Source organism: Plantactinospora sp. WMMB334, assembly GCF_049179095.1.
Taxonomy (GTDB): domain Bacteria; phylum Actinomycetota; class Actinomycetes; order Mycobacteriales; family Micromonosporaceae; genus Plantactinospora.
The window spans coordinates 4139638-4252881 of sequence record NZ_JBMHME010000002.1; the positions used below are offsets into that span (position 1 = coordinate 4139638).

At 74.0% G+C, this 113244-nt stretch carries 104 protein-coding genes and 4 pseudogenes (2 of these 108 cut by a window edge); 39 read left to right on the top strand and 69 right to left on the bottom strand.

The features are described 5' to 3' along the window. The 3 genes and pseudogenes from ruvB to ruvC form a co-directional block, all read right to left on the bottom strand. Positions 1-529, bottom strand: the start of a protein-coding gene (gene ruvB / locus ACN27G_RS17710; RefSeq protein ID WP_421493909.1) for a Holliday junction branch migration DNA helicase RuvB. It extends 539 nt beyond the left edge of the window; 529 of the gene's 1068 nt are visible here — the first part of the coding sequence; the start codon lies at positions 527-529; its stop codon lies beyond the left edge, outside the window. After that, complete coding sequence (ruvA, locus tag ACN27G_RS17715; RefSeq protein ID WP_421493910.1) at positions 526-1128, bottom strand: Holliday junction branch migration protein RuvA; 603 nt, start codon at positions 1126-1128, stop codon at positions 526-528. Before ruvA ends, ruvB begins: the two co-directional genes overlap by 4 nt. A gap of 71 nt (positions 1129-1199) precedes the next feature. Next, positions 1200-1730 (bottom strand): annotated as a pseudogene (gene ruvC, locus ACN27G_RS17720) (crossover junction endodeoxyribonuclease RuvC); the annotation flags it as partial. 224 nt (positions 1731-1954) lie between these two features. On the opposite strand from ruvC, the gene ACN27G_RS17725 reads away from it, so the two are divergent. Next, positions 1955-2773 (top strand): 3-hydroxybutyrate dehydrogenase, encoded by an 819-nt coding sequence (locus tag ACN27G_RS17725; protein ID WP_421493911.1) that lies wholly within the window; start codon positions 1955-1957, stop codon positions 2771-2773. A 72-nt stretch (positions 2774-2845) separates the two neighbouring features. Next, complete coding sequence (locus tag ACN27G_RS17730) at positions 2846-4762, top strand: helix-turn-helix domain-containing protein (RefSeq protein WP_421493912.1); 1917 nt, start codon at positions 2846-2848, stop codon at positions 4760-4762. A gap of 46 nt (positions 4763-4808) precedes the next feature. On the opposite strand, the gene ACN27G_RS17735 is transcribed toward ACN27G_RS17730, so the two are convergent. The 3 genes from ACN27G_RS17735 to ACN27G_RS17745 all read right to left on the bottom strand — a co-directional run bounded on the left by ACN27G_RS17735 (position 4809) and on the right by ACN27G_RS17745 (position 7842). After that, complete coding sequence (locus ACN27G_RS17735) at positions 4809-5417, bottom strand: TetR/AcrR family transcriptional regulator (RefSeq protein WP_421493913.1); 609 nt, start codon at positions 5415-5417, stop codon at positions 4809-4811. Positions 5418-5430: 13 nt separating this feature from the next. Then, positions 5431-6999 carry an MFS transporter gene (locus ACN27G_RS17740; protein WP_421493914.1) on the bottom strand — a complete coding sequence of 523 codons (1569 nt, stop codon included), beginning with the start codon at positions 6997-6999 and terminating at the stop codon, positions 5431-5433. Positions 7000-7158: 159 nt separating this feature from the next. Beyond that, positions 7159-7842 (bottom strand): HAD family hydrolase, encoded by a 684-nt coding sequence (locus tag ACN27G_RS17745; RefSeq protein ID WP_421493915.1) that lies wholly within the window; start codon positions 7840-7842, stop codon positions 7159-7161. 153 nt (positions 7843-7995) lie between these two features. Between ACN27G_RS17745 and ACN27G_RS17750 the strand changes: the two genes are divergently transcribed. Further along, positions 7996-9291, top strand: coding sequence for an MFS transporter (locus ACN27G_RS17750; protein WP_421493916.1), 1296 nt, complete (start codon positions 7996-7998; stop codon positions 9289-9291). A gap of 137 nt (positions 9292-9428) precedes the next feature. On the opposite strand, the gene ACN27G_RS17755 is transcribed toward ACN27G_RS17750, so the two are convergent. From ACN27G_RS17755 to ACN27G_RS17765, 3 genes are all read right to left on the bottom strand, one after another. Continuing rightward, positions 9429-9839 (bottom strand): hypothetical protein, encoded by a 411-nt coding sequence (locus ACN27G_RS17755; RefSeq protein ID WP_421493917.1) that lies wholly within the window; start codon positions 9837-9839, stop codon positions 9429-9431. Further along, entirely contained in the window at positions 9836-10249 is a 414-nt protein-coding gene (locus ACN27G_RS17760; protein WP_421493918.1) for a hypothetical protein, read from the bottom strand. Before ACN27G_RS17760 ends, ACN27G_RS17755 begins: the two co-directional genes overlap by 4 nt. A 119-nt stretch (positions 10250-10368) precedes the next feature. Next, on the bottom strand, positions 10369-13347 hold the full coding sequence (locus tag ACN27G_RS17765) for a BTAD domain-containing putative transcriptional regulator (RefSeq protein WP_421493919.1): 2979 nt from the start codon (positions 13345-13347) through the stop codon (positions 10369-10371). A 254-nt stretch (positions 13348-13601) separates the two neighbouring features. Between ACN27G_RS17765 and ACN27G_RS17770 the strand changes: the two genes are divergently transcribed. Next, positions 13602-14129 (top strand): calcium-binding protein, encoded by a 528-nt coding sequence (locus tag ACN27G_RS17770; RefSeq protein ID WP_421493920.1) that lies wholly within the window; start codon positions 13602-13604, stop codon positions 14127-14129. 162 nt (positions 14130-14291) lie between these two features. Here ACN27G_RS17770 and ACN27G_RS17775 read toward each other — a convergent pair whose 3' ends face one another. The 8 genes from ACN27G_RS17775 to pgsA all read right to left on the bottom strand — a co-directional run bounded on the left by ACN27G_RS17775 (position 14292) and on the right by pgsA (position 21651). Next, positions 14292-15407, bottom strand: coding sequence for a zinc-binding dehydrogenase (locus ACN27G_RS17775; RefSeq protein ID WP_421493921.1), 1116 nt, complete (start codon positions 15405-15407; stop codon positions 14292-14294). A 58-nt stretch (positions 15408-15465) separates the two neighbouring features. Next, positions 15466-16215: a YebC/PmpR family DNA-binding transcriptional regulator gene (locus ACN27G_RS17780; RefSeq protein WP_421493922.1), complete on the bottom strand. Its 750-nt coding sequence runs from the start codon at positions 16213-16215 to the stop codon at positions 15466-15468. 183 nt (positions 16216-16398) lie between these two features. Next, the gene (gene pdxT / locus ACN27G_RS17785) at positions 16399-17016 is read right to left on the bottom strand and encodes a pyridoxal 5'-phosphate synthase glutaminase subunit PdxT (RefSeq protein WP_421497358.1); all 618 of its coding nucleotides are present in this window, start codon (positions 17014-17016) and stop codon (positions 16399-16401) included. A gap of 81 nt (positions 17017-17097) precedes the next feature. Continuing rightward, entirely contained in the window at positions 17098-17976 is an 879-nt protein-coding gene (gene pdxS, locus ACN27G_RS17790; RefSeq protein WP_421497359.1) for a pyridoxal 5'-phosphate synthase lyase subunit PdxS, read from the bottom strand. A gap of 230 nt (positions 17977-18206) precedes the next feature. Further along, positions 18207-18710, bottom strand: coding sequence for a hypothetical protein (locus ACN27G_RS17795; protein WP_421493923.1), 504 nt, complete (start codon positions 18708-18710; stop codon positions 18207-18209). Between the two features lie 85 nt (positions 18711-18795). Then, positions 18796-19956 (bottom strand): glycosyltransferase family 4 protein, encoded by a 1161-nt coding sequence (locus ACN27G_RS17800; protein WP_421493924.1) that lies wholly within the window; start codon positions 19954-19956, stop codon positions 18796-18798. 9 nt (positions 19957-19965) lie between these two features. Then, positions 19966-20931, bottom strand: a complete 966-nt coding sequence (locus tag ACN27G_RS17805; RefSeq protein ID WP_421493925.1) for a phosphatidylinositol mannoside acyltransferase — start codon at positions 20929-20931, stop codon at positions 19966-19968. Between the two features lie 90 nt (positions 20932-21021). Next, on the bottom strand, positions 21022-21651 hold the full coding sequence (gene pgsA / locus ACN27G_RS17810) for a phosphatidylinositol phosphate synthase (RefSeq protein ID WP_421493926.1): 630 nt from the start codon (positions 21649-21651) through the stop codon (positions 21022-21024). A gap of 252 nt (positions 21652-21903) precedes the next feature. Here pgsA and ACN27G_RS17815 point away from each other — a divergent pair, with 252 nt between their 5' ends. Beyond that, positions 21904-24057, top strand: a complete 2154-nt coding sequence (locus tag ACN27G_RS17815; RefSeq protein ID WP_421493927.1) for an elongation factor G-like protein EF-G2 — start codon at positions 21904-21906, stop codon at positions 24055-24057. Between the two features lie 53 nt (positions 24058-24110). Here the strand turns inward: ACN27G_RS17815 and ACN27G_RS17820 are convergent, their stop codons facing one another. Further along, positions 24111-25091 (bottom strand): aldo/keto reductase, encoded by a 981-nt coding sequence (locus ACN27G_RS17820; RefSeq protein WP_421493928.1) that lies wholly within the window; start codon positions 25089-25091, stop codon positions 24111-24113. Between the two features lie 112 nt (positions 25092-25203). Here ACN27G_RS17820 and ACN27G_RS17825 point away from each other — a divergent pair, with 112 nt between their 5' ends. After that, positions 25204-26061 carry a bifunctional DNA primase/polymerase gene (locus tag ACN27G_RS17825; RefSeq protein ID WP_421493929.1) on the top strand — a complete coding sequence of 286 codons (858 nt, stop codon included), beginning with the start codon at positions 25204-25206 and terminating at the stop codon, positions 26059-26061. Positions 26062-26201: 140 nt separating this feature from the next. On the opposite strand, the gene ACN27G_RS17830 is transcribed toward ACN27G_RS17825, so the two are convergent. Both ACN27G_RS17830 and thrS read right to left on the bottom strand, forming a co-directional pair. Next, positions 26202-26723: an HIT family protein gene (locus ACN27G_RS17830; RefSeq protein WP_421497360.1), complete on the bottom strand. Its 522-nt coding sequence runs from the start codon at positions 26721-26723 to the stop codon at positions 26202-26204. A 43-nt stretch (positions 26724-26766) separates the two neighbouring features. Further along, positions 26767-28815: a threonine--tRNA ligase gene (gene thrS / locus ACN27G_RS17835; protein WP_421493930.1), complete on the bottom strand. Its 2049-nt coding sequence runs from the start codon at positions 28813-28815 to the stop codon at positions 26767-26769. Positions 28816-28934: 119 nt separating this feature from the next. Between thrS and ACN27G_RS17840 the strand changes: the two genes are divergently transcribed. The 4 genes from ACN27G_RS17840 to ACN27G_RS17855 all read left to right on the top strand — a co-directional run bounded on the left by ACN27G_RS17840 (position 28935) and on the right by ACN27G_RS17855 (position 32823). Next, positions 28935-30089, top strand: coding sequence for a class I SAM-dependent methyltransferase (locus ACN27G_RS17840; protein ID WP_421493931.1), 1155 nt, complete (start codon positions 28935-28937; stop codon positions 30087-30089). Between the two features lie 46 nt (positions 30090-30135). Next, complete coding sequence (locus ACN27G_RS17845) at positions 30136-30525, top strand: cellulose binding domain-containing protein (RefSeq protein WP_421493932.1); 390 nt, start codon at positions 30136-30138, stop codon at positions 30523-30525. Positions 30526-30706: 181 nt separating this feature from the next. Next, a complete protein-coding gene (locus ACN27G_RS17850; protein ID WP_421493933.1) occupies positions 30707-31396 on the top strand; it encodes a response regulator transcription factor in 690 nt (229 codons plus the stop codon). Between the two features lie 29 nt (positions 31397-31425). Beyond that, positions 31426-32823 carry an ATP-binding protein gene (locus ACN27G_RS17855; protein ID WP_421493934.1) on the top strand — a complete coding sequence of 466 codons (1398 nt, stop codon included), beginning with the start codon at positions 31426-31428 and terminating at the stop codon, positions 32821-32823. A 373-nt stretch (positions 32824-33196) separates the two neighbouring features. On the opposite strand, the gene ACN27G_RS17860 is transcribed toward ACN27G_RS17855, so the two are convergent. Both ACN27G_RS17860 and ACN27G_RS17865 read right to left on the bottom strand, forming a co-directional pair. After that, positions 33197-34222 (bottom strand): adenosine deaminase, encoded by a 1026-nt coding sequence (locus tag ACN27G_RS17860; RefSeq protein ID WP_421493935.1) that lies wholly within the window; start codon positions 34220-34222, stop codon positions 33197-33199. 11 nt (positions 34223-34233) lie between these two features. Continuing rightward, positions 34234-35025 (bottom strand): trans-aconitate 2-methyltransferase, encoded by a 792-nt coding sequence (locus tag ACN27G_RS17865; protein ID WP_421493936.1) that lies wholly within the window; start codon positions 35023-35025, stop codon positions 34234-34236. 79 nt (positions 35026-35104) lie between these two features. Between ACN27G_RS17865 and ACN27G_RS17870 the strand changes: the two genes are divergently transcribed. Then, positions 35105-36088, top strand: coding sequence for an aldo/keto reductase (locus ACN27G_RS17870; protein WP_421493937.1), 984 nt, complete (start codon positions 35105-35107; stop codon positions 36086-36088). Between the two features lie 104 nt (positions 36089-36192). Beyond that, complete coding sequence (locus ACN27G_RS17875; protein WP_421493938.1) at positions 36193-36396, top strand: hypothetical protein; 204 nt, start codon at positions 36193-36195, stop codon at positions 36394-36396. A 107-nt stretch (positions 36397-36503) separates the two neighbouring features. Here the strand turns inward: ACN27G_RS17875 and ACN27G_RS17880 are convergent, their stop codons facing one another. From ACN27G_RS17880 to ACN27G_RS17910, 7 genes are all read right to left on the bottom strand, one after another. Beyond that, entirely contained in the window at positions 36504-36707 is a 204-nt protein-coding gene (locus tag ACN27G_RS17880) for a cold-shock protein (RefSeq protein ID WP_007075740.1), read from the bottom strand. A 243-nt stretch (positions 36708-36950) separates the two neighbouring features. After that, the gene (locus ACN27G_RS17885) at positions 36951-37223 is read right to left on the bottom strand and encodes a DUF4235 domain-containing protein (protein ID WP_421493939.1); all 273 of its coding nucleotides are present in this window, start codon (positions 37221-37223) and stop codon (positions 36951-36953) included. Beyond that, positions 37220-37531, bottom strand: a complete 312-nt coding sequence (locus tag ACN27G_RS17890) for a DUF3618 domain-containing protein (protein WP_421493940.1) — start codon at positions 37529-37531, stop codon at positions 37220-37222. The genes ACN27G_RS17885 and ACN27G_RS17890 overlap by 4 nt, the downstream gene beginning before the upstream one ends. Next, positions 37528-37959 (bottom strand): phage holin family protein, encoded by a 432-nt coding sequence (locus ACN27G_RS17895; protein ID WP_421493941.1) that lies wholly within the window; start codon positions 37957-37959, stop codon positions 37528-37530. Before ACN27G_RS17895 ends, ACN27G_RS17890 begins: the two co-directional genes overlap by 4 nt. A 185-nt stretch (positions 37960-38144) precedes the next feature. Further along, positions 38145-39374: a mechanosensitive ion channel family protein gene (locus ACN27G_RS17900; protein WP_421493942.1), complete on the bottom strand. Its 1230-nt coding sequence runs from the start codon at positions 39372-39374 to the stop codon at positions 38145-38147. A gap of 135 nt (positions 39375-39509) precedes the next feature. After that, entirely contained in the window at positions 39510-40331 is an 822-nt protein-coding gene (locus tag ACN27G_RS17905; RefSeq protein WP_421493943.1) for a DUF1206 domain-containing protein, read from the bottom strand. Positions 40332-40425: 94 nt separating this feature from the next. Then, positions 40426-40785, bottom strand: coding sequence for a hypothetical protein (locus ACN27G_RS17910; protein WP_421493944.1), 360 nt, complete (start codon positions 40783-40785; stop codon positions 40426-40428). Between the two features lie 172 nt (positions 40786-40957). Between ACN27G_RS17910 and ACN27G_RS17915 the strand changes: the two genes are divergently transcribed. Together ACN27G_RS17915 and ACN27G_RS17920 are read left to right on the top strand one after the other, a co-directional pair. Continuing rightward, a complete protein-coding gene (locus tag ACN27G_RS17915) occupies positions 40958-41242 on the top strand; it encodes a GNAT family N-acetyltransferase (protein WP_421493945.1) in 285 nt (94 codons plus the stop codon). A 78-nt stretch (positions 41243-41320) separates the two neighbouring features. After that, the gene (locus ACN27G_RS17920; protein WP_421497361.1) at positions 41321-42364 is read left to right on the top strand and encodes a PQQ-dependent sugar dehydrogenase; all 1044 of its coding nucleotides are present in this window, start codon (positions 41321-41323) and stop codon (positions 42362-42364) included. Positions 42365-42427: 63 nt separating this feature from the next. Here the strand turns inward: ACN27G_RS17920 and ACN27G_RS17925 are convergent, their stop codons facing one another. Together ACN27G_RS17925 and ACN27G_RS17930 are read right to left on the bottom strand one after the other, a co-directional pair. Continuing rightward, complete coding sequence (locus ACN27G_RS17925; RefSeq protein WP_421493946.1) at positions 42428-43207, bottom strand: DUF6042 family protein; 780 nt, start codon at positions 43205-43207, stop codon at positions 42428-42430. Positions 43208-43314: 107 nt separating this feature from the next. Next, a complete protein-coding gene (locus ACN27G_RS17930) occupies positions 43315-44829 on the bottom strand; it encodes a glycoside hydrolase family 3 protein (protein WP_421493947.1) in 1515 nt (504 codons plus the stop codon). A 205-nt stretch (positions 44830-45034) separates the two neighbouring features. Between ACN27G_RS17930 and ACN27G_RS17935 the strand changes: the two genes are divergently transcribed. Beyond that, positions 45035-45211, top strand: a complete 177-nt coding sequence (locus ACN27G_RS17935) for a hypothetical protein (protein WP_421493948.1) — start codon at positions 45035-45037, stop codon at positions 45209-45211. A gap of 109 nt (positions 45212-45320) precedes the next feature. On the opposite strand, the gene ACN27G_RS17940 is transcribed toward ACN27G_RS17935, so the two are convergent. The 3 genes from ACN27G_RS17940 to ACN27G_RS17950 form a co-directional block, all read right to left on the bottom strand. Beyond that, positions 45321-46514, bottom strand: a complete 1194-nt coding sequence (locus ACN27G_RS17940) for an RNA polymerase sigma factor (RefSeq protein ID WP_421493949.1) — start codon at positions 46512-46514, stop codon at positions 45321-45323. 20 nt (positions 46515-46534) lie between these two features. Continuing rightward, entirely contained in the window at positions 46535-46888 is a 354-nt protein-coding gene (locus ACN27G_RS17945) for a YciI family protein (RefSeq protein ID WP_421493950.1), read from the bottom strand. Between the two features lie 63 nt (positions 46889-46951). Beyond that, positions 46952-47365 carry a DUF6069 family protein gene (locus tag ACN27G_RS17950; protein ID WP_421493951.1) on the bottom strand — a complete coding sequence of 138 codons (414 nt, stop codon included), beginning with the start codon at positions 47363-47365 and terminating at the stop codon, positions 46952-46954. A 242-nt stretch (positions 47366-47607) separates the two neighbouring features. Here ACN27G_RS17950 and ACN27G_RS17955 point away from each other — a divergent pair, with 242 nt between their 5' ends. Beyond that, positions 47608-49299, top strand: a complete 1692-nt coding sequence (locus ACN27G_RS17955; protein ID WP_421493952.1) for a RecQ family ATP-dependent DNA helicase — start codon at positions 47608-47610, stop codon at positions 49297-49299. A 123-nt stretch (positions 49300-49422) separates the two neighbouring features. After that, positions 49423-49929 (top strand): hypothetical protein, encoded by a 507-nt coding sequence (locus tag ACN27G_RS17960; RefSeq protein ID WP_421493953.1) that lies wholly within the window; start codon positions 49423-49425, stop codon positions 49927-49929. 28 nt (positions 49930-49957) lie between these two features. Here ACN27G_RS17960 and ACN27G_RS17965 read toward each other — a convergent pair whose 3' ends face one another. The 8 genes and pseudogenes from ACN27G_RS17965 to ACN27G_RS18000 all read right to left on the bottom strand — a co-directional run. Next, on the bottom strand, positions 49958-50938 hold the full coding sequence (locus ACN27G_RS17965; RefSeq protein ID WP_421493954.1) for a DNA topoisomerase IB: 981 nt from the start codon (positions 50936-50938) through the stop codon (positions 49958-49960). Positions 50939-51224: 286 nt separating this feature from the next. Then, positions 51225-52133 (bottom strand): annotated as a pseudogene (locus ACN27G_RS17970) (glycosyltransferase family 9 protein); the annotation flags it as partial. Beyond that, positions 52130-52798, bottom strand: a complete 669-nt coding sequence (locus ACN27G_RS17975; RefSeq protein ID WP_421497362.1) for an SDR family oxidoreductase — start codon at positions 52796-52798, stop codon at positions 52130-52132. The pseudogene ACN27G_RS17970 and the gene ACN27G_RS17975, both read right to left, overlap by 4 nt. 95 nt (positions 52799-52893) lie before the next feature. Beyond that, positions 52894-54432, bottom strand: coding sequence for a PfkB family carbohydrate kinase (locus ACN27G_RS17980; RefSeq protein ID WP_421493955.1), 1539 nt, complete (start codon positions 54430-54432; stop codon positions 52894-52896). Continuing rightward, the gene (locus ACN27G_RS17985; protein WP_421493956.1) at positions 54429-55289 is read right to left on the bottom strand and encodes a D-sedoheptulose-7-phosphate isomerase; all 861 of its coding nucleotides are present in this window, start codon (positions 55287-55289) and stop codon (positions 54429-54431) included. Before ACN27G_RS17985 ends, ACN27G_RS17980 begins: the two co-directional genes overlap by 4 nt. Continuing rightward, the gene (locus ACN27G_RS17990) at positions 55289-56521 is read right to left on the bottom strand and encodes a glycosyltransferase (RefSeq protein ID WP_421493957.1); all 1233 of its coding nucleotides are present in this window, start codon (positions 56519-56521) and stop codon (positions 55289-55291) included. The genes ACN27G_RS17985 and ACN27G_RS17990 overlap by 1 nt, the downstream gene beginning before the upstream one ends. Then, positions 56506-57483, bottom strand: coding sequence for a glycosyltransferase (locus ACN27G_RS17995; RefSeq protein ID WP_421493958.1), 978 nt, complete (start codon positions 57481-57483; stop codon positions 56506-56508). Before ACN27G_RS17995 ends, ACN27G_RS17990 begins: the two co-directional genes overlap by 16 nt. A 191-nt stretch (positions 57484-57674) precedes the next feature. After that, positions 57675-59525: pseudogene (locus ACN27G_RS18000) on the bottom strand (HAD-IIIA family hydrolase); the annotation flags it as partial. A 318-nt stretch (positions 59526-59843) separates the two neighbouring features. On the opposite strand from ACN27G_RS18000, the gene ACN27G_RS18005 reads away from it, so the two are divergent. Next, a complete protein-coding gene (locus tag ACN27G_RS18005) occupies positions 59844-60671 on the top strand; it encodes a polyprenol monophosphomannose synthase (protein ID WP_421493959.1) in 828 nt (275 codons plus the stop codon). A gap of 66 nt (positions 60672-60737) precedes the next feature. On the opposite strand, the gene ACN27G_RS18010 is transcribed toward ACN27G_RS18005, so the two are convergent. Beyond that, positions 60738-62336 carry a phytoene desaturase family protein gene (locus ACN27G_RS18010; RefSeq protein WP_421497363.1) on the bottom strand — a complete coding sequence of 533 codons (1599 nt, stop codon included), beginning with the start codon at positions 62334-62336 and terminating at the stop codon, positions 60738-60740. A 121-nt stretch (positions 62337-62457) separates the two neighbouring features. Between ACN27G_RS18010 and ACN27G_RS18015 the strand changes: the two genes are divergently transcribed. Continuing rightward, positions 62458-63897, top strand: coding sequence for an aldehyde dehydrogenase family protein (locus tag ACN27G_RS18015; RefSeq protein WP_421493960.1), 1440 nt, complete (start codon positions 62458-62460; stop codon positions 63895-63897). Positions 63898-64053: 156 nt separating this feature from the next. On the opposite strand, the pseudogene ACN27G_RS18020 reads toward ACN27G_RS18015, so the two are convergent. Further along, positions 64054-64452: pseudogene (locus tag ACN27G_RS18020) on the bottom strand (ChaB family protein); the annotation flags it as partial. A 232-nt stretch (positions 64453-64684) separates the two neighbouring features. Between ACN27G_RS18020 and ACN27G_RS18025 the strand changes: the two are divergent. From ACN27G_RS18025 to ACN27G_RS18040, 4 genes are all read left to right on the top strand, one after another. Continuing rightward, positions 64685-65668: a YihY/virulence factor BrkB family protein gene (locus ACN27G_RS18025; protein WP_421493961.1), complete on the top strand. Its 984-nt coding sequence runs from the start codon at positions 64685-64687 to the stop codon at positions 65666-65668. 80 nt (positions 65669-65748) lie between these two features. Continuing rightward, positions 65749-66159: a DUF2795 domain-containing protein gene (locus ACN27G_RS18030; protein ID WP_421493962.1), complete on the top strand. Its 411-nt coding sequence runs from the start codon at positions 65749-65751 to the stop codon at positions 66157-66159. An 86-nt stretch (positions 66160-66245) separates the two neighbouring features. Further along, positions 66246-66707, top strand: a complete 462-nt coding sequence (locus ACN27G_RS18035; RefSeq protein WP_421493963.1) for an SRPBCC family protein — start codon at positions 66246-66248, stop codon at positions 66705-66707. A 170-nt stretch (positions 66708-66877) separates the two neighbouring features. Beyond that, positions 66878-67141 carry a hypothetical protein gene (locus ACN27G_RS18040; RefSeq protein WP_421493964.1) on the top strand — a complete coding sequence of 88 codons (264 nt, stop codon included), beginning with the start codon at positions 66878-66880 and terminating at the stop codon, positions 67139-67141. A gap of 74 nt (positions 67142-67215) precedes the next feature. Here the strand turns inward: ACN27G_RS18040 and ACN27G_RS18045 are convergent, their stop codons facing one another. After that, positions 67216-68433 (bottom strand): MFS transporter, encoded by a 1218-nt coding sequence (locus ACN27G_RS18045; protein ID WP_421493965.1) that lies wholly within the window; start codon positions 68431-68433, stop codon positions 67216-67218. 133 nt (positions 68434-68566) lie between these two features. Here ACN27G_RS18045 and ACN27G_RS18050 point away from each other — a divergent pair, with 133 nt between their 5' ends. The 3 genes from ACN27G_RS18050 to ACN27G_RS18060 all read left to right on the top strand — a co-directional run bounded on the left by ACN27G_RS18050 (position 68567) and on the right by ACN27G_RS18060 (position 72606). Next, positions 68567-68779 carry a hypothetical protein gene (locus ACN27G_RS18050; protein WP_421493966.1) on the top strand — a complete coding sequence of 71 codons (213 nt, stop codon included), beginning with the start codon at positions 68567-68569 and terminating at the stop codon, positions 68777-68779. 246 nt (positions 68780-69025) lie between these two features. Beyond that, the gene (locus ACN27G_RS18055) at positions 69026-71182 is read left to right on the top strand and encodes a SpoIIE family protein phosphatase (RefSeq protein WP_421493967.1); all 2157 of its coding nucleotides are present in this window, start codon (positions 69026-69028) and stop codon (positions 71180-71182) included. A 50-nt stretch (positions 71183-71232) separates the two neighbouring features. Then, entirely contained in the window at positions 71233-72606 is a 1374-nt protein-coding gene (locus ACN27G_RS18060) for a cation:proton antiporter (protein WP_421493968.1), read from the top strand. A 16-nt stretch (positions 72607-72622) separates the two neighbouring features. On the opposite strand, the gene ACN27G_RS18065 is transcribed toward ACN27G_RS18060, so the two are convergent. After that, a complete protein-coding gene (locus ACN27G_RS18065) occupies positions 72623-73612 on the bottom strand; it encodes an anti-sigma factor RsbA family regulatory protein (RefSeq protein ID WP_421493969.1) in 990 nt (329 codons plus the stop codon). A gap of 339 nt (positions 73613-73951) precedes the next feature. Between ACN27G_RS18065 and ACN27G_RS18070 the strand changes: the two genes are divergently transcribed. The 3 genes from ACN27G_RS18070 (at position 73952) to ACN27G_RS18080 (ending at position 77094) form a co-directional block, all read left to right on the top strand. Then, positions 73952-75367: a glycoside hydrolase family 6 protein gene (locus ACN27G_RS18070; RefSeq protein ID WP_421493970.1), complete on the top strand. Its 1416-nt coding sequence runs from the start codon at positions 73952-73954 to the stop codon at positions 75365-75367. Between the two features lie 138 nt (positions 75368-75505). After that, entirely contained in the window at positions 75506-76339 is an 834-nt protein-coding gene (locus ACN27G_RS18075; RefSeq protein ID WP_421493971.1) for a helix-turn-helix domain-containing protein, read from the top strand. Positions 76340-76488: 149 nt separating this feature from the next. Further along, positions 76489-77094, top strand: coding sequence for a general stress protein (locus tag ACN27G_RS18080; RefSeq protein WP_421493972.1), 606 nt, complete (start codon positions 76489-76491; stop codon positions 77092-77094). A gap of 57 nt (positions 77095-77151) precedes the next feature. Here the strand turns inward: ACN27G_RS18080 and ACN27G_RS18085 are convergent, their stop codons facing one another. After that, entirely contained in the window at positions 77152-77736 is a 585-nt protein-coding gene (locus ACN27G_RS18085) for a DUF1684 domain-containing protein (protein WP_421493973.1), read from the bottom strand. Positions 77737-77903: 167 nt separating this feature from the next. Here ACN27G_RS18085 and ACN27G_RS18090 point away from each other — a divergent pair, with 167 nt between their 5' ends. Both ACN27G_RS18090 and ACN27G_RS18095 read left to right on the top strand, forming a co-directional pair. Further along, positions 77904-78629, top strand: a complete 726-nt coding sequence (locus tag ACN27G_RS18090) for a hypothetical protein (protein WP_421493974.1) — start codon at positions 77904-77906, stop codon at positions 78627-78629. A 93-nt stretch (positions 78630-78722) separates the two neighbouring features. Then, positions 78723-80114, top strand: a complete 1392-nt coding sequence (locus tag ACN27G_RS18095) for an MFS transporter (protein WP_421493975.1) — start codon at positions 78723-78725, stop codon at positions 80112-80114. 192 nt (positions 80115-80306) lie between these two features. On the opposite strand, the gene ACN27G_RS18100 is transcribed toward ACN27G_RS18095, so the two are convergent. From ACN27G_RS18100 to uraD, 13 genes are all read right to left on the bottom strand, one after another. Further along, positions 80307-80441 carry a hypothetical protein gene (locus tag ACN27G_RS18100; protein ID WP_421497624.1) on the bottom strand — a complete coding sequence of 45 codons (135 nt, stop codon included), beginning with the start codon at positions 80439-80441 and terminating at the stop codon, positions 80307-80309. A gap of 369 nt (positions 80442-80810) precedes the next feature. Continuing rightward, positions 80811-81929, bottom strand: coding sequence for a protein-L-isoaspartate O-methyltransferase family protein (locus ACN27G_RS18105; protein WP_421493976.1), 1119 nt, complete (start codon positions 81927-81929; stop codon positions 80811-80813). A 64-nt stretch (positions 81930-81993) separates the two neighbouring features. Further along, the gene (locus ACN27G_RS18110; protein WP_421493977.1) at positions 81994-82656 is read right to left on the bottom strand and encodes a hypothetical protein; all 663 of its coding nucleotides are present in this window, start codon (positions 82654-82656) and stop codon (positions 81994-81996) included. Positions 82657-82784: 128 nt separating this feature from the next. Continuing rightward, positions 82785-83861 (bottom strand): allantoicase, encoded by a 1077-nt coding sequence (gene alc / locus ACN27G_RS18115; RefSeq protein ID WP_421493978.1) that lies wholly within the window; start codon positions 83859-83861, stop codon positions 82785-82787. Continuing rightward, on the bottom strand, positions 83858-85198 hold the full coding sequence (allB, locus tag ACN27G_RS18120) for an allantoinase AllB (RefSeq protein WP_421493979.1): 1341 nt from the start codon (positions 85196-85198) through the stop codon (positions 83858-83860). The genes alc and allB overlap by 4 nt, the downstream gene beginning before the upstream one ends. A gap of 68 nt (positions 85199-85266) precedes the next feature. Beyond that, on the bottom strand, positions 85267-86454 hold the full coding sequence (locus ACN27G_RS18125) for a DUF6986 family protein (protein WP_421493980.1): 1188 nt from the start codon (positions 86452-86454) through the stop codon (positions 85267-85269). Beyond that, on the bottom strand, positions 86454-89084 hold the full coding sequence (pucD, locus tag ACN27G_RS18130; RefSeq protein WP_421493981.1) for a xanthine dehydrogenase subunit D: 2631 nt from the start codon (positions 89082-89084) through the stop codon (positions 86454-86456). Before pucD ends, ACN27G_RS18125 begins: the two co-directional genes overlap by 1 nt. Then, positions 89081-90436 carry an 8-oxoguanine deaminase gene (locus ACN27G_RS18135; RefSeq protein ID WP_421493982.1) on the bottom strand — a complete coding sequence of 452 codons (1356 nt, stop codon included), beginning with the start codon at positions 90434-90436 and terminating at the stop codon, positions 89081-89083. Before ACN27G_RS18135 ends, pucD begins: the two co-directional genes overlap by 4 nt. After that, complete coding sequence (locus tag ACN27G_RS18140; RefSeq protein WP_421493983.1) at positions 90433-90909, bottom strand: (2Fe-2S)-binding protein; 477 nt, start codon at positions 90907-90909, stop codon at positions 90433-90435. The genes ACN27G_RS18135 and ACN27G_RS18140 overlap by 4 nt, the downstream gene beginning before the upstream one ends. After that, positions 90906-91790 carry an FAD binding domain-containing protein gene (locus ACN27G_RS18145; protein ID WP_421493984.1) on the bottom strand — a complete coding sequence of 295 codons (885 nt, stop codon included), beginning with the start codon at positions 91788-91790 and terminating at the stop codon, positions 90906-90908. Before ACN27G_RS18145 ends, ACN27G_RS18140 begins: the two co-directional genes overlap by 4 nt. Then, positions 91790-92716, bottom strand: a complete 927-nt coding sequence (gene pucL, locus ACN27G_RS18150; protein WP_421493985.1) for a factor-independent urate hydroxylase — start codon at positions 92714-92716, stop codon at positions 91790-91792. Before pucL ends, ACN27G_RS18145 begins: the two co-directional genes overlap by 1 nt. A gap of 14 nt (positions 92717-92730) precedes the next feature. Beyond that, on the bottom strand, positions 92731-93114 hold the full coding sequence (uraH, locus tag ACN27G_RS18155) for a hydroxyisourate hydrolase (RefSeq protein WP_421493986.1): 384 nt from the start codon (positions 93112-93114) through the stop codon (positions 92731-92733). Continuing rightward, a complete protein-coding gene (gene uraD, locus ACN27G_RS18160) occupies positions 93111-93620 on the bottom strand; it encodes a 2-oxo-4-hydroxy-4-carboxy-5-ureidoimidazoline decarboxylase (protein WP_421493987.1) in 510 nt (169 codons plus the stop codon). The genes uraH and uraD overlap by 4 nt, the downstream gene beginning before the upstream one ends. Before the next feature lie 144 nt (positions 93621-93764). On the opposite strand from uraD, the gene ACN27G_RS18165 reads away from it, so the two are divergent. Further along, entirely contained in the window at positions 93765-95330 is a 1566-nt protein-coding gene (locus ACN27G_RS18165) for a PucR family transcriptional regulator (RefSeq protein WP_421493988.1), read from the top strand. A gap of 30 nt (positions 95331-95360) precedes the next feature. Here the strand turns inward: ACN27G_RS18165 and ACN27G_RS18170 are convergent, their stop codons facing one another. After that, on the bottom strand, positions 95361-95933 hold the full coding sequence (locus ACN27G_RS18170; RefSeq protein WP_421493989.1) for a nucleotidyltransferase family protein: 573 nt from the start codon (positions 95931-95933) through the stop codon (positions 95361-95363). Between the two features lie 222 nt (positions 95934-96155). Here ACN27G_RS18170 and ACN27G_RS18175 point away from each other — a divergent pair, with 222 nt between their 5' ends. The 3 genes from ACN27G_RS18175 to ACN27G_RS18185 all read left to right on the top strand — a co-directional run bounded on the left by ACN27G_RS18175 (position 96156) and on the right by ACN27G_RS18185 (position 100023). Next, positions 96156-96950 (top strand): RNA polymerase sigma factor SigF, encoded by a 795-nt coding sequence (locus tag ACN27G_RS18175; protein WP_421493990.1) that lies wholly within the window; start codon positions 96156-96158, stop codon positions 96948-96950. A 196-nt stretch (positions 96951-97146) separates the two neighbouring features. Then, positions 97147-99822 carry an ATP-dependent RNA helicase gene (locus ACN27G_RS18180; protein ID WP_421493991.1) on the top strand — a complete coding sequence of 892 codons (2676 nt, stop codon included), beginning with the start codon at positions 97147-97149 and terminating at the stop codon, positions 99820-99822. Positions 99823-99837: 15 nt separating this feature from the next. Continuing rightward, positions 99838-100023 carry a hypothetical protein gene (locus tag ACN27G_RS18185; RefSeq protein ID WP_421493992.1) on the top strand — a complete coding sequence of 62 codons (186 nt, stop codon included), beginning with the start codon at positions 99838-99840 and terminating at the stop codon, positions 100021-100023. Here ACN27G_RS18185 and ACN27G_RS18190 read toward each other — a convergent pair. Next, positions 99986-100714: a PP2C family protein-serine/threonine phosphatase gene (locus ACN27G_RS18190; protein WP_421493993.1), complete on the bottom strand. Its 729-nt coding sequence runs from the start codon at positions 100712-100714 to the stop codon at positions 99986-99988. The two genes, ACN27G_RS18185 and ACN27G_RS18190, sit on opposite strands and share 38 nt — an antisense overlap. Positions 100715-100977: 263 nt before the next feature. Between ACN27G_RS18190 and ACN27G_RS18195 the strand changes: the two genes are divergently transcribed. After that, on the top strand, positions 100978-104100 hold the full coding sequence (locus ACN27G_RS18195) for a glycoside hydrolase family 9 protein (RefSeq protein WP_421493994.1): 3123 nt from the start codon (positions 100978-100980) through the stop codon (positions 104098-104100). A gap of 55 nt (positions 104101-104155) precedes the next feature. Here ACN27G_RS18195 and ACN27G_RS18200 read toward each other — a convergent pair whose 3' ends face one another. Continuing rightward, on the bottom strand, positions 104156-105568 hold the full coding sequence (locus ACN27G_RS18200) for an Nramp family divalent metal transporter (RefSeq protein ID WP_421493995.1): 1413 nt from the start codon (positions 105566-105568) through the stop codon (positions 104156-104158). A gap of 161 nt (positions 105569-105729) precedes the next feature. Between ACN27G_RS18200 and ACN27G_RS18205 the strand changes: the two genes are divergently transcribed. After that, positions 105730-106278 (top strand): GNAT family N-acetyltransferase, encoded by a 549-nt coding sequence (locus tag ACN27G_RS18205; protein ID WP_421493996.1) that lies wholly within the window; start codon positions 105730-105732, stop codon positions 106276-106278. 11 nt (positions 106279-106289) lie between these two features. Here ACN27G_RS18205 and ACN27G_RS18210 read toward each other — a convergent pair whose 3' ends face one another. The 3 genes from ACN27G_RS18210 to ACN27G_RS18220 all read right to left on the bottom strand — a co-directional run bounded on the left by ACN27G_RS18210 (position 106290) and on the right by ACN27G_RS18220 (position 109247). Then, positions 106290-107267 (bottom strand): TIGR03885 family FMN-dependent LLM class oxidoreductase, encoded by a 978-nt coding sequence (locus ACN27G_RS18210; protein ID WP_421493997.1) that lies wholly within the window; start codon positions 107265-107267, stop codon positions 106290-106292. Positions 107268-107451: 184 nt separating this feature from the next. Then, a complete protein-coding gene (locus ACN27G_RS18215; RefSeq protein ID WP_421493998.1) occupies positions 107452-108867 on the bottom strand; it encodes an NADP-dependent succinic semialdehyde dehydrogenase in 1416 nt (471 codons plus the stop codon). A gap of 110 nt (positions 108868-108977) precedes the next feature. After that, the gene (locus tag ACN27G_RS18220) at positions 108978-109247 is read right to left on the bottom strand and encodes a DUF6343 family protein (protein WP_421493999.1); all 270 of its coding nucleotides are present in this window, start codon (positions 109245-109247) and stop codon (positions 108978-108980) included. 135 nt (positions 109248-109382) lie between these two features. On the opposite strand from ACN27G_RS18220, the gene ACN27G_RS18225 reads away from it, so the two are divergent. Together ACN27G_RS18225 and ACN27G_RS18230 are read left to right on the top strand one after the other, a co-directional pair. Then, entirely contained in the window at positions 109383-109805 is a 423-nt protein-coding gene (locus tag ACN27G_RS18225; RefSeq protein ID WP_421494000.1) for a PPOX class F420-dependent oxidoreductase, read from the top strand. A 146-nt stretch (positions 109806-109951) separates the two neighbouring features. Further along, complete coding sequence (locus tag ACN27G_RS18230; RefSeq protein WP_421494001.1) at positions 109952-110824, top strand: SGNH/GDSL hydrolase family protein; 873 nt, start codon at positions 109952-109954, stop codon at positions 110822-110824. Between the two features lie 115 nt (positions 110825-110939). Here ACN27G_RS18230 and ACN27G_RS18235 read toward each other — a convergent pair whose 3' ends face one another. The 3 genes from ACN27G_RS18235 to ACN27G_RS18245 form a co-directional block, all read right to left on the bottom strand. Then, the gene (locus ACN27G_RS18235; RefSeq protein WP_421497364.1) at positions 110940-111626 is read right to left on the bottom strand and encodes an EcsC family protein; all 687 of its coding nucleotides are present in this window, start codon (positions 111624-111626) and stop codon (positions 110940-110942) included. A gap of 373 nt (positions 111627-111999) precedes the next feature. Beyond that, positions 112000-112146, bottom strand: coding sequence for a hypothetical protein (locus ACN27G_RS18240; protein WP_421494002.1), 147 nt, complete (start codon positions 112144-112146; stop codon positions 112000-112002). Positions 112147-112271: 125 nt separating this feature from the next. Beyond that, on the bottom strand, positions 112272-113244 hold the 3' portion of the coding sequence (locus tag ACN27G_RS18245) for a peptidase M23 (protein WP_421494003.1). Its footprint extends 236 nt past the window's final position; the window shows 973 of its 1209 coding nt (coding positions 237-1209); the start codon falls outside the window, past its right edge — the gene reads right to left on this strand; the stop codon is at positions 112272-112274.

Genomic DNA, 113244 nt, shown 5'->3' on the forward strand with positions numbered 1-113244 from the left:
AGCCGAACCGGTCCCGCATCGGGCCGGTGAGCAGCCCGGACCGGGTGGTCGCGCCGACCAGGGTGAAGGGCTCCACGTCCAGCGGGATCGCCGTGGCGCCCGGCCCCTTTCCCACCACCACGTCGACCCGGAAGTCCTCCATCGCGCTGTAGAGCAGCTCCTCCGCCGGCCGGGCGATCCGGTGGATCTCGTCGATGAAGAGCACGTCGCCCTCGGCCAGGCTGGTCAGGATCGCGGCGAGGTCGCCGGAGCGCTCGATCGCCGGGCCGCTGGTCACCCGGATGCCCGCACCCAGCTCGGCGGCGACGATGTTCGCCAGGGTCGTCTTGCCGAGGCCCGGCGGGCCGGAGAGCAGGATGTGGTCCGGCGGGGCACCCCGGCCCATCGCGCCGCGCAGCAGCAGGTCGAGCTGGTCGCGAACCCGGTGCTGGGCGATGAAGTCGGCGAGCCGCTTCGGGCGTACGGTCACCTCCGCGTCCCGCTCGGCGTCGCTGGCGTACGCCGAGACCAGCCCCTCGTGCTCGGTCACCGGGTCCTGCCCAGCAGCCGGATCGCCTGCTTGAGCAGCACCGGCACCGGCGGGACCTCATCGTCGACGGTCTCGGCGACCGCCGCCACCGCCTGCTCGGCCTGGGCCGCCGTCCAGCCCAGCCCGGTCAGGGCCTGCCGCACCTGCTCCGGCCAGGCGCCCCCGGTCACCCCGGCCGCGCCGTCCGGGCCGACCGGCACCGCACCGATCCGGTCACGCAGCTCCAGCACCAGCCGCTCGGCGCCCTTCTTGCCGATCCCCGGCACCCGGGTCAGGGTGCCGGTGTCGCCGCTCGCGATCGCCTTGCGCACCACGTCCGGCGAATGCACCGCGAGAACCGCCTGGGCGAGCCGGGGACCGACCCCGCTGGCGGTCTGCAGCAGCTCGAAGAGCTGCTTGGCGTCGTCGTCGGCGAAGCCGTAGAGGGTCAGCGAGTCCTCCCGGACGACCAGGCTGGTGGCGAGCCGGGCCGGCGCACCGACCCGCAGCCCGGCCAGGGTGCCCGGCGCGCAGTGCACGGCCAGCCCGACCCCGCCGACCTCGATCACCGCGCTCTCCGGGGAGAGCCCGGCGACCACACCCCGGACACTGGCGATCATCCCGTACCTCCCTGTCGCTCCGACCCCGGCCGACCGGCCCGGCGGGCGCCGTCGGGCCGGGCCACCGGCGGCCGGCCCGCCGCCCGCTGCCGGACCGCGCCGGCCGCTGCCGCCGCCAGCCGGGCCCGGGTGCCGCCGCGCCAGATGTGGCAGATCGCCAGCGCGAGCGCGTCGGCGGCGTCCGCCGGCCGGGGCGGCTCGGCGAGCCGCAGCAGCCGGGTGACCATCGACATCATCTGCGCCTTGTCGGCCTGGCCGGAACCGGTGACCGCCGCCTTCACCTCGCTCGGCGTGTAGGTCTGGACCGGCAGCCCGGCCCGGGCCCCGGCCAGCACGGCGACCGCGCTCGCCTGTGCGGTGCCCATCACCGTCCGGACGTTGTGCTGGCTGAAGACCCGTTCCACCGCGACGCTGCGCGGCCGGTGCTCGGCGACCAGCCGGGTCAGCTCGGTGTCCAGGTGCAGCAGGCGCAGCGGCAGCTCGTCGGCGGGATCGGTGTAGATCACGTAGTAGGCGACCAGGGTGCAGGACCGGCCCGGCACCCCCTCGACCACGCCGACCCCGCACCGGGTCAGCCCCGGGTCGACGCCCAGCACCCGCACGCCGCCCCCTCCCCGTGCCGCAGCACGTACGTGTGTTCGACACCCTACTGGCCTGCCCCGACGCGGGAAACGCCGACACGCCCGCCGGCGATCATCCCCGGCGGTGACCGCCACCGCCGCCCGGCGTCGTCCCGGGAGCCGCGGAAGCGCCACATAGCCCGTCACCGGAGTATGTGGCCGGGAGCCATGTGCCACCGCCCGGTCGGCTCGTACCTTTTTCGGCCATGACGGTAGAACCCGGTCGGGACGACCACGCCACCCACCGGACGCGGCAGGACGCCACCTCGCAGGTCGTCCGGCTCGACCTGGCAGGACGGACCGCGCTGGTCACCGGCGGCGGCAGCGGGATCGGCCGGGCCTGCGCGGTGCGGCTGGCGGCGGCCGGCGCGAAGGTGACGGTGGTGGACCGGAACACCGACCGGGCCGAGGAGGTCGCGGCCGAGATCGGCGGCCAGGCGGTCGGGCTGGACCTGGCCGTACCGGAGGCGGCGGAGCGGATCGACCCGGCCCTGGACATCGTGGTCAACAACGCCGGGCTGCAACACGTGGCGCCGCTCGACGAGTTCCCACCGGAGCGCTTCGACTACCTGCACCGGGTGATGGTGACGGCGCCCTTCCTGATCGTCCGGCGCGCCCTGCCGCACATGTACGCCCGCGGCTGGGGCCGGATCGTCAACATCTCCTCGGTGCACGGGCTGCGCGCCTCCCCGTTCAAGGCGGCGTACGTCTCGGCGAAGCACGCCCTGGAGGGGCTCTCCAAGGTCGTGGCGCTGGAGGGCGCGGCGCACGGGGTGACCGCGAACTGCGTCAACCCGGCGTACGTGCGTACCCGGCTGGTCGAGGACCAGGTCTCCGCACAGGCGGCGGCGCACGGCATCGCCGAGAGCGAGGTGATCGAGCGGATCATGCTGGCCCGGGCGGCGATCAAACGGCTGATCGAGCCGGAGGAGGTGGCGGAACTCCTCGCCTACCTCTGCTCCCCCGCCGCGGACTTCATCACCGGCGCCGCCATCCCGATCGACGGGGGCTGGACGGCGAACTGAGAACTGGACGGCGAGGGGCCGGACGCTGAAGTGAAGGGCTGGACGGCGAGCTGAGGGAGGCGTCGGCGCAGAATGGAGCCCGTGTCGTCGCCGATCGAGTTCCTGGAACTGCTGGTCAGGGAGGCCGCCCCGGTCGAGTTCGAGGGGCCGCTGGTGACCGCCCGGGCCGCCGGGCTCCCCGCCGACCGGCTCGCCGAGCTCGAGGCGGCGAAGGTGGTGGCGCTGCGGGTACGCGCCCTGCTGGAGCGACGCCGGCGCCGCGAGGCGGAACTCTCCGGCCTCTACGACAGCGCCAGCGACCTCGCCGGGCTGCGGGACTCCGACGCCGTACTCCGGGCGATCGTGCACCGGGCCCGGCACCTGCTCGGCACCGACGTGGCGTACATGACGCTCGTCGACGACGAGCGGGGCGACACCTACATGCGGGTGACGGACGGTTCGATCTCGGCCCGCTTCCAGAAGCTGCGGCTGCCGATGGGTGCCGGCCTCGGCGGCCTCGTGGCCCAGACCGGCAGCCCGTACGCGACCGCGAACTATCCCGAGGACGAGCGCTTCCACCACACCGGTGAGATCGACGCCGGGGTGGGCGAGGAGGGGCTGGTCGCCATCCTCGGGGTGCCGCTGCGGCTCGGCTCCCGGGTGATCGGGGTGCTCTACGCGGCCAACCGGTCGGCCCGGCCCTTCGCCCGCGAGGAGGTGTCGCTGCTGCTCTCCCTCGCGGCGCACGCGGCGGTGGCGATCGACACCGCGCGGCTGCTCGCCGAGACCCGGGCCGCGCTGGCGGAGCTCTCGGCGGCGAACGCGACGATCCGGGCGCACAGCGCCTCGGTGGAGCGGGCCGCCGCCGCGCACGACCGGATGACCTCGCTGGTGCTGCGCGGCGGCGGGGTCGAGGACGTCGCGACGGCGGTGACCGAGGTGCTCGGCGGCGCGCTGCTGGCGCTGGACGCCGAGGGCCGGACGCTGGCCCGGGTCGGCGAGATCGGCGAGCCGGAGCGCGGCGAGCTGGACGAGGCGGTGGTGGCGTCGCGCACGGAGGGGCGCAGCGTGCGCCGGGGCGACCTCTGGTACGCCGCCGTGGTCGCCGGCGCCGAGAACCTCGGCGCCCTGGTCTCCCGCCCCGACGAGGAGCTGGTCGACGCGGACCAGCGGATTCTGGAGCGGGCGGCACTTGTCACCGCGCTGCTGCTGCTCTTCCGGCAGAGCGTCGCCGAGGCGGAGGGGCGGGTCCGGGGCGAGCTGCTCGACGATCTGATCGTCCGGCCGGTGCTCGACGCCGCCGCGCTGCGCGCCCGGGCCCGCCGGCTCGGGGTGGACCTGGACGCGCCGCACGTGCTGGTGGCGGTCGGCGACGACGCGATGGCCGGCAGCACCTCGGTGCGGCAGCGGGTCATCTCGTGGGCCAGCACGTACGCCTCGACCCTGGGTGGCCTGGCGGCGGCCCGGGACGGGCGGGCGGTGCTGATGCTCCCCGGCGGCGACGCCGGCTCGGCGGCCCGGACCGTGGTCCGGGACCTGGCCCGGGTGCTGGGCCGCCCGGTCACCGCCGGGGCGGGCGGGCCGGCGGCGGGCCCGGCCTCGCTGGCCGGGGCGGCCCGGGAGGCGGACCGCTGCCTGACCGCGCTGCGCGCGCTGGGCCGGGCCGGCGAGGGGGCCAGCAGCGCCGAGCTCGGCTTCGTCGGGCTGCTGCTCGGCGCGGTGGAGGAGGGCGGCGACCGGGAGGTGGCCCGGTTCCTCGTCGACACGGTCGGTCCGGTGGTCGACTACGACGCCCGCCGGGGCACCGCGCTGGTGAAGACGTTGGAGGCGTATTTCGGGGTCGGCGGCAGCCTGGCCCGGGCGGCGGAGGTGCTGCACGTGCACGTCAACACGGTGACCCAGCGGCTGGACCGGGTGGGGCAGCTCCTCGGGCCGGAGTGGCAGAAGCCGGAGCGCGCCCTGGAGGTGCAGCTCGCCCTGCGCCTGCACCGCCTGCGCGGCCGGGTGTAAGGAAGGGCCCCCGCTTATCGCTTTTTGTTGTAGCGGGGGCCCTTCCTTACACCTTGGCGATGCCGGTGATGACGGCGTCGACGACGCGCGCGGGCAGGTCCCGCTCGTCCAGGTCGGGCTGGGCGCGGAGCAACCGCTGCGTCAGCAGCGGCGCGGTCAGCAGCGCCAGGGTCAGCTCGACGTCGAGGTCGGCCCGGAGTTCGCCGAGCGCGATGCCCCGGCGCAGCACCTCGCGAATCATCCGCCGTCTCGGCTCGACCAGCTCCTGGTAGAGCCGGTACTGCTCCGGGCTGCGACTGATCGCCGGCATCAGGCAGGGCATGATCTTGCCGGCCCGGGGATCCGGGTTGCGCCCGGTGTTGCCGACCAGCGCGACCAGGTCCTCCCGGACCGACCGGCCGGGCGGTGGCGGCGGTGGCGGCTTCAGCCGGCGCAGCGCGTCCTGGACCAGCGCCTCCTTGCCGGACCAGCGCCGGTAGATGGTCGCCTTGCCGACACCCGCCCGCGCGGCGATCGCCTCGATCGAGAGCGTCTCGATGCTGCCGTCCTCGGCGAGCAGATCGAGCGCGGCCTCCAGGATCGCCTCGTCCGCGCGGAGGCTCCGCGGGCGGCCCGGCGCCCGCGGAGCATCCATCGTTTCGGTCACGTTAACCATTGTCCCCGCTTGCTCAGGCGGTGACCAGTTCGGAATCGGTCGCCGGCTCCGGCGACAGCACCTGCTCCTCGGCCGAGCGGCCGGGCAGCCAGCGGAGCACCACCAGGATGCCGAGGGCGGCGATCGCCGCGGAGAGCCCCGCCGCCCAGTGCATGGCCGAGACGAAGGCGTCGTCGGCCGCCCCGGTCACCGCCGCACCGGCCGGGCCGAGCCGCTCCGCGACCGCGTACGCCCCGGAGACCGACTCGGAGGCGGCGTCCCGGATCGGCGCGGGCAGCGCGCTGGCCGCCGGCTCGATCTGGTCCCGGTAGACCCCCGAGAGCACCGAGCCGAGCACCGCGACGCCGAGCGCGCCAGCCACCTGACGGACGGTGTTGCTGACCGCCGAGCCGACCCCGGCCTTCTCCCGGGGCAGCGCCGACATGATCGACTCGGTCGCCGGCGGCATGATGTTGGCCATCCCGACGCCCTGGACGAAGAAGATCGTCCCGATGATCCAGATCGGCGTCGTCGCGGTGGCGAAGGCGAACGCCACAAGCGCCGCCGAGGTCAGCGCCAGGCCGGTCACCGCAACCGCCCGGCCACCGTACCGCCGCACCATGGTGGCGCTGCGGGGTGCGAAGACGAGCTGGGCGGCCGCGAACGGCAGCATCAGCAGGCCGGTCTGCAGCGGGCTGTAGCCGCGCACCAGTTGCAGGTAGAACGAGCTGAAGAACATCACGCCCATGGCGGCGAAGAAGACCAGCCCGATCACCGCGACCGGTGCGGCGAACCGGGGCACCCGGAAGAGCCGTACGTCCAGCGACGGGAAGTCGATCCGGCGCTCCCAGGCCACGAAGACCGCCAGCACCGCCAGGCCGCCGACGATCGACGCCCAGACCAGCGGCCGGCCGAAGCCGTGCTCGCCGCCGTCGATGATCCCGTAGGAGAGCGCCACCAGACCGATCACCGAGAGCAGCACGCCGACCACGTCGATCCTGCCCGGCTTCGGGTCCCGCGAGTCCGGCACCAGCAGCGCGACCGCGACCAGCCCGAGCAGCACCACCGGCACGTTGATCAGGAAGACCGAGCCCCACCAGTAGTTCTCCAGCAGCAGCCCGCCCAGGACCGGGCCGATCGCCACGCCGAGGCCGATCGCGCCGGCCCAGACCCCGATGGCGCGACCGCGCTCCCTCGGGTCGAAGACGTTCGAGATGATCGACAGGGTCACCGGCATCACGGCGGCGGCCCCGAAGCCCATCAGGGCGCGGGCGCCGATCAACTGGCCCGGACTCTGCGCGTACGCCGAGACCAGCGAGGCGAGGCCGAAGATCGCCAGCCCGGCCTGGAGGAACCACTTCCGCCCGTACCGGTCGCCGAGCACGCCGAAGGTGAAGAGCAGCCCGGCGAAGACCAGGGTGTACGAGTTGATCGACCACTCCAGCTCGCCCTGGCTGGCGCCGAGCCCGTGCACCGGGTCGGCCAGGGTGCGCAGTGCGACGTTCAGCACCGTGTTGTCCAGCACGATGACGAGGAGGGCGACCACGAGGACGCCGAGAATCGCCCAGCGCCTCGGGTGCCCGGTGTTTTCCGTTGACTCCATGCCTTGATGTCCCCCCGAACACCCCGCATCGCCGGCTCGGGCCGGCTGCGGGGGAAGCTTGTTGATGCACCGACTCTAACCAGCCGAGAACCGAAACGATACCGTTCCGTATCGTATTGTGAGCCGGCTCACCCGCCCGGGTGGGATGACCGATCCCGCTCAGTCCGGCTGTCGCCGGGGGATGCCGCAGGTCGCGAGCACAAGGTGGAGCCGCTCCTCGGTCGGATCGGCGAGCGGCGGCACCAGCAGGGTGGGGATGCCCGCCGCGACCGCACCGCCGTCGTAGCCGGAGCGGTCGCCGACCATCAGCGTCGCGCCCGGCTCCACCCCGAGTTCGGCCAGTGCGATCCGGAAGATCGCCGGATCGGGCTTCTGCACGCCGTGCTCGTAGGAGAGAACGAAGCTCTGCACGTACCGGTCCAGTCCGGCCGAGGCGAAGACCGGTCGCAGGTCGAAATGGATGTCGCTGAGCACGGCGATCCTGATCCCGCCGCCGGCCAGCGCGGCCAGGGTGGCCGCGACGTCCGGTGCGAACGGGTTCTGCGCCGGATCGGACTCCACCTCGTAGAGTGCCTCGGCGAGTGGGCCCGCGATCCCGGCGGCGGCGAAGAGGGCGTCGTAGCTGGCCCGGTGCCGCTCGACCGACCGATCCGCCCCGATCTCGGCGCGAGCCACCTCGGGCTGCTCGAACGCCGCCAGCAGGGCCGCCTCGATCCGGCGTATCTCCGCGGGCGGCGCGTCCGCCCCGGCCCGGCGCAGCGAACGCTCGACCCAGCGCGGCAACGGCGGCGTGTAGGCGAGAGTCCCCCGCCAGTCCAGCAACACGGCCTCGATCGACGGCAACCGTCCTCCCCCCGCGGCCCCGCCGACCCCCGGCCGACCGCGGTCCAGCCTCCCATGGCGCGGCCCGTCCCGGGCGCGGTGATCCAGGAGCATTCGGCTCTGTCATGACCGCGGAGTTGACCTCAACCGCACGTCACCTGCCACACTCCCCGGATGACGTTGGCGGCCCGGCTGGTTCCGGCGGCCTACCGGGCCAGTCTCGCCGAGCCGGCCTTCCGGCGGCTGCTCTCCGGGCTGGTGGTCTCGCACCTCGGAGACGGGATCAGCGTGGTGGCCATCGCCTGGCTGGCGCTGCGGCTCGCCCCGCCCGACCGGGCCGGGCTGGTCGTCGGCGCGGCGGTGACGGCGTACGCCCTGCCGGCCGCCGCCGGGGCGCTGCTGCTCGCCCGATGGCTGAGCCGGATCCCCGCCCGCCGGCTGGTGGTGGCGAGCTCCCTGCTCCGGGCCGGTGCGCTCGGTGCGGTGCTCCTGCTGCACCTGCTGGGCCAGCTCACCGCCGGCCGGTACATCGCACTGCTGGCCATCTCGTCGCTGCTCGCCGCCTGGGGTACCGCCGGGACGTACACGCTGATCAGTGAGATCTTTCCGGCGGAGCGCCGGCTGCCGGCGAACGCCCTGGTCGGGACGAGCCAACAGGCCGCCTTCGTCGCCGGCCCGGCACTGGCCGGCCTGCTGATCGCCGCCGTACACCCGGCACTGGTGCTCGGCCTCGACGCCCTCAGCTACCTCCTGCTGGCGGTCCAGGCCGGCCGGCTGGCTCCGCCGACCGGCGCACCGGCCGCCGCCGACGGCGGCCGGGCGGCCGGCAGCGGCTTCCGGATCCTCGCCCGGCGCCCGGAACTCGTCGGGCTGATCGCGGTCACCGCCGTCTTCTACTTCCTCTACGGCCCGGTCGAGGTGGCCCTTCCGCTGTACGTCGCCGACGAGTTGTCCGGCGCCGCCGGCCTGCTCGGCGGCTACTGGACGGTGTTCGGGATCGGGGCCGTCGTCGGTGGCCTGCTCGGCGGGATGCTGACCCGGGCCCGGCAGTGGCCGGTGACCATCGCGGTGATCGCCGGCTGGGGACTGGTGCTGGTGCCGTTCGGCTTCGACGCGCCGGTCGGGGTCACCATGGCCGGCTTCGCCGTCGGCGGCCTGGTCTACGGGCCCTTCCCCGCCTTCAGCCTGGCCCTGTTCCAGAACGCGGCCGACCCGGCCGACCTGCCGGCGGTGCTCGCCGCCAAGGGTGCGGCCACCACGGCGGCGACCCCGCTCGGCGCCGCCCTCGGCGGGCCGCTGGTGGCCGGGCTCGGCGCCGCCGGCACGCTGCTCGCCTCCGGGCTCGGCACGGTCGGGCTGGCCCTGCTCATCACCGGGACACTGCTGCTGCACGCCCGGCTCCGGCACACCGGGCTCGGGGGCGGGGACGAGGGCGGGGGAACGGGGCGTCCGATCGCCGCCAGACGGTGATCCGCCCTCCGCCCTCCGATCACGAGCGCCGACGCCTCGAAGGTCACGTCACCGCAGCGACGGTCAACGCCGGCACCGGTGTCTGAGCCCTGCCCCGGCTCCCCGCCGCTCCGGCCGGGCGGCGGGAAGCCGTTCGGCTACGCGCAGGTCCAGTAGAAGACCTCGCCGCGACCGTTGACGTGCCAGGCCCGGCCGAGCTGGTCGACGCTGACCCGGTTGCCGGCACCCTCGGTACGCGCCCACCCGCTGCCGGTCCACCGCTCCAGCGAGTTCTCGCCCTTGGCCGGGGTGTAGACCACCCGCCAGACGGCGTCACCGCCGCCGATACCCATGTCGAAGGTGGTGCCGTTCGGCGGGATGAGGATCCAACTGTTGCCGAAGCGGCGGTAGATGTCTCCGGTGCCCGGCCCCCACGAGGTCACGATCCACGGCTGCCCGAACCGGTCCACATTGATCATCTGCGCGGTGCCGTCGATCTGGTCCCAGCCGGAGCCGTTCCACCGGTAGATGCCGAACCCGTTCCCGTCGAGCTGCACGGTGCCGGTCACCCAGACCGAACCGTCCGCACCGACGTCGATCGCCGTCGCCGCGCCCGGCACCTGCTCCACCCGCCGGCCGTGAGCCGGAAGATCGAGCCCTGCAGGTCGAGATACCACGGCTGGCCGGTCGGGGAGACCGCGACGGTGTGGCCGTACCGGCCGGTGTTGACCCAGGAACTGCCGGTGTACTGGTAGACGGGCCAGCCGTTCCCGTCGTTCGCCCCCATGCCCCAGATCGCGCCGTTGGCCCCGATCTCCACGTCCATCATCGGCGGAGCGGCGAACTGCTGCCAACAGCCGGCCAGGCTGCTACCCCGGTCGCCGCCCACCTCCTCCGCAGCCGCGTTTGCCCGCCCCGGCGGCACCGCCACCGTCGCCAGTACGACCGCCAGTACGCCGCACCGCACCGATCGAGCCATGATCAGCCGCGACCTGTTCACCGCTGTCGCCGCCTCGGCCGTCGTGGACGGGATGGTGCACGTCACCGACGACCTGTGCGGAGTCGCGCCTGATGGTGAACTGGCCGACGGTCGGCGCGTCAGTGCCGTGCCGGGTCGAGGTGTGGCCGGCGCAGCCGGCCGTCCACGGCGGCGGCGTCCGGGTGGTGCAGGTCACGCAACAGCTCCAGGGCCTGCCGCCAGGCGGAAACGGCCCGCTCGGGGTCACCTGCCGCCTCCTCGGCGTCGCCGAGCTTGACCAGGGTGTCGGCCTGCTGGTAACGCGCTCCCAGGTCACGGAACAGCACGAGCGCCCGGTGGTAGCAGGCGACCGCCCGGCCGTGGTTGCCGAGGTGGTGGTGGGCGAATCCGAGACTGTCCCAGGTGGTGGCCTGGCCGTGCCGGTCGCCGAGCAGGCGGAGCCGGTGCAGCGCCGGCTCGCAGCAGACGATCGCCCGCTCGTGGTCGCCGAGCAGCGAGTGGAACCAGCCGACGCTGTTCAGTGCGTTCGCCTGCCCGCTGTCGTGTCCGGTCGCCCGGTGCAGGGCGAGGCTCCGCTCGGCGTGCTCCAGCGCCTCCCGGTAGCGTCCCCGCCGCTCGCAGACCCGGGCCAGCACGTGCTCGGTGTACGCCTGACCGACCCGGTCGTCCAGCGTGACGAAGAGGTCCAGCGCCTCCCGCAGGTGTCGTTCCGCCTCGTCGTGGCGGCCGAGCTGAAGCTGGGCGCGGGCCAGCAGGCGGTGTGCCTGCGCCTGGCCGGCCCGGTCGGCGAGCCGGTGGGTGGCGGCCAGTGCCGCCCGCTGGGCGATCAGCTGGAGATCCCAGCGGCCCCGCCGGTCGAAGAACGCGGTCAGGGTCCGGGCGAGCTGGCAGATGTGCCGGTCGAAGCCGGCCGGACCCGACTGTCCCGCGCCGGACTGCCGGATCGTCGCCAGCAGCACCAGGTGCTCGGTGGCGAACCAGTCGAGCGCCTGCCCGTGGTCGGCGAGCGGCTCCGGCGTCACGCCGGCCCGGACCGGTGCCGGGGTGACCGGGTCGCGGTGCGGGTCGAGCAGCCGGGTCGCGGCGTGCGCGGTGTGCAGGTAGTGGTCCAGCAGCCGGTACCGGGCCTCGTCGCGCGCCTGCCCGGGCCGCCCGGCGAGCGCCTGCCCGGGCCGGTCGGCCAGCGCCTGCTGAGAGTGCCCGGCCAGCGCCTGCTCAGAGTGCCCGGCCAGCGCCTGCTCAGAGTGCCCGGCCAGCGCCTGCTCGGTGGCGAAGAGCCGGACCAGGTCGTGCATCCGGTAGCGGCCCGGCAGGTGCTCGTGCAGCAGGCTCGCCCCGGTCAGCTCGCGGAGGAGTCTGCGGACCCGCCCGGCCGGCTGCCCGGCCAGGCTCGCCACCGCCGGCAGGCCGATCTCCGGTCCGCAGGCGAGCCCGAGCAGCGCGAAGAGCCGGGCCGCCTCCGCCGACAACGCGCGGTGGGAGCAGGCGAGAACCGCCCGCAGGTCGACCGCGAGTTCGCCGGCGTCCAGCGCGTCCAGCCGGGTGCCCTCGTGCCGCAGCTCACCGGCGAGTCCGGCGAGCGGAAGGCCGGGCTCCAGCGCGGCCCGGGCGGCGATGATGCCGAGGGCGAGTGGCAGGCCGGCGCAGCGGCGTACCAGCTCGTCCACTGCCGCCGCCTCGGCGTCGACCCGGGCCGCGCCGAGGTGGCCACGGAGCAGGTCGCGCGCCTCCGTCCCGGAGAGCACGCCGAGCGGGAGCGGCCGGGCGCCGTACGCGGTCAGCAGTCCCGCCAGCCGGTTCCGGCTGGTCACCACGACGGTGCAGGTCGGGGTACCCGGGAGCAGCGGGACCACCTGGTCGGTGTCCCGGGCGTTGTCCAGCAGCACCAGCATCCGGCGGCCGGCGATCACGCTCCGGTAGAGCCCGACCTGCGCCTCCGGCTCCGGTGGAACCGCCTCGGCGGGCACCCCGAGCGCGTCGAGCAACGCCCGTACCGCGACCGAGGGGGGCATCGGTTCGCTGGCCGGGTCGAAGCCACGCAGGTTCAGATAGAGCTGTCCGTCGGGGAAGCGCGCCAGATTCTGGTACGCCCACCGCACGGCCAGCCAGGTCTTCCCGACGCCACCGAGGCCGCCGATCGCCGAGATCACGACCGTGTCGTGCCGACCCGCGGCGTCGTCGGTCAGTGCCCGGCTCAGCTCGGCCAGTTCCCGGCACCGTCCGGTGAACGACGGGGGCGCCGGCGGCAACTGCCGTGGCGGCGGCAGGTCCCGCGACCGCGGCACCTGCCGCGGCGGCGGGGCTGCACCGCTCGGCACGGGTGCGGTCGTCACCGTCCTGGCGGCGGGCAGCGTCAGCGCCGGGTCTCCGGTCAGGATCCGCTGGTGCAGCCGGCGCAGCGGAGCGCCGGGATCGGCGCCGAGCTGGTCGGCCAGGCAGAGCCGGAACCGGTGGTAGCGCTCCAGTGCCTCGGACTGCCGGCCGGCGCGGTAGAGCGCGGTCATGAGCTGGCCGCAGAGGCGTTCGTCCAGCGGATGCTCGGCGGCGCGTACCGTCAGGTCGTCCAGGAGTTCGGCGTGCGCGCCCCGGGCGAGGGCCAGGTCGTTGCGGGCCAGTTCGGCGCCGAACCGCTGCCGGTGCAGCGCCACCCGGAGGTCGTCGAGCCACGGGGTGTCCAGGGCGGCGAAGGCGTCCCCGTGCCAGAGCGCGAGCGCCTCCCGGTACAGCGCCTCCGCATCACCGCCCGGACCCTGCTCGGCGGCGCGGGCCCGGGCGAGCAGATGCCGGAAGCGGTGCAGGTCCACGGTCGTCGGGTCGACGGCGAGCCGGTATCCGCCGGGCTGACGCGTCGGCCCCGGGCTGCCTGCGGCGGCGAGCGCCCGGCGCAGCCGTGACAGGTAACCGTGCAGCGTCTCCCGGGCACGTTGCGGCAGCCGCTCGCCCCACGCCCGGTCCAGCAGCCGCTCGACCGGGACCGGCCGGTCCGCCTCGACCAGCAGCACCGCCAGTACGCACCGCTGCCGCCGATGCCCGATCTCGACGGCGCGCCCACCGATCCTCGCCTGCACGTCGCCGAGTACGCGGAACTCCACCGCCATCTGCCGACCACCGTCCCCGTCCCCCCGACGACCCGTCCGGGTACGCCGAATCCGGCTTCCGGCGGTCCGCCTGTCGGACATCGTGACCCCGCGGCCGGCGATGCTCCTCCGCTCTGTCACGCACCCGACCGACGATCACCGTCGGCAGGGCTGTGACCAGGAAATCCAAGGATGACCGAAGGTTTCCTGCATGCCGACGCCCGATCGTGGTCCCCATCCGGTGCACCACTGCCCACCCCAAGGGGAGGAACACCATGCGTCTGCGTACCAGACTCGCCATGCTCACCGGCACGGTCCTGCTCGCCACCGCCGGTCTGGCCGGCGGCGCCGCCGCACAGGTCGGCGCGCTCGACGACCCGCCGCCGCAGGACGCCTGCTACCAGGCCGTGCCGACCATCGTCGGCGGTGCCGGCAACGACGTACTCATCGGCGGACCCGGACCGGACGTGATCGACGGCCAGGGCGGAAACGACATCATCCTCGGCCTGGGCGGCGACGACATCATCCTCGGCCAGACCGGTGCGGACACCATCGACGGCGGGGGCGGGAACGACCTCATCTGTGCCGGCCCGCAGGACGACCAGGTCAACGCCGACGAGGGGAACGACACCGTCTACGGCGAGCCGGGCGACGACGCCATCTGGGGCGGCGACGGCAACGACACCATGTTCGGCGGCGAGGGCGACGACTTCCTCTCCGGCGAGGCCGGCGCCGACCAGGGAGCGGGACAGCTGGGCGTCAACTTCTGCCCACCGTCGACGGAGGCCCAGGCCAACTGCTGAGATTCGGCACAGGTGGTGGTGGCGGTCCGGCCATCACCGTGGGTGCGGGACGGCGTCGCGCCGTCCCGCACCACCGTGCGACGCCGGGACCTGCGTCCGGTCATCGGGAGTCCGGGTCAGACCCACCCGGCCCCGGAGACCTTCGACGATGTCGTGTGACGGTCAGGGCACCAGCACTGCTTTGAGCACCGAACCCTCGGTCACCCGGTCGAGCACCGTCTGACACTCGTCCATCGGAAACACGGTGACGAGGCGGCGTAGGTCGGCACGGGCGGTGAGGGCCGGTAGAAGGTTGACGTACTCGACCAGGTGCGCGCCGGTGAAGCCCCACGAGCCGTGGATCGAGAGCTGCCGGTACACGATCTGGTGCGGGTTGAGGCTGACGTCACCGCGGTCGGTGTACTGGCCGACCACCAGGTAGTCGCCGCCGCGGCGCGTCATCTCCATGCCCTGGGGCACCGCCACCGGCGCTCCGGAAGCCTCGATGACCAGGTCCGCGCCGCGGCCGCCGGTGGCGTCACGCACCTCGGCGACGACGGAGGCCGGGTCGCCCGCCGCGATCACGTCGACGTGGCGGTCACCGATGCCCACGCTCTCGGCCAGTTCGAGGCGGGAGGCGGGCCCGCCCACGACGATCACCTGGGCGGCTCCGGCCAGCTGCGCCAGAAGGGCGGCGGCGAGGCCCACCGGCCCGCTGCCCTGCACGACGACCGACTCACCCAGCCGCACCGGGCGGCGCCCGAAGACCGCATGCACCATGGTGGGTCCGGCACAGGCAAGCGACATGGCCGCGTGCGGGTCGATGCCGGCGGGCACCTTCACGACGCTCGTACCAGCTCGCAGCAGCATCCGCTCGGACCAGGAACCGGACGGTCCCGGCTGGTCGTCGGCGGTGAGGTTGACACCGTAGGTGGTCCGCCTCTCACACAGCGTCGGCTCGCCGTGGCGCTGGCAGGGAATGCACCGCCCGCACGAGATCGACGACGCCCACATCACGGTGTCGCCCACGCGCAGCATGTCGTCGTTGGCGTCGCGCAGTGTGCCGGAACCCAGCTCGGTCACCGTGCCCAGGCCCTCGTGGCCCAGCACGATCGGGGTGGGAATCCGCAGCTTGCCGCCCCACAGGTGGGCGTCGGTCCCACAGACGCCGCCGAAGCCGACCTCTACCAGGATCTCGCCGGGGCCGGGGCGGGAGACGGCCTCCTCCCGGATCAGCAGAGGTTTGCCGAACTCGGTGAGGACCACGGACCGGGCGGTGCGCACTGCGTCTGGTGGCATCGTTTCCATCCGGACGAGAGGTGACGGGTCGGAGAGGATGTGGTCAGGACGACGCGACTCAGCCGAGTTGGGCCAGCATCTCGTCGGAGACGTCGAAGTTGCCGTAGACGTTCTGCACGTCGTCGGAGTCTTCGAGCGCGTCGATCAGCTTGAAGACCTTGCGGGCACCCTCCTCGTCGAGCGGGACGGTGACGCTTGGCACCAGCGAGGACTCGGCCGACTCGTAGTCGATGCCCGCATCCTGCAGCGCCGTCCGTACGGCGACGAGATCACCGGGCTCCGAGACCACCTCGAACGCCTCGTCCAGGTCGTTGACCTCCTCGGCCCCGGCGTCCAGCACGGCGAGCAGCACGTCGTCCTCGGAGAGGCCCGCCTTCGGCACGATCACCACGCCCTTGCGGGAGAACATGTACGACACCGAGCCGGCGTCGGCCAGCGAGCCGCCGTTGCGGGTCAGTGCGGTGCGTACCTCGGTCGCCGCCCGGTTGCGGTTGTCGGTCAGGCACTCGATCAGCAGTGCGACGCCGCCCGGGGCGTACCCCTCGTACATCACCGTCTGCCAGTCGGCTCCACCGGCCTCCAGGCCGGAGCCGCGCTTGACCGCCCGGTCGATGTTGTCGTTCGGCACCGAGTTCTTCTTCGCCTTCTGGATGGCGTCGAAGAGGGTCGGGTTACCGGCCGGGTCGCCGCCCCCGGTGCGCGCCGCGACCTCGACGTTCTTGATCAGCTTGGCAAACATCTTGCCCCGCTTGGCGTCGATGACCGCCTTCTTGTGCTTCGTCGTCGCCCACTTAGAGTGGCCGGACATACCTGACCTCCATCGCTACCCGGCGTCTGTGTGTGTCGACTGCACCGCGCGCCATTTCCACGAAGAACTGCCGAACCCGCGACAATCCTACCGATGGCGTCGCGGCCCGTTCACGCCCGGCACGGGCCGGATCAGCAGGTTGCCGCCCGACCGTCCCGATCCGGCCCAGGCACGCGCCCCGATTCAGCTCTGGCGCCCGTCCGCCGTCGCCGAGGAGCGGACGAGATCGACGAACCAGCGGTGCAGGCGCCGGTCGCCGGTCAGCTCCGGATGGAAGGCGGTGGCGATCGCGTTCCCCTGCCGGACCGCGACGATGCGCCCGGCGGCCGGCCCGGCGGCCACCCGGCCCAGCACCTCCACCCCGTCGGCGACCCGCTCGACCCAGGGTGCCCGGATGAAGACCGCGTGGAAGCTCGGTCCCGGTACGCCGGTGATCTCCACCGGTGCCTCGAAGGAGTCGATCTGCCGGCCGAACGCGTTGCGCCGGACCGTCATCTCGATGCCGCCGAAGCTGCGCTGGTCGGGGCGGCCGTCCAGCACCTCGGTGGCCAGCATGATCATCCCGGCGCAGGAGCCGTAGACCGGCATCCCCGCACCGATCCGCTTGTGAATCGGGTCGAACAGCTCGAAGGTCTCGGCCAGCTTGCTGATCGTGGTCGACTCGCCGCCCGGGACGACCAGCGCGTCGACCTGCTCCAGCTCCTCCGGCCGGCGGACCGGCCGGGCGGTCGCGCCCACCCCGGTCAGCGCGGCCAGATGCTCGCGCACGTCACCCTGCAACGCCAGGACCCCGACCGTCACCTCCGGCCGGCCGCCGTCCGGGCTCACCCGCCCGTCCGGGCCGACCAACCCGCCATCAGTTCTGCCGCTCACTCCTCGCGCTCACCAACCACGCTCGGCGAGGCGGTGCGGCACCGGGATGTCGTCGACGTTGATCCCCACCATCGCCTCGCCGAGGCCGCGGGACACCTTCGCCAGCACGTCCGGGTCGTCGTAGAAGGTGGTCGCCTTGACAATCGCGGCGGCCCGCTGCTGCGGGTTGCCGGACTTGAAGATCCCGGAACCGACGAAGACACCCTCGGCGCCGAGCTGCATCATCATCGCCGCGTCGGCCGGGGTGGCGATGCCGCCCGCCGTGAAGAGCACCACCGGCAGCTTCCCGGTCTCCGCCACCTCCCGGACCAGCTCGTACGGGGCCTGCAACTCCTTGGCGGCGACATAGAGCTCGTCGCCGGGCAGCGAGCCGAGGCGGCGGATCTCGTCGCGGATCCTCCGCATGTGCGTGGTCGCGTTGGAGACGTCGCCGGTGCCCGCCTCACCCTTGGAGCGGATCATCGCCGCGCCCTCGGTGATCCGGCGCAGCGCCTCGCCCAGGTTGGTGGCACCGCAGACGAAGGGCACCGTGAAGGCCCACTTGTCGATGTGGTTGGCGTAGTCCGCCGGGGTCAGCACCTCGGACTCGTCGACGTAGTCGACGCCGAGCGCCTGCAACACCTGCGCCTCGACGAAGTGCCCGATCCGGGCCTTGGCCATCACCGGGATGGAGACGGCGTCGATGATGCCGTCGATCATGTCGGGGTCGCTCATCCGGGAGACGCCGCCCTGGGCGCGGATGTCTGCCGGTACCCGCTCCAGCGCCATCACCGCGACCGCGCCGGCGTCCTCGGCGATCTTCGCCTGCTCGGGGGTGACCACGTCCATGATCACGCCACCCTTGAGCATCTCGGCCATGCCCCGCTTGACCCGGGCGGTGCCGACCACTCCGGTGCTGCTGACGCTCTGCTCGCCAGCCGCGGTCGGCTGGCCGGAACCGGACTGGGCGGTGGATTCGGACACGGCGTTCTCGCTCCTCGTCGGTGGTGTGGTCGGGGGCATGCTCCGCAACCGATGCTACGCGGGGTGCACCGCCGGACCGACAGCCAATCAGACCCCCGGTGGCCTGCCCTGTGGCCCGGCTCACGTCGCCCCCGCGGGGTCCGCCGGCAGGGCCGTCACCCGACGGAGAGCTCCGGACGGGTGCTCAGGGTCGGGTCGTCGATGTCGAAGTAGCGCGGAAGCTCGTGCTTGCGGGACATCCGGAAGAGGCGTACGACGGGGCGCCGCCGCAGGGACAGCGCGTCGCGTACCAGATCGGTGTGGACCTGGCGGGCCAACGCGAGCCGCCGGCTGGCCGCGATCACCGCCGCCGCGACCGGGTCCTCCGGATCCAGCGGGGTGGTCCGCAGTTGCCGGGTCAGGTCGTTCTCGGCGGCCTCCCGCTCGTCCCCCTCGACGTCGAGGGCGACCCGGGAGGCCGCGTAGAGCTCGACCGCGTACCGCTCCTCGGCGAGCACCGCGGCCGCCGCCGCCCGGCGGAGCAGGTGCGCGTCGAGCGCGCGGGCCGCCGATCCCACCCGGGCGTGCATACGATCGACCCGGGCCGCGATCCAGGTCAGGTACGCCGTTGCCAGCACGACCGCCACGACGCCGCCCACCACCCACCACATGCCCGGCATCGTAGTGCGGTCTCACATCCGGCTTCCCGGCACGTCACCGGCGGCACCCCGCCCCACCGGCCGGCGCCGGGAGATGCCGGGGCGCTCAGGTGGGCCCGATCCACTCCTCGTCGAAGACCCGGCCGTCGGTGGCCTCGATCGCCGTGGCGTAGACCTCGAGGACCCGGCGGGCGACGACCGGCCAGTCGAAGGCGGCGACCACCTCCCGGGCGCAGCCGGAGAGCTCCGCCCGGCGGACCGGATCGTCGAGCAGGCCGGCGAGGGTACGCCGCAGCGCCGCAGCGTCCGAGGTCGGAAAGAGTTCACCGGCCCGTCCGCCGTCCAGCACCCGGCGGAAGGCGTCGAGGTCGCTCGCCGCCACCGCGGCTCCGGCGGCCATCGCCTCGGTCAGGATCATGCCGAACGACTCGCCCCCGGTGTTCGGGGCCACATAGACGTGCACGCTGCGCAGCATCCGCGCCTTGTCCGATTCCGATACCCGGCCGAGGAAGGTGATCCGGTCCCGCAACCCCTCCGGTACGCCCTCGTGCAGCTCGGCCACGTCCCCCGGGCCGGCGACCAGCAGCCGCAGCCCGGGACGCTGCGCGGCGAGCCCGACGAACGCCTCCCGGAGCACCGCGAATCCCTTGCGCGGCTCGGTGAACCGGCCGAGGAAGCCCACGGTGCCGCCCTCCCCGGGCGCGCACGGTCCGGGCCAGCCGGGCAGCGGCTCGGCGTCGGCGAACTTCGCCACCGCCACCCCGTTGGGGATCTCCACCGCCCCGCCGCCGAGATGCTCGACCTGGACCTTGCGGGCCAGCGCGCTCACCGCGATCCGGGCGGTGATCCGCTCCACCGCGAACTGCAACACCCCCTGGGCGGCGGCGAGCGCCCGGGACCGGGTCATCGCGGTGTGGAAGGTGGCGACCACCGGCCCCCGGGCGGAGAGCACGGCGAGCAGCGAGACGCTGAGCGTGAAGGGCTCGTGCACGTGCAGCACGTCGAACCGGCCCCGGGCCAGCCAGCGCCGGACCCGGGCGGTGGAGACCGGCCCGAAGGTGATCCGGGCGACCGACCCGTTGTACGGCAGCGGCACCGAGCGGCCGGCCGGCACGACGTACGGCGGCAGCGGCGAGTCCTCGTCGGCCGGCGCCAGCACGCTCACCTCGTGACCGAGACCGATCAGCGCCTCCGCGAGGTCGACCACGTGGTTCTGCACCCCGCCGGGGACGTCGAAGGAGTACGGGCACACGATGCCGATCCGCACTGCGCCTCCCTAGACCGGCCCGGACACCGACGGCGTGTCCGCCGCCCCCGGTCCCACCTCGCCGGCACCGGCGCCTGGCGCCGCGGGGCGGGCGGGCTCGTCGATCCAGACCCGTTGCAGCATGTGCCAGTCTTCCGGGCGTTCGGCGATCCCCGCCGCCAGGCGGTCGGCGATCCGTTGGGTCAGCACCCGGACCCGCTGGTCGAGCGGCCCGCTCTCCGGCGCCGGCACCTCCAGCGGCCCGACCAGCCGGCCGCGTGGCCCGGCACGGTCGTACCAGAGGTGCGCCACGTAGAGCGGGGCACCGGTCCGGATCGCCAGCAGTGCCGGCCCGGCCGGCATCCGGGCCCGGCCGCCGAAGAACCGCACCTCGATGCCGCGCGCCGACAGGTCCCGGTCGGCGAGCAGCGGGACCAGGTAGCCGGCGGCGAGCCGTTCGGCGAGCACCTCGAAGGGGGCCCTGGCACCGCCGTGGGTCGGCAGGATCTCCATGCCGAGCCGGCGCCGGAACTCGACGAAGCGCGCGAAGACCCCTTCCGGCCTGAGCCGTTCCATGACCGTGGCGATCGGCCAGCCGTTCGCGGCGACCCAGGCACCGGCGGCGTCCCAGTTGCCGGAGTGCGGCAGCGCCACCACACCACCCCGGCCGGCCGCCATGGTGGCGGCGAGCACGTCGGCGCCGTCGAGCCGGAAGTCGTCGCGCAACTGTGCCCGGCTGCGCGACGGGAGCCGGAAGACGTCCAGCCAGTACCGCGCGTAGGAGCGCATCCCCCGGCGGACCAGGTCGTCGAGCGCGGCCGGCGGCAGCTCCGGCCCGACCACCCGACGCAGGTTGGCGGTGAGCCGCTGGATCCCCGGCCCACGACCGCGCCAGGCGCGGTCGGCGGCGGCCCGGAACAGCGCCGCCGCGGCCGGCCGGGGCAGGGCGCGTACGGCCCGCCAGCCGGCCAGGTAGGCGAACTCGACCGGGGTCACCGGCCGGCCTGCCACCCGGTCACGCGGTGCCCCGCCCGGCCAGGGCTGCCGCCCGCGCGGGCCGGCTCACGCGTGCCCAGGCGGGACGGCTCACGCGTCCACGCCCAGCCCGGTGCGCTGTGCCTGCCGGTAGACGTGCGTCATCCGCTGGCCGACGGTGAGGAGCGAGACGGCGGCGAGCAGCCAGAGCGCGGTGACCAGCGCCCAGCTCAGCCCCAGCCCGGTCAGCAGCCCGCCGACCCCGACGATCAGCAGCCGCTCGGTCCGCTCGGCGATGCCGACGTTGCAGGTCATCCCGAGTCCCTCGGCGCGGGCCTTCACGTACGAGACGAGACCGCCCGCGACCAGGCAGATCAGCGCGGCGGCGACCCCGACACGGTCGTCCTGGGTGGCGAGCCAGTATGCGACGGCGCTGAAGACCGCGCCGTCGGAGACCCGGTCCATGCTCGAGTCCAGGAACGCGCCGAACCGGCTCGATCCGCCACGCATCCGGGCCATCGTGCCGTCGAGCAGGTCGGTGAGGGCGAAGAAGGTCACCACCAGCGCACCGGCCACCAGGTGGCCCCGGGCGCCGAGCGCGACCGAGCCGACCACCACGCCGAGCGTGCCGGTCACGGTCACGGCGTTCGGCGTCACCCCGACCCGCAGCAGGGTCCGGGCGATCGGTTCGACGACGCGGGTCATGCCGGCGCGGGCCGACACCTGGAAGATCTTCGCCATGGCCGTCCCACCATAACGGGCCGGGAAAGCCGACGGTACGCCCGGTGGCACCCAGTTCGCCCCGCAGGCTTGTGTCACGACTTGTACGGGTGTGAGATCGGAGCAGGGGACGTGACATCGCTCACCTGTCACCCGACACGTTTCCGGCAGCACGGCAGGCCACCCGAGGATATCGCCGCGGAGTCGCCAGGGCAGCTCCCCCGTCGCGCGCGGCGGTCGCCACCAACCACCGGCTTAGGGAGGTGCGCCCCGATGGCGCAGAAGAGTCAGGAGAAGGGGGTCACCGGCCCGGCGCCGGTGGTGGACGAGCCCGGCAGGGTTCGCAACGTGGTGCTGGTGGGCCACTCCGGTGCGGGAAAGACGACGCTGGTCGACGCCCTCCTGGCGGCGACCGGCACCATCTCGCGCCCGGGTTCGGTGACTGACGGCACCACGGTCTGCGACCACGATCCGGCGGCGGTACGCCAGCAGCGCTCGATCAGCCTGGCCTGTGCACCCCTGGAGCACGGCGGAGTCAAGGTCAACCTGCTGGACACCCCCGGCTACGCCGACTTCGTCGGCGAGCTCCGGGCCGGGCTGCGGGCGGCGGACGCGGCCCTCTTCGTCGTCTCGTCGGTGGACGGGATGGACGGCGCCACCGCCGCGCTCTGGCAGGAGTGCGCCGTGGTCGGGATGCCGCGGGCCGTGGCGGTGACCCGGCTCGACCACCAGCGCGCCGACCTCGACGAGACGGTCGCGCTCTGCCAGCGGGTCTTCGGCGACAACGTCCTCCCGCTCTACCTGCCGATGCTGGACGACGACGGCGTCGACGTGGTCGGGCTGATGGGCCTGATCACCCGCCGGGTCTTCGACTACTCGGCCGGGCTGCCGGCGGCGGTCCGCGACCCCGACCCGGAGCACCTGCCGGTGATCGGCGACGCCCGCAACGAACTCATCGAGGGCATCATCGCCGAGAGCGAGGACGAGACCCTGCTCGACCGCTACCTCGGCGGCGAGGAGATCGAGGTGGCGGTCCTGATCAACGACCTGGAGAAGGCCGTCGCCCGGGGGCACTTCTATCCGGTGGTGCCGGTCTGCGCCGAGACCGGGCTCGGCGTCGACGCCCTGCTGGAGCTGCTGACCTCGGCGTTCCCGACCCCGCTGGAGCACGACCTGCCGACCGTGACCGGGGCCGACGGCTCGGCGCAGCCGCCGCTGCGCTGCGACCCGGACGGCCCGCTGGTGGCCGAGGTGGTCAAGACCACCATCGACCGGCACGTCGGGCGGGTCTCCCTGGTCCGGGTCTTCTCCGGCACGCTCCGTCCCGACCAGGTCGTACACGTCTCCGGGCACGGCATGGCCGAGCGCGGCCACCCGGACCACGACGCCGACGAGCGGATCGCGCACGTCTACTCCCCGCTCGGTGCGGCCCTGCGCGAGGTGCCGCACTGCGTGGCCGGCGACATCTGCGCGATCACCAAGTCGGGTACGGCGGAGACCGGTGACACCATCTCGGCCAGGGAGGAGCCGCTGCTGATCGAGCCCTGGGAGATGCCCGAGCCGCTGCTGCCGGTCGCCATCGTGGCGAAGAGCCGGGCCGACGAGGACGCGCTCGCCAAGAACCTGGCCCGGCTGGTCGCCGGCGACCCGACGATGCGACTCGAGCGCAACCCGGAGACCCACCAGCTGGTGCTCTGGTGCATGGGCGAGGCGCACGCCGAGGTGGTGCTGGACCGGCTCCGGGCCGGCGGGGTGGAGCTGGAGACCGAGCCGGTCCGGGTCGCGCTGCGCGAAACCTTCGCGGTGGCCTCGAAGGGGCACGGCCGGCACGTGAAGCAGTCCGGCGGGCACGGCCAGTACGCCGTCTGCGACATCGAGGTGGAACCGCTGCCCCGGGGCGAGGGCTTCGAGTTCGCCGAGCGGGTGGTCGGCGGCGCGGTGCCGCACAACTACATCCCGTCGGTGGAGAAGGGTGTACGCACCCAGATGGGCCGGGGAATCGTCGCCGGCTGTCCCGTGGTGGACCTGAGGGTGACCCTGGTGGACGGTAAGGCGCACAGCGTCGACTCCTCCGACGCCGCCTTCCAGACCGCCGGCTCGCTGGCCCTGCGGGACGCGGCCGAGAAGGGGCAGGTCGTCCTGCTGGAGCCGGTCGACGAGGTGGTGGTACGGGTGCCGGACGCCAACGTGGGCGCGGTGATGAGCGACATGTCCGGCCGGCGCGGCCGGGTGCTCGGGACCGAGCCGGACCCGGCCGGCACCGACCACACGCTGGTCCGGGCCGAGGTGCCGGCGACCGAACTGATCCGGTACGCCGTCGAACTCCGCTCGATGACCGCCGGTGGCGGCACCTTCCGGCGCTCCTTCGCCCGCTACGACCCCATGCCGACCCACCTCGCCGAGCAGATCCGCAAGGAGCACAGCTGAGATGTTAGGAAGGGCCCCCGCTACAACAGAAAACGATAAGCGGGGGCCCTTCCTTACAGGAGGCGGTCGACCTCGGCGAGCTGGTCGGCGGGGAGCGGCCCGTACGCGAGCGCCCCGACGTTCTCCTCGACCTGGGCGACCGTACGGAAGCCGGGGATCGGCACCGTCCGGCCGCTGCGCGCCCAGAGCCAGCCCAGCGCGCCCTGGGCGAGGGTACGGCCGTCGGCGGTGAGCGCCTCGCGGACCGCGGCGACCCGGGCGAGGAACTCCGGCGCCGGCCGGCCGTCCCGGAACCAGTCCAGCCAGGCCGGGGCGATCCCCCGGACGTCGTTGGCGTCCAGTGTGGACGACTCGGTGAACTTGCCGGAGAGCAGCCCCATCGCCAGTGGTCCCCGGTTGATGCTGGCCAGGTCGTGACGCTCGCAGACGGCGAGCACCTCGGAGGAGTCCTGAAGCACCGAGAAGGAGTGCTGGATCGCGGTGCAGTGTGCGCCGCCGGCACCCCAGGCCGCCGCGCGGTCGGGAAGATCGGTGCTCCAGCCGTACGCCCGGACGTGGCCCTCGGCGACCAGCTCCTCGAGGGTGCCGAGCAGCTCCGCCGCCTGGTCGAGGGGAAGGTCGCCGAGGTGGAGCTGGTAGAGGTCGATCCGGTCGGTCTCCAGCCGGCGCAGCGACGCGGCCACCGCCCGGCGCAGGTAGCCGGCCGAGCCGTCCGTGCCGGTCATCTGCCGGGTCGCCTCGTCGTAGGTGTTGCCCCACTTGGTCGCGATCACCACCTCGTCGCGGTGTCCGGCGAGGGCGCGGGCGAGGACCCGCTCGCTGTGCCCGGTGCCGTACACGTCGGCGGTGTCGAAGAACGTGACGCCGAGGTCGAGGCCGCGCCGGATCGCCCGGATCGACTCCTCGTCGTCCACCTCGCCCCAGCCCAGCGGCTGGCTGCCCGCGTGCCACGGCCCCCCGATCGCCCAGCAGCCCAGGCCGAGCGCGCTGACCTCGATGCCGCTGCGCCCCAACACACGTGTCGTCGTATCCATGTCGGTAAGCGTTCCACACTGCGGCGGAGGGGTGGTGCGGGCGCTCGGCGGTACCGATCGGACAGGTGTTCGAATATCCTGGTGGTGGTATCCGGCCGGCGAGGAGGTCGGGATGACACCGCTACTGCGCGCCGCCCTGGAGCACGCCGCTGCCGGCGTGCCCGTGCTGCCGCTGCACTCCCCGACCGTGACCGGCTGCAGTTGCGGCCGGGCCGACTGCGACCGCCCCGGCAAACACCCCCGCTGGCACCGCGGCCTGCTCCGGCACGGCCTGCACGACGCCAGCACCCGGCCGGAGGTGATCCGGCGGTGGTGGACCCGCTGGCCACGGGCGAACCTCGGCCTGCGTACCGGTGACCGCTTCGACGTCTGCGACGTCGACCCGCCGGACGGGGTCGCCGCACTGCGCGCCCTGGTCGGCGCGCGGCGGTTCACCGGACCGGTGGTCCGGACCGGCTCCGGCGGCTGGCACCTCTACCTGCGCCCGACCGGCGCCGGCAACCGGGCCGGACTGCTGCCCGGCGTCGACTGGCGCGGAGCCGGCGGCTACGTCGTCGCCCCACCGTCCCGGCACGCCAGCGGCCGGGACTACCGCTGGATCCGGCCGCCGGCCGCGCCGCTCGCCGACTGCCCGCCGGAGCTGACCGTGCTGCTCTTCCCGCCCCAGCAGTCCGCGCCGGGCAGTGCCGGGTGGGTCCGGCACCCCGACCGGTACGCCTCCGCCGCGCTCGCGGCCGAGGCCGACGCCGTCGCCGCCGCACCCGTCGGCACCCGCAACAGCACCCTCTACCGAGCCGCCTACCGCCTCGGGCAGCTCGCCGCGCTGGACCTGCTCGACGACCGCGACATCACCGTCGTACTCGCCGACGCCGCCCGGCGCGGCGGACTCGGCCGGTACGAGATCACCCGGACGATCCGCTCCGGGCTGCGTACCGGCCGCCGACGTCCGCGGCTCGGTCTCGCCGCCTAGCTCCGCGCACGGCGCCCGCCGGCCGGTCGGCCCTTTTCGCCGGGCTGTCGACCTGCACCGTTTGTGCACCCAGCTCCACAGTCTGCGAGCAGTCTGCGAGCCGACCGGCCGCCGGGCGCCCGGCACGCCGGACCGCCCGGTCAGCCGGCCGTGCCCGACCAGGCGGTGGCGAGCAGGGTACGGGTCTCGGCGAGCAACTGCGGCAACACCTTGGTACGCGCGATCACCGGCATGAAGTTGGCGTCCCCGCCCCACCTCGGCACCACGTGCTGGTGCAGGTGGGCGGCGATGCCGGCGCCGGCCACCCCGCCCTGGTTCATCCCGATGTTGAAGCCGTGCGCGTTGCTGACCCGCCGGACCACCCGCATCGCCGCCTGGGTGCAGTCGGCCAGCTCCACCGTCTCCCCGGCGTCCAGCTCGGTGTAGTCGGCCACGTGCCGGTAGGGGCAGACCAGCAGGTGCCCCGGGTTGTACGGATAGAGGTTGAGCACCACGAAGACCCGCTCGCCCCGGTGCACCACGAGGTTCTCGTCGCCCTCGCGCTCGGGGGCCAGGCAGAACGGGCAGCCGGGCGGCTTCTCGTGGCCCTCGCCCGGCCGGTCCGGACCGGAGATGTAGGTCATCCGGTGCGGGGTCCAGAGCCGGTCGAGCCCGTCCGGCATGCCGAGTTCCGCGTGGGACGCCGCGCCTGTCACGCCGACGATCCTACGACCCGGCCTCCCCACCGGTCGGTTCGGCGGTCGGCCCGGTGTTGACCCGGGCCCGGACCACCTCCACCACGTGCGCCACCGCCTCGGCCAGCGGTACGCCGTTGCGCTGCGACCCGTCCCGGTAGCGGAAGGAGACCGCTCCGGCGTCGACGTCCGCGTCCCCGGCGATCGCCATGAACGGGATCTTCTGCTGCTGGGCGGTGCGGATCTTCTTCTGCATCCGGTCGTCCGAGGTGTCCACCTCGGCGCGGATCCCCTCGGCGCGCAGCGCGGCGACGAACCCGTGCAGGTGGCTGGCGTGCTCCTCCCGGATCGGGATGCCGACCACCTGCACCGGGGCGAGCCAGGCCGGGAACGCCCCGGCGTAGTGCTCGGTGAGCACCCCGAAGAAGCGCTCGATGGAGCCGAAGAGCGCCCGGTGGATCATGACCGGCCGCTGCCGGGTGCCGTCCGCCGCCTGGTATTCCAGGCCGAACCGCTCCGGCTGGTTGAAGTCGACCTGGATGGTGGACATCTGCCAGGTACGCCCGATCGCGTCCTTGGCCTGCACGCTGATCTTCGGGCCGTAGAAGGCCGCGCCGCCCGGGTCCGGCACCAGGTCGAGCCCGGAGGCCTCGGCGGCGGTGCGCAGCGCCTCGGTCGCCTCCGCCCAGTCCCCGGCCGAGCCGATGAACTTCGGCGAGTCGTCCCGGGTCGACAGCTCCAGGTAGAAGTCGTCGAGACCGTAGTCGCGGAGCAGGTCGAGGACGAAGGCGAGCAGCGTGGTCAGCTCGCCCGGCATCTGCTCCCGGGTGCAGTAGATGTGCGAGTCGTCCTGGGTGAGCCCGCGTACCCGGGTCAGGCCGTGCACGACGCCGGACTTCTCGTAGCGGTAGACCGTGCCGAACTCGAAGAGCCGCAGCGGCAGCTCCCGGTAGGACCGCCCGCGCGCGGAGAAGATCAGGTTGTGCATCGGGCAGTTCATCGCCTTGAGGTAATATTCCGCGCCCTCCAACCGCATGGGCGGGAACATCGTGTCGGCGTAGTACGGCAGGTGGCCGGAGGTCTCGAAGAGCTGCGCCTTGGTGATGTGCGGCGAGTTGACGAACTCGTAGCCGGCCGCCTCGTGCCGCCGCCGGGAGTAGTCCTCCAGCTCGCGCCGGATGATCCCGCCCCTGGGGTGGAAGACCGCCAGGCCGGAGCCGATCTCGTCGGGGAAGCTGAAGAGGTCGAGCTCGGCGCCGAGCTTGCGGTGGTCGCGCCGGGCCGCCTCCTCCAGCACCTTCAGGTACGCCTTCAGCGCGTCCCGGGTCGGCCACGCGGTGCCGTAGACCCGCTGGAGCTGCGGGTTGCGCTCGTTGCCGCGCCAGTACGCGGCGGCGGAGCGCATCAGCTTGAACGCGCCGATCAGCCGGGTGCTGGGCAGGTGCGGCCCCCGGCACAGGTCGGACCAGCAGACCTTGCCGCTCTCGGCGTCCAGGTTGTCGTAGATGGTGAGCTCACCGGCGCCGACCTCCATCACCTCACCGGCGTCAAGCCCGGCCCCGCCGCCCTCGGTCCCCGCGCCCTTGACCTCGATCAACTCCAGCTTGAAGGGCTCGTCGGCCAGCTCGGTGCGGGCCGCGTCCAGGCTGTCGAAGCGGCGCCTCCGGAACCGCTGGCCGGACTTGACGATCTCCTGCATCCGCTTCTCCAGCCGGTCGAGGTCCTCGGGCTGGAAGGGGCGGTCGACGTCGAAGTCATAGTAGAAGCCGTTGTCGATCGGCGGGCCGATCCCGAGCTTCGCCTCCGGGAAGGTGTCCTGGACGGCCTGGGCCAGCACGTGCGCGGTGGAGTGCCGCAGCACGTTCAGCCCGTCCGGCGAGTCCAGCCGGACCGGGTCGACCACGGTCTCCACCTCGGGCGCCCAGTCGAGGTCGCGGAGCTGCCCGGCCGGATCGCGGACCACCACGATCGCGCCGGGACCGGCGTGCGGCAGACCCGCCGCGGCGACCGCCTCGGCCGCCGTCGTCCCGGCCGCGACGACGACGGGGTCGACCACGGCGGGGGTACGGGCTTGGGACACGATGGCTCCTTACGATCTTGGACGAATCGGACGGCACCGACGGGATCGGTTCGCTCAGATGCTATCGGTCCTGCGTTTTCCCCCTGCCGGCGCCGCTACCTCGGCGTTAGATTGACGCCGTGGCAGTCGTGGACGCGGTGAGCGCGTTGCAGCGCAGATACCAGACCTTCTTCGGCACCGGGCCGGGCGTACCGTTCGCGGTGGCTCCGCCCGACGGCGGCCCGGCGCGCACCTTCGGCACCGGCGAGCCGCAGTTCACCATCGTGGTCAAGGACGAGCGCGGCGCCAGGGCGCTGGCCGACCTGGACCAGTTCGCGGTCGCGGTGGCGTACCTGCAGGGGTCGCTGGACGTCGAGGGCGACCTGGCGGCGGCGCTGCGGATGCGGTCGTTCTTCACCGACCGACATCCGATCGCCTTCCTCGGCCGCTTCGTGCCGGCGCTGCTGCGCGGCCGGCGGGAGGACGACCGGCGCACCATCTCGCACCACTACGACGAGGACTCCGACTTCTTCCTGACCTTCCTCGACCACCGGCACCGCTGCTACACCGAGGGGGTCTTCGCCTCCGACGACGAGCCGCTGGAAGACGCGATGACCCGCAAGATGGACCTGGCGCTGGAGGCGATCGGGGTCTCCCCCGGCGACCACGTGCTGGAGGTCGGCGGCGGCTGGGGCGCGTTCGCCGAGCACGCCGCCCGCAAGGGCATCAGGGTCACCACCACCACGCTGTCGGTGGAGTCGGAGCGCTTCCTCACCGACCTGTTCGACCGCGAGCGGCTGCCGGTGCGGGTGGTCCGGGAGCACATCTTCGGCTACTCCCCCGGTGAGCGCTACGACGCGATCGTCAACATGGGGGTCACCGAGCACCTTCCCGACTACCGCACCACGCTGCGCAAGTACGCCGAACTGCTCCGGCCGGGCGGCCGGGTCTACCTGGACGCGCTGGCTATGCGCCGCAAGCACGTCGTCTCCACGTTCATGAAGCGGTACGTCTATCCCGGCGCCTCGGCCCCGCTGCTGCTGCACCAGTACCTGCGGCACGTGGCACACTCGCCGTTCGAGCTGCTCAACCTGGTCGACGACCGGCACAACTACTACCTGACCTGCCGGGAGTGGGCCCGCCGGCTGGACGCGGCCCGGGACGAGATCGTCAAGCAGTGGGGCGAGCCGCTCTACCGCCGGTTCCGGCTCTTCCTCTGGGGCTCGGCGGCCGGCTTCGACACCGGCATGGTCCAGGCGTACCGCTGGGTGCTGCAACTGCCGCCGGCCCGGTGAGGAAGGGCCCCCGCTTATCGTTTTCTGTTGTAGAAGGGCCCCCTCCTTGCACCTGGGAGGGCTCGGCGCGACCCGGGACCCGGAGCTGGTCCGGCGGATCGGCCGGGCCACCGCCGAGGAGGTCGCCCGCACCGGGGCCAACCGGACCTTCGCCCTCCTGCCTCTGCGTGGCCCGCGAAGCGGCGGGTTCTCCGCGAACGTCACGATCCGGAACACCGGCACGTCGGCGGTTGCCGGCTGGACGCTCGGCTTCACCTTCCCGTCCGGCGGGCAGCGGGTCGCGCAGGGCTGGTCGGCCCGGTGGACCCAGTCCGGCGCCGCCGTCACCGCGACCAACGGGAGCTGGAACGCCAACCTGGCGCCCGGCGCCTCGGTCGGGATCGGCTGCACCGGCAGCCACGGCGGAAGCAACCGGCGCCGACCGGCTGCACGCTGAACGGCCGACCCTGCACCGGAGGTGTCTGACGACGCGGCACCGCGCCGCAGGCGCGTGAGGACGGTCGGTGTGCCGATCGGCGCCCGGTGCGTCCGGATCTGTCCCTGGAGTGTCTGCTCCGGGCGGAGGGACGTACCGGGCGTCGATTCACCCGACTTGCCACGGGCAGTACGGTCATCAGGTGGCCACGGTGCTCCTGGTCGAAGACGACCATGTCGTGCGCGGCGCGATGCTGCGCTCCCTGGCCGACCGCGGGCACGCGGTGCATGCGGTCGGCACGGCCCTCGATGCCCTGCGCCGGGTCGCCGCCGAAACCCCCGACCTGGTCGTGCTCGACCTCGGGCTGCCCGACCTGGACGGCGCCGACGCGCTGCGGATGCTGCGCGGCATCACCGACGTGCCGATCATCATCGCCACCGCCCGCGACGACGAGCAGGCGATCGTCCGGCTGCTCCGGGCCGGTGCCGACGACTACATGGTCAAGCCGTTCACCGGTGCCCACCTGGATGCCCGGATCACCACGGTGCTGCGCCGGGCCGGCCGGGCGAGCCGGACGGTCGAGCCGGCCGTACACTCCGTCGGCGGGCTGCGGATCGACGTCGGCGAGCGGAGCGCACACCTCGACGGGGTGCCCCTGGCGCTGACCCGCAAGGAGTTCGACCTGCTGGCCTATCTCGCGGCGCGGCCCGGCCGGGTAGTGTCCCGCCGGGAACTCTTGGAGGAGGTATGGCGGCAGCCATCGGTCGGCGAGGATCAGACCATCGACGTACATCTGTATTGGCTCCGCCGCAAAATGGGCGAGTCCGCGGCGAAGCCCCGCTACCTGCGCACCGTGCGGGGGGTCGGATTCCGGTTGGTGGTACCGGACTGAGGTTGGCGCTGGCCTACCTCGGGGCCGGCATGACAAGCATCGTCGCGCTCGCCTTCCTGATCCCGCTCGGTACGGCGCTGCAACGGGACGCCCGCGAGGACGCGCTCGCCGAGGCGGCCCGGCGCAGCGCGGTGGTCAGCGGTGCCCTGGCGGTCGGCGCCGACCCGTCGGCGCTGCGCCGCGTCGTCGAGTCGGCCGCCGGCAACGCCGCCGCCGCACCGCCGGTGGTGCACGGCATGGACCTCGGCGCCGAGCCCCGGGCCGCCACCGGCGACGTCGACCGGGCGATCCGGACCAACGTGCCGCTCGTCGCCGACGTCTCCGGCGGGGTGGTCCGGCTGGAACCGGTCACGGTCGCCGGCCGCGTCCTGGTGGTCGAGGTCTTCGTCCCCGAGGCGGCGCTGCAGGCCGGCACCGGCGGGACCTGGCTGATGCTGATTCTGGTCGCCGCCGGCCTGGTGATCGCCTCGGTGATCGTGGTGGACCGGCTGGCGGCCCGGGCCGTCGCGTCGGCGCGTGGCCTGGTGCAGGCGGCGCTCGCGGTCGGCGACGGCGACCTGGACGTGCGGATCCAGCCCGGCGGGCCGCGCGAGCTGGCCGAGGCCGGGTACGCCTTCAACCGGATGGCGGACCGGCTGGTCACCTCCCGCACCGACGAACGGGAACTCGTCGCCGACCTGTCGCACCGGCTGCGTACGCCGCTGACCGTGCTGCGGCTGGACGCCGACGCGCTCGACTCCGACGACACCAGCGTCGGTTCGTTCAGCGCGGCCGAACTCGACCGCCGCCGCACGATCCGGCGGATCCGGCAGGCGATCGTGACGCTGGAAGGCGAGATCGACGTGCTGATCAACACGACCCGGAAGACGGTCGCCCAGGAGGCCGCCCCGGGGAGCTGTGACGTCAGCGAGGTGGTCCGGGACCGGATGGTCTTCTGGTCGGCGCTCGCCGGTGACCAGAACCGGTCGCACCGGGTCATCGGGGCGCACACCCGGATCCCGGTGCCGGTGCCCCGGGCGGAGCTGGCCGCCGCGCTCGACGCGGTGCTGGGAAACGTCTTCCGGTACACCCCGCAGGGCACCGCCTTCGAGGTCGCCGTCTCCCGCCGGGACGGCTACATCGCGGTCCGGGTGGACGACGCCGGTCCCGGCATCGCGGATCCGGACCGGGCGCTGCGCCGGGGTGCCAGCGACCGCGGCTCCACCGGGCTGGGCCTGGACATCGCCCGCCGGGTGGCCCAGCAGGCCAACGGCTCGGTCAGCATCGACCGGGCCCGGCTCGGCGGCGCGAGCGTGGTCATGCTGCTGGCCGACCCGGACGCCGCACCCCGGCAGGTCAGCCGCTTCGGGTTGGTCGGCCGGCTGGCCCGGGAGAAGGAGACGGGCACCCGCCGCCGCTGGTCGCGGCAACGCCCGGACGGCGACTGAGCGCGGTGCGCCGGCCGGCCTCCGGAAGGAGTTTCTGGTCCGGCGCAGATCTTCCTTAGGTCTGGATTAACGGCGGTCACGCCGCCGGGATCGGCTGGCAACATCGGACGCGATCCCATCCTGCTCCCCCGGGTCACCACCCACAGATGTCGCCCAACCCGACCCGGAGGAGCCTGGCGCGCGGCGGGGACACGGTCCCCCACACCTGGTCCTCCGCCGCGCGCCGAAAGCGGCGCAGGGACGGCCGGTGCGTGACGCGTACCGGCCGACCCCGCCCCACGATCGCTGGCCCGGCGCGGCCGCCCGCAGCACCCCGCGCCGGGCCAGCCTCAATCTTCGGCCGCGCCCGACCCGCCGGACGACGCGGGCCGGCTCAGGACCCGTGGGCGGCCAGGTAGGCGTCGATCTCCGCGATCAGCTTGTCCCGGTCCGGCGGCGCCAGGAACGAGGCGGTGACCGCGTTGCGGGCCAGTCCGGCCAGCCCGGCGGCGTCGAGGTCGAGCAGCCGGGCGGCGACCGCGTACTCGTCGTTGAGGGTGGTGCCGAACATCGGCGGGTCGTCGGAGTTGACCGTCACCAGCAGGCCGGCCCCGACCAGTTGGGGCAGCGGGTGCTCCTCGATCGAGCCGACCGCCCGGGTCCGGACGTTGGAGGTGGGGCAGACCTCCATCGGGATCTGCCGCTGCGCCAGGTGTTCCAGCAGGGCCGGATCCTGTGCCGCCGAGATGCCGTGCCCGATCCGCTCGGCACCGAGCTCGTGCAGGGCGTCCCAGATGGTCCCCGGGCCGGTGGTCTCGCCGGCATGCGGCACCGAGCGCAGCCCGGCCGCCCGGGCCTGGTCGAAGTAGGGCTTGAACTGCGGCCGGGGCACCCCCATCTCCGGGCCGCCGAGGCCGAAGCTGACCAGGCCGTCCGGTCGTTCGCCGAGCGCGATCCGCAGGGTCTGCTCGGCCGCCGGCAACCCGGCCTCACCGGGGATGTCGAAGCACCAGCGCAGCGAGATGCCGAGTTCGGCCTCGGCGGCCCGGCGGGCGTCCTCGATCGCCTCGCAGAACGCCGGTGCGGGAATGCCCCGGTGCACGTGCGAGTACGGGGTGACGGTCAGTTCCGCGTACCGGACCTGCTGGCGGGCCAGCTCCCGGGCCACCTCGAAGGTGAGCAGCCGGACGTCGGTCTCGTCCCGGATCAGGTCGACCACGCTGAGGTAGATCTCGACGAAGTGCGCGAAGTCCCGGAACTCGAAGTAGCTGGCCAGGGCCTCCGGATCGGCCGGCACCCTGGTCCGGCCCTCGTGCCGGGCGGCCAGCTCCGCCACGATGCGCGGCAGGGCGGAGCCGACGTGGTGCACGTGCAGCTCCACCTTGGGCAGACCGGCGATGAAGGCCGAGAGGTCGGTCACGGATACTCCCCCTACTGACGGGCGCCCGTGCGGGCGACGACGAAGACGCGGCGGAACGGAAACTGCACCAGCCCGTGCCGGACCGGGTACGCCGCCACCAGCCGTTCACCGAGCGCGGACCGGAACTCGTCCCAGGCCGTACCCGCGCCGCCCAGCGCGGCCCGGACCGGGCGCAGCGCCGTCCCCTCCATCCAGGTCAGCACGGGATGGTCGGTGGCGTCGGAGGCCGGGAGCAGGTGCACGTAGCTAGTTTCCCAGGCGTCGACCACGCAGTTCGCGCCGGTCAGCAGGGTGGCGTAACCGGCGGCGTCGGAGACCGGCGACTCCCGCGCCAGCTGCCCGACCCGGTCCCGCCAGCGCGGCTGCCCGGCCAGCGCCCGCAGCTCCCGGTGCGAGGCGGCGGCGAAGTTTCCCGGCACCTGGAATGCCAGCCAGGAGCCGGCGGCCAGCTCGCGGGTCCAACGCAGCAGCAACTCCTCGTGCCCAACGACCCACTGCAGCATCGCGTTGGAGACGATCACGTCGACCTCGGGCCCGGGCGACCAGGAACGGGAATCGGCCACCGCGAACTCGACCCCGGGACCGCCCGATGCCGTGGCGGCCCCGATCATCTCGGTGGAGGAGTCCAGTCCGACGATCCGGGCGCCGGGCCAGCGCGCGGTCAGGCTGCGGGTCAGGTTGCCGGGGCCGCAGCCGAGGTCGACCACCGCCCGGGGCCGGTCGGCGCCGATCCGGGCGACCAGCTCGAAGAAGGGCCGGGAGCGTTCGTCGCCGTACCGGAGATAGCTGGCCGGATCCCACACGACTCCTCCAAACCGTACGTACGTCTTACTTACTGTAGCCGCTGCTCGCCGGATCTGCCCCGGAGATAGGCTGCCCGGCGTGGAGAAGCGAATGTTCCCGCGGTTGCACCGCGAGGTCGGCGTGGTCGGGCTCGGCGCCTGGCAGCTCGGTGCCGACTGGGGCCAGGTCAGCGACGCCGAGGCCCTGGCGGTGCTGACCGCCGCCGTCGAGAGCGGAGTCACCTTTGTGGACACCGCCGACGTCTACGGCGACGGACGCAGCGAAGAACTGATCGGCCGCTTCCTGCGCGAGCGGCCGGACGCCGGACTCACCGTCGCGACCAAGATGGGCCGCCGGGTGCCGCAGACCCCGGCCGCGTACGTCCTGGAGAACTTCCGGGCCTGGACCGACCGGTCCCGGCGCAACCTCGGGGTGGACGTGCTCGACCTGGTGCAACTGCACTGCCCGCCCGGCCCGGTCCTCGCCACCGACGCCGTCTTCGACGCTCTCGACACCCTGGTCGCGGAGGAGCGCGTCGCGGCGTACGGGGTCAGCGTCGAGACCTGCGACGAAGCCCTCGCCGCGATCGCCCGGCCCGGGGTGGCCAGCGTGCAGATCATCCTCAACGCGTTGCGGCACAAGCCGATCGAGCGGGTCCTTCCCGCCGCCGTCGCCGCCGGGGTCGGCATCGTCGCCCGGGTGCCGCTCGCCAGCGGACTGCTCTCGGGCCGCTACGACGAGCGGACCACCTTTCCGGACGACGACCACCGCAGCTACAACCGGCACGGGGAGGCCTTCGACGTCGGCGAGACGTTCTCCGGGGTCGACTACGCCACCGGACTGGAGGCGGTACGCCGACTGCGTACCGTGGTGCCGCAGGGCGCGACGATGGCGCAGTTCGCGCTCCGCTGGATCCTCGACCAGCCGGGCGTCACGGTGGTCATCCCCGGCGCCCGCAACGCCGACCAGGCCCGCGCGAACGTCGCCGCCGCCGCACTCGCGCCGCTGCCAACCGAGGCGACGGCCACGGTGACCGCGGTCTACGACGACCTGGTCCGCCCCCAGGTGCACGACCGCTGGTAGCGCGGCCGGGCGCGGCGGTGCGTGCGTTCCGGCCCGCCGTGCGGTTGGCTGGACCGTGACCGAGCCGTGCCGACCCGGATGGCGCCGGAGAGGAGAGGGCGGAGATGAAGGGGTGGCTCCCGCTCACCCTCGGGCTGCTGGCGGTCGTCGTCGGCGCCGTCTGGACGTTGCAGGGGCTGGGCCGACTGGGCGGCAGCGTGATGACCGGAGAACCGGTCTGGGCGGTGGTCGGACCGCTCGTCGTGGTCGCCGGACTGGTGCTGGTGGTGCTGGGCCTGCGCGCCCGGAACCGTCGCGAATCCTCCTGAACGCGTGGCAGGCAATGGATACGCGTCGAGCCCCGTTCGTCACGGGGCTCGACGCGGATCCCGAAGGTATCGAAACTCGGGGGCCGGCGGGGGCCGGCCCTTTCGGATCAGATGGGGCGAACCTGCTCCGCCTGCGGCCCCTTCTGGCCCTGAGCGATCTCGAACTCCACCCGCTGGTTCTCCTCCAGCGTGCGGTAGCCGCTGGTCTGGATGGCCGAGAAGTGGACGAACACGTCAGCACCCCCGCCGTCGACGGTGATGAAGCCGAAGCCCTTGTCTGCGTTGAACCACTTCACGGTTCCCTGCGCCATGTGTATCTCCTTCTAAAACTGGCGGCCGAGCACGCCGTGCGGCCGGTTGGCCGTTTTCGAGCAGCGGCGCCTTGAGTCGGCCCCCACGAAGGAGGACTTCCCTCGACCCACGCTGTCTCTCAACAGCGTGGAACAGCAAACCACGTACGCAAAAACTTCGCATAGCCTACCGGACGAAATTCTCCGACATGTGACCTGAGACCGCCGTCCCCGCGGGCCGGGGCATCGACGGTGCGGCACCGTTCAGTCGGGCCAGCGGCCGGTGAGCCGGCGTACGCCGATCGCGCCGCCCCGGTCCACGGCGGCCCGGACGACCGCGAAGATCGCCCCCTGCAGGGCGGCGGCGGCCAGGATCTCACCCCAGCCACGGTCCTCGTCGATCGCGTCCGGGGCGTCGCCGTCCCCGGCGGTCCACTTCCAGACCTGCCGGAAGACCGCACCGGCCGCCACACCGGCGGCCATGCCCATCAGGATGCCGACCGGACGGTACGCCAACTTGCTGACTGCCTTACTCACCCACGTCTCCCTCGTGCCATCAGCACCACGACCGCCAACGCCAGCGCCCCGGCGGCGACCACGGCCCAGGGGACCGGATGGCGCAGCGCCAGCGAACCCGCGTCGTGCACCGACGACCGCACGTTCGCCGTGGTCTGCCCCGCCCGCTGCCTCACCCGGTCCCGGGTCTGCGCGGCCGAGTCCTTGAGCCGGGCCTTCACGTCCGCCCTGGCGGCCAACGCCTGGACGGTCTCGCCGAGTTCCGCCCGGGTCTGCCGGATGTCCTCCCGGAGCGCCTCCGGGTTGCCGAAGCCGTTGCTGCGAGTCATCCCTGTCCCCTGTCCCGGACCGCCGTGGCCACCGTACGCACGTCCGCCCGCAGGCTGTCCGCGGCCGCGCTCGGCGTCGGCGGCACCGCGCGACGCACCTGCCGGCGGCCCACCAGGGCGAGCACACCGGCCAGCAGGAAGAGCGCGCCGGCCACCACCAGCGCGGCCGCCCAGCCCGGGATGACCACCGCCAGTCCCAGCACCGCGGCCGTCACCAGAACGGCGAATCCGAAGAGCGCCATCACCCCGCCGCCGCCGAAGAGGCCGATCCCGATGCCGGCGTGCCGCCCCTTCTCGGCCAGCTCCATGCGGGCGAGCGCGAGTTCGTCACGGACCAGCCGGGACAGCTGCTCGGTGGCCCGCTGCACGAGCTCGGCGGTGGACTGCTCCGCGACCGGTCGCGCGGACTCGCGTACGACCTCGGCCATGGTGTCCTCCTTTCCCGGTTCCTGAGCTGTATGCCCCGGTCGCCGGTCGTTCAATCCTGATGACCGTGCACCGTCCCGCTGTGGTTAGTGTCCGCCACCGGGCGCCCGGTTTGCGGCCGATCCGGCAGGTCGACCGCCGTGCCAACCGAGGTCGGCGCCGCGACGGCCGGGCGGCCCGGCCGGGCTCAGCGCCGCGACGCCTCGGCCGGCTCGTCGGGCCCGACGAAGGCGCTGCTGCGGGCCTCGCCGTCGTCGCCGCCGCCGAAGAGCCGGGCGTCGTCGGGTGGCTCGTGCTCCGTCCGCCCGTTGCCGGCCGAGCGGGGCCGGCCCGCGCCCGCGGTCGGCCGGCGCGGCGCGGCCGACTGCCACGGCAGCAGGCCGGAGCCGTCGCCGACCTCGGCCCGCAGCCGGGGCAGCGCGGTCGGCCGCTGGTCGCGAAGCCAGCCGACCAGATGCTCCCGGACCAGGCAGCGCAGGTCCCAGAGCCTCGGTGCGTCGGCGGCGCTGACCAGGGCACGCAGCCGGACCATCCCGCCGACCGCGTCGGTGACCTGCAGCACGCAGGTCCGCCCGTCCCACAACTCGGTCCCCTCGACCAGCCGGCGCAGTTCCTCCCGCATCGCCTGCACCGGCACCGACCAGTCCACCTCGAATTCCGCCGTGCCGAGGACGGCGGCCCGGGTCCGGGTCCAGTTCTGGAAGGGCTTGCTGGTGAAGTACGAGGTGGGCAGGATCAGCCGCCGGTCGTCCCAGATCTGCACCACCACGTAGCTGAGGGTCAGCTCCTCGACCCGGCCCCACTCCCCCTCGACCACCACCACGTCGTCCAGCCGGACGGCGTCGCTGAACGCCAGTTGCAGCCCGGCGAAGACGTTGCCCAGCACGCTCTGCGCGGCCAGGGCGGCGACCACACCGATCACCCCGGCCGAGGCGAGCACGCTGGCGCCGACGCCCCGCACGCTGGGAAAGGTCATCAGCATCACACCGAGGCTGAGCACCACGATGACCGCGACGGTTATCCGGCGCAGCATGACGATCTGGGTCTTGATCCGCCGGGCCTGCCGGTTGTCGGGCACGTCGAGCCGGAACCGCGCCAGGGCGGTGTCCTCGCTCACCAGCAGCAGCGACGCGACGAACCAGGCGGTGGTGGCGACGACCGCCAGCACGAGCAGGTGCAGCAGGGTCTGCCGCCACGGCGTACCGACGCCGTAGCCGGTGCTGAACCGCACCCCGAACTGGATCGCCAGCACGGTCGCGGCCACCTGGAAGGGCCGGTGCGAGTGCTCGGACAATTCGCTGAGCAGCACCGATCGTCTGCCCAGCCGGCGTACCGTCCGGTGCACCGCCTCGACCACGACGAGCGCGAGCACCGCCGCGCCGACCGTGACCACGAGCGTCCACAGATAGCTGTCCACCAATGTTGTTCCCTCCATGCCGAAGCCGGGTGCGGCCCTGGGATCTCCAGGGCCGCACCCGGCTGGGGGCGTCGGATCGTCGTGGGCTACGGGCAAAGTATGAAGAATGCCCGATAGAACCCGATCCCGTCCAGGCTAAACCTTCCGGTACCTCGCCTGGACCAGACAGAAGACGGCGAAGGCGGCGATGCCGAGGGCGACAAGTGTGAGCAGGATCGACCCGAACGCCTGCTCACGCAGCGTGTGCAGGGCGGCGTCCAACCCCCGGGCCCGGTCCGGGTCGTAGTTCACCGCGGCCGTCACCACGAGCACTCCGGCGATGCCGTACGCGACGCCCTTGGCGGCGTAACCGGCGACGCCGAGCCGACGCGAGATCTTCCGGGTGTGCGGGCTCATCTCACCGGTCCGCAGATGCCGCTCGAAGCGCTTGACGAAGCCGTACCAGACCAGTCCGGCGCCGAGGGCGGCCAGGCCCAGGCCGGCGAGCCCGACGAGCAGGCGTCCCCCGCCCGAACTCATCAGTTGCTCGGTCAGCGCCTGCTGCTTGTCCGCACTCGACGACGTCGCCTGCCGGACGACCTGGAACGCGGTCCAGGCGAAGTAGAGGTAGACGACGGTACGTCCGGCGGAGCTGAGCCGCTCCAGCATCCGCTCCCGGCCCCGGTACTCCCGATGCCCGACCGCCGCCTCGAATGCCTGCCAGATCCCCATCGCGACCAGGCCGACCCCGATCGCGACGACCAGGAACCCGCCCAGCGGCTGGGCGGCAAGGGTGCGCAGCGCACCGGACTGGTCGCCGTCGGCGGCCGGCCGACCGAAGGCGATCTGCAATGCCAGCCAGGCGAAGAGCAGGTGGACGATGCCGTAGCCGACAAAACCGGCCCGGGCGAGGATCTCGAGCGGCCGGCTGTCCTTGGCCCGCGCCGCGGTGGTTCCGGCGGTGTGAGTAGCTGACATGGGGCAGTCAATGACCGGTCGGCACGATTCTCAAACGTCCCCGACCCGGGTCTCCCGGCAGGCGGGGAATGCAGGCGGGGAGTGACAGCGGCGGTCAGCCCGGGTTGCGGCCGATCCGCACCACCACCTGCTCCTGGTCGGCGCTCTGCACCGTGGCGTAGAGGCCCCCGACCTCGGTCGCCTGCTCCCCGACGGTGAGCGAGAGCTGCTCGCCGGCAACCTCGATGGTCACCACGTCGCCGTCGACGCCGACGAGCGTGGCGTCCACGCCGAAGATGCTGGCCCGGGCGTCGACGCCCCGGTCGAAGGTGACGGTGCAGGCGTCCAGGCCGCACTCGGTGCTGGCTCCCTCGGAGTTGCAGCCGGCCAGGACGGCGGTGCCGAGGGCGAGCGCGGTGAGCAGACCGGCGGCACGGCGGACGGTGGTCGATCGGTGATACGGGGGATTCGTCACTCTGCCAAGGATAACGGGGCTTCCCCAGGCAACCGCCGGGCCCGGGCACGCGCCGGTCTCGCCGCCGGCTGGCGCACAAGGCGGCTCTCGCCCGGCTACCGGGCGGGCTCGCCGAGCCGGTTTCCGGTGGGGTTCCCGGCGCGGCCGGGACGGTGGGTGGAGAATTGCTCCGATGAGCTTCCTGGTGCAAGAAGATCCCGCCCGCCGTCGCTTCGAGATCCTGGTGGACGACAGCCTGGCCGGCTTCATCGGCTACCGGATCGAGTCCGGGACGATGGTGCTGGCGCACACCGAGGTCGACAGCCGCTTCGAGGGCAAGGGGGTGGGCAGCGCGCTTGCCCGGGGCACCCTCGACCAGCTCCGCGACCGGGGCGAGCGGGTCCGGGTCACCTGCCCGTTCCTCCTCTCCTTCCTGGAGCGCCATCCCGAGTACGCCCCGGTGGTCGTGGCGGACTGAGATCGACGGGCTACCGTCGTACCCGTGGCGGAGCCGGAAGTGCGCCCGACGGGCCGGGCGGGTCGAGTGGTGGTCGCGGTGGTCGGGGTGGTCGTGCTGGCCGCCGCCGTCGTCGGGGTGGGGCTCTGGCGGGGGTGGTTCGCCGACCCGTCGGTCTCGGACGCGCCCCGGGTCCGGCCCGGCACTGTCGAGACGCTGGTCGGCAACCTCGAAGCGCCCTGGGGGCTGGCCTTCCTGCCGGACGGCTCGGCGCTGGTGACCGAGCGGGACAGCAAACGGATCCTCCAGGTCACCGGCGGCGAGGCCCGGGAGGTGGCCCGGATCGAGGAGGCGACACCGGCCGGTGAGGGCGGCCTGCTCGGCCTCGCCGTCTCCGCCGACTACGCCGGGGACCGCTGGGTCTACGTCTACTACACGGCCGCCGGGGACAACCGGATCGCCCGGCTGCGCCTCGGCGACGCCGCCGCCCCGGAGATCGTGCTGAGCGGCATCCCGCGCGGCTCCCGGACGCACAACGGCGGCCGGATCGCCTTCGGACCGGACGGCATGCTCTACGTCGGCACCGGTGACGCCGGGGACCGCGACGCGGCGCAGGACCGGAACAGCCTGGCCGGCAAGATCCTGCGGATGACCCCGGACGGCCGGCCCGCCCCGGGCAACCCGTTCCGGGACACCCTCGTCTACAGCTACGGCCACCGCAACGTGCAGGGTTTCGGCTGGCACGCCGACGGCACGATGTACGCCTCCGAGTTCGGGCAGAACCACTACGACGAACTCAACCGGATCATTCCGGGCGGCAACTACGGCTGGCCGGAGGTGGAGGGCGACTCCGACGACCCCCGCTTCGTCGCCCCGCTCGCCACCTGGGGCACCGCCGAGGCGTCGCCGAGCGGGCTGGCGGTGGTCGGCGACCGCGTCTGGCTCGCCTGCCTGCGCGGGCAGCGGCTCTATCGGATCGGCACCGACGGGCAGCACGCCGAGGCGCTGCTGACCGACGAGTACGGCCGGCTCCGGCACGTCGCCCCGGCGCCGGACGGCTCGCTCTGGGTCCTCACCTCCAACCGCGACGGCCGGGGCTCCCCGGAGTCCGACGACGACCGGATCCTGCGGCTGATCCCGTAGCCGCAGGTGCAAGGAAGGGCCCCCGCTACAACAGAAAACGATAAGCGGGGGCCCTTCCTTGCGTCAGATGGCGTGTTCCGGGGCGGGCAGCTCGGTGAAGGGGAAGCGGAGCCGGAAGTCGGGCCAGGGCACGCTGAGTCGCAGCCGCTCGTCGCCACGGCCGGTGTCGACCCCCAGCTCCGCGATCTGACCGAGGTCGGAGAGCGAGCGCCGGGCCTGCTCCTCGGTGACCCCGGCGGCGCCGGCGAGTCTGGTCAGGCTGGTGCTGACCAGCCTGCGGCGCCAGCGCCGCCGGGTACGCTGGGCCAGCCGGCGGATCGCGATCGCCACCAGAACGGCCTGGTCGTCCCGCTGCGCCCGGGTCTCCAGCTCCCGCTCCTCCGCGGAGAGCGGCAGCACCTCCAGCGGATCGCGGTCCAGCCGTGGCGTGATCCACGGGTCGCCGTCCCCCGTCTCGGCGACGATGTCGAAGAGACCGAATTCGGCCAGGCAGAGCAGCAGTTCGCCGACCGTGTGCGGAACCGGGATCCCGCGCCGCCGGCACATCTCGGCGAAGAGTTCGATCCGGGTGGCCCGGACCCGGACCATCCAGGCGTAGTGCTCCCGGGCGTGCAGTTCGACGTCCTCGGCGTCCCGGCCGGCGCGGCGCCGCCGGGCCCGATCCACCCACTCGTCGACGCTGCCCGGGTCACACCACGCCGGGCCCTCCCAGGGCACCATCGTCGCCCAGGCCGACCGGCGGAACCGGGGCTGGGCGGGCACCACGGTGAGGTGGGCGAAGGCGCAGGGTAGCCACCGGATCCAGGACGGAGTGAGGGCGGCCCGCTGCCAGCGAGGGGTCACCGGACGAACGATACAGCGACTCGCCGTGAACGTGGGGGTACCCTTCGTGACACCGACGGTACGGATCGGCCCGCGGGCCGAACGTCCGATCAGGACCGTACGTCTGATCAGGACCGTCCGGTGAGCACCTCGGCGGCGGCCCGACCGGCGGCCCGGGTGGCGCCGTAGGTCGCCAGGTGTGCCCGGCCGACCACCGCCGACGGTACGCCGAGTTCCACCACCACCGCGTCCGGGCGCTCGACGAGGATCCGCCGCACCGCCGCCGCCATCCACTCGTGCCGGTGCAGGTCCCGGACCACGAGCACCAGCGGGCGGCCGGCGGCCGGACCGAGCGTGTCGGCGGGCGGCGCACCGTCGGCGCCGATGTCCCCGGCGGCCAGCCGTGCGGTCGTGGTGCCGGGCAGCAGGACGGCCAGCGGTGCACCCACCCCCCACGGCGTCTCGGCGCCGATGGCGATGTTGCGGGGCGGTTCGAACTCCAGCACGTGCGCCGGGCCGGTCAGCGGCAGCACGGCCGGGCCGGCGCCGTCGGTCACCCGGACCGCGCGCCGGGCGGCGGCCAGCCCGAGCCGGGAGCCGTCCGGGCCGGGGTCGCGCCAACCGGTCCCGGTCCGGGCTGCGCCGCTCCAGGCCGCGAGCAGCCCGACCCGCTTGGCCGCCTCGACCAACCGCTCCTCGGGCAGCACCCCGGCGAGCACGGCGTCGACGATCGCCTCCCGCAGCCGCCGGACGTCCGCCTCGGTGGCATGCCCGCCGCCGACACAGATCGCGTCGGCACCGGCGACCAGGGCCCGGACGGTCGCACCGCCGAGGCCGTACCGGTCGGTGACCGCGCGCATCTCGATGCCGTCGGTCACCACCACACCCTGGAAGCCCAGCTCCTCCCGGAGCAGGTCGGTCAGGACCCGCCGGCTCAGCGTCGCCGGCCACTCCGGGTCGATCGCCGGGACCAGCAGGTGGCCGGTCATCACCGCCTGCACCCCGGCGTCGATCGCGGCCCGGAAGGGCGGCAGCTCACAGGCGTTGAGGCGGGCCCGGGACACCTCGATCCGGGGTACGTCGAGATGGGAGTCGACGCTGGTGTCCCCGTGCCCGGGGAAGTGCTTGGCGCAGGCGGCGACCCCGGCCGACTGGAGGCCGCGTACCCAGGCGGCGGTGTGCCGGGCGACCAGACCCGGATCGGAGCCGAAGGAGCGTACGCCGATCACCGGGTTGTCGGGGTTGGCGTTGACGTCCGCGTCCGGTGCGTAGTTCAGGGTGACCCCGGCGGCGGCCAGCTCGGCACCGAGGTCGCGGGCTATCGCCTCGGTCAGCTCGGGGTCGTCGACCGCGCCGAGCGCCAGGTTGCCGGGGCGGGAGCTGCCCAGCCGGGACTCCAGCCGGGTGACGTCACCGGCCTCCTCGTCGATCGCCACCAGCACGTCCGGCCGCTCGGCGCGCAGCGCGGCGGTCAGCGCGGTGACCTGCTCGGTGTCGACCACGTTGCGGGCGAACAACACCACCGCGCCGAGCCCTTCGCCGAGCCAGCGGCGCACCCAGTCCGGCGGCCGGGTGGTGCCGACGAAACCGGGCTGGAGCACCGCCGCAGCCAGGCTGGACAGGTTGTCCGTCGTTCCGCTCATCCCGCCGGCTCCCCCGCATCTACAGTGGACAGCCGCCGCCCTGGTAGCGGCGGGTGCTGCCATGGTCACACCAGCTCGGAAAATAGTCAATAAACCTTCCTATTAGCCGGAACGAGTCGGAAGGTCGACAGGCGACGCGACGCCGCCGGCCGGGACGCAACAGGGCAGCGGTGACGGTGCCGCCGGGGCGTGCGACAGTGCTGGGATGCAGCAGTCGAGCATCCCGGCGGGCGGGCCGCGCCTCGCCGAACTGCCGTACCGCCTCTTCGCCGCCGACGAGACGAGCTGGTTCGACATCCCGGGCGTCCGGATCGTCGGCGCCATCCTCGGCACGGTGCTGTTGCTCGCCGCGCTGCGGTCGATGTTCGGCGGCCGCCGCTAGCGACCCGCACAGCCACCCGGACCGAAGGGCCGGGGACACCGCTCGGGGCCGGGGACCGTCGGCGCCGGAAGGCTGTCGAGCTGGGCGCGCGAACGGGGCGCCGGGACGTTCAACGGGGGGGCGGGTCCAGCCTGGCGCGGCGGTTCTGCAGGTAGGCGCGCTCGGTCTCGTTGGTGGCCAGTGCCGTGGCCTGGTCGTAGGCGGCTCGGGCCTCGGCGTCGCGTCCGAGCCGGACCAGCAGTTCGGCCCGGACGGCGGGAAGCCGGTGATAGCCGGGCAGCTCGATCTCCTCCAACGCGGCCAGGGCGGTCGCCGGTCCGTGCACCTCGGCGACCGCGACCACACGGTTGAGCGCGACGATCGGGGTCGGCGCGAGCGCGAGGAGCTGGTCGTAGAGTGCCAGGACCTGCGTCCAGTCCGTGGCGGCGCCGTCGGTGTGCACCGCGTTGATCGCGGCCTGGATCTGGTACGGGCCGGGCCGGTTGCGCCGCAGGCAGCGACGAACCAGGTCGTGGCCCTCGGCGATGAGCGTCCGGTTCCACGCCGACCGGTCCTGGTCGGCCAGTAGCACCAGCTCGCCGGCCGGGCCGAGCCGGGCCGGGCGACGCGCCTCGGTCAGCAGCAGCAGCGCGAGCAGGCCGAGGACCTCGGGCTCGTCGGGCATCAGGGCGGCGAGCTCGCGGGCGAGGCGGATCGCCTCGGCGCAGAGGTCGGTCCTGATCAGCGGTCCGGCGGTGGCCGCGTAGCCCTCGTTGAACATCAGGTAGAGGACCGTGAGCACCGGCAGCAGCCGGTCCGGCAGCTCGTGTCCGGCGGGCACCCGGTAGGGGATGCCGGCGTCGCGGATCTTCTTCTTGGCCCGCACGATCCGCTGGGCGATCGTCGCCTCCGGCACCAGGTAGGCCCGGGCGATCTCCGGCACCTCGAGTCCGCCGAGCAGGCGGAGCGTCAGGGCGGTCCGCGCGTCGGGGCCGAGCGCCGGGTGGCAGCAGGTGAAGATGAGTCGCAGCTGGTCGTCCTTCACCGGTCCCACCTCCTGTGGCTCGTTCTGCTGGTGCAGCAGCAGGGCCTGGACGTGCCGGGCCTCGCGGGTCGACTCCCGGCGGAGCCGGTCGACGGCCCGGTTGCGGGCGGTGGTCACGATCCAGGCGCCCGGGTTGGGCGGGACCGTCTCCCACTTCTGCAGTGCCGTGGTGAACGCGTCCTGCACCGCCTCCTCGGCGAGGTTGATGTCGCCGAGGAGGCGGGTCAGCGTGGCGACGCAGCGGCCGTACTCCGCGCGGTAGATGCTCGCCAGGTCCATCTCGGGTGACCGCCCGGCGGTCAGGCCTGGGACAGGTCGTCGAAGGGGCGGACCTCGATCGGGCCGCAGGCCGCCGCGCACTTCTCGGCCCAGGCCAACGCCTGGTCCAGGTCGTCGCACTTGATGACCCAGAATCCGGCGATGTGCTCCTTGGCCTCGGCGAACGGCCCGTCGCTCATGGTGGTGGTGCCGTTCTCCGTCCGGACGACGGTGGCGCTCTCCGGCGCCGTGAGACCCCCGGCGAAGACCCAGGCGCCCGCGGCCTGCAGTTCGTCGTTGATCCGCTCGGTCTCCCTGAACATGGTCTGCATCTCCTCGTCGGACGGCATCACTGCGCCCTCGACGTAATGCACGGAAAGCAGGTACTGCTTCATGACGTTCCTCCGGTAGCTCCTGGTGGATGGTGACTGGCTCTTGGTGGATGGTGACAGGTCGGGTCAGGCGGCCAGGCGGCGCGCGACAGCGGGAATCACGATCGCGGCCGCGACCAGGTGGGTGAGCATCAGCAGCGCCCTGGTGGCCGGTGCGGCGTCGGCGATCACGTCCGGCACCAGCGACAGGACGGTCAGCACCACGGTCGTACGGACGAAGGTGCGCCGCGGACGCCGGGCGAAACGGGACAGCAGCGCCGCCATGACCACCCCGACCAACGAGAAGATCGCCGTCAGCGTGCCGAACCCGGTGACCGGGATCGGAGCGCCGCTCACGTCGAGGCTGATCCCGGCCGCGTGGCCGGCGGCGGCGACGGCCATGGTGGCGGCGCTCGCGACGACCGTGGCGACCAGACCGGTCCCGACCAGCGCACCGAGGGTCGACGTGGTGGCGCGGGTCGTGTTCACGGTGGTGTTCATCGTGCCCTCCAGCGAGGTCGTGTGCACCGGCTCGGTGCCGGGCTCTCACCAGGGCTACGAAAAGGATCAACCCCGATCGACAGAGACGCCCGGATCATCTCAGGAATTTTTTCGACCCGCCGTCGGGGCGTCGCCGGCGAGGCCGGGCGGATCGGGTTCGCGCCGGCAACGCCGGCCGGGCCCGGTGCGAAGCGACGCTGCTCCGTTTCGAGGACGAACCGCCTGGGTACCTGCGGCAACCGATGAAGCTGCCACCTCTGCACGCCACCCGGCTCCGCCGGGCCGCCCGGCACCACTTCGGCTGGCGATCGCTGCGCCCCGATCAGCTCACCGCGATGCGCGCCCTGATGCGCCGCCGGGACGCTCTCGTCGTACTCCCGACCGGGGCCGGGAAATCCGCCGTCTACCAGGTGCCGGCGACGCTGCTGCCGGGACCGACGGTGGTGATCTCCCCGCTGCTCGCCCTCCAGCAGGACCAGATCGGCGCCCTCAACGAGCGGAACCGCCCCGAGCTGCGTGCGGTGCGGATCAGCTCGGCCGAGAGCGCCGGCCAGCGCACCGCCGCGCTGGACGAGATCCGCTCCGGACGGGCCCGGTTCCTCTTCACCACCCCGGAGCAGCTCAACAACCCCGACCGGCTGGCCGAGGTACGCGGGCTGCGCCCGGCCCTGGTCGCGGTCGACGAGGCGCACTGCATCTCCGCCTGGGGACACGACTTCCGCCCCGACTACCTGGCGTTGGGGCACCTGATCCGCGAACTGGGCCGCCCACCCGTGGTCGCGCTGACCGCGACGGCGTCGCCACCGGTCCGGGACGACATCGTCGACCGGCTCGGCCTGCGTAAGCCCCGGCTGGTCGTCTCCGGGCTGGACCGCGCCAACCTCTTCCTCGAGGTGGCGAACTGCGCCACCGAGGACTACCGTTGGCGGCGGCTGCTGGCGCTGCTGCGCGCCGACGAGCGTCCCGGCATCGTCTACGTGCCGACCCGGCGGGCCGCCGAGGAACTGGCCGAGCGGCTGACCTCGGCCGGCTTCCCGGCGCAGTACTACCACGGCGGGATGCCGGCCGGCGCCCGCGAGGAACTGCACGAGGACTTCCTCGCCGACCGGGTGCCGATCATGGTCGCCACCTCGGCCTTCGGGATGGGCATCGACAAACCCAACATCCGCTGGGTGGCGCACATGGCCCTGCCCGACGCGCCGGACAGCTATCTCCAGGAGATCGGCCGGGCCGGCCGGGACGGCGAACTGGCCCGTGCGCTGCTGCTCTGGCGGGCCGAGGACGTCGGCCTGCGCCGCTACTTCACCGGTGGCGCCCCGGACCCCGAGGAGCTGCGCGACCTGGCCGCGCTGCTCCGGGAGGGGCCGACGACCCGGACGGCGCTGCGCGAGCGGACCGGGCTCGGTGCCCGCAAGCTCGGTCAGCTGCTCGCCCTGCTGGAGCAGGTCGGTGCCGCCGACACCCTGCCGGACAACCGGCTCGGCAGCCCCCGGTACGCCCCGAAGCCCGCCGACGCGGCCACCGCCGCGCTGGCCGAGGCGGAACGCCGGCAGACGGTGCAGCGGTCCCGTACCGACATGATGCGGGCGTTCGCCGAGACCCGGAGCTGCCGGGGGCGGGCCCTGCTGGCGTACTTCGGTGAACGGCTCGCCCGGCCCTGCGGGCACTGCGACAACTGCCAGGCCGGACTGGCCGACACCGGCACGGGTGCGGCCGCCGGGCGCGACACCGGCGCCGGCCGCGACCGGACCGGCAGGGCGGACAGGCAGCCCTTTCCGGTGCACAGCGCCGTCCGACACACCGAGTGGGGCACCGGGATGGTGCTCGGCTACGAGGACGACCGGATGACCGTGCTCTTCGACGAGGTGGGATACAAGACGCTCTCGGTGCCGGTGGTCAGCGAACAGGGCCTGCTCGTGGCCGCCGACGACTGAGCCACGGGGATCGCCGGACCCGGCTCGCCGGGGACGTCCCGGGCGGGTACGGCGATTCGGTTTGCCCTCGGCCACCGCGTGCCGTGAGATGTGATGGTTTGTACTCAGTGGAGGGAGGTTGCCGTGACCGAGCAACCGCTGTATGCGAGCGAGTTCGGATTCTCCGACGACGAGTGGGGGCTGCTGGTCGGCCTGCCGCAGTCGGTGCTGACCGCGGCGAGTGCCGCCGAGTCGGACGGCGGACGCCGGACCCGGACGGAGAACGCCGCCGGGCTGGAGAGCATCGCCGCCGGCCGGGAGTCGGCCAGCCCGCTGGTCGCCGCCGTCGCCGGAGAGCTGATCATCCGGGTCGGTGATCCGGAGGTGGGCGAGGAGCTGCCGGTGATCGAACCGGAGGACCCGAAGGCGTTGATCGCCGACGTGCTGAGCCGGGCCGAGGCGGCGTCCAGGCTGCTCGCCGGCAAGGTCTCCGAGGGCGAGGCGGGCGCGTACCGGCACTGGCTGCTCACCATCGCCGAGCAGGTGGTGACGGCGGCGCCGACCGGTGGCGTACTCGGCCTCGGCGGCGACGAGGTGACCGAGTCGGAGCGTCGCTTCCGCGACGAGCTCTCCCACGTGCTCAACGACTGACTCCTTCCCGGGCTCCTCCCCGGGCTCCTCAGCGGGCGAGGAGCTCGAGGACGGCACGCTCGGCCTCGGCGTCGGTGCTCCGCGGTCCCACCTCGGCGACCGTGCCGCTCTGGTAGAGGTCGAGCAGGCGGGGATCGACGTAGGACGCCCGGGCCACCGCCGGGGTGTTCCCGAGCCGGCCGGAGACCCGGCGCATGGCCTCGGCGATCACCCGGCGCCGGGCGCTCACCGACCGCTGCGGTCCGGCCTCGGCGAGCGCCCGGGACGCCCAGAGGGTGGCGTGCCAGGTGCGGAAGTCCTTCGCGGTCATCTCCCCGCCGCTCGCCGCCCGCAGGTAGTCGTTGACCTCGTCGCTGCGTACGTCCCGCCAGCAGCGGCCGTCCCAGTAGCCGAAGAGCCGCTGCGCGGCACGCCGCCGGCGGCGCAGCTCACGCAACACCCGGCACGCCTGCGCGTCGTCGATCCGCAGCACCTGCGCGATGCCGCCCTTCGCCGGAAACTCGAAGACCACCGCACCGGCCCGGCAGCGGGCGTGCTCGGGGCGGAGCGTGGCCACCCCGAACGTCGGGTCGTCGCCGGCCGCGTACTGGTCGCTGCCGATCCGGAACGTGCCCATGTCGAGCAGCCTGGCCACCGTCGCCAGCACCCGGGGCCGACGCAGCCCTCGGCCGGCGAGGTCGGCGTCGACCCGTTCGCGGAGCACCGGCAGCCGGGTGGCGACCTCCAGCACGTGGTCGAATTTCGCCTGGTCGCGACGGGTCCGCCAGGTCGGGTGGTAGAGGTACTGCCGCCGCCCGGCCGCGTCGGTGCCGACCGCCTGGATGTGCCCGCCCGGATGCGGGCAGATCCACACCTCCTTCCAGGCCGGCGGGATCACCAGCTCGCGGAGCCGGGTCAACTCCGCCGGGTCCCGGATCGGCCGCCCCTGCGTGTCGAGGAAGACCATTCCGCGACCGTGCCGGCGCCGCCCGTAGCCGGGGGCCGACAGGTCGCTACGCCGCAGCCGCATGACGGTCCCGCCCCACCCGGTCGACCTCGCCCGCGGCCGCCAGCACCTCCTCCACCTCGATCGCGGCCAGCGCCGGGTGGATCCGGGGCGGCTCGGCGGACGGCTCGGCGGACGGATCGGCGGACGGATCGGCGGACGGATCGGCGGACGGATCGTCCCACCGGCCCTCCGACCGGCGCGCCGGGCCACCGCGCGAGCAGTCCTGCAGGGAGCCGGCACGCGAGCAGTCCTGCGGCCAGCCGGCGCCCGAGACGGCCTGCGGGGAGCCGGCGCCCGAGACGGCCTGCGGCGTTCCGTCCCCGGCGGCGCCGGCCGGCCGGTGCAGGGCCCGGTGCCAGGGCCGGTCCGGCGGCGGGCCCCAGAGCTGCGGCCGAACCGGCCCGAAGAGCACGACGGAGGGCGTCCGGTACGCCGTCGCCAGGTGCGCGACCCCGGTGTCCGTACTCAGCACCAGGCGGGCGTGCCCGACCACGGCGGCCAGCTCGGCCAGGGTGAGCCGGCCGGCCAGTACCGCCGTCGGGGCCAGCCCCGCCGCCCGCGACACCCGCTCGGCGAGACCCCGCTCGGCCGCCGAACCGGTCACCACCACCCGGTGCCCGGCCCGGGACAGCTCCCCGGCCAGCGCGGCGAACCGTTCCGGCGGCCAGCGCCGGCGCGTACCCTTGCCGCCCGGGTGCACGACCGTCACCCCGACCGGCACCCGGCGGGGCGCCGGAAGGCGCAGGCCCAGGTCGTCCGGGTCGCACTCGATGCCGTACCAGCTCAGCAGCCGGCACCAGCGGCGTACCTCGTGCTCCTCCTCCCGCCAGGGCGGACCGTCGACGTGGCCGGCCTCGGCGCAGTGGTAGCCGCAGAGCCGTTCCGGGCCGGCGGCGGCGAGCAGCCGGTGCGACTCCGGCCCACGGCCGTGCAGGTTGACCGCCCAGTACGGCGCCGGCCCGGCCCAGCCGCGCCGCTCCAGCCCGTCGATCGGCAGCCCGTCGGCCGGCAGCCCGTCGGCCGGCAGCCCGTCGATCGGCAGCCCGTCGATCGGCAGCACGTTGTCGACGTCGCCGATCAGCTCGACCAGCGGGCTGAGCCAGTCGGGTGCGGCGACCGTGAGGGTCTGCTCCGGAAACGCGGCGCGCAGTCCGCGCAGCGCCGGCACCGCCGTCGCCAGATCACCCACCCCGAGCGCCCGCAGCACCAGGATCACGGATAGGAGGTCTCCCGATCGGCGCAGACCACCATCTCCCGGACCGCGCATCCGGGTGGCTGGCGCAGCGCGAAAAGCACGGCCGCCGCGACGTCGGCCGGGTCGTTGAGCGCGGCGTCGGCACCGGGCCGGTACCGCGGTTCGCGCTCGTCGAAGAAGGCGGTACGCATGCCGCCCGGCAGCAGCAGCGTCACCCCGACCGAACCGGCCAGCTCGGCGGCGAGCGCCCGGGTGAAGCCCACCACGCCGAACTTCGCCGCGCAGTAGGCGGTCGCGTCGGCCACCGCCTTCACCCCGAGGGTCGAGGCGACGGTGACGACCGTGCCGCGCGAGCGTTCCAGATAGGGCAGGGCCGCCCGGATCACGGCGGCGGTGGCCAGCAGGTCGACGGTGACGATCCGCTCCCAGGTCTGCCCCGGCACGTCGGCCAGCCGCCCCGGCACGTCCACCCCGGCGGCGGTGACCACGCCGGCGAGCCCACCGGCCCGCTCGGCGAGTTCCCGGGTGGCCGCCTCGGCGGCCCGGGTGTCGGACAGGTCGCACTCGAGCCACGGCACCGAAGCGGCCGGCGGCTGCCGGTCGAGCACGTACGGCCGGCCGCCGGAGTCGGCGATCGCGGCCACCACCGCCGCGCCGAGACCGCTGGAGCCGCCGCTGACCAGCACCGCGCCGTCACCGTCCCGCGCGGCCGCACCCGGCGGGGCGGCCGCCGGCCCGGACCGGGGCGCGAGCGCACCGCCGGCGCCGTCGAGGCCGCCGCTCACCGGGCCCGTCCCACCGGTCCGTGACCGGTCCGGGCAGCGGCTCCGTGACCGGTCCGGGCAGCGGCTCCGTGACCGGTCCGGGCAGCGGTGATCATCTCGGTGGTCGAACGCCCGTCCAGATAGGGCACGACCACGGTGTGCCCGCCCCAACGCTGCATGATCTCGGCCTCCGGCAACTCCGGTCCGTCGGCGCCGGTGCCGTAGTCGCCCCCCTTGACCCAGATGTCCGGCCGCAGCCAGGCCAGCGCCGCGTGCGGCGTCGACTCGTCGAAGACGACCACCGCGTCGACGCAGCCCAGAGCGGCAAGCAGTCGGGCCCGGTCGGCGTGCCTGACCAGCGGCCGGTCCGAACCCTTGAGGGCGGCGACGCTCTCGTCGGAGTTGACGCAGACCACCAGGCAGTCGCCGAGCTGCCGGGCCGCCTCCAGCGTCGCCACGTGCCCCGCGTGCAGCAGGTCGAAGCAGCCGCCGGTGGCCACCACCGTGCCGCCGTCGGCCCGGACCCGGGCGACCACCTCTCCGGCGGCCCGGTGCCCGATCCGGTCGCTCCAGTCCACCGCCGCGACCGGCACGGCGTCACCGGAACGCCGCACACCCTGCCCGGGCCCGCCATGGTGCCGCGCCGCCGGGGACCGGGCCGGAGTCGCCGGTACGGCGCTGGCCACCCCGCCCCCCGCCACGTACCCGGACGCCTCGACCACGCCCTGCTGTACCGCCTCCGAGACCAGTGCCCCGTCCGCCAGGGCCACCGTGGCCGCCGCGGCGAACCGGTCCCCCGCACCGCAGGTGTCGCCGTCGGCGCGGGTCGGTGGTGGCACCACCAGCGGTGTCGAGCCGGCGTGGCAGAGGAGTGCCCCGTCACCGCCCAGGGTCACCACCACCGCGCCGACCCGCCAGCGCTGGCGCAGCGCCTGGGCGCAGCGCCCCGCCGTGGCCAGCCGGGAACCCCCGGTGGTCACCCCGGCCAGCTCCCGGGCCTCCACCTCGTTCGGGGTGGCCAGCCGGACGCCCGGCACCGCCGCCGGCCCGCGCGGATGCGGGTCCCAGACGATCGGCGCGGCGGTACCCGCCAGCGCCGCGCGCAGCGCGGGCAGCCGGGCCACCCCCCGGCCGTAGTCGCTGACCAGGATCCCGGCCGCCCCGGCCAGCAGTTCCAAGACGGCTTCGCTCGGCTCGCCGGGCGGTCCGGCCGGCCCGCCCCGGTCGTGCCGGAGCAGCACCCGCCCCCGGGTCCGCAGCCGGATCTTCTCCGGGGTCGCCCCGGGCAGCGGCAGGCCGTAGACCTGCACCCCGCCGGCGGTGAGCAGCCGGCTGAGCCGGGCACCCCCCTCGTCGTCGGCGAGCGCCGTGACCAGGGAGACCTCGAAGCCCCGTCCGGCGGCGAAAAGTGCGGCGAGCCCGGCACCGCCGGGCCGGTCCATGCTGTTGTTCTCGTCCAGCACCGGGACGGGCGAGTCCGGGCAGAGCCGGTTCACCACGCCCTCCACGTCCCGGTCGAGCAGCGTGTCGCCGACGACCACCAGCCTCCTGGTCATCGCCCCTCCCCCTCGCTCCCGCCCGGACGGAGGGTTCCCGGCACCCGCAGCACCAGCTCGTCCTCGACCCCGGAGGGGCGGACCGTCGCGGCGCCCGCACCCACCGGCCGCGCTCCCGCCCCGGTGGGCACGGTCTGCGCGGCGGGCGGTGTGGTACCCGCCGGCCCCGTGCCCGCCATGGCCGTGCCCGCCATGGCCGTGCCCGCCATCGCGGTGCCCGGCACCGCCGTGCCCGCCATCGCGGTGCCCGGTCCGGTCGTCAGGTAGCCGGTCGGGGCGAACGGGGCCGGCAGGTGCGCGTCCACGTAGGCGCAGAGCACGTGCGCCGAGACCAGGTGAAGTTCCTGCACCACCTGACTGTCCGGGCAGGGCACGGCGAGCACGTCGGTGCAGGCGTCGGCGAGCGGGTTCGGCGTCGGGCCGGTCAGCGCCCAGCAGCGCATGCCGAGCTCCCGACCGGCCCGGGCCGCCCGGACCAGGTTGGCGCTGCGGCCGCTGGTGGAGAGGAGCAGCAGGACGTCGTCGGGGCGGCCGTGCGCGCGTACCTGCCGGGCGAAGACCTCGTCGAAGCCGTAGTCGTTGCCGATCGCGGTCAGCGACGAGGTCTCGGCGCAGAGCGCGATCGCCGACAGCGGGGCCCGGTCGTCGCGGAGCTTGCCGACCAGCTCGGCGGCGAGGTGCTGCGCCTCGGCGGCGCTGCCCCCGTTGCCGGCGACCAGGATCCGGCCACCGCCGGCGAGCAGCCGCGCCAGCTCGTCGCCCCAGCGGGCCAGCCGCCCGGCCTCGGCCCGGTACGGCAGCAGCGCCGTGGCGAGCCCGGCCAGGTGACTGTCCAACACCTCCAGGGGGCCGGCCACTAGGGCACCATCCTTCCGGCGACCACCCGGCTCGGCCGGCGTACCTCGCCGACGGCGGCGTAGACGGCGCCGATCTGCTCGGCGGTACGGGTCCAGGAGTACCACCGGCGGGCCCGGTCCAGCGCCGCCGCCGCGTAGCCGAACCGGCGCGCCCGGTCGGCGAGCAGTTCGCGGATGGCGGTGCCGAGCGCCTCGGGGTCGCGGGGTGGCACCAGGTCACCGGTGCGCCCCGGCGCGACCGTGTCGGTGAGCCCGCCGACGGCGGTGCCGACCACCGGCACCCCGCAGGCCATCGCCTCCAGCGGGGTGAGCCCGAACGGCTCGTACCAGGGGGCGGCGACGAGGACGTCGGCGGAGCGGTACCAGTACGGCATCTCGTCGCGCGGGACGGCGCCGATCAGGCGTACCCGGTCGGCGACCCCGACCTCGTCGGCGAGCGCGCGCAGCCGGCGGACCTGGGGATCGTCGTCGACCTCGCCGGCCGGTGGCCCGCCCACGACGACGCACTCGGCGTCCGGGACCGTCGGCATCGCCCGGATGAGATCCTGGTAGCCCTTGCGCTCCACCAGCCGGCCGACGGTGAGGATCCGGGACCGGCCCGGCACCCGGGGCACGGCCGGACCGTCGGGCGAGAAGGTCGTGTCGTTGACCCCGGAGGGGATCACCGTCACCCGGTCCTGCGGCACGCCCATCCGGACCAGTTCCCGCACCTCGTCCCGGCTCTGCGCGATGACCCGGTCGACGGCCCGGCCGAGCGCCCGCTCGTAGCCGACCCGGCGGGCCGGGCTGGTGTCCGCCGCGCCCTGGTGGCGCCGCTTGACCGTGCCGAGCGCGTGGTAGGTCAGCACCACCGGGACGCCGGTCTGCCGGCCGGCGGCTATCCCGGCCAGCCCGCTCATCCAGAAGTGTGCGTGGGCCACGTCGGGTACCCAGTCGTCCTCCCGCCAGCGCGCCACCAGCCACCGGCTGAAGTCCTTCATGTACGGCAGCAGGTCGTCCTTGGCGATCGGCTGTGGCGGCCCGGCGAGGACGTGCACCACCTCGACGCCGTCGCGCAGCCGCACGGTCCGCGGCGCGTCCGGGCTGTCCCGTCGGGTGTAGACCCGCACCTCGTGGCCGGCGTCGGCGAGCGCGGCGGAGAGTTCGGCGACGTGGGTGTTCTGGCCGCCCGCGTCCTCGCCGCCGAGCACCGCGAGCGGGCTGGCGTGCTCGGAGATCATCGCGACGCGCATAGTTCCTCCTCCAGCAACCGGTCCCAGTCGGCCAGGAACCGGTCCAGGCCGTACCGGGCCCGCGCGGCATCCCGGGCCTGCCCCCCGAGCCGTCGGGCGGTGTCGGGCTCCTCGACGAGCTGCCGGGCGGCCGCCAGCAGGGTGTCGACCCGGGTGGAGAGCACACCCGCCCCCGGTGGCACCGCCTCGACCGCCTCGGTGGCCGCGAGCACGACCACCGGCATGCCCATGGCCATCGCCTCGACGAGGCTCAGCCCGAGCGACGTCCACCGGCACAGGTGCAGGTACGCCCGCCGCCGGGCGATCTCCGCCTGCATCCGGACCTGCGGCAGGTCGTCGTGCACGGTCAACCGGTCGGCGGGCAGCCCCAGCCGGTCCGGCAGCCCGGCCACACCCATCCCGAAGACGTCGAGCGGGGCGATCTCGGCGAAGAGCGGCAGCAGGTCGGTGCCGGTCACCCGCCAGCGGCGTACCGGCTCGTTGACCACCACCGCCAGCCGGTCGAGTTCCCCCGTGTAGCGGGCGGTCGGCGCCACGATGCCGTGCTCGACAACGGCGGTCCGGGTGCCGCCGGTGTCCCAGAAGAGCGCGTTGAAGTGGGTGACGTGCGCGATCAGCAGGTCGTCGCGGTCGGCCAGCGGATGCCGGCTGTCCGGCACGTTTCCCTGCTTCGGCGTGTTGTGCTCGACGAAGATCGCCGGCAGGTCGTGGCCGATCCGCCGGCCCAGCCACTCGGCGACCAGGTCGATCTCCTCCGGACGTTGCAGGATCACCAGGTCGACGTCGGCGCCGGCCAGCTCCTCCGGGGTCGCCTCGTCCACGGTGTCCGGCCATCGGTAGGTGCGGGCCCGGCCCAGGCCGTACGGGCCACGGTCCGGGGTGACCGGGACGAGATACCGGTGCTTGCCATGCACGAAGGCGGTGGTCCAGGAGCCGTGCACGTGCCAGAGCAGGATGTTCACGGCCGGACCTCCCGGACACCGGCGAGCACGCCGCCCGCCCCCGCGGCCGGCCGGGGGCCGCCCGCCCCCGCCCCCGGCCCAGCCGCGCCCGTCGTCCCCGGGTCGACCACGTCCCTCCCCGGGTCGGCCGCGCCCGTCCTCAGGTCGGCCGCGCCCGTCCTCAGGTCGGGCGCGGCCGTCCTCGGCCCTGCCGCTGCCGCCGTCCCCCGGACGGCCGGGGTCACCGCCGAGTGGCCGAGCAGGCGGACCGCGTCGACCACCTCCTGCGGTGCGATGTCGGAGAGGCACGGATGCCCCGGCACCGGACACGTGGTGGCCCGGCTGTGCCGGCAGCCGGCGGCGGCGTCACCGAGCCGGATGGTGGGCACACGGTACGGCCCCCACTGTCCGAAGGGGACCGTCGGAGCGAAGAGGCTGACCACCGGAACGCCGAGCGCGGCGGCCAGGTGCGCCGGACCGGTGTTGCCGACGACCAGGCAGCCGGCCCGGGCGATGATCGCGGCGAGGCCGGTCAGTGTGGTCTGCCCGCCGAGGTCGATCCCGGTACGCCCGGCGACCCGCGCGGTCAGCGTCCGCTCCCCCGGGCCGCCGGTCACCACCACCCGGTGCCCCGCCCCGGTGAGCGCGGTGACGATCTCGGCGCAGCGTTCGGGCGGACAGGCGCGGGCCTGCACCGAGGATCCGGGGTGCAGCACGACGTACCCGGGATCGGGCAGGCTGCCATCGGCGGCGGCCGCGTCCGGGTCGGCCCGCAGCCGCAACACGGGCTCGTCACCGGGCGGCAGCACGAACCCGGCCGCCGCCGCCAGCGAGAGCGCCCGCTCGGCCTCGGGGATCCCCGGCGGCACCCGGTGCCGCACGTCCAAAAGGGAACCGGGATAGTCCGGGCTGATCGCCGAGATCCGGGCCACCCCGGCCATCCGCAGTACCAGGGCGAGCGGCAGCGCCGACTGGTGGAACGAGGTGAAGAGAACCGCCTCCTCGGCACCGGTGGCGGCGAGCCGGGCGGTGAGCCGGTCGACCTCGGCCCGGTCGACCGGGCCGGGCTCGGGGTCGATCCAGGGCAGCCGCCACTCGACGAGTTCGTCGACGCCGGGCAGCAGCTCGGCGGCGGCCCGGCCGCGCGGCCCGCAGAGCAGCACCACCCGGTCTGCGCCGGCCGCGACGGCCCGGATCGCCGGCCCGGTCACCAGGACGTCCCCGGCCGAGTCCGGCCGGGCCACCAGGACGCAACGGACCCGCGTGCGCCCGGGACCGGGCCGGAGGCCGGAGTCGTCCCGCGCCGACCCGGTCATCGCGGAGTTGGTCATCGCGGAGCCGGCCGGCCTGGAACCGTCCGCCGCGGAACCGGCGGGCCCGGGACTGTCGAACGCCGAGCCGTTCGGCGAGGCGGAGCGGTGGCGTCGCAGGATCAGGTCGACGGCACCGGTCAGGTCACCGGCGACCGTGGGGGCGGCGGCGACCTCCTCCGGCCGGGTCTGCGCGGTCGGCACCAGGATGCCGCTCGCCCCTGCCGCGCCGGCCGCGGTCATGTCGGCGCCGATGTCACCGACCAGCACGCAGCGGCCGGGCTCGGTGCCGAGCGCGCGGGCCGCATCCCAGACCATGCCCGGAGCCGGCTTGCGGCACCGGCAGCCGGCCCCGCCCGGCGGGGGTTCGGCGTGCGGGCAGACCTGCCAGGTGTCGAAGGGGCCCAGAAGCTCGTCGACCCGGGCATTGACCCGGGCCACGTCGGCGGAACTGAACCGGCCACGGGCCACCCCGGACTGGTTCGTCACCACCCCCAACCGGAGACCGGCGGCCCGGAGCCGGTCGAGCGCCTTCCGGGCGCCCGGCAGCGGTCGGACCAGCGCCGGGTCCCCGTTGTACGGCACGTCGTGCACCAGGGTGCCGTCCCGGTCGAAGAGCACCGCGTCGAAGAGACCGCTGCCGGCCCACGCACCGTCCGGGCCACCGTGCGGTGCCCCTGACCTGCACTGATGCGGGTCGACCCGGTCGTTGCGCACGGCCGGCGGGTTCCCGGGGGCAGGAGAAGTAAACATCAATTCCACCCGGGCGGGCGGGCGCGCCGGACCGGCCCGAAGGCGTCGGTCGCCGGTACGCATACCCCGGCCGCGTCCCCGCTATCCAGAACCGAACCGTTACCCGGCGGTCCCGCCACCCAGAACCGAACCGTTACCCGGCGGTCCCGCTATCCAGAGCCGAACCGTTACCCGGCCGTCGAAGCCGGTTCTTCCGCCCGACGAACCGCATTCGCCCAGGTGCCGGCCGGTTTGGCCCCTCCAGCCCGTGTTACGCCCCGCGCGTTGCGTCACGTTAGGCTTTGCCCCTGACCGCTGTCGGCCAACCGAGGATGCCCGATGATCGAACCCGTACAGCTGCCTGCTCCCTGGCGGGACGCGCACCTGACCGTCGTCGTCCCCACCTACAACGAGGCGGGAAATCTTCCGGTGCTGGTCGAGCGGCTACTCGCCCTGCCACTACCCGGGCTGCGCATCCTCGTCGTCGACGACAACTCGCCGGACGGCACCGGCGAGGTGGCGGACAAGCTGGCGATCGAGCACCCGGAGCGGATCGAGGTCGTGCACCGGGCCGGCAAGGAGGGCCTGGGGCGGGCGTACGTCGACGGGATCGGCCGGGCCCTGGCGGCCGGCGCCGAATATGTCGCGCAGATGGACGCGGACCTCTCGCACCCGCCGGAGGCGCTGCCCGGGATGCTCGGCTCGCTGCTCTCCACCCAGGCCGGTGTGGTGATCGGCTCGCGTTACGTTCCGGGTGGGCAGCTCGACGAGGCGTGGCCGCTCTACCGGCGGGCGCTCAGCGGATGGGCCAACTTCTACGTGCACACCCTGCTCCAGGTGCGGATCCGGGACCTCACCGCCGGGTTCAAGATCTGGCGGGCCGAGGCGTTGCACGACATCGGCCTGCACCGGGTGCAGTCCAACGGTTACAGCTTCCAGGTCGAGATGCACTACCTGGCCACCAAGCTCGGCCACACCATCCTGGAGGTGCCGATCCGGTTCCAGGAGCGCCTGGACGGCGACTCGAAGATGACCACGGGGACGAAGATCGAAAGTGCCCTGATGCCGTTCAGACTGCGCGGCCGGCACCGCAACATCGTCCGGTCCGGCGAGACCGAGCAGCCCGGTGAGACCGACCGGCCCGAGGAGGCCGCCGGTCGGGCGTAGCTGGCCCAGGGCGGGCGGCGGTGTCGACCGACCCGGCGACGCCGTGGCGCGCCCCCGACGTCGGGGTCAGGCGTAGATGGCCCGGTGTGCGCCGGCAACGACGGCGGCGTACGCCCGGCCGGTCACGGCGCGGTCCCGGGCCAGCGCGGCCCGGGCGGCGTTCGCGCCGGGCCCGCCGTGCACCCCGCCACCGGGGTGCGCGGAGGCGCCCGCCAGGAAGAGTCGGTCGACCGGGGTGTCCGCCCGGCCGAGCCCGGGCACCGGGCGCAGGAAGAGCTGCTGGTACGCGGCGGAGCTGCCGCCGCCGACCGCGCCGCCGACCAGGCTCGGATCCCCCGCCGCCAACTCGGCGGGCCCGGCCACGTGCCGGGCCCGGACCAGGGCGCCGAAGCCGGGCGCCGCCCTCTCCAGCACCGCCTCCATCCGCTCGACCTGCGTGCCGACCTGCTCGGCCCGCCAGTCCCGGCGGAACGGGAGATGGGTGTAGGCCCAGAACGACTCGGTGCCGGCCGGCGAGCGGCCCGGATCCGCCACCGTCAACTGCCCGGCCAGCAGGAACGGCTCGGTCGGCACCTCGCCCCGCTGCAGATCCGTCGCGTACCGGGCGAGGCCGGCGAGGTCGCCGCCGAGGTGCACGGTGCCGGCACCGGCCACCGCCTGCTCCCGCCAGGGCACCGGCCCGGCCAGCGCCCAGTCCACTTTGACCGTGGAGCCGTCCCAGCGGAAGTGCGCCAGGTCGGCGACCAGCCGGGGTGGCAGCCGGTCGGCACCGACCAGGTCGAGGAGGAGCGCCGGTGCCGGCACGTCCGCCAGCACCGCGCGACGGGCCCGCCACAGCCGGCCATCGGCCGAGCGCACCCCCACGGCCCGGTTGCGGGCCACCAGTACCCGCTCGACCGGGGTGTGCCGGTGCAGCCGGCCACCCCGGTCCCGTAACCGGGCCACCAGGGCGTCGGTGATCCGCTGCGCCCCGCCGACCGGCACCGGCCAGCCCACCTGCTGCCCCAGCATGGCCAGCAGCCAGCCGTAGACGCCGGAACCCGGCTCGTCCGGGGCGAGGTCGGTGTGCAGCGCACAGCCGGTGAGCAGCGCCGGGGCGCCCGTGCCGGTGAAGAGTTCGGCGCCGAGCCGGGCGCTGGGCAGCACCAGGCGACGGGCCAGTCGCAGCAGCCCGGCCGTGCGCAGCCGGCGGGCGAGCGCAAGCCCGCCGCGTACCGGTGGGAAGGGGCTGAAGAGCGCGTCGAGCAGGGGCGCCGAGATCTGCCGCCACTGCGCGTACGCGTCGAGCCAGCGCTCGCCGTCCCCTGCGCCGAACCGCTCCACGGAGGCCGCGGTGACCCCGGGATCGCGGTTGAGCAGCACCGCCCGGTCGTCCGGGAACAGGTGCGCCAGCACGTCCGGGGCGTGCCGCCAGGACAACCCGTAGCCGTCCAGCCGCAGCCGGCGCAGCACCGGTGAGGCGTAGCCGAGCGGATAGAAGGAACTGTAGAGGTCGCTCAGGTAGCCCGGAGCGGTCACCTCGGCCGACCTGACCGCTCCGCCCGGCTCCCCGGTCGCCTCCAGCACCAGGACGTCCCAGCCGGCGTCGGCGAGCAGGTTCGCGGCGACCAGGCCGTTGTGCCCCGCACCGACCACGACGGCGTCGGCGGTCTCCACCACCCCCATCACCCGTGCACGGTAGCAAGGAAGGGCCCCCGCTTATCGTTTTCTGTGGTAGCGGGGGCCCTTCCTAACACCTCTGCGGACGGAGAGTTTGGACCTCCCGGACCGGGGCAAACTGCGCTCCATGTATCAGATCCAGCAGCTCATCGCCGGGGTGTGGGACGGTGGCGGCGACGCCGGGTGGCTCAACGTGGTGGATCCGGCCGACGGCAGCCCGGTCAGCCGGGTCCCGGTGGCGGCCGAGGCGGAGGTGGACGCGGCGGTCAAGGCGGCCCGCGCGGCGGCGCCGCGGTGGGCCCGGACCGCGCCGTCCGAGCGGGCGGCGGCGATGCGCCGGGCGGCGGACGCGATCGAGGCGGTCGCCGACCGGCTGGCCGAGGCGGAGACCGCCGAGATGGGCCGGCCGCTCGACGCGGCCCGCAGCGGCGTGCAGGCGGGCGTGTCGACGCTGCGCCAGTACGCCGAACTCGCGCCGCTGGGCGGCGGCCGCACCCTGGGCGGTGACGCCGACGCGATCGACCTGATGGTGCCGCAGCCGCGCGGCGTGGTCGCGGTCATCACCCCGTGGAATGATCCGGTCGCGGTCTCCTGCGGCCTGCTCGGCGCGGCCCTGGCCACCGGCAACACCGTCGTCTACAAGCCGAGCGAGCGGAGCACCGCCAGCGGTTTCCTGCTCGCCCGGCTCCTCGACGAACACCTGCCCTCGGGGGTGCTGTCGCTGCTGACCGGCGACGGGCGGGTCGGCGCGGCACTGTCCGGGCAGGAGGTCGACGTGGTCGCGCACGTCGGTTCGACCGCCACCGGCCGGTCGATCGCCGCGGCCTGCGCCCGGTCCGGTGCCAAGGCCCTGCTGGAGAACGGCGGCAGCGACCCGCTGATCGTCGACGACGACGTCGATCCACGCTGGGCCGCCGCGCAGGCCGCGATCGGCGCGTTCGCCAACGCGGGTCAGCTCTGCGTGGCGGTCGAGCGGATCTACGTACTCCGCTCCATCGCGACCCGGTTCCTCGGCGCGCTGGTGCAGCGGGCCGAGGCGCTGCGGTCGGGGCCGGGGCGGGACCCGCGCAGCGAACTCGGGCCGCTGGTCGACCGGCGGCACCGGGATCACGTGCACGGCCAGGTCGAGACGGCGATCGCGGACGGCGCCACCCTGCTCACCGGCGGTAGGGTGCCGGAGGGGCCGGGTGCCTTCTACCCCCCGACCGTGCTCGCCGAGTGCACCGACCAGATGGCGGTGATGCGGGAGGAGACCTTCGGGCCGGTGGCCCCGGTGATGGTGGTGGAGTCCTTCGACGAGGCGTTGTCGAGGGCGTCCCACTCGCCGTACGGGTTGGCGGCGACGGTGCTCACCGCGTCCATGGGCCACGCGCAGCGGGCCTGGCGGGAGCTGCCGGTCGGGACCGTGAAGATCAATGCCGTCTTCGGTGGCGCGCCGGGTGGTGCCGCCGAGCCCCGCGCCGGCAGCGGCCAGGGTTTCGGGTACGGGCCGGAGCTGCTGGACGAGCTGACCGTCACCAAGGCGGTGCACATCGAGGGGCCGGGCGGGGAGGGCAACCGATGGTGAGCCGGCGCCCTCGGCCCGCACGACACCGGCCCGCACGACACCGGCCCGCACGTCGCCACCCCGCACGTGCGCGACGCCCGGTCAGCCGCGTCCGCGGCGCTTCTCCCTCCCGCGACTCTCCTTCTCCCGACTCTCCTTCTCCCGACTCTCCTTCTCCCGACCGCGTGCCGTGCCGGTCTTCCGGTTGTTCGCCTTCTGGATCGCGCTGACCAGTTCGGCCTTGGTCATCCGGGAGCGTCCCGGCACGTCCAGCCGCCTGGCCACCTCCATCAGGTGTCCCTTCGGGGCGTTGGCGTCCACACCACCGGCGGTGGGTGCGCGCCGCGCGGGCCCGCCGCCGGCCGCCTGCTCGTCGCTGGGGCCCCTGCGCCCCTTCGGCTCCCAGTGGTCGCCGACCTTCTCGAACGAGTGCTTGAGTGCGGCGAACGCGGTCCGGTGCGACCGTTGGCCCTCGCCGTACGTCTCGACCGCCGAATCATGGGTCTTCGCCCAGGTGTCCTGGGCCTTCCGGGGCGAGCGTCTCAGGGTGCTCGGCAGAACCTCGCGTCCGGGCATGATCTTCCCTCCTCGGGGTCGTCGTCTTCCACCGACCCGGTTTCCCGCACCGTCGCCGGCAAACCCGACCTGGTGTTTGTCCAGATCCGGCGCTGGGTACCGGGCCGAGCACGGCCGGCAGGCAGCGTCACGGGGCCGGCAGGCAGCGTCACGGGGGTCCGCGCAGCACGAGAGAGCCAGCACCTAGGAGCCGGCGGCATCACGGAAGCCAGCACGACGAGGGGGCCAGAGCATGGCGTCAACCACGGAACCGGCCCCGGCGGTACGTGACCGGCACGGGGACCTCCCCGGCCGGCTGCGCCAGTTGAGCTGGACGACCTGGCGGGGCGTACTTGTCCGCAGTGGTCAGAACTTCATGAAGGACAACTGCGCCGACTGGGCCGCCGCGCTGACCTACTACGCGGTGCTGGCGGTGTTCCCGTCGGCGATCGTGATCGTCGCGCTGGTCGGTCTGGTCTCGAACGGCGAGGACACCATCGACACGATCGCCGGCCTCGCCAGGGACGTCGGCGCCGGCTCGGTCGTGGCGAACGACGCGGTGCTGAACGTGCTGCGGGACGTCGTCGACAACCAGGGGTCGGCGAAGGTGCTGTTGAGCTTCGGTCTGGTGGCGGCACTCTGGTCGGCTTCCGGCTACGTTGGGGCGTTCACCCGGGCCTCCAACGCGATATACGGCGTTGCCGAGGGTCGGCCGTTCTATCTGCTGCGTCCGCTGCAGCTCGGGTTGACCGCGATCGCGCTGGTCCTGCTCGCGGTGGTGGCCACCGGGCTGATCGTGAGCGGCCCGGTCACCGACGCGGTCGGTAACGCACTCTCCATCGGAGACGCGCCCCGGACCGCCTGGTCGATCGCCAAGTGGCCGGTCCTGGTGGCGATCATGATGCTGCTGCTGTCGATGCTGTTCTGGATCGCGCCGAACGTCCGGCAGCCCCGGTTCCGCTGGCTGACGGTCGGCGGCGCGGTCACCCTCGCCTCCTGGGCCGTCGTCTCGGTGGCTTTCGGCTTCTACGTCGCCCGATTCGGGTTGGATTCCTACAACGTGACGTATGGGAGCCTCGGCGCGGCCATCGCCACGCTGGTCTGGCTCTACCTCTCGAACTGTGCGGTGATGCTCGGCGTCGAGATCAACTCCGAGGTGCAACGCGGCCGAGCGCTCCAGGGCGGTGCCGAGCCGCCGGTGGAGCCGGCCCTGCCACCCAAGGCACCGGCGGACTGATCACGCCACCCATGCCCCGGGGCCGCTGCCCGGCTTCCCGATGTCGTTTAGCGCGGGCCCCCTCGGGTAGCGGATCAGGTATGGAACGTGGGAACAGCAAGCACGGCCCCCGGCTGGACGAGGAGATGGGCCGGGAGGTGAAGGGCACGGTGCAGGGCGCCGCCGGCGGTCGCGCGGAGGAGTGGCGCAACCCGGAGCCGGCCGGCGAGGACCAGCCCGGCCTCACCCGCGCGCCGAGCAACGACACCCGGTCCGGTGCGCCGCAGGGCATGACCTCGGAAGAGGTCGAGCAGCGGAGCCGGCTGGGCCGGTTCATTCCGCTCTCGGCCCTGCCCGGTGACCGGGAGAGCCTCCGCCGCAGCGCCGAGGAGAACGAGGCGCCGGACGACATCCTCGCCCAACTGGACCGCCTACCGTCTGGCGACCGGTTCCAGACCGTCTCCGAGGTGTGGGCCGCGCTGGGCCACGCCAACGAGACCCAGCGCTGGTAACGGCCCCCGAACCCAGCAGCACAGCAACCCCAGCAGCACAGCAACCGAGCCCACAGATCCAGACCGACAGACAAGGAGGATGCCGGATGAGTGGCGTGACCAAGTCCGTCGACGTTGCGGTGCCGATCCGGACCGCGTACGACCAGTGGACCCAGTTCGAGCAGTTTCCGGAGTTCATGGAGGGCGTCCAGGAGGTCCGGCAGGTGTCGGACACGATGACGCACTGGAAGGTCGAGATCGGCGGGGTGAACCGCGAGTTCGACGCCAGGATCACCGAACAGCTGCCCGACGAACGGGTCGCCTGGACCTCGACGGACGGCACCCGGCAGGCCGGCGTGGTGACCTTCCACCGGCTCGACGAGAACCACACGCGGGTCACCGCACAGATGGAGTTCGAGCCGCAGGGAATGACCGAGAAGGCCGGCGACAAGCTCGGCATGGTGGACCGGCGGGTCGCCGGTGACCTGGACCGGTTCAAGCAGTTCATCGAGCGGCGCGGCGCCGAGACCGGCGCCTGGCGCGGCGCGGTCTCCCGGCCGCAGCCGTAACGCTCTCGGGTTCGACCGATCGGCGGTGGCCGCCGGGTGGGTTTCCCGCCTGGCGGCCACCGCCATCTCGACGACGGGTGGATCGGCTACGGGTGGATCGGCTCCGGGTGGATCGGCTACGGGTGGATCGGCGGCGTTTGCCGCTCGGGTGGGCCGGGTAGGGCGACGGCATGACCGACAGCGAAGAGCACGTCTGGCGGGACGAGGAGCGGCTACCCCTCACCGAGCTGGAGAGGGCGATGGGCGCTTCGACGCCCGACGGGCAGGTCGACGACGTGACCGGCAACGAGGCGGGTGCGGAGTCGGCGTTCGGCCACGGCGCAGAGCCGGACGACCCGGACATGATGCCGTACGACGAGGAGCGGGCCGAGCAGATGAGCGACGACCAGCGCCGCTTCCGGCCGTCGACCACCGGCCGCACCGGACCGCACTGAGCGAGGCGACCGCCCGGTGCCGCACTGCTTGAGAGCGGCGGACCGTCCAGGCCCGGATCGGCGGGCGGGCGAGGTCAGCCGTCCTGCGCGGGACGCCGGGCCGCCCGCCGGTTGGAGGCCCAGTAGAGGGCCAGCATGGTCAGGGAGAGCAGCAGGAGCGCGGGCCCGAGCACCGCGACCGAGACACGGCCGATCAGCAGTCCCAGTGCGGCGGGGATGAGCGCGCCCCCCAGCCCGGACGCACCGATCTGCAACCCGATCGTCCGGTCCGCATGCCGCCGCCCCACCCGGTCGGCCGTGCTGAGGGTCAACAGCGGGAAGACCGCCGCCGCGCCGAACCCGACGACCGCGAGGCCGAGCACGGCCAGCCAGCCCGGACCGGGCAGCGCGACGAGGGCGGAACCGGCCGCCATCCCGTACATGCTGCCGAGCAGCACCGTCCGGCTGCCCAGCCGCTCGGCGACCAGGCCCTGCACCACCCGGCCGGCGAAGAGGCTCCCCCAGTAGATCGACACGCAGAGGCCGGCGACGGTGGCGCTCAGTCCCCGGTCCTCGGTGAGCAGCAGAAAGGCCCAGAGCCCGGCGGCGACCTCGATCCCCACGTAGACCGCGAAGGTCAGGGCGCCGAACCAGACCGCAGGCAGGGCCAGGGTGGCGCCGATCCGCACCGGCCCGGCCGGCGCCGCCGGCCCGCCGTCCGGATCGGGTCGGCCGGGCACCGCCGGCCGCTGCCAGGCCCGGACGGTGAGGATGAAGGCCAGCGCCAGCACGGCCTGGGCGGTCGCCACGACGCCGTACCCCCAGCGCCAGCCCAGCCCGTAGCCGAGCACCGTCGTCATCACCAGCGGCCCGATGGCGACACCGAGCCCGAAGCAGGCGTGAATCCAGTTCATCTGCCGCGGTCCGAACGCACCCGCGGCGTACGCGTTCAACCCCGCGTCGATCGCGCCCGAGCCGAGCCCCAGCAGCAGCGCACAACCGATCATCATCGGCAGCCCTGGTGAGCTGGCGTAGCCGGTCAACGCCAGGCTGGCCAGCGCGGTGCTCCCGGCCAGCAGCCAGCCGACGCCCAGCCGGGCGATGCTGAACCCGGCCAGCACGCTGGAGACGAGGTAGCCGGCCGTACCCGAGGTGAGCAGCAGCCCGACCGCCTCGGTGCGTACCGTCAGGTCGGTGCTGATGAACGGCCAGCCGACGCCGAGCAGGCCGTCGGGGAGGCCGAGACTGACGAAGGCCAGGTAGGCCAGGACGAGGACGGTGACCCCGGTCCTGACCCGCGAGGGAGTGGACACGACCGTCGATCATGCCGGACGGGACCGACGACCGACCACCAGAGGTGCCACAGAGCCGGATCAAGCGGGCAGGTGCCTCGAATTCGTCCGAACGGGGGACGGCGATCGGCGTCCGCCAGGGCAGAATTTCGGGATGCGTCAGGCTCCTGGTTTCCTCTCCATCCGTCAGCGTCGGTTCGCGTGGCTGGCCTTCCTGCTCACCGCGGTGCAGGCGCCGGTCTCCGCCCGCCTGGTCGACGACGGCTCGTGGTTGTTCAGCCTCTGCGTGTCGCTGATGGTCGCCACCGTGATCCTCGCCGACGATGCGATGCGGCGCCGTCCAGTGGACGCCGGCTCGATCGAGTAGCCCCACCTTCACCGGCGCGCGCGACGCCGGAACCCGGAGACGAGCGCGCCGGAACCCGGAGGCGAGGCGTCGGGAGCCCACGGGCGAGGCACCGGGAGGCCGCGGGCGAGGTGTCGGCGGCCCGCCTCCGGGGTCCTCCGCCCCGGGCGGATCCGGTGACCATCCAAACCCACCCAGCCCCGGCATGCTGGGCATTCGCGGCCTGGCCGAGCGAGCGGATTCGTCGGCTCCGGTTAGGCTGCTGACATGCCAGGCACGGTCGGGCGGGTGCCCGCTCCCCCCTCCACCGTGGCCGGTGCGCTGCCGACTCCGGGTCCCGCGGTCGGCCCACCGGCCGACCGCGGCTGGCCGGAAACCCCGCTGGGGCCGCCCGACCACTGGGACCCGGCGCTGCGGGCGGTGGTGGATCTGGTCTTCTCCGCCCCGATGCCGATGGCCCTGGCCTACGGTGCGCAGCTCGCGCTGATCTACAACGACGACTTCGCCGAGCTGATCGCGGCCCGGCATCCCGACGCGTTCGGTCGGCCGGCCGCCGAGGTGTTCGCCGAGGTGTGGGACGTCCCCGGCGTCGGCGACGTGATCGAACGGGTCTACCGGACCGGCGAGCCGTTCCTGGAGCAGGAGGGCACGCTGCCGCTGGTCGGCGACGGGCCCGGCCCGGCCGACCACTCGGTCTTCATCCGCGGCTACTCCCCGGTCCGGGACTCCACCGGCAGCGTCATCGGAGTGCTCACGGTGGCCGCCGAGGCATCCCAGGTGACCCGGCGCCTGCAGAATCTCAGCGAGCTGGCCTCGGCCCTGGCCGGGACGCTGACCCTCGACGACGTCGCCCGGGTGACGCTGCGCAGCGCCGTCTCGACGTTCGGCGCCGACCAGGTCGAGTTCGGGGTGGACGACGGCGCGGGGTGGCGACTGGTCCGGCGGATCCGCGGCGACGTGCTGGACGAGGCCGACGAGCGGCTGCCGCCGCTGTGGCGCCGGCACGCGGCCGACTCCCCCGCGCCGCTGGTGGTGACCGCCGGCAGCGGTACGCCGAGCTTCGCCGGCGACGGCCAGCCGCTGCTGCGCAGCGCCGTCGACCGGCACGACGAGAAGATCCGGGCCCTGGCCGCCCTGCCGCTGCGTACGGCGACGCTGCGCGGCGGGCTGACCGTCGGCTACCGGCAGCCGCACTTCTGGCCACCGGCCGAGCGCGCCCTGCTGGCCGCCTCGGCGGAGTTGGTGGCCCAGGCCGCCGAGCGGGCCCGCCGGTTCGAGACCCAGCACGGCACGGCGCAACTGCTGCAACGCAGCATGCTGCCGGAGCACCTGCCGGACCTGCCACTGCTGCGGATCGCCGCCCGCTACGACGCCGGAGTCGACGGAAACGCCGCCGGCGGTGACTTCTACGACGCCTTCGCGCTGCCGGACGGCCGGCTGGCGGTGGTCCTCGGCGACGTGGCAGGCCACGACGTGCAGGCCGCCGCGCTGATGGGGCAGGTCCGGGCGGCACTGCGGGCGCTCGCGCTGAGCGACCCCGATCCGGTGCCGGTGCTCGCCGGCCTTGACCGGTTGGTGGCGAGCCTGAGCGCGGAGGCGCGCAGCGAAGAGCTCTTCGTCACCGTGGTCTACGGGCTGATCGAGCCGGAAACGGAACGGTTGACCCTGGCCAGTGCCGGGCATCCCCCGCCGCTGATCCGGCGCGGCTCCCCCGGCCAGCCGGGCACCGCCCGGTATGTCGACGTACCGCCCGGGGTGCCGCTCGGGCTCCACGGCCTGCGGTCGGCGGTCAGCGTGGAGTTTCCGCCGGGCGACACCCTGCTGCTCTTCAGCGACGGCGTGGTGGAGCGCCGGCAGCGGAGCCTGACGGACGGCTTCGCGGCGCTCGCCGGCACGGTGGCGGGGTCGGCCACCGGTGACCCGCGTACGCTCTGCGCGCTCGCCACCGGCGCGGTGCCGGGGAGTACCGAGGACGACGTCGCCGTGCTCGCGGTCGAACACGCGAGTACGCCGAGCCGCTCGGCCGGCATGGAGGTCCCGGCGGAGCCGACCGCCCCGGGCCGGGTACGGCACTGGATGACCGCGCAACTCAACCTCTGGGGCGTGCCCGAGCAGGTGGTCGGTGCGGCGGTGCTCTGCACCAGCGAGCTGACCACCAACGCGCTGCTGCACGCCGGCACCGCCGCCCGGGTGGAGATCGACCTCAGTCCGGAGCGGTTGCTGGTCTCGGTCGCCGACAGCGGCACCCGGGGCGCGGTGGCTCCGGCCCGGACCGAGAAGCTCAGCAGCCGGGGCCGGGGTCTCGGGCTGATCGAGCAGCTCAGCGACGCCTGGGGGACCGACCCGACGGTACGCGGCTCGACGGTCTGGTTCGAGATGATGATCCCGGCCAGGGCCGGCGCCGACGAGCAGCCGGAGACCTGAGCGCGTCCTGACAGGCGTGCGGATCCTCCCGGCGGGGAAAGTGTGCCGGGGTGGATCTCTCAGACACCGCGTACGCGTTGATCGGTATTGGTGCCCTGCTCGCCGGCATCCTTCCCCGGGTGCTGGAGCGCCGGCCGCTCTCCATGCCGATCGCCTTTCTCGGCCTCGGCATGGTCGTCTTCCTCCTCCCGCTCGGGCTGCCCGAGCCGAGTCCGTTGGCGTATGCCGGGATCACCACCCAGCTCACCGAGATCGGGGTGATCGTGGCCCTGATGGGCGCCGGTCTGAAGATCGACCGTCCGTTCGGGCGGCGGCGCTGGTCGTCGACGTGGCGGCTGCTCGCCGTCGCCATGCCGCTCTGCATCGCGGCGGTGGCCGTACTCGGCGGATGGTGGCTGGGATTGGCGCCGGCCGCCGCGCTGCTGCTGGCCGCCGTGCTGGCCCCGACGGATCCGGTGCTCGCCTCGGACGTGCAGGTCGGCGAGCCGACCGACGTCGAGGATTCCGAGGACGAGGTACGGTTCGCGCTGACCTCGGAGGCGGGGCTGAACGACGGTCTCGCGTTTCCCTTCGTCTACGCCGCCATCGCCATCGCCGGCGTCGGGTTGGCGCCCGGGGACTGGCTGGCGGAGTGGCTGACCGTCGACGTCGGCTACCGGATCGTGCTCGGCGTGGCCGGTGGGGTGCTGGTGGGCTGGCTGCTGGGCAAGCTCTTCTTCCGGGTCCGCTCCGAGCAGCTGCGGCTGGCCCGGCACTCGGAGGGCTTTCTGGCGCTCGCCGCCACCTTCCTCTCGTACGGCCTGGTGGAACTCGTCGGCGGGTACGGCTTCCTCGCGGTCTTCGCGACCGCCCGGGCGATCCGGGCGGCGGAACGGTCGCACGAGTACCACCAGGTGCTGCACAACTTCGCCGAGCAGGTGGAGCGGCTGCTCACCGTGCTGCTGTTGCTGCTGCTCGGCGGCGCGGTGGTCACCGGGATGCTGGCCCCGCTGACCTGGCCCGCGGTGGTGGTGGCGCTGGCGCTGATCTTCGTCATCCGGCCGCTGACCGGCCGCCTCGCCCTGATCGGGGCGCCGGGTCGGCCGGCCGAACACTGGGTCATCGCGCTCTTCGGCATCCGGGGCGTCGGCACGTTCTACTACCTCGGGTACGCCACCACGCACGCCTACTTCCCCGGGACCGACCTGCTCTGGGCCACGGCCGGTCTGGCGGTGGTGGTGTCGGTGGTGGTGCACGGTGTGGCGGCCACACCGGTGATGCAGTTCCTGGACCGGCGGCTGGACCGCACCGGCGCCCCGGATCCGGACGACGATTCCGCAGACGACGGCGATTCGGCAGGGGACGACGATTCGGCAGGGGACGGCGATTCGGCAGGGCTGGAGACGCGGGGGGCGGCGGCACCGGACGGGCCGGCCCGGGTCTGACCCCAGCCGGGCCGGATCATCTCCCGGCGGTGGGCGCGACGGGGCCCGCCGCCGGCCCCGCCCTCCGGTGCATGTGCAGTCGGACCGTGGTCGAGGTGGCGTCGGTGTGCACCTGGACCAGGTCACAGAGGTAGTTGACGAGCAACAGACCGCGCCCGGTGTCGCTGACCGGCGACGGCGGAAGACGGCCGGCGAGCCGGTCGGTGAGCACGCTGGAGCCGATGATCTCGCAGATCAGCCCCTCCTCGTCCGCCCAGACCCGGGCCGCCGCGGGCCCGCCGGAGTGCACCACCGCGTTGGTGGCTATCTCGTTCGCGGCGACCCGCAGGTCGTCGATCCGGTCACGGTCGAGGCCGGCCTCGTGGGCCAGCGCGGCGACCATAGCGCGCATCCCGGAGAGCCCGGCGGCCTCGAAGAAGAGCGTCGAGGCCGAGGGCGGCGGCGGCGGAAAGGGCCGGTTGAAGGCGTCGACCACAGTCTCCGGCCGGCCGTACCCGGCGCTGGGCTGCCGGTCGCCGCACCGGATCAGGTACGGGTGGGTGCTCGCCGCGTCGGCGATGGCATCGACGTCCAGCCGCGCGGAGTCGTACGGGCAGAGGATGCTGATCGCCCGGTCGGCGAGGGCGATGTTGGTCAGCGCCTCGTGTTGTACGCACCCGGGGTAGGCCAGCGCCGACCGGCCGGGCCAGACCGGTTCGCCGACGACGCGGACCCGGGTGGGGGTGTGCTCGTCGACGAAGGCGTGCAGCACACCCGGGATGATCCACCCCGGGTTGCGCCCCTCCCGGGCCATGTCGACGAAACGCAGCTCGCTACCGCCGCCGAGGGCCGCCCGCAGCAGGTCGAGCCGGGTTCCGGGTACCGCGATCAGGACCGGTTCGCCGACGCCGAGACCGGCTTCCACGAAGGACCGGATGCCGGTGACGTAGTCGTCGTCGCTCCGGTAGAAGAGCGCGTCGTGCCGCAGCGATCCAGCCTCCGGCCAGGCGGCTGATTCCCATGTCATAGTCCGCCGGCCACCCCTGACGCGTCCACCCGCACCTCCGACCGGCAGCCTACGTGGCGCTGGCAACATGTCGCCACGGAGAGTCAGGGCGGCCCGACCGGTCAGCGCGACGACCAACCGGTCGGCGACGGATCGGGCCGCGGCCGAGACGCACCGGGCCGCGGACACGCCGGAGCGGGCCGCGACGCGCCGGACGGACACGTCGGTGACCTGCGATGATGGCCGGCAACGGAAACCGGGGCTTCACACGGACGCAACATGGCCTTACCGTGGTCGATGTCTATGGGAGCGCTTCCAGCGATGCCCCTCGATCTCCCACCGTCCCGAAGGGAGTACCGCATGCACCTCAGACCCGCGCTCGCCGCGGCCGGTGCCGTCGCCGTCACGGCACTCGCCGCGACGACAGCGGTCGGTGTCGGCCTGTTGAATCCCACCCCGGCCATGGCGGCCGACTCGGCATTTTACGTCGACCCGGACACCAGCGCCGCACGTTGGGTCGCCGCCAACCCCAACGACTCGCGGACCGCCGTCATCCGGGACCGGATCGCCGGTGTCCCACAGGGCCGGTGGTTCACCCAGAACAACCCCGGCACCGTACGCGGTCAGGTCGACGCCTTCGTCGGTGCCGCCGCGGCGGCCGGCAAGATCCCGATCCTGGTGGTCTACAACATTCCCAACCGGGACTGCAGCGGCGCCAGCAGCGGCGGCCTGCCCAACCACACCGCCTACCGGCAGTGGGTCGACCAGGTGGCCGGCGGCCTGAACGGTCGACCCGCCAGCATCATCCTCGAACCCGACGTGCTGGCGCTGATGTCGGACTGCATGAGTTCCTCGCAGCAGGCCGAGACGCAGGCCTCGATGGCGTACGCCGGCCGGGCCTTCAAGGCGGCATCCAGCCAGGCCCGGGTCTATTTCGACGCGGCGCACTCCGCCTGGCTGAGCCCGTCGGCCATGGCCTCCCGGCTGGTCGCGGCGGAGATCGCGAACAGCGCCGACGGGATCTCGGTCAACGTCTCCAACTACCGCACCACGGCCGAGTCCGTCACCTACGCCAAGGCGGTCGTCGCGGCGACCGGCGCGCCCAACCTGAAGATCGTGGTCGACACCAGCCGGAACGGCAACGGCCCCGACCCCCGGGGCGAGTGGTGCGACCCGGCGGGACGGGCGATCGGCACCGCCAGCACCACCGAGACCGGCGACCCGGCGGTGGACGCGTTCCTCTGGATCAAGCTGCCGGGCGAGGCCGACGGCTGCATCGCCGGAGCCGGCCAGTTCGTCCCGCAGCGGGCGTACGACCTGGCGATCGCCGCCCCCAACCCGCCCACGGGCCCGCCGACCACCCGGCCGCCGACGACGGCACCACCCACCGTGCCGCCGACCACCCCACCACCGACCACCGTGCCGCCGACCACCCCGCCGCCCACGACCCCACCGGCCGGCGGTAGCTGCCGGGTGAGCTACAGCGCCAACTCCTGGAGCGGCGGCTTCACCGCCGACATCCGGGTGACGAACAACGGTCCGGCCATCAACGGCTGGACCCTCACCTTCACCGTCGGCTCGAACGTGCGGCTCAGCAACGGCTGGAGCGGCGTGTGGAGCCAGTCCGGCACCCAGATAACCGTCGGCAACGCGGCCTGGAACGGCTCGCTGCCCACCGGCGGCACCGCCAGCGTCGGCTTCCAGGGCACCTACAGCGGCACCCTCTCCGCGCCGACCGGCTACACCCTGAACGGCAACGCCTGCACCACGAGCTGACGCCTCGTCCTCCGGCCGGGTCGCCGTCCCGCCTCGCGCGGGCGGCGGCCCGGCCATCCGGACGGATCGTCCCTGCCCCGGCCGGCAGGCCGCTCCCCGCCAGCGGCCCGGCCGCACGATCGGAATGGTGGTGACGAGATGATGGTCGCCGGACAGCGGCAGCGACCGGTTGGCCAACTGCTACGCGGGTGGCGGGAGCGGCGGCGGCTGAGCCAGCTCGAGCTCGCGATCCTGGCGGAGATCTCCACCCGCCATCTCAGCTTCGTGGAGACCGGCCGGGCGATGCCGAGCCGCGACATGGTGCTCCGGCTCGCCGAGCAGCTCGACGTACCGCTGCGCGAGCGCAACCAGCTCCTGCTGGCCGCCGGATATGCTCCGATCTATCCCCGTACGCCGCTGGACTCCCCGGCGCTGGCCCCGGTCCGCACGGCGGTCCGGCAGGTCCTCGCCGCCCACCAGCCCTACCCGGCCGTCGCCGTCGACCGGGCCTGGTGTGTGGTCGAGGCGAACGCCAGCATCGGCCTGTTCACCGCGGGCGTGGCCGCGCCCCTGCTCGCCCCGCCGATCAACGCCCTCCGGCTGGCCCTGCATCCGGCCGGGATGGCCGCCCGGATCGTCAACCTCGGCGAGTGGCGCGCCCACCTGCTCGGCCGGCTCCGCCGGCAGGTCGCGCAGAGCGGGGACTCCGAGCTGGCCGACCTCTACGACGAGCTTCGGGCGTACCCCTGCGACCAGCCGGAGCCGGAGGTGGAGATCCCGGGGGCGGGCGAGGTGGTGGTGCCGTTGCGGATCCGGGACGACGGCCGGGAACTCGCCTTTTTCGGTACGGTGCTGACGATCGGCACCCCACGGGACGTGACGGTGGCGGAACTCTCCGTCGAGTCCTTCTTCCCGCTCGACGAGGCCACGGCGGTGGAGGTCGCCGCCACCGCGGAGCGGGAGTGGCGGGTGGGCAGCGCCAGCGCCCGCTGAGCCGGGCCGGCCGTCCCCACCGGGCCCGGCCGCCCCCGCCCGAGAATCGGACATCGGGCCGCAGACCGCCCCCGGTTTAGTGGCCCCCGGGCCGGGTTACCGAGTCAGCAGGCGGGGATTCGAGCCGTGACGAAGGAGGCTGATTTCTGATGTCCAGAAACCCGACGGCGACATGGCGGTCCGGTATGTCCGGTGTGCCGGGTGTCAGCGGCGGGAACAACCTGCCCGCCGGTCCGTCCGGCGACCAGTTCAGAGCGCCGAGCAGTGGCGACGGCACCGAGTCCGGACGGGCCACGGTGACCATCGCCTCCTACCCGGACTACCCATCGGCGCAGTACACCGTGGATTTCCTCTCCGACAACCAGTTTCCGGTCGAACGCGCCGCGATCGTCGGCACCGACCTGACGCTTGTCGAAACCGTCCTGGGCCGGATGACGACCGGCCGGGCCGCCCTGGCCGGTGCCGCCACCGGTGCCTGGTTCGGGCTCTTCATCGGCCTGCTCTTCGGCATCTTCACGGTCGGCAACTGGTGGGCGGTGATCCTCGTCGGCCTGGCCATCGGTGCCGTCTGGGGCGCCATCTTCGGAGCTATCGCCCACGCCATGAGCGGAGGCCGGCGCGACTTCACCTCGGCCAGCAGCCTGCGGGCCAACCAGTACGCGGTGACCGTCGACGCGACCTTCGCCGACCAGGCACGGCAGGTGATCAGCCGGATGAACTGGCCGGGCCAGCGGCCCGCCGGCGCCACCGGCTGACGGGCACCGGCACCAGGCCGGTCCGGACGCCCCGATGATCTGCCGGGGCCGGCGAGTTCAGCGGTAGACGCGCTCGCCGGCCCGGATCGGCGCGGTGATCCGGTTCTCCTCGGGCGCCAGCGGACAGGCCCACCTGTCGTCGTAGGCGCAGGACGCGTTGTAGGCGTAGTTGAAGTCCAGCCGGAGCCGCCCACCGGGCAACACGATCAGGCCCCGGCCGTAGGTGCCCTTGACCGTGTCGGTGAGGTAGCGCCCGCCGCCGTAGGTCTCCCGGCCGGCGGTGCCGTCCCGGAACGGGAGGAAGAGCCCGCCGCCGTACGCCTCGATCCACCACAGGGTCAGCGGCCCCCACGGGGTCTCCGCGATGCCCGAGCGACGGTAGCGCACCACACCGTCCGGCCCGCCGGTGTCGATGGTCGACGTGCCGGACGCCGGGCGTACCGGCACGTCGAGCACTGTCGCCGGGTTCGGCGGGAAGTATCGCAGGCCGGTGAAGCGGCCCCGCTCCGCCACTGGGACCGGCGACTGGGGATGACCGGCGAAGAGCGCGTCCCGGGCCGCACGGAACCCCGGCAGGTCAAGATCGGACAGGTAGAGCCGGGTCACCTGCTCGCGCCAGTCCGCCAGCTCCAGTTCCTCCATCCGGACCAGCCTAGTGCGGCAGCGTTTTCCCGGTCGCCGACCGCCCCGCATCACTCGTCACATCCGGCAAACCACCCCACCCCCGGCCACCCCTGCGACCCCACGCGTCGGTGGGCCGTGTCAACGGAGTGTTGACAACGCGTCGGGCCGAGTCGGATGATTCCGGGATGGGAACCGAGAATCGTCCCCACGGCGAGCCCCGGCCCGCCACACCCCGGGCCGGGGCGAGGACGGACGGCGCCGACGACGTCGCACGGAGAGTGGCCGCCCACGCGGCCGTGCTGGCAACCGCCTCCGCCGCCCGGATGACGGCGGCTCCCGCCGGCTCGGGTGCGGTCGCGAACGTCACGGGGGCCGCCGGTCCGGATCGCCTCGATCCGGTGGCGGCGCTGCGGCTCCTCGGCGGACTGCGGGCCGGACTTGACGAGGCCGAGCGGCAGCTCATCGAGGCCGCCCGCGCGGAGCGGGCCAGTTGGGCCCGGATCGCCACCGCACTCGGCCTCGCCAGCAGGCAGGCCGCGGAGCAGCGCTGGGTCCGGCTCTGCGGCGCCACGACCCGGGATCCGGCCCGGATCCGGACCGATCGCAGGCGTCAACAGATTGTTGACAACAATACCGGGGCCGGGATCGGGCGGCTCCGGGTAACGGTGACCACCGCCTTCCGGCGACTGTCGACCGACCCCGACCGCGACGGCTGGCACCCCCGGGCACGACTCGCGCTCACCACCCTCGGCATGGCAGCCGGCGCCGACGAGCCCGGTGCGCTGTACGCCCTTGCCAGCAAGGCGGTCGAGGACCTCGAGAAGGTTCCGCCCGTCCAACTCACGGCGGCACTGCCGGAGGTGCTGGACCAGCTCCGGCACGCCGTGCTGGCCGCCACACCGGAGCCGTGATTGAGCAGATCCGACTCAAGTTCTCATTGACACGACGCGGCCGACCACACGAGGATGTGAGTCCTCTGGACTCAAGTCGTCGGAGGTCGGGACGTGGACACCGTCCGATGGCGGAACACCCGAAACCGGAACGCCGCACTGTTCGTGGGCATCTCGCTGATCTCGGGGTTCGGTGGTACGGCGCTGAACGTGGCCGCAGGGGTATGGATACTGGACCTCTCCGGTTCCAGCAGCCTGGCCGCGCTGACCGGTCTCTGTCTCTTCGCCCCGACGCTGCTCGGACCGGTCCTCGGCGCACTCGTGGACCGCTTTCCCCGCCGCCGCCTCGCCGTCTGGGTCCACCTGGTCACGGCCGGAGCCGTCCTGTCACTGCTCGCGGTCCGCACCGACGACCAGGTCTGGCTCGTCTACGCCGTGATGCTCGGCTACGGCACCAGCCTCGTCGTCGTCGATGCCGCCGAGAGTGCTCTGCTCCCCGCCACCCTTCCACGCGACGCGCTGGGCGCGGTCAACGGACTGCGGACCAGCGCACAGGAGGGGATGAAGCTGGTCGGCCCGCTCGCCGGTGCCGGACTCTTCGCCTGGCAGGGCGGTTACCCGGTTGTCGGGCTGACCGCCGGCACGCTGACGCTGGCCGCCGGTCTCTACCTCCTGCTGCGGATCCGCCTACACCTCGCCGCCGCCGACGAGGACTCCGACCGCCACCCCTCCGACGATGCCGCTGAGCGCGCTCGGGACGGCGAGACGGGAGCTCGGGACGGCGGCGGAGCTGACGGACCCGGTAGCGGGTCCGCGGCGGCGGCCCGCCGGGTCCCGGCCGGCCTCGCCTTCCTCTGGCGGCACCCCGAGTTGCGCGGCACCGTCCTGCTCGGATCGGTCAGCATCGCGATGTCCGGGCTGACCACCGCCGCCGTCTACGACGTCGTCACCGAGGACCTGCACCGGCCCGCCGCCTTCGTCGGCGTGCTCCTCTCCGGGCAGGGTGCCGGATCGCTACTCGGCGGCCTGGTCGTCGGTCGGCTGCTGCGTAGCCGGAGCGCCGTCGTCGTCGGTGCACTGGGAGCCGTGATCTTCGCCGTCGGCACACTCGCCCGCTGCGTCCCCTGGACACCCGCTGCCGTGACAAGTTCCGTGCTGGTCGGTGTCGGACTGCCCTGGACGCTCGTCGCCGCCGTGACGGCGATCCAGTCCCGGACCCCCGAGGCGCTGCTCGGGCGGGTCTCCGGCAGCGCCAACACCCTGCTCTTCGCACCGGTCGCGCTCGCCACCCCGGTGGGTGCGGCACTGGTCCTCCCCGACCACCGACTTCCGCTGGTGGTCGCCGCCGTGCTCTGCCTCGGGGCCGGCCTGCTCGCGCTCCACCCCACCCGCACCCCACCACACCAGCCCCCCACGGCGCCTCCGCCGCCGACGTCCGCCCCGCCGTCCCCGCCCCGGACTGACCTGGACATCAGAGGCGTCATCGCGCCGGGAAGACGCCTCTGATGTCCAGGTCACCGATTCTGATCTCCAGGTCACCGAGCCGGTGGCGGTTCCAGGTCACCGAGCCGGTGGCGGCTCCAGGTCACCGAGCCGGTGGCGGTTCCAGGTCGCCGAGCCGGTGGCGGTACCCGCAAGCCGTCGGTGGTCGGCGGGTTCGTCGGCCCGGCCGGGCGGGGACCGGCTCGTACGGACCGCTCAGGTGGATACCGCGAAGATGCCGGCCACGCCGAGCACGACCATCACCAGCACCGCGACCAGCGCGCCGCGCTCACTCTCGACCGCCCCCTTCGCCGGTTGTTCCCGCTCAGCATCCATCAGCTCACCGGACATGCCGTCCTCCCCTGGTCGTCACCTCTCCGAACGGGCGGGACGACCGCCGGCGTACCGGTTCCGGCGCCCGTGGCGCATCTACCAGTTCCGGCTCGCGAACCGGTACGGCCACCGGTCGTCCTCGCACGGCGGGAAACCCGGGGCACCCGCCGGGGCTGCCGGGAGCCGTGTGGTGGCACCGCCCCCACCGTCGCGCGGTCCGGGCAACCCGACGTCGGAGTTGCCGCTCTGGCCCATCGGAAACCCGTCGGAGCACCCCGATTCCGAGGTAGCCTGCCCCGCCCCGACCTCCGGGACCGGTGAGCCGGCGGTGCCCGGTGGGGCTGCCGTGGCCAGAGACGCCGGTTGGACAGTTGCGCCGAACGGGCCTCAGTGCTGGACCCAGGCGGTCGGCACCAGGATCGGTTGGTCGGGGTCGCCGGCCGGGACCAGCCGGGCGGACCAGTCGGAGATCTGCGGCTGCCCCCGGGCCACCCATCGGTCCCGCAGGGCGAGCGCTTCGGCGGCGTACCGGGCGGCGGAGGGTCCCGACGCCCGCACCGAGCCGTCGGCGAGCAGGCCGGCGCCGCCGCCGTGCGCCTCGTCCAGCAGCAGGCAGCCGCCGGGTCCGCCCCAGCCGCCGGCCGGACCGGGTGAGAAGGTCGCCCGCCGGTCCCAGGCACCGACGGCAAACCACAGGTCGTGGTATCGGAAGACGTCCAGCGGAGGATGCCAGAGCGGCGGATGCCGCACGGTCGGCGGAGGCAGCGTATCGGTCCGGCGGGGTGCCGGATGCAGGCCCGGATAGCGGGCGGCCAGCGGCCCGGCCGCGGACATGAACCCGGCGCGGAGCGCGCCACGCGCCTCGCCCATCCCCGGTCCACCCGGCCGGATCCGCAGCACCGGATGGTTCCCGGCGTGCTCCACCGGAGCGAGCAGGTGGCCGCCGGGCGCGAGCTGGTCCAGCCAGCGCGGCGACACCCCGGTCACCCCAACGGTGACCACCACCCGGTCGTACGGGGCGAGCGCCGCCCCGCCGAGGTAGCCGTCGCCGGAACGCACCTCGACGGCGTGGGCCAGCCCGACCCGGCGCAGCGCCGCCGCGGCCCGCTCCACCACGTCCGGTGCGATGTCGATCGAGGTGACCCGGGCACCCAGCACCGCCATCAGGGCGGCGTTGTAGCCGGTGCCGGCACCGATCTCCAGTACCCGGCTGCCGGGGCGCAGCTCCAGCGACTCGATCATGGCCGCCATCAGCGATGGCTGGCTGGACGAACTGACCGGCACACCGTCGACGACCTTCGTCACCAGCGGATGGTTCCGGTAGACCAGGGGGAGGAAGTCGGGATCGGCCGGACCGACCCAGCGGCCCCCGCCACCGTCGAAGCCGGTCGCCAGAAACTCCTCACGGGGCACGGTGGCGAACGCCCGCACGAGGTCCTCGCCGAGCAGGCCGTCGCGGCGCAGGTCGTCGACGTACCGGGCCCGCAGTTCCTCCGCCGGGCTCATCGCCGGTCCGGGCCGGCGACGGCCGGCCCGGACCTCGGCTCGCCGCCGGGTCCGCTCCGACGCCTCAGTATCGGCTCCAGCCCTCGCTGCCCGGCAACGCGAACGACGAGCGTGGCGAGTAGAAACCCCACAGCATCTCCAACGGGTTGGCCGGACGGAGCGCGAAGACGGGATGGTCCGGGGCGAGGAACTCCACCGACTCGATCTCGAACGGGGTCACCGGTTCGAAGACGTACGGGCAGCAGGCGCCGGTGAGCCGGTCGCCGAGCCGGCTGACGTAGCGGGTGTGGCCCCGGTAGACCCGGGTGACCTGCCGGCCGATCCGCGCCGTGGTGCGGATCAGGGCCACCCCGTCGGCCTCGGCCACCGCCACCAGCGCCCGACCGGTGATCTCGATGGTGGTCCGGCCGGCGCCGGCCGGCACACCGCGTACCGCCGCCTGGGCCTGGGCGAGCGGGCTCGAACTGAGGTGCTGGGTGTACCAGCGGGCCGCGCCCGAGTCGGGCAGGTCGAGTTCGGGGCCGAGTCCGGTCGCCGAGTAGCTGTCGAGCCCGGAGGTCTGGGCGGCGTCGTCCACGACGTACTGCTGGAGGAAGACCCGCCGGTCGGCCCGCAGCCGCAGCCCCGGCGGCACCGTCGCCGCGACCGCTCCCGGATCCGCCGGTATCCAGCCGAAGTGGAGCATCCGGCAGTGCACGACCAACTGAGGCGGAACAGGCTGGCTCAACAGGGCTCCTGTCGCGTCGGCGGGATAGCCGCGACGCTACGACCGGCCCCGGGCACAGACAAGACGACCCCGGCGGCGGCCGAGACGGAAAGTCGACAGTCACCCGCACCGGGCCGGCCCGTTCCGGATCAGGGCCACCAGGCTCCGGCCGAGCGGGTGCCGGTGGGCGCCACCTGCCGGGCGTGCGCCGCCGGCAGCGACTCCGACCAGCGCCGCCGCAGCCGGCCCAGGTCGGTCGGGGCGATCCGGCCGGGCAGCCGGAGCCGGGCCATGCCGCCGTCCGGGAAGATGTCCAACCGGACCTCGGTGGCGGTCGGCGCCGCGTCGACCGGAAAGCGGTGCCGGGTGTCCGGCTGCAACCGGGTACGCGGCAGGATCTCGAACCAGGCGGCCTCGTCCGCCGGGTCGGCGACCCGGGCGTCGATCCCGCGCAGCGCCGCCGCACCGGGTGCGTTGCCCTTGAAGTGGCTGGTGTCCAGCTCCACCTGCCGGATCTGCCCCGGGGCGGCGAGCCGGACCCGGACCCAGTCGTTGCCGTCGTCGCGGCGCCGGACGGTCTCCCAGCCCTCCCCCATGGTCCGGGCCAGGCCGGGCGCGATGAGCTGCTGCGGCGCGCCGTAGAACATGTCGCTGCACCCGACCACCAGGCCGCCGTGCTCCAGCGCCGCGAGGTCGAGCTGCCCGTCCGGGAAGAGCACCGGATCGGGTACGACCACACCGTGCACCCGCAGCCGGGCCACCCCGCCGTCGGGATAGATCCGCAGTCGTACGTGCGTGTAGCGGTGCTCGTCGTGCACCTCGAAGAGGTTGCGGCTGTCGCCGAGCAGCGGTGCCCGGGGCACCAGCGTGACCCATTCGGCGGCCAGCAGCTCCACCGGACCGGGATAACCCGGCATCCCGCACGCCTCCACCGAGGCGTACGGGGGATAGTTGCCGACGAAGAACGACGTGTCCACCACCACCCCCGCGACGGTGCCGGGCGCGCCCAGCCGGACGATCGCGTAGTCGTGCCCGGGCTCCCGGCGCCGACGCGTCTCCCAGCCGTCGTACACCTGGCCCTTGGCGCCGAAGGTGCCGGCGGCGAAGGTCGGCGGTCCGGGGGTGACCAGGTGGTCCCGGGCGCCGAAGAACTCGTCGTTGGCGGCCACCACCCCGCCGCCGAGTGACCGGGACGCCAGGTCGGGCAGGTCGGTGAAGGCTGTCATCTCCGCTCCTCCCCGGCGACGGCGGGCCACTGGTCGTGCCGTCGCAGCAGGCGGCCCCGGGGTGGATCCGCCGGGCCGACCGGTTCACCCCGCAGCCAGGTGCCCCGGACCACCCCGGCCAGCCGGCGCCCGGCGTACGGGGTGACCGGGTGCCGGTGCAGCAGCCGGTCCGGCTCGACGGTGAACTCCGCGTCTGGGTCCAGCGCCACCAGGTCGGCGTCGGCACCTGCCCGGAGCCCGCCCTTGCCGGCCAGGCCGGCGATCTCGGCCGGCCGCTCCGCCATCCAGCGCACCAGGTCGGCGAGGTCGTGGCCGCGCCGCCGGGCCTCGGTCCAGACCGCCGGCAGTCCGAGCTGCACCGAGGCGATCCCGCCCCAGGCCGCGCCGAAGTCCCCGCTGTCGCGCCGCTTCAGCTCCGGCAGGCACGGCGAGTGGTCCGAGACCACGCAGTCGATCACGCCGTCCGCCAGGCCGGCCCAGAGCGCGTCCCGGTTCTCCGCGTCCCGGATCGGCGGGCAGCACTTGAACTCGGTCGCCCCGTCCGGCACCTCGGCCGCGTCCAGGGTCAGGTAGTGCGGGCAGGTCTCCACGGTCACCCGTACCCCGTCGGCGCGGGCGGCGGCGACCGCCGGTAGTGCCCCGGCGGCCGACAGGTGCAGGATGTGCACCCGCCGGCCGGTCCGACGGGCCGCCGCCAGCACCGTCTCGACCGCGCGCCGCTCGGCGACCGGCGGCCGGGAGTCGAGAAAGTCGGCGTACCGGGCCGACGGCGGGGCGGCGCCGATCCCGGCCGGGTCCTCGGCGTGCACCAGGAAGAGCGCGTCGACGGCCGCCAGCGCCCGCTCCAGCCCGGCCGGATCCAGCGGCGGGAACTCCGGCACCCCCGAGTCGACCAGGAACGCCTTGAACCCGAAGACCCCGGCGGCGTGCAGCGCCGGCAGGTCGGCCAGGTGCTCCGGCACGGCGCCGCCCCAGAAGCCGACGTCGACCCGGCACCGCCCGCGCGCCGCGTCCTGCTTGCGGTGCAGCGCCGGCACGCTGACGGTCGGCGGTACCGAGTTGAGCGGCATGTCGACGATCGTGGTGACCCCGCCGGCCAGCGCGGCCCGGGTGGCGGAGGCGAAGCCCTCCCACTCGGTCCGGCCCGGCTCGTTGACGTGCACGTGCGTGTCCACCAGCCCCGGCAGCAGGGCCAGCTCGCCGAGGTCGGTGCCGGGGACCTCGTCGTAGCCGGCGACGGCGGCGATCCGGCCGTCGCGTACGCAGACCGCGGCCGGCCGCTCGCCGTCGGGCAGCACCGCCCGCCGGGACCGCAGCACCAGGTCGTACCCGCTCATTCCGCTCTCCCTCTCCGCACGGCCGCCACCGGCCGGCCCGGTCGGACCGCCGTCACCGGTCGGCCCGGTCAGAGCGCCGCCAGGGCGGCCCGGTCGTAGCCGGTCTCCGCCTCGGTCAGCGCACCGCAGTCCAGCCCGCGCAGCAGGTACCCGGCGAGCGCCCGCGCCGTCGCCGGTTCGTCCAGGATCCCCGTCGACCGCCGCTCCAGGTACGCCCGCAGCCGCGCCACCGCCGCCGCCCGCCCGTCCCGGAAGAAGGCGTAGGTGGCGGCGAACCGGGTCGGCAACTGCGCCGGATGCAGGTCCCAACCCTGGTAGTAGCCGCGTTCCAGGGAGCGCCGGACCAGCCGGGCGTGCTCCGCCCAGCCGGCCTGGACGGCGGCGGTGTCGCCGACCGGCAGCACGTTCGTCGAACCGTCGGAGAGCCGGACCCCGGTCTCGGCGGCGGCCACCTGCAGCACCGCCTTGGCGAAGTCGGCGGCCGGGTGCGCCAGGCTCTGCTGCGCGGCGGCGATCCCGCAGGCGGCGCTGTAGTCGTAGGTGCCGTAGTGCAGCCCGGCACAGCGTCCGGCCGCCGCCCCGATCAGCCGCCCGGGGGTGGCCAGCCCTTCCGGGCCGAGGATCGCGGCCGGCGTCTCCACCTGCACCTCGAAGCGCAGCCAGCCCGCCGGCAGCCCGTACGCGGTCTCCAGCCGCTCGCAGAGCAGCACCATCGCCTCGACCTGCGCCGGCACGCTCACCTTCGGCAGGGTGACCGCGAACCGGCCGCTCCGGGGCGGCTCGGTGGCCCCGTCCAGCAGCGCGTCGAGGAAGACGTCCAGGGTGCGGACGGCCCGCCGCCGTACCGGACCGGTCAGGCTCTTGATCCGCACTCCGGCGAACGGGGTCTCCAGCCCGGCCCGCAGCGCCCGGGCCGCCGCCCGCGCCGCCGCGTCCTCGGTCGGGTCGTCGCGTACCCCGTAGCCGTCCTCGAAGTCGATCCGCAGGTCCTCGATCGGCTCCCGGCGCAGCTTCGCGGTCACCAGGTCGTGCAGCTCGCCCGGGTACGGCCGGGGCGGATGGTCGACGATCGCGGCCAGCGCCAGCGCGCCCCACTCCGGCACCAGCCCGGCATGGCAGCGGTCCGCCGGCACGTAGACGGTGTGCACCGGCTGCCGGCCCGGCCGTCGGCCCGGATAGCGGCGGCCCAGCTCGGCGTCGACCGGGTCGAGCCGCTCGGCCAGCTCCGCCTGCACCGCCGCCGGCAGCCGCCCCATCAGCCGGTCCCGCCCAGCCGCTCGGTGCCGGTCAGGTGCTCGGTGCCGGTCAGGTGTTCGGGGCCGGTCAGGTGTTCGGGGCGGACCGGCCGCTCGGTGCCGGTCAGGTGCTCGGTGCCGGTCAGGTGCTCGGGGCGGACCGGCACCCGGGTCAGCGGGATCCCGGTCGCCGCCCGGATCGCCGCGACGATCGCCGGGGTGGCCGAGATGGTCGGCGGCTCACCCACCCCGCGCAGCCCGTACGGCGCGTGCGGGTCGGCCAGCTCCAGCACGTCCACCGCCATCGGCGGCACGTCCAGGATCGTCGGGATCAGATAGTCGGTGAAGGACGGGTTCCGGATCACGCCGTCGACGACCTGGATCTCCTCCATCAGTGCCAGGCCGAGCCCCTGTGCCGTGCCGCCCTGGATCTGGCCGACCACCGCCTGCGGGTTGATCGCCCGGCCCACGTCCTGGGCGGTGGCGATCTCCACCACCCGGACCAGCCCGAGTTCCGGGTCCACGTCGACGGTGGCCCGGTGCGCGGCGAAGGCGTACTGCACGTGCGCGTCACCCTGCCCGGTCACCGGGTCCAGCGGCCGGGTCGGCCGGTGCCGCCACCGCACCGTCTCCTCGACCGCCCCGCCGGCCAGCAGCCCGGCAAGCGTCCCGAGCACCCGCCCCGCGCCGTCCCGCACCACCCCACCGACCAGCTCCACCCCACTCCCGTCGACCCCACCGGCAACGCCGACCCCGTCGGCGACGTCGGGAACGTCGACCCCGTCGGCGACGTCGGGAACGTCGACCTCGCCGGGAACGTCGACCCCGTCGGCCCGCTCGACTCCTCCGGGCAGCCGCCGCAGCAGCGCGTCCCGGACCGCCCGGCAGGCCGCCCGCACCGCGCCCCCGGTCATGTACGTCTGTCGGGACGCCGACGACGACCCCGCGCTCCCCACGCTCGTGTCGGCGGTCGCCACCACCACCCGCTCGACCCCCAGCTCGGTGCGGGCGATCTGCGCCTGCACGGTGACCAGCCCCTGCCCCACCTCGGCGGCGGCGGTGTGCACCAGGGCGGTCGGCTCGCCGCCGATCAGCTCCAGCCGGACCCGGGCGGTCGCGTAGTCGTCGAACCCCTCCGAGAAGCAGACGTTCTTGATCCCGATCGCGTACCCGACCCCCCGCACCACCTGCTCCGCAGTGGTCGTGTTCGCCACCCCGCCCGGAAGCTGCCGCAGGTCGTCGCCGGCCGGTGGCGGCGCCGGCCGGTCCCGGACCAGCTCCAGCAGCCGGGCCACCGGTGCCGGCCCCTCGACCAGCTGCCCGGTCGGCATCGTCCCGCCCTCGGCCAGGGCGTTGCGGACCCGCAGCTCCACCGGGTCCAGCCCGACCGCCTCGGCCAGCCGGTCCATCTGCGACTCGTAGCCGAAGCAGGCCTGCACCGCCCCGAACCCGCGCATCGCCCCGCACGGCGGGTTGTTGGTGCGCACCCCGTACGCGTCCACTGTCACGTTCGGCACCCGGTAGGGCCCGATCCCCAGGCTGGCCGCGTTCGCCACCACCGCCGGGGTGGTCGACGTGTACGCCCCGCCGTCCAGCAGAATCCGGGCCCGCACGTAGACCAGTTTCCCGTCCCGGGTCGCGCCGTGCTCGTACCGCAGGATCGCCGGATGCCGGTGCACGTGCCCGACGAACGACTCCTCCCGGCCGTAGACCATCTTGACCGGCCGCCCCGTGCGCAGCGCCAGCAGGCTGGCGTGTACCTGCATCGACAGGTCCTCCCGGGCGCCGAACGCCCCGCCCACCCCGGCCAGGCTGAGCCGGACCAGCTCGGCCGGCAACCCCAACGCCGCGGCCACCTGCCGCTGGTCGGCGTGCAGCCACTGGGTGGCGACATACAACTCGACCCCGCCGTCCGGCGCCGGCACCGCCAGCCCGGACTCCGGCCCGAGAAACGCCTGGTCCTGCATGCCCACCCGGTACTCCCCGGTCACCACCACCTCGGCGACCGCGTCCGGATCACCCCGCCGGACCGGCACGTGCCGCACCAGCCGCCCCTCCGCCAGCGCCGCCTCCGGATCCGTCACCGGCTCCCGCACCGCGTAGTCGACCACGATCCGCTCCGCCGCCCGCCGCGCCGTCTCCGGATGATCGGCTGCCACGATCGCCACCGGTTCCCCCCGGTAACAGATCTCGTCGACGGCGAGGACCGGCTGATCCGCCACCTCCAGCCCGTAGTGCGGGTCGCCCGGCACGTCCGCCGCCGTCAGCACGGCGTACACCCCAGGTACGGCGAGCGCGGCGGCCACGTCGATCCGCTCGATCGTCGCCGACGGGTGCGGGCTGCGCAGCGTCGCGCCCCAGAGCATGTCCTCGGCCCAGAGGTCCGAGGAGAAGGCGAACTCCCCGCGCACCTTCAGCCCCGCGTCCGGCCGCACCGGACTCGCCCCGATCCCCTCCGGGACCACGGCCTCCGGGAGCACGGCCCCGGAAACTCCGGCCTCGCGCTCCCGCTCGGGGGCGACCACCGCGGGCTGGGGAGCCGGGTGACCCGCGTCGGGATCAAGCCTGGCCGCCCAGAGCGGGTCACCCGGCCCCCCGGCCCCCACCCCGCCCGCCGACCGGCCGGAACCTCCGGCCGGCAGCCAGGTCACCGACGTGCCTTCCTGGTCAGGGTCCGATGCGCCCGCCGGCTCCGTCGCACCAGCTCCCGCTCCTCCACCGTGCGCAGCTCTCCGTCGTCCACCACGACCTCACCCCCGACCAGCGACAGCTCCACCGGCGCCGCCGGCCCGAACACCAGCGCCGCCACCGGGTCGTCGATCCCGACATGCCCGAGCCCGTCCAGCCGCCACAGCACCACGTCGGCGAGCTTCCCCACCTCCAGCGACCCGAGCTGGTCGCCCCGGCCCAGGCAGCGCGCCCCGCCGATGGTGCCGAGCGCCAGCGCCTCCCGCGCGCTCAGCGCCGCCGCCCCGCCGCGCAGCCGGGCCGCGTAGAGCGCCTGCCGCAGCTCCGCGCCGAGCTGGCCGGCCTCCTGCGAGGCCGGTCCGTCCACCCCGAGCCCCACCGGCACGCCCCGGTCCAGCAGCTCCCGCACCCGGGCCGTGCCGGCACCGAGCCGCCCGTTCGAGCTGGGGCAGTGCGCGACCGCCGTGCCGCTGCGGGCCAGCGCGTCCAGCGCGGCGTCGTCCAGGTGTACGCCGTGCGCCAGCCAGACGTCCGGGCCGAGCCAGCCGAGCCGTTCGGCGTACTCGACCGGGGTGCAGCCGTGGGTCCGCCGGCAGTACTCCTCCTCGTCGACGGTCTCGGCGAGATGGGTGTGCAGCCGTACGCCCCGGCGCCGGGCCAGCGCGGCGGCCTCGGCCATCAGCTTGGCGGTCACGCTGAACGGCGAGCAGGGCGCCACCGCCACCCGCAGCATCGACTCGTCCGCCGGGTCGTGATAGCGGTCGATCGCCTCCTCGGTGGCGGCGAGCGCCGCCTCGGTCTCCTCGACGATCCCGTCCGGCGGCAGCCCGCCCGACGACGCCCCGAGGTCCATCGACCCCCGGCACGGGTGGAAGCGCAGCCCGACCTCCCGGGCCGCCTCGACCTGCGCCGCCATCAGGTCACCGGCGCCCGCCGGATGGACGTAGTGGTGGTCGGTGCTGGTGGTGCAGCCGGAGAGCGCCAGCCAGCCGAGCCCGGCGGCGGTGGTCGCGGCCACCACGTCGGCGTCCAGCCCGGCCCAGACCGGATAGAGCTCGGTGAGCCAGCCGAAGAGGTCCGCCTGCTGCGCCATGCCCCGGGTCGCCCACTGGTAGAGGTGGTGGTGCGTGTTGACCAGGCCGGGCGTGGCGAGGCAGCCGGCGCCGTCGATCCGGCGCACCGAGCGGTGGTAGCGGGGGGCGTGGCCGGGGCCGACCGCCACGATCCGGCCACCGTCCAGCACCAGGTGCCCGTCGGAGTACTCCGTCCCGGCCGGGTCGACCGTGGCGACCGCGCAGTTCTCGATGACGATCACGATTCGTCCTCCCGACCGGCGGCGGCGAGCCGTACCGCCGTCAGGATCTTCTCGTAGCCGGTGCACCGGCAGAGGTTTCCGGCCAGCGCCTCCCGGATCTCCGCGTCGGCCGGCGACGGCGTCCGGGCCAGCAGGTCGTGTACGGCGACGACCAGTCCCGGCGTACAGAATCCGCACTGCACGGCGCCGGCGGCGACGAACGCCCGCTGCACCGGGTGCAGGTCGCCCGGCCCGGCGGCGAGCCCCTCCACGGTGACCACCTCGCGGTCCCGCGCCTGGCCGGCCGGCACCAGGCAGGCGCAGACCGGCTCGCCGTCGAGATAGACCGTGCAGGAGCCGCACTCGCCCTGCTCGCAGGCGTTCTTGGCGCCCGGCAGGCCGAGTCGCTCCCGCAGCATGTGCAGCAGGCTCTCCCCGGCCCACACGTCGTCGGCCCGGCGCGGCTCACCGTTGACCACGCACTCGATCCTCATCCCTCGCCCCCGTCCCACCCCTGGCCGCTTCCCCGTCGGTGTGCCGCCCAGGCCCGCTGCACCGCCCGCCGGGCCAGTACGCCGAGCGCGTGCCGGCGGTAGGCGGCGCTGCCGCGTACGTCGTCGATCGGGCTGGCCGCCGCCGCGACCAGCTCGCCGAAGCGCCGGGCCAGCGACTCCGGCAGGGCGGCCCGGCCCGCCCAGGGCAGCTCGGCGCCGAGGAGTTCCTCGGCCGCCTCGGCCCGCAGCGGCGTAGGGCCGGCCGAGCCGATCCCGGTGCCGACAGTCCGGTCCGCCGGGCGCAGCGCCAGCGCGAAGGAGCAGACGGCGATCACCATCGCGTTCCTGGTGCCGATCTTGGCGAACTGCTCCGGCCCGCCGGCCGGCGGCAGCAGCACCGCCGCGATCAACTCGTCCGGAGCGAGGACGCTGCGCTTCGGCCCGGTGCAGAAGCCGGCGGCCGGCACCCGCCGGACGCCCCGGACCGAGGCGAGTTCCACCAGCGCCCCGGCGGCGAGCAGCGGCGGCAGCGCGTCCCCGGCCGGCGAGGCCGAGCCGAGGTTGCCGCCGACGGTGCCCCGGTTACGGATCTGCGCCGAGCCGACGGTCCGGGCCGCCATCGCCAGCCCCGGCGCCCGGCCGGCCAGCTCGGTGACGATCCGCCGGTACGGCACCCCGGCGCCGAGCCGCAGCCGGCCGTCCTCGGTGCCCCACTCGGCGAGCCCGGCGACCCGGCCCAGGTCGAGCAGGGCCGGCGGGCGGCGGCGGGCGAAGTTCAGCTCCACCATCACGTCGGTGCCGCCGGCCACCGGCAGCGCCTCCGGATGCGCCGCGCGGGCGGCCAGCGCCTCCGCCCAGCTCGCCGGTTGCAGGAAGTCCATCACCGCTCCGCCCGGGTCACGGTCGCCTCGATCAGCCCGTACGGCCGGTCGGTGGCCACGAAGACCTCGCCCGGGTTCTCCAGCCCGAACGGCGCCAGGTCGACCAGCAGGTGGTGCCGGTTCGGCAGGGCCAGCCGGATCTCGGCGACCTCCGGCCGCTCCGCCAGCACCCGGTGGCCCATCGCGTAGAGGGTCTGTTGCAGGGAGCGGCTGTAGGTGTCGACGAACGCACCGACGAGCGCGGCGCGGACACCGGCGTACGACGCCGCCCAGTCCCGGCCGTCCCGGTCCCGGCCGTCGGGCGGCCCGGCCGCCGGCTCGGCGTCCGGGCCGATCTGCCGGTCGGCGGGGCGCCCGTCGTCACCGTGCCGCCAGGCTGCCTCGACGGCGGTGGCCAGGATCCGGTCGTCGGTCTCCGGCAGCGTCGTGTAGCGGTCCTGGAGGTAGCCCTTGAACTCGGAGTCGGTGGTGTTCAGCAGGGTCAGCCCGGTCAGCCCGGACTCGACCGTCGTTCCGCCCGCGCCCCCGCCCCCGCCCCCGTCCACCGTCACCGTGGCGGTGCGGCTCTCGCCGCCGTCGCGCTGGAAGGAGTGCGGGCCGAGTCGCTGCCAGCCGTGCTCGGTGAGCCGGACCGTGGCCCGGGAGATCGCCGGGGCGCTCGCCACGAAGTGCCGGGCGAGCAGCAGCCCGAACTCCTCGATCTGGTCGACGCCGTGCTCCCGGGCGAAGGCGTAGACGGTGTTCTTCTGCGAGTCCGTGGGCAGCACGTGCGCGTTGTCGCCGCTGCGGTGCACCTCGACGAGGTCACCGGCGAGCGCGACGCTCACGGTCAGGTCACGCAACTCGTGCCGGGGGCCGTCCCGGCGTACCCGGACCAGCCGCACCTCGGCCTTGCCGTACTGGTTGGCTCCGAGCACGATCGCCACCCCGACTCCCCTCGTCAGCTTCCGCGATAGGTGGTGTAGCCGTACGGGCTGAGCAGCAGCGGCACGTGGTGGTGCCGGTCCGGCTCGGTGACCTGGAAGGCGACCATGATCTCGGGGAAGAACGCCTCCCCGGGCGGGTAGTGGCGCTCCACCTGGAACACCAGCCGGTAGCCGCCGGCCTGGAAGCCCCGCAGCGGCAGCCGGTCGAGCAGCGGCGTCCAGTCGGTCAAGCGGCCGTCCGGCCCGGTGCGGCCCTGCGCCACCGCCGTCCAGCCGCCGCTGTCCCGGCGGTCCAGCCGGACCGGGATGCCGCCGGCGGGTTCGCCGCGTACGGTGTCCAGCACGTGGGTCGAGATCCGGACGAGTCCGTCCGGTGCGTCCGCCCGGTCGTCGGTCACGAGAGCAGCCTCCTCAGCCGGAGCAGCGCGATCTGCCGCAGTTCCTCCCGGACCACCTCGCGCTCGGTGCCGGGGTCGTTGCCGAGCCGGCGCCAGGCCGCCGCGAGCAGTTCCGCGTCGGTCCGGCCGTCGGCGGCGATCAGGAAGATGTGCCCGAACCGCTCCTCGTACTCCCGGTTGGCCCGGACGAGCGCGGCCCGGACCTCCGGGTCGGCACCGTCCACTCCGGACTGCTCCCGGCGGGACCAGGCCGCCTCCCGGCCGGTGCCGGCCGGCCGCTCGCCGATCCGCGGGTGCGCGGCCAGCGCCCGCGCCACGTCCGTCCGGTCCAGCCGCCGCAGCACGGCGTCGGCCACCGCCACCGCCGCCTCGACGTCCGGGTACGGCCGCCCCGTCGCCACGGTCCGGGCGAAGTCCGGTACGGCGCAGCAGGCGAGCAGTTCCGCCTCGACCTCGGCGGCGGGGCGCCGGTTGAACTCGCCGAGCACCGCGCTGACGCTGGCCATCGATCACCTCCCCCGGTAGCCAGCAGTACAGCAGCCGGCCGAGGTCGGGGGTAAGCGGCGCAAGCACCGAAACCACCGCCGCCCACCGTATGGTTTTCGTAGATTCCTCCAACCGGCCCGCCGCCGTGATCGGAGTGGTACGCGATGCTGCTGCGCGAGGCACTGGACCGGCCCCAGTTGCGGCTGACCCTGCTCACCGGCGAGGCGGACCTGGACCGCCCGGTCAGCCGGGTGTACGTCACCGACCTGCCCGACCCGCGCCGCTACCTCTCCGGCGGCGAGATCGTGCTGACCGGGCTGATGTGGCGTCGGCACGCCGACGACTCGGAGGGGTTCGTGGCCGCCTGCGCCTCGGCCGGGGTCGCCGCGATCGGGGCCGGCGACGCGGCGTACGGGTCCGTGCCGGCGGACCTGGTGGCGGCGTGCCGGCGGTACGGCGTACCGCTCTTCGAGGTACCGGTCGAGATCTCCTTCCGGGACATCATCGACGAGGTCACCCCGACGGTCTGGGCACGCCGGGCCAACGGGCTGGCGACGGTGCTCGGCCGGTACCGGGGTCTGGTCACGGCGATGGCCGGCGGCGCCCGCCTGGCCGACCTGCTGCCGCCGGTCGCCGCCGACCTCGGGGTGGAGTGCTGGGTGCTGACCGTGACCGGGCGGACCGTGGCCGGCACCGGGCCGATCCCGTCCGACACCCGGCACCGGCTGGCGACCTCGTTCCTGACCTCCGGCCGGCTGCCGGCGCTGGCCGAGGCGGAGGGCCGGCGGTACTGGCTCGTCGCCGTGCCCGGCCGTCCCGAGCACCGGCTCGCATCCTGGCTGTTGGCCTGCGCGATCCGGGACGCCTCCGGCGGTGCCGGCGCGGCACCGGCGCTGCCTGAGGCTGCGGCCGAGCTGGTCAGCCTGGTCGCGCTGGAACGGGCACACGCCGACGAGGCGGACCGGGTCGAGCGACGGCTCGCCGACCAGCTCGGTGCCGCCCTGGCCGGCGGGGCCTCCCCGGCGGAGCTGCGCGCCGCGCTGCTGCCCGGCGGGCTGGCCCCGCACGCCACCCTGCTGGTGCTGGCCCTCCGGCTCACCGGCCTGACCACACCCCCGGAGCTGTCGGTCGCGGTCACCGGGGAACTCGTCCGCGCCACGGCGGTGCCGGCCATGGTCACCGGTGCCGCCCGGCCCGGGACGGTCCTCGCCGTCCTCGGCGGCGGGCCGGCCGAGCTGGCCGGGGTTGCCGACACGGTCCGGGCCGTGGTGGCCGGGCTGGTTCCCGGGCTCGGCACCGGTCGCGTCGGGGTGGGGATCAGCGGTCCGGCCGCCGGACCGGAGGCCCTGCCGGGTGCGGTGGAGCAGGCAGCGCACGCCCTGACGACGGCGCTCGCCGATCCCGGCACCGGCACCGTGGTCTCGGCCGGCGACCTCGCCTCGCACCTGCTGTTGCTCTCCGGCGTACCGCCCGAGGCGCGGCGGGCGTTCCGGGACCGGGTACTCGGCCCGGTGCTGGCCTACGACCGGGAGCACGACAGCGACCTGGTGGCGACGCTTGACGAGTTTCTGGCCTGCGCCGGCTCGTGGAGCCGGGCCGCCGCCCGGCTGCACCTGCACGTCAACACGCTGCGCTACCGGATCGGCCGGGTCGAGCAGCTCACCGGGCGGGACCTGTCCCGGTTTCCCGACCGGGTCGACCTCTACCTCGCCCTGCGGCTGCCGCACTGACCCTGCGCGGAAGGGCCCTTTCCGCACACCTCATCCGGGCGGGGGCGGGCGGTCCAGGTCAGCGTCGTCCGCCACGTCGTCGCAGGGTACGACCCGCAGCCGCGCCCCGTGCCGGCGCAGGTACGGCCGGGCCCCCACGTCGCCGACGGCGAGTTCGGCCACTCCCGGCCAGTGGGACCGGCCGAGCAGCACCGGATGGCCGCGCCGGGTTCCGTAGCCGGCCATGCCGAGCGCGTCCGGCGCGGCGCGGTCGACCATCCGGCGGACCGCCTCGGCGGTGATCCCCGGCATGTCGACAAGCAGTACGACCGCCGCCACGGCGGCGGAGTCGCGCAGCGCGGCCAGTCCGACCCGGAGCGACGAGCCCATCCCGGTCGCCCAGTCGGGATTCTCCACCGGTACGGCGTCGCCGAGTTCCGCCCGGGACCGGACCGTCCCGGCGGCGGCGCCGAGCACGACGACCACCGGCGCGCAGCCGCCGCCCCGGGCCACCCGGATCGCCCGTTCGACCAGCAGCCGGCCGTCGAGCCGGACCAGCGCCTTGGGCCCGCCGTAGCGCCGACCGGCACCGGCCGCGAGCACCAACCCGGCGACGTAGCTCATCATCGCGAGCCTAATCGAGCGAACAAACCGGTGCAGGTTGCCTGCTGTGCCCGAGTTTATCCCTTTTATACATCAGCCGTTCGGCTAGCCTAAGCCAATACCAACGGGCTAAGGTGATGCCTGAACAGCCACCACCACACCACACCACCACGCACCACCACACGACGAACACGAACACGAGACACCCATCCCCCGCCCACCCACAGCGCAGGGAGAACCACCATGACAACCGACACCATCCACACCACCACCCGCACCCCCGCGCTCACCGACACCGCCACCGACCTCCTCCTCGCCATGACCGCCCTACCCACCGGCCACCCCGACCGACCCACCCTCCGCGACAAAGCCATCGAAGCCTGGCTCCCCCTCGCCCACCACCTCGCCCACCGCTACAGCGGACGCGGCGAACCCACCGACGACCTCACCCAAACCGCCGCCGTCGGCCTCATCAAAGCCATCGACAAATACGACCCCACCCGCGGCGTCGACTTCGCCGGCTACGCCATCCCCACCATCATCGGCGAACTCAAACGACACTTCCGCGACCGCACCTGGGACATCCGCGTCCCCCGCCGCCTCCAAGAACTCCGCCTCGCCATCAGCGAAGCCAACAGCACCCTCCTCCAAACCCTCGGCCGCTCACCCACCATCACCGACATCGCCACCCACCTCAACCTCACCGAAGAAGACATCCTCGAAGGACTCGAAGGCGCCCGCGCCTACAACGCCGTCTCCCTCTCCACCCCCACCGGCGACGGCGAACGCACCACCGAACTCGGCGACCTCCTCGGCACCGACGACAACCAATACGAACTCGCCGAACTCCGCGTCGCCCTCGGCCCCGCCCTCGCCACCCTCGACGAACGCGAACAGAAAATCCTCACCCTCCGCTTCTACGGCAACCTCACCCAATCCCAGATCGCCGAACAGATCGGCGTCTCCCAAATGCACATCAGCCGCCTCCTCACCCGCGCCCTCACCAAACTCCGCGGCCAACTCGCCGACACCTACTGAGCCTCGCCGGAACGCAGCCGGTCCGCGGCTCGCCGGAACGCAGCCGATCCGCCGTGTGGGGCGGATCGGCTGCGCCGTCTCCGGCTCCCGCCGGGCGAGCCGCCCCGACCTCCTCCGGCGGTGCCGTGCCGATGCCGTGCCGATGCCGCGCCGGGACCGGTGCGGTTCCGGGCGGCACCGGTGCGAGACTGGCCGGATGCCACCGCCGGATGCCGAACCCGACCTGCCGGTCCGGCACGTCCTGCCGTCGCTGCTCGAGGCGATGCGGCAGCCCGGTGCCGCCGTCCTGGTGGCCCCGCCCGGGGCCGGCAAGACGACCCTGGTGCCGCTGGCCCTGGCCGAGCGGGTCGACGGGCGGGTCGTCGTCGCCCAGCCACGCCGGGTCGCGGCCCGGGCCGCCGCCCGCCGGATGGCGGAGCTGCTCGGCGAACGGGTCGGCGACACCGTCGGCTATGCGGTACGCGGCGAGCGCCGGAGCAGCGCCCGGACCCGGATCGAGGTGGTCACCACCGGCCTGCTGGTGCAGCGGCTGCAACACGACCCGGAACTTCCCGGCGTCGGTGCCGTACTCCTCGACGAGGCGCACGAGCGGCAACTCGATGCCGACCTGGCCCTGGCGTTCGCCATCGAGGTCCGGGCGGCCCTCCGGCCCGAGCTGCGACTGCTGGCGATGTCGGCGACCGCGCCGGAGGAGCGGCTCGGCGCGCTGCTCGGCACGGCGGCGGAGCCGGCGCCGGTGGTGCGCGCCGAGGGTCGGGCGCATCCGGTCGACGTGCTCTGGGCTCCGCCACCCCGGCCGGTCGACCCACCGCACGGGCTGCGCGTCGATCCCCGACTGCTCGACCACGTGGCCGCCACCGTACGCCGGGCGCTGGCCGAGCACGACGGTGACCTGCTCGTCTTCCTCCCCGGCGCCGGTGAGATCGACGGCGTCGCCGGCCGGCTCACCGGGCTGCCCGGCACCGACCTGGTACGCCTGCACGGCCGGCAGTCCAGCGCCGAGCAGGACGCCGCGCTGCGTCCGGCCGCCGCCCGCCGCCGGATCGTGCTGGCCACCGCGGTCGCGGAGACCAGCCTCACCGTGCCCGGTGTCCGCGTGGTGGTCGATGCCGGACTGAGCCGGATGGCCCGGACCGACCTGGCCCGAGGGCTCGGTGCGCTGGTCACGGTGCCGGTCTCCCGGGCCGCGGCGGCGCAACGTGCCGGTCGCGCCGGCCGGGAGGCGCCGGGCCGGGTCTACCGCTGCTGGTCCGCGGCGGAGCACGAGCGCCTGCCGGCGCAGCCCGAGCCGGAGATCGCCGTCGCCGACCTGACCGCGTTCGCGCTCCAGCTTGCCTGCTGGGGCAGCCCGGACGGCACCGGCCTGGCATTGCCGGACCCGCCTCCGGCGGTGGCCATGCAGGTGGCCCGGGCAACCCTGCACGCGCTCGGCGCCACCGGGGCGGACGGCCGGGTGACCGGTCGGGGCCGTGCGATGGCGGCGCTCGGCGCCCAGCCGCGGCTGGCCCGCGCCCTGCTGGACGGTGCCGGGGCGGTGGGGCCGCGCCGGGCCGCCGAGGTTGTCGCGGTACTCGCCGAGGCGGTTCACGGCGACGACCTGGCCGCCGTGTGGCGCCGGCTCCGCTCCGGCACGGACGCCGCCGGCTCGCGGTGGCGGGCAGAGGCGCGCAGGTTGCGCAGCGCCCTGGACGAGCCGCCGCCCGCCCAGCCGGGAGACGGCACACCGGGCGGCAGCAGCGGCAGCAGCGGCAGCAGCGGCAGCGGCGACACGCCGACCGCCGCCGGGCAGGACGGCACCGGCCCGGCCAGACAGAACGGCTCCGGCCCGACCAGGCAGGACGACATCGGGCCAGCCAGGATGGACGGCGCCGGCCAGCCGGGGCAGGTGTTGCCGGACGATCTGGCCGCGGGGCTGCTGGTCGGGTTGGCGTACCCGGAACGGCTGGCCAGGGTCCGGCAGGCCGGCGGCGAGACGTACCTGATGGCCGGCGGCACCGCGGCGGAGCTCGCGCCGGGATCGCCGCTGGCCGGAGCGGAGTGGCTGGCGATCGCGGTGGCCGACCGCGCACCGGGACGGCCGGGCGCGGCGATCCGACAGGCGGCGGTGGTCGACGGGGCCACCGCCCGCGAGGCCGGCGCCGCGCTGCTGCGCCGGGAGGAGGAGATCGCCTGGTCCGGCGGGGACGTGGTGGCCCGGGAGGTGGAACGGCTGGGCGCGATCGTCCTGCTGGACCGTCCGCTGCTCCGGCCGGATCCCGCCCGGGTCGGCACGGCGCTCCGCGACGGGCTGCGCCAGGCCGGGCTCGAGTTGCTGACCTGGACGCCGCGTGCACGGGAGTTGCGGGCCCGGCTCGCCTTCTGCCGACACGCCCTCGCGGGCGACTGGCCGGAGGTGACCGACGCGGCGCTGCTCGACCGGGTCGAGGATTGGCTGGGTCCCGAGCTGGCCACCGCCCGGCGCCGGGCCGACCTGTCCCGGATCGACGTCGCGGCCGCGTTGCGCCGGCTACTGCCCTGGCCGGAGGCGGCCCGGCTGGACGAGCTGGCCCCGGAACGGCTGGCCGTGCCGAGCGGCTCCCGCTACCGCGTCGACTACGCCGATCCGGCCGCACCGGTGCTGGCCGTGAAGTTGCAGGAGACCTTCGGCTGGCAGGACGTGCCCCGGATCGCCGACGGACGGGTGCCGGTGCTGCTGCACCTGCTCTCCCCGGCCGGCCGGCCGGTCGCGGTGACCCGGGACCTCGCCTCGTTCTGGCGGACCGGCTATCCGCAGGTCCGCGCCGAGCTGCGCGGCCGCTACCCCCGGCATCCCTGGCCGGCCGATCCGGCGGAGGCCGTCCCGAGCCGGGGACCGCAACCCCGCCGCCGGTAGCCGGGCGGAGCGACCGTGGCCGACGTACCGGTGACCGACGTACCGGTGACCGACGTACCGGTGACCGACGTACCGGTGACCGACGTACCGGTGACCGACGTGCCGGTGACCGACGTGCCGGTCACCGGAACGGCGATGGACGGAGCAGCGGCGGGTGCGACGGTCACGGGGCGTCGACGATGTCCGCGACCACGACGGTGATGTTGTCCGGCCCGCCCGCCCGCAGGGCCAGGTCGACCAGGCGCTGCGCGCACTCCGCCGGCTCCGGATAGCCGAGCAACGCCTCGGCCAGGCTCTCCGGGCGGACCACATTGGAGAGCCCGTCGCTGCAGAGCAGCCAGCGGTCGCCCGCCTCCGGCACCACGGTGGTGTACGTCGGGTTAACGGGCTCGCCCTGCAACGCCCGGGTGACCACGGCCCGCCGGGGATGGTTCTGCGCCTCCTCCGGGCTGATCACCCCCTCGTCGACCAGCATCTGCACAAAGGTGTCGTCCCTGGTGAGCTGCGTCATCGTGCCGCCACGCAGCAGGTACGCCCGGGAGTCGCCGACGTGGGCCAGGGCGAGGCAGGTGCCGGTCCGGGCGAGCAGCAGCGCGGTGAGGGTGGTCCCCATGCCCTGCCGTTCCGCGTCCTCGGCGACCGCCGCCCGGATGCCAGCGCTCGCCGTGTCCACCGCACCCTGCAGCGCCGCGACGAGTCCCTCCTCCGGCGTCTCCACGTCGAGCGGGCGGATCGCCTCGATGGTGAGGGTGCTGGCCAGGTCGCCGGCCGCCATCCCGCCCATGCCGTCGGCCACGGCGAGCAGCCAGGGGCCGGCGTGCACGGAATCCTGGTTCGCGCCCCGGATCAGGCCACGGTCGCTCACCGCCACGGATCGCAGCTTCAGGCTCATGGCAGGCAGCCTGCCAAAAAGACGGCCGAAATGCTTGCAGTAGATCACCAACGGGCCGGAGTGGCGATCGAAATTTACCGTCCGTGGCCCTCCCGACCACCAACGGCGAGCAGTTCCCGTGCCGCTGTCCAGGTGCGGCGCGGCCGACCAGCGGAAATCTGATCCAGGTCGATCGATTGACATGCCAGAAACGGGCTGGCAACATCGGCTTCCATTGGGAGCGCTCCCAGGAGTGCTGCCCGCCCCTTCGGAAGGGATCCCCCGTGCTCCGACCCCGCCACCGTCACCGCCCGCCCTCCCGGACGGTGACCCTGCTCACCACGGCCACCCTGATGCTCGGCGGCACTCTCGCCGGGACCACCACCGGCGCACACGCCCGGCCCGACGGCTCAACCGCCCGGCCCGACGGGTCGCCCGCGCCGCTGGCGCTCACCGAACACATCGTGAACGGCACCTTCACCGACGGCACCGCCCCCTGGTGGGGCAGTGCCAACCTGAGCCTCGCCGCCGTCGACGGCCAGCTCTGCACCGAGGTTCCCGGCGGCCTGACCAACCCCTGGGACGCCAGCCTCGGGCACAACACCATCCCGCTCGCCGACGGCGCCAGCTACGCGCTGAGCTTCCGCGCCTCGGCCAGCGCGCCGGTCACCGTCAAGGCGAACGTCCAGCTCAACGAGGACCCGTACACCACGGTCCTCTCCCGGGACGTCGCGCTCGACGCCACGGCCGAGGAGTTCGGGTACGAGTTCACCGGCACCCTCGACTCCAGCAACGGCACCCTCACGTTCCAGCTCGGCGGCGCCGCCGAGGCGTACACGTTCTGCCTGGACGACGTCTCGCTGAGCAGCGACGCCCCGACCGAGCCGCCGCCCGGCGGCGCGGAGCAGCTCCAGAACGGCGACTTCGCCGACGGCACCTCCGGCTGGTACTCCTACGGCACCACCTCCACGCAGGTCACCGACGGCCGGCTCTGCTCGGCGGTGCCGGGCGGGCTCGCCAACCCCTGGGACGGCGGCGTCGGGCAGAACGACGTGGCGCTGATCAACGGCGAGTCGTACACGCTCTCCTTCGACGCCTCCGCCGACCCCGGCGCGACCGTCCGGATGGCGGTGCAGCTCGGCGTCGACCCGTACACGTCGTACTTCGCCGAGGACATCACCTTCGGCGCCGAGGCGCAGCGGGTGGAGCGGACCTTCACCGCCACCGCCGACACCGAGGTCGCGCAGGTGGCCTTCCAGATCGGCGGGAACGCCGAGGCGTTCACCTTCTGCCTGGACAACGCCTCGCTGCTCGGCGGCGAGGCAGAGCCGCCGTACACCCCGGACACCGGGCCGCGGGTCCGGGTCAACCAGGTCGGCTACCTGCCGACCGGGCCGAAGAACGCCACCCTGGTCACCGAGGCCACCGAGGCGCTCGGCTGGGAGCTGACGACGACCGCCGGTGCCGTGGTGGCCAGCGGGCAGACCAGCCCGCGCGGCGTCGACCAGGCCTCGGCGCAGAACGTGCACAGCATCGACTTCTCCGCCTACCGGACCGCCGGCACCGGCTACCGGCTGCGTGCCGACGGCGAGACCAGCCACCCGTTCGACATCTCCACCGACGTCTGGAAGCAGCTCCGCTCCGACTCGCTGCAGTTCTTCTACATCCAGCGCAGCGGCATCGCCATCGACGGCGACCTGGTCGGCGAGGAGTACGCCCGGCCGGCCGGGCACCTCGGCGTCGCGCCGAACCAGGGTGACACCGACGTGCCGTGCCAGCCGGGAGTCTGCGACTACCGCCTCGACGTCCGGGGCGGCTGGTACGACGCGGGTGACCACGGCAAGTACGTCGTCAACGGCGGCATCGCCACCTACCAGCTACTGAACGCCTTCGAGCGGACCAAGACCGCACCCACCGCCGGTGGCGGCGCGGCGCTCGCCGACGGCGCCCTCCGGCTGCCCGAGCGCGACAACGGCGTGCCGGACATCCTCGACGAGGCGCGCTGGGAGCTGGAGTTCCTGCTCCGGATGCAGGTGCCCGCCGGTGAGCCGCTGGCCGGGATGGCGCACCACAAGATGCACGACCGGAACTGGACCGGGCTGCCGCTGCAACCCGAGGACGATCCGGAACTGCGCGAACTGCACCCGCCCTCCACCGCCGCCACGCTCAACCTCGCCGCCACGGCCGCGCAGTGTGCCCGGCTCTACGCCCCGTACGACGCGGCGTTCGCGCAGCGCTGCCGGACCGCCGCCAGCACGGCGTACGCGGCGGCGAAGGCGAACCCGACCCGGTACGCCTCGCCGCAGGACGGCAACGGCGGCGGCTCCTACAGCGACGGCGACGTGACCGACGAGTTCTACTGGGCCGCCGCCGAGCTCTACCTGAGCACCGACGAGTCGTCCTACCTGGCCGACCTGTCCGCGTCGCCGCACCACACCGACGACGAGGTCTTCGCGGCGCACGGCTTCGGCTGGGGCAGCACCGCCGCGCTCGGCCGGCTCGACCTGGCCACCGTGCCGAGCGGCCTGCCGGCGGCCGAGCGGGACCGGATCCGCGCCTCGGTGGTCGCCGCCGCCGACGGCTACCTCGCCACCGCGCAGGGCCAGGCGTACGGGCTGCCGATGCCGGGCACCCCGGGCAGCTACTTCTGGGGCGCCAACAGCAACATCATCAACAACGCGGTCGTGCTGGCCACCGCCTTCGACCTGACCGGGCAGCCGAAGTACCGGGACGGCGCGGTGCAGGGGATGGACTACATCTTCGGCCGCAACGCGCTCAACCAGTCGTACGTGACCGGCTGGGGGGAGAAGTCGTCGGAGAACCAGCACAGCCGGATCTTCGGCAACCAGTACGACGAGTCGCTGCCGAACCCGCCGGCCGGCTCGATCGCCGGTGGCGCGAACGCCAGCCTCGACGACCCGTTCGCGCAGCAATTGCTCGCCGGTTGTGCACCGATGTTCTGCTACGTCGACGACATCGCCTCGTACGCCACCAACGAGGTCGCGATCAACTGGAACTCGGCGCTGGCCTGGATCGCCTCGTTCCTCGCCGACCAGGGCAGCGCCCCGACCGTGCCGGCCGGCGCGGCGTGCCGGGTGACGTACGTCAACTTCGGCACCTGGGCCGAGGGCGGCGGCTTCACCGGCCAGGCGACGATCACCAACACCGGTACGACGACGGTCGACGGCTGGACGCTGAGCTTCGCCTTCACCGGTGACCAGAAGGTCCGGGAGGCGTGGATGGCGAAGGTGACCCAGTCGGGTGCCCGGGTCTCCGTGCGGAACGAGTCGTACAACGCGCGGATCCTGCCCGGCGCCAGCCAGATGTTCGGCTTCAACGCCACCACCACCGCCGGGCCCAACCCGGACCCCGGCCTCTTCACCCTCAACGGCATCCCCTGCACCTGAGGTGTAAGGAAGGGCCCCCGCTACAACAGAAAACGATAAGCGGGGGCCCTTCCTTTCAGAAGAGGCGGTCGGCCTGTTGCCAGAGCGTCAGGGCCGAGAAGACGCCGAAGAGCAGCACCGCCCAGATCAGCGCGACCACCCGGTAGGAGCGCGGGCGGATCTCGTCGGGCAGCACGCGGCGGTTGAGCACCAGCAGCAGGACCGAGTAGAAGAACATCATCAGCCCGCCGACGCAGGCGGAGATGACCAGCAGGATCAGCGGCTGGTCGAAACCGATCAGCAGGATGGCGCAGCCGAGGCCGACCAGCCCCCAGACCAGCGCGAAGTAGATCCGGCTCTCGGAGAACCTGGGCAGGTACGCCGTCTTGAGCACGTCGGCGGCGAGCCGGCTGGTGTAGTCGACGATGCCCATCGCGGCGGCGAAGAGCGAGAGCGCCCCGATCACCCAGAAGAGGGTGCCGAACCACGAGCCGACGATCTCGTTCAGCCGCTCCCCCTCGACCCGGAGGAAGTCCACACTGTTGGCCAGACCGGGCACCCCGTAGACGGTGGAGTAGGCGAGCAGCGAGGTCAGCACGATCGTGACGAACGAGATCAGGGCGAAGGTGACCGCCTGCTCCCGGTTGGCCAGCCGCCACCAGCGCCGCCAGCGGGTCAGGTTCTCCTCGGTCGGCTCGAAGACGAAGCCCCGGCTGTCCGGGGCCGCCTCCTCGCGGCCGGTGACCGGGCTGACCAGCCGGGGCACGTACCGGCCCATGCCGTAGCCCTTGTCCCGGATCCAGTTGGACTGCACCAGGTTCTGCCCGCCGCCGGCACCGGCGAAGACCAGCGCGGAGAGCATCAGCGCGAAGCCGAGCTCGGTGGGGAACTCGGGCGCGGTCACCGCGGTCGGCAGGTCGCCCCAGGCCGCGGCAGAGATGGCGAAGAGGACCGCGACCACGATGAAGAGCAGCACCAGGCCGACCTTGACGAACTCGACCCGCTCCAGCGCGGTGTAGACCACCGGGGCGAGGGTGAGGGTCGCGCCGATCAGCAGCAGCAGGCCGGCGGCGATCCAGGTGGCGTCACCGCCGAAGAGGTACGTCAGCATCGTCGCCGAACTTGTCGCCCAGCCCGGCCAGAGGTTGGCGAAGTAGACCATGATCGCGAAGACCAGCCCCCAGTGCCGCCAGAACCGCGAGAAGCCGGTCAGTGCGGTCTCACCGGTGGCCAGGGTGTAGCGCTCGATCTCCATGTTGATGAACCACTGGGTGACGATCCCGATCGCGGCGGCCCAGAGGAAGACCAGCCCCACCTGCGAGGCGATGTACGGGTAGAGGATGAACTCGCCGGACGCCAGGCCGACACCCGCCGCGATCACCCCGGGCCCGATGATGGACCAGGCGGAGCGGGGTGGTGGCGGTAGCTCCCGGACGGTCACTCCGGGCAGGTGTCTGGTCGGGAAGCGGTCGGCGGCGGTCCGCGTCATCGGTGACCTCCAGGGGACGGGCACCGGCCGGATGACCGGGACTGCCCCGGGGTGTCGCGTAACCCCGTGGCGTCGTTGGTCGCCGGAGCCGGATGCGAGATCGATTCGCAGCAATCTGCGCAGTGGTGGTTATAAATGGATCTTCTGCCACGATGGACGGTGTGGCAACCGATCTCGCCGTCCGGCCCGGCGGTCCCGACGACGTCGCCGCGGTGCTCGCCCTGCTGGACGGCGCCACCCGCTGGCTCGTGGAACGCGGCCGCACCGGCCAGTGGGGCAGCGCGTCGCACTCCGGCAACCCGCGCCGGATCGCCCAGGTCCGCCGTTGGGCCGACGAGGGCGAGCTCTACCTCGCCGAACTCGCGGGCCTGCCGGTCGGCGCGATCGTCGTCGGCCGGGCCGTGCCACACGTCCCGCCGGCCACCGAACCCGAGCTCTACGTCAACCTCCTGGTCAGCGACCGGGCCCATGCCGGGCACCGGATCGGCGCGCGGCTGCTCGGGTTCGCCGAGGAGCTCGCCCGGTCCCGGGGTGTCGACCTGCTCCGGGTGGACTGCTACGCCGGTGACGACGGCGCGCTGATCCGCTACTACGAGGGCCAGGGCTTCACCGCCACGGAACCGTTCAGCGTGCCGCTGGCGGACCGGCGCTGGCCGGGCCAAGTCCTCGAACGCCGGCTGGGCCCACGCGGCGCTGACCGAACGGCCTGAATCGGGCACGGTCAGCCCTGTCCCGAGGCGCTCGTCCGCAGTTCGGGTAGCACCTTCGCCCCGAAGGTGTCGACGAACGCCTCCTGCCGCTGCCCGACGTGGTGCAGGTAGATCTCGTCGAAGCCGAGGTCGGCGTACTCCCGCAGCCGGGCGGCGTGCCAGTCGAGGTCGGCGGAGACGTTGACCACCTCGGCGACGCGTTCCGCCGGCACGCTCGCCGAGACGACGTCGAAGTGGTCGGTCAGCTCCAGGTCCCAGCAGACCGGCGGTTCGAAGACGTTGCTGCGCCACTGCTCGTACGCGATCCGGGTCGCCTCCGTCTCGTCGGGCGCCCAGCTCAGGTGCACCTGGAGGTGCAGCCTGCCCCGGCCACCCGCGTCCCGGTAGGCGTCCACCATCCGACGCAGCCGCTCCACGGGTGCGTTGACCGTGATCAGCCCGTCGGCCCACTCGGCACACCACCGGGCGGTCGCCTCGGTCACCGCCGCACCGACAAGTGCCGGCGGCTCGTCGGGCCGGGTCCAGAGCCGGGCCCGGTCCACCGTGACCAGCCCGTCGTGGCTGACCTCCTCGCCGGCCAGCAGCGCCCGGATCACGTCGACGCACTCCCGCAGCCGCGCGGTCCGGACCTCCTTGCGCGGCCAGGGCGCGCCGGTGATGTGCTCGTTGCTCGCCTCACCGGTGCCGAGCGCGGCCCAGAACCGTCCCGGATACATCGCGGCGAGGGTGCCGATCGCCTGCGCGATGATCGCCGGGTGGTAACGCTGTCCCGGTGCGTTGACGATGCCGAACGGCAGCGTCGTGGCCTGGAGCGCGGCACCCAGCCACGACCAGGCGAAGCCGGACTGCCCCTGCCGGGAGCTCCACGGCGAGAAGTGGTCGGAGGACATGGCCGCGTCGAAGCCCGCCTCCTGGGCCCGGACGACCGCCCGGAGCAGTTCGGCCGGGTGGATCTGTTCGTGCGAGGCGTGGAGCCCGAAGACCGTCATGGCGGTCTCCCGTACCCCGCCGCACCGCGCCCGATACCCGGTACGGCGATGAATATCCCGCCGGGCGGCGGCTGTTCGCTGCCCGCGCCCGCGCCGGCTGTTCGCTGCCCGCGCCGGCTATTCGCTGTGCGCTGCCCGCGCCGGCTATTCGCTGTGCGCGCCGGCTATTCGCTGTGCGCGCCGGCTATTCGCTGTGCGCGCCGGCGCCGGCGCCGGCCGTGCCGCCCTCGCCGATCCAGACGGCCTTGAGGTTGCAGAACTCCCGGATGCCCTGCGCCGACAGCTCACGGCCGTAGCCGGAGTTGCCCACGCCGCCGAAGGGCAGTTCCGGATAGGAGGTGGTCATGCCGTTGACGAAGACCATCCCGGCGTCGAGGTCGGTGACGAACCGCTCCTGCTCGGCCGGATCCCGGGTCCAGGCGTTGGACCCGAGGCCGTAGCTGGTGCCGTTGGCGAGCGCGATCGCCTCCTCGTACGAGGAGACCCGGTGCAGGGCGGCGACCGGCCCGAAGACCTCCTCGGCGTACATCCGCATCTGCGGGGTCACCTCGGCGACCACGGTCGGCGGATACCACCAGCCGGGCCGGTCGGGCTGCTCCCCGCCGCAGAGCACCCGGGCGCCCCGGGCCACGGCGTCGCGCACCTGCTCGGCGACCTCGGCACGGCCGCGCTCGGTGGCGAGCGGCCCGACGTCGGTCTCCCCGCTCATCGGATCGCCGACCCGCAGCGCCGACATCCGGGCCACGAAGGCGTCGGCGAACTCGTCGAAGACCTCGGTGTGCACGATGAACCGCTTCGCGGCGATGCAGGACTGCCCGTTGTTCTGGCACCGCGCCACGGTCGCCACCTCGGCGGCCCGGGCGACGTCGGCGGAGGGCATCACCACGAACGGGTCGCTGCCGCCGAGTTCCAGCACGGTCTTCTTGAGGTACCGGCCGGCGATCGCCCCCACCGAGCGACCGGCGCCCTCGCTGCCGGTCAGCGTCGCGGCCCGGACCCGGGGGTCGGCCAGCACCTGCTCGATCCGGTCGGAGCCGATCATCAGGGTCTGGAACGCACCGGCCGGGAAGCCGGCCCGGCGGAACAGCTCGTCAAGGTAGAGGGCGGTCTGCGGCACGTTGGAGGCGTGCTTGAGCAGCCCCGTGTTGCCGGCCATCAGGGCCGGCGCCGCGAAGCGCATCACCTGCCAGAGCGGAAAGTTCCACGGCATCACCGCCAGCACCGGCCCCATGGGGAAGTAACGGCCGTACGCCGAGGTCGCCCCGATCGAGCCGGCGTCGGCCGGCTCGTCGGCGAGGAAGCGCTCGGCGTGCGCGGCGTAGTAGCGGCAGGCGGTGGCGCACTTGGCCACCTCGGCCTGTGCAGAGGCGTACGTCTTGGCCATCTCCATCGTCATCATCCGGGCCACCTGGTCGCGTTCGACCTCGAGCAGGTCGGCCACGCCTGACATCCAGCCGGCCCGCTCGGCGAAGGTGGTGCCCCGCAGCGCGTCGAAACCGGCCGCCGCCCGGCCGAGCGCCGCAGCCAGCTGATCGTCCGTCATCTCGTCGAAGGTCTTGAGGGTCTGGCCCGTGGTCGGGTCGATGGTGGCGATCGACATCTCGTACTCCCTGGATCTCGCTCCCTGAATCCCGGCGGCTCCGCCGGTCCGTTGCTCGGCGAGCTCGCCCGCCGGCGTCACCCGAACCCGACGCGGGTGCGGGCGGGGCGTCACTCGAAGAGCGAGTGCTTCGTGCCCGGTGGCTCCTCACGGCGCCGCGCGATCCGGCGGCGCTGCACCACCACCAGGTCCACCACGGCGACCACGGCGAGGACGCCGAGGATCACCGCGAGCACCAGGAGGTCGGCCCGCAGCGCCAGTACGCCGAGCGCCACGGAGACCACCAGTCCGAATGCGGCGAGCGCCAGGCGCAGGTTGAGTGCGCTGTAGGCGTGACCTACCGTCCCTTTCGCCCCTCGGGGCTGCGATCTCGCGGCCATTTCGCCGAACTACCCGGTATGGGCGGCGGCTAACCTGCCCGGCCCGGCAGACGCCGGCCCGGCAGACGCCCGGGCCGGTGCGGGTGCCGGGCGCGGCAATGGGGATTCCCTCGGGCGAGTGGGTATAACGGGGACATGACGACCGGTCCCACTCCCCCGCCCAGCCACGCGGATCTGCTGAGTCGCCCACTCTTCGCCCACCTGGCCACCACGCGCCCGGACGGCGGGCCGCAGAGCAACGTGATGTGGTTCGCCTGGGAGGGTGGACGGATCAGGATGACGCACACCAAGCGGCGACAGAAGTTCCGTAACCTCCAGCGGGATCCCCGGGTCGCGCTCTCGATCGCAGACCCCGACGACCCGTACCGGTTCCTGGAGGTGCGCGGGGTGGTGGAGAAGGTCGAGGACGACGACGAGGTCGCCTCCTTCTACCGTGCGCTCCAGGAGCGGTACGACAACGTCTACGAGATCAACGATGCGGCGTACCGGGTGATCGTCACCATCCGGCCGGAGAGCTTCGTCGCGGTCACCAACGGCCAGCCGCAGCCGGCCGGCTGACCGTCCATTCCGGTCACCTCCGCACCGGCCACGCGCCCGGATGTCGGTGATCCGTAGGCCGGGCGACGGCGGCGAGGGTTCCGGGCCGGCAAGTCCGCCGCGTACAGTTACGGGGCGATTGCTGTCCGTTCTGTCCGGGGAGAAGCATGTCCAGACGTTGGACCGCCGCCGTCACCGCCCTCCTGGCGGCCTTCGCCCTGGCCTGCGAGGGGTCCGACGGGGGCGGGGGCGGCCAGCCGGATCCCCCGGCGGCGCCGCCCGGTGTGCCCGACTCGATCGCGGCCCTCGGAGACTCGATCACCGCCGGCTTCGGCTCCTGCCTGGTCCTGGCCGCCTGCCAGCGCAACTCGTGGTCCACCGGCGACAGTTCCCGGGTGGAGAGCCTCTACCGGCGACTCCGGGAGGTGAACCCGGCGATCCGCGGTAAGGCACACAACCAGGCCGTGAACGGGGCTCGCGCCTCGGCGCTGGCCACCCAGGCCGGCGGAGCGGTGCGGGCCCGGGTCGACTACGTCACCGTGCTCGTCGGAGCCAACGACGCCTGCCGGGGCGGTATCGAGGACATGACAAGCGTCAGCACCTTCCGCGCGGACGTCGATCGTGGACTCGCGACGCTGAAGAAGGGGCTTCCCAAAGCCCGGGTCCTGGTGGTCAGCATCCCGAACCTGCACCGGATCTGGGAGATCGGCCATGAGGACACCCGGGCGGTGCGGGCCTGGCGGGGCCGCATCTGCCCCGCGCTGCTGGCCAACCCCACCTCGACGGAGCCGGCCGACCGTACCCGCCGATCGACGTTCCGGGCCCGGATCGACGCGTACAACGAACAGCTCGCCGCAGCCTGCAAGGCGTACGGTTCCCGCTGCCGGTACGACGGCGGCGCCGCGCACCGGGTCCGGTTCGGCCTGGACCTGCTCAACCGGCTGGACTACTTCCACCCGAACGCGGCCGGCCAGAAGGAGTTGGCCGAGGTGACCTGGCGGGCATCCGGCCTGGCCAGCCAGGCCCGGCGAGCCGCCTGAGGCAACCGGCGAGCCGCCTGAGGCACAACCGGCCGGCTGCCGGCCCGGCCGACAACCCGGCCAGACCGGGGGCGGACCGGGGGCGGACCGGGGGGCGGACCACCCGGGCGCCTGACTACCGGGGCGCCGGCACGGTCGTCCGCGGCCGGTACAGCTCCTGTGAGCGGGCGGCCAGGCTGCTGGTGGCCGACGAGTTAGCCCAGGTGCCCAGCACCACCGCAGCGCCCGGGACCGCCTTGGCGACCAGCCGCTTCGCGGCCCGGACGCCGGCCATCTGCGCCAGCTTGAACCCGAGCCGCAGCATCACCCGCGCCAGCGGCGTATCCGACCGGCTGCGCAGGGCGTCGATCCGCTCCCGTCCGGCGGCCACGCCGAGGGCGAGCCGTGCCGTCTCGGCGATCTTGTGCACCCGCTGCAGGACGAGCAGGTCGGTGGCGCGGTCGGGATGCTCCGGGTCGGCACCGTAGGCGGCGGCGACGTAGAGCACCATCCGGGCCTGGGTCCAGGCCAGCACCCCCATGTCGATCACCGCGCCCGGCAGGCCGGCCGCACCGGAGACCGCACCGGAGACCCTGGCGTGGTTGACGAACCTGCGGATCGCCGCCTCGGCCATCGCCTCCGGCGACATCCGCGGATGCCTCGCGCGGGTCCGCTCTGCCCAGGCCCGGGCCTGCGGCCCGATCCGCCGGACCGCCTCCAGGGCAAGGTGCTCCGGGGCGTACTGCGGGTCGGCTTTCATCCGCGCCCAGAGCCCGCCGGGCGGGACGACGGTCGACGACTCCGGCTCGTCCTCCTCGGTCACGTCCTCCGGCTCGCCGGAGGCCGCTGGAGGCGAAAGCGGATGCGGGCTCGCGGCGGTCGGCGGGAGATCGGCGCCGGTCGCCGGCAGCTCGGTGTCGGCCGGCGACCGATCGGCCGGCGGCAGGTCGGTGTCGGCCGGCGTCGTCGCCGGGGTGGCGGGCGCGCCGTTGACCGGCGGGGAGTTGGTCACGGGACACTCCGGGGGTCGGGGGTCGGGGGTCGGGGGTCGGGGGTCGGGGGTCGGGGGTCGGGGGTCGGGGGTCGGGGGTCGGGGATCGGGGATCGGGGATCGGGGATCGGGGATCGGGGAGGCACGGAGGAAGGAAGGAGGACACGACGGTCAGCGGTGGGGCCAGGTCAGCGGTGGGGCCAGGTCAGCGGCGGCCGCGCAGTCGGGCCACGACCTGGCGCATCCGATGCTGGTTGGCGGGCTTGGCCAGCTCGCGCCGACCCCGCTCGACGAGCCGCCGACCCTGCGGCGAGCTGAGGAACATCCGGATTCGTTGCACCAGTGACGCCATCTCGGTCCTCCTCCTCAAAGTCGTCCTGAGTCATCAGGATTACCCGGTCGCCCGCCCGGCCACACCGGTCGCCGTGGACCGGCCGGGTCCGTCACTCCATCGTGGCCGGGCGGTTCAAGCCCGGGTCAGCGCCCGGACGGCAGCAACGCGTCGACGACCTCGGTCGCCGAGTACTCGTGCTTGGCGTAGTGCTCCGGATAGGCCGAGTACTGCACCGCCTGGGCCGCCTCGGTCAGCCGCATCCGTTCCCAGCCGGGCACCTGGCGCAGTGCCTCGAAGAACCGCGCGCTCGCGTACGCCGGATCCATCAGGCGGTTCACCGGGCCCCAGCCGGTGCTGGTCCGTTGCTGGAACAGACCGACCGAGTCGTGGTCCCAGCCGGTGCCCTGGTGTCGGTACCGCTTCGACTCCGGCAGCACCTCGCTGGCCCGGTTGAGCAGGTTGCTCTCCTGCATCGCGGTGGCCACCCCGATGACCAGCCCTCGGCGCGGCATCCCCATGTCCCGTCCGGTCCGCACGATGGCCCGGGCGTTGTCCATCTGGATCGGGGTGAGACCGGCCACCGGCGCCGAGTCGGCCAGTGGCGGCGAGGCGTCCGGGTCGGCAGCTGTCGCGTCCTCCCGGCCGGATTCTCCGGACCGGTCGGACTTGTCGGCCCGGCCGGAGCCGGACCGGCTCGCCCGGTCCGCCGAGCGGTCGGCGCCGGCCGCCTCGCCGGTGTCGTCGCCCGGCCGGGCCAGTGCCACCCCCTCCGGGTTCTCCGCGGCGGTGCCGGCCGGGTCGCCCGACGGGCCGACCGCCTGGACGGCGGCCAGCACCCCGAGGCAGCAGAGCACCCCGGCGGCCACCGCGACCTGGCGCGAGCGGCGCGGACCGAGCCGCGCCGGCAACCCGGTCCGGGCCACCAGGCCGCCGGCCCGATCGGCGAGCCGGCGGGCCTGATCGGCGAGCCGGCGGGCCCGGGGTACGACCCGGTGGGCAACCCGGCGCATGCCCCGCTCGGCGGACCGGACGGCGGGTACCCGGCGGGACACCACCGCTGCCGCCCGGACGATCCGGTGGGCGACGGCCCGCCCGCGCGGCACGGCCCGGACGATG

Bases quoted from the DNA above. Each gene is read 5' to 3' on its own strand.
- ACN27G_RS17725 (WP_421493911.1), top strand. From the start codon at position 1,955: ATGACGGTAGAACCCGGTCGGGACGACCACGCCACCCACCGGACGCGG.
- ACN27G_RS18105 (WP_421493976.1), bottom strand. From the start codon at position 81,929: ATGAGCCCGGCGGAGGAACTGCGGGCCCGGTACGTCGACGACCTGCGC.
- ACN27G_RS17955 (WP_421493952.1), top strand. From the start codon at position 47,608: ATGAAGCTGCCACCTCTGCACGCCACCCGGCTCCGCCGGGCCGCCCGG.
- ACN27G_RS18100 (WP_421497624.1), bottom strand. From the start codon at position 80,441: ATGTCCGGTGAGCTGATGGATGCTGAGCGGGAACAACCGGCGAAGGGG.
- ACN27G_RS17935 (WP_421493948.1), top strand. From the start codon at position 45,035: ATGCAGCAGTCGAGCATCCCGGCGGGCGGGCCGCGCCTCGCCGAACTG.
- ACN27G_RS18005 (WP_421493959.1), top strand. From the start codon at position 59,844: ATGATCGAACCCGTACAGCTGCCTGCTCCCTGGCGGGACGCGCACCTG.
- ACN27G_RS18055 (WP_421493967.1), top strand. From the start codon at position 69,026: ATGCCAGGCACGGTCGGGCGGGTGCCCGCTCCCCCCTCCACCGTGGCC.
- ACN27G_RS18140 (WP_421493983.1), bottom strand. From the start codon at position 90,909: ATGAGGATCGAGTGCGTGGTCAACGGTGAGCCGCGCCGGGCCGACGAC.
- ACN27G_RS18050 (WP_421493966.1), top strand. From the start codon at position 68,567: ATGCGTCAGGCTCCTGGTTTCCTCTCCATCCGTCAGCGTCGGTTCGCG.
- ACN27G_RS18125 (WP_421493980.1), bottom strand. From the start codon at position 86,454: ATGGGGCGGCTGCCGGCGGCGGTGCAGGCGGAGCTGGCCGAGCGGCTC.
- ACN27G_RS17950 (WP_421493951.1), bottom strand. From the start codon at position 47,365: ATGAACACCACCGTGAACACGACCCGCGCCACCACGTCGACCCTCGGT.
- ACN27G_RS18215 (WP_421493998.1), bottom strand. From the start codon at position 108,867: ATGTCGATCGCCACCATCGACCCGACCACGGGCCAGACCCTCAAGACC.
- ACN27G_RS18015 (WP_421493960.1), top strand. From the start codon at position 62,458: ATGTATCAGATCCAGCAGCTCATCGCCGGGGTGTGGGACGGTGGCGGC.
- ACN27G_RS17735 (WP_421493913.1), bottom strand. From the start codon at position 5,417: ATGGTTAACGTGACCGAAACGATGGATGCTCCGCGGGCGCCGGGCCGC.
- ACN27G_RS18170 (WP_421493989.1), bottom strand. From the start codon at position 95,933: ATGAGCTACGTCGCCGGGTTGGTGCTCGCGGCCGGTGCCGGTCGGCGC.
- ACN27G_RS17905 (WP_421493943.1), bottom strand. From the start codon at position 40,331: ATGTCAGCTACTCACACCGCCGGAACCACCGCGGCGCGGGCCAAGGAC.
- ACN27G_RS18075 (WP_421493971.1), top strand. From the start codon at position 75,506: ATGATGGTCGCCGGACAGCGGCAGCGACCGGTTGGCCAACTGCTACGC.
- pgsA (WP_421493926.1), bottom strand. From the start codon at position 21,651: ATGGCGAAGATCTTCCAGGTGTCGGCCCGCGCCGGCATGACCCGCGTC.
- ACN27G_RS18230 (WP_421494001.1), top strand. From the start codon at position 109,952: ATGTCCAGACGTTGGACCGCCGCCGTCACCGCCCTCCTGGCGGCCTTC.
- ACN27G_RS18240 (WP_421494002.1), bottom strand. From the start codon at position 112,146: ATGGCGTCACTGGTGCAACGAATCCGGATGTTCCTCAGCTCGCCGCAG.
- ACN27G_RS17780 (WP_421493922.1), bottom strand. From the start codon at position 16,215: ATGTCCGGCCACTCTAAGTGGGCGACGACGAAGCACAAGAAGGCGGTC.
- ACN27G_RS17730 (WP_421493912.1), top strand. From the start codon at position 2,846: ATGGAGCCCGTGTCGTCGCCGATCGAGTTCCTGGAACTGCTGGTCAGG.
- ACN27G_RS18175 (WP_421493990.1), top strand. From the start codon at position 96,156: ATGACAACCGACACCATCCACACCACCACCCGCACCCCCGCGCTCACC.
- ACN27G_RS17940 (WP_421493949.1), bottom strand. From the start codon at position 46,514: ATGGACCTGGCGAGCATCTACCGCGCGGAGTACGGCCGCTGCGTCGCC.
- ACN27G_RS17770 (WP_421493920.1), top strand. From the start codon at position 13,602: ATGCGTCTGCGTACCAGACTCGCCATGCTCACCGGCACGGTCCTGCTC.
- ACN27G_RS18065 (WP_421493969.1), bottom strand. From the start codon at position 73,612: ATGACATGGGAATCAGCCGCCTGGCCGGAGGCTGGATCGCTGCGGCAC.
- ACN27G_RS17760 (WP_421493918.1), bottom strand. From the start codon at position 10,249: ATGGCTCGATCGGTGCGGTGCGGCGTACTGGCGGTCGTACTGGCGACG.
- ACN27G_RS18210 (WP_421493997.1), bottom strand. From the start codon at position 107,267: ATGACGGTCTTCGGGCTCCACGCCTCGCACGAACAGATCCACCCGGCC.
- uraD (WP_421493987.1), bottom strand. From the start codon at position 93,620: ATGGCCAGCGTCAGCGCGGTGCTCGGCGAGTTCAACCGGCGCCCCGCC.
- ACN27G_RS18030 (WP_421493962.1), top strand. From the start codon at position 65,749: ATGGAACGTGGGAACAGCAAGCACGGCCCCCGGCTGGACGAGGAGATG.
- ACN27G_RS17820 (WP_421493928.1), bottom strand. From the start codon at position 25,091: ATGGATACGACGACACGTGTGTTGGGGCGCAGCGGCATCGAGGTCAGC.
- ACN27G_RS17740 (WP_421493914.1), bottom strand. From the start codon at position 6,999: ATGGAGTCAACGGAAAACACCGGGCACCCGAGGCGCTGGGCGATTCTC.
- ruvA (WP_421493910.1), bottom strand. From the start codon at position 1,128: ATGATCGCCAGTGTCCGGGGTGTGGTCGCCGGGCTCTCCCCGGAGAGC.
- ACN27G_RS18190 (WP_421493993.1), bottom strand. From the start codon at position 100,714: ATGAGCCTGAAGCTGCGATCCGTGGCGGTGAGCGACCGTGGCCTGATC.
- ACN27G_RS17930 (WP_421493947.1), bottom strand. From the start codon at position 44,829: ATGAGCGGAACGACGGACAACCTGTCCAGCCTGGCTGCGGCGGTGCTC.
- ACN27G_RS18080 (WP_421493972.1), top strand. From the start codon at position 76,489: ATGTCCAGAAACCCGACGGCGACATGGCGGTCCGGTATGTCCGGTGTG.
- ACN27G_RS18035 (WP_421493963.1), top strand. From the start codon at position 66,246: ATGAGTGGCGTGACCAAGTCCGTCGACGTTGCGGTGCCGATCCGGACC.
- ACN27G_RS17880 (WP_007075740.1), bottom strand. From the start codon at position 36,707: ATGGCGCAGGGAACCGTGAAGTGGTTCAACGCAGACAAGGGCTTCGGC.
- alc (WP_421493978.1), bottom strand. From the start codon at position 83,861: ATGACAGCCTTCACCGACCTGCCCGACCTGGCGTCCCGGTCACTCGGC.
- allB (WP_421493979.1), bottom strand. From the start codon at position 85,198: ATGAGCGGGTACGACCTGGTGCTGCGGTCCCGGCGGGCGGTGCTGCCC.
- ACN27G_RS18010 (WP_421497363.1), bottom strand. From the start codon at position 62,336: ATGGGGGTGGTGGAGACCGCCGACGCCGTCGTGGTCGGTGCGGGGCAC.
- ACN27G_RS18220 (WP_421493999.1), bottom strand. From the start codon at position 109,247: ATGGCCGCGAGATCGCAGCCCCGAGGGGCGAAAGGGACGGTAGGTCAC.
- ACN27G_RS17895 (WP_421493941.1), bottom strand. From the start codon at position 37,959: ATGGCCGAGGTCGTACGCGAGTCCGCGCGACCGGTCGCGGAGCAGTCC.
- ACN27G_RS17855 (WP_421493934.1), top strand. From the start codon at position 31,426: ATGACAAGCATCGTCGCGCTCGCCTTCCTGATCCCGCTCGGTACGGCG.
- ACN27G_RS17965 (WP_421493954.1), bottom strand. From the start codon at position 50,938: ATGCGGCTGCGGCGTAGCGACCTGTCGGCCCCCGGCTACGGGCGGCGC.
- ACN27G_RS18200 (WP_421493995.1), bottom strand. From the start codon at position 105,568: ATGACGCGGACCGCCGCCGACCGCTTCCCGACCAGACACCTGCCCGGA.
- ACN27G_RS18180 (WP_421493991.1), top strand. From the start codon at position 97,147: ATGCCACCGCCGGATGCCGAACCCGACCTGCCGGTCCGGCACGTCCTG.
- ACN27G_RS18165 (WP_421493988.1), top strand. From the start codon at position 93,765: ATGCTGCTGCGCGAGGCACTGGACCGGCCCCAGTTGCGGCTGACCCTG.
- ACN27G_RS17915 (WP_421493945.1), top strand. From the start codon at position 40,958: ATGAGCTTCCTGGTGCAAGAAGATCCCGCCCGCCGTCGCTTCGAGATC.
- ACN27G_RS18225 (WP_421494000.1), top strand. From the start codon at position 109,383: ATGACGACCGGTCCCACTCCCCCGCCCAGCCACGCGGATCTGCTGAGT.
- ACN27G_RS17890 (WP_421493940.1), bottom strand. From the start codon at position 37,531: ATGACTCGCAGCAACGGCTTCGGCAACCCGGAGGCGCTCCGGGAGGAC.
- ACN27G_RS18025 (WP_421493961.1), top strand. From the start codon at position 64,685: ATGGCGTCAACCACGGAACCGGCCCCGGCGGTACGTGACCGGCACGGG.
- ACN27G_RS17875 (WP_421493938.1), top strand. From the start codon at position 36,193: ATGAAGGGGTGGCTCCCGCTCACCCTCGGGCTGCTGGCGGTCGTCGTC.
- ACN27G_RS17990 (WP_421493957.1), bottom strand. From the start codon at position 56,521: ATGCGCGTCGCGATGATCTCCGAGCACGCCAGCCCGCTCGCGGTGCTC.
- ACN27G_RS18085 (WP_421493973.1), bottom strand. From the start codon at position 77,736: ATGGAGGAACTGGAGCTGGCGGACTGGCGCGAGCAGGTGACCCGGCTC.
- ACN27G_RS17775 (WP_421493921.1), bottom strand. From the start codon at position 15,407: ATGCCACCAGACGCAGTGCGCACCGCCCGGTCCGTGGTCCTCACCGAG.
- ACN27G_RS18070 (WP_421493970.1), top strand. From the start codon at position 73,952: ATGCACCTCAGACCCGCGCTCGCCGCGGCCGGTGCCGTCGCCGTCACG.
- ACN27G_RS18090 (WP_421493974.1), top strand. From the start codon at position 77,904: ATGGGAACCGAGAATCGTCCCCACGGCGAGCCCCGGCCCGCCACACCC.
- ACN27G_RS17765 (WP_421493919.1), bottom strand. From the start codon at position 13,347: ATGGCGGTGGAGTTCCGCGTACTCGGCGACGTGCAGGCGAGGATCGGT.
- ACN27G_RS17830 (WP_421497360.1), bottom strand. From the start codon at position 26,723: ATGCCGGACGGGCTCGACCGGCTCTGGACCCCGCACCGGATGACCTAC.
- ACN27G_RS17815 (WP_421493927.1), top strand. From the start codon at position 21,904: ATGGCGCAGAAGAGTCAGGAGAAGGGGGTCACCGGCCCGGCGCCGGTG.
- ACN27G_RS18145 (WP_421493984.1), bottom strand. From the start codon at position 91,790: ATGGACTTCCTGCAACCGGCGAGCTGGGCGGAGGCGCTGGCCGCCCGC.
- ACN27G_RS17795 (WP_421493923.1), bottom strand. From the start codon at position 18,710: ATGCCGGGCATGTGGTGGGTGGTGGGCGGCGTCGTGGCGGTCGTGCTG.
- ACN27G_RS17945 (WP_421493950.1), bottom strand. From the start codon at position 46,888: ATGAAGCAGTACCTGCTTTCCGTGCATTACGTCGAGGGCGCAGTGATG.
- ACN27G_RS18040 (WP_421493964.1), top strand. From the start codon at position 66,878: ATGACCGACAGCGAAGAGCACGTCTGGCGGGACGAGGAGCGGCTACCC.
- ACN27G_RS17750 (WP_421493916.1), top strand. From the start codon at position 7,996: ATGACGTTGGCGGCCCGGCTGGTTCCGGCGGCCTACCGGGCCAGTCTC.
- ACN27G_RS17980 (WP_421493955.1), bottom strand. From the start codon at position 54,432: ATGACCAGGAGGCTGGTGGTCGTCGGCGACACGCTGCTCGACCGGGAC.
- ACN27G_RS17825 (WP_421493929.1), top strand. From the start codon at position 25,204: ATGACACCGCTACTGCGCGCCGCCCTGGAGCACGCCGCTGCCGGCGTG.